The sequence below is a fragment of the Paenibacillus sp. FSL R5-0623 genome, assembly GCF_037974265.1.
GTDB lineage: Bacteria > Bacillota > Bacilli > Paenibacillales > Paenibacillaceae > Paenibacillus.
In genome coordinates, this window is sequence record NZ_CP150233.1 from 519,043 (window position 1) to 634,385 (window position 115,343).

General features: G+C 47.9%; 101 protein-coding genes and 1 riboswitch (1 of these 102 running past the window's edge). Of the genes, 68 read left to right on the forward strand and 33 right to left on the reverse strand.

The genetic code is table 11. The features are described from left to right. Positions 1 to 915, forward strand: the 3' portion of a protein-coding gene (gene sdaAA, locus MKY92_RS02465; protein ID WP_339298976.1) for an L-serine ammonia-lyase, iron-sulfur-dependent, subunit alpha. 63 nt of this gene lie to the left of the window's left edge; 915 of the gene's 978 nt are visible here — the last part of the coding sequence; its start codon lies off the left edge, out of view; it ends in the stop codon at positions 913 to 915. Between the two features lie 172 nt (positions 916 to 1,087). Here sdaAA and MKY92_RS02470 read toward each other — a convergent pair whose 3' ends face one another. Continuing rightward, the gene (locus MKY92_RS02470; RefSeq protein WP_339298978.1) at positions 1,088 to 2,848 is read right to left on the reverse strand and encodes an alpha-glycosidase; all 1,761 of its coding nucleotides are present in this window, start codon (positions 2,846 to 2,848) and stop codon (positions 1,088 to 1,090) included. A 228-nt stretch (positions 2,849 to 3,076) separates the two neighbouring features. Here MKY92_RS02470 and MKY92_RS02475 point away from each other — a divergent pair, with 228 nt between their 5' ends. The 5 genes from MKY92_RS02475 to MKY92_RS02495 all read left to right on the forward strand — a co-directional run bounded on the left by MKY92_RS02475 (position 3,077) and on the right by MKY92_RS02495 (position 7,765). Then, the gene (locus MKY92_RS02475; protein WP_339298980.1) at positions 3,077 to 3,760 is read left to right on the forward strand and encodes a response regulator transcription factor; all 684 of its coding nucleotides are present in this window, start codon (positions 3,077 to 3,079) and stop codon (positions 3,758 to 3,760) included. Between the two features lie 44 nt (positions 3,761 to 3,804). Continuing rightward, positions 3,805 to 5,316, forward strand: a complete 1,512-nt coding sequence (locus tag MKY92_RS02480) for a HAMP domain-containing sensor histidine kinase (protein WP_339298981.1) — start codon at positions 3,805 to 3,807, stop codon at positions 5,314 to 5,316. Between the two features lie 85 nt (positions 5,317 to 5,401). Then, positions 5,402 to 6,316: an ABC transporter ATP-binding protein gene (locus MKY92_RS02485; protein ID WP_036672188.1), complete on the forward strand. Its 915-nt coding sequence runs from the start codon at positions 5,402 to 5,404 to the stop codon at positions 6,314 to 6,316. After that, positions 6,313 to 7,029: an ABC transporter permease gene (locus tag MKY92_RS02490; protein ID WP_036672187.1), complete on the forward strand. Its 717-nt coding sequence runs from the start codon at positions 6,313 to 6,315 to the stop codon at positions 7,027 to 7,029. The genes MKY92_RS02485 and MKY92_RS02490 overlap by 4 nt, the downstream gene beginning before the upstream one ends. 1 nt (position 7,030) lies before the next feature. Beyond that, on the forward strand, positions 7,031 to 7,765 hold the full coding sequence (locus MKY92_RS02495) for an ABC transporter permease (protein WP_339181512.1): 735 nt from the start codon (positions 7,031 to 7,033) through the stop codon (positions 7,763 to 7,765). Between the two features lie 93 nt (positions 7,766 to 7,858). On the opposite strand, the gene MKY92_RS02500 is transcribed toward MKY92_RS02495, so the two are convergent. Further along, on the reverse strand, positions 7,859 to 8,419 hold the full coding sequence (locus MKY92_RS02500) for a DapH/DapD/GlmU-related protein (RefSeq protein ID WP_091038205.1): 561 nt from the start codon (positions 8,417 to 8,419) through the stop codon (positions 7,859 to 7,861). Positions 8,420 to 8,990: 571 nt separating this feature from the next. Here MKY92_RS02500 and MKY92_RS02505 point away from each other — a divergent pair. Further along, on the forward strand, positions 8,991 to 11,699 hold the full coding sequence (locus MKY92_RS02505; protein WP_339298984.1) for a PAS domain S-box protein: 2,709 nt from the start codon (positions 8,991 to 8,993) through the stop codon (positions 11,697 to 11,699). Positions 11,700 to 11,833: 134 nt separating this feature from the next. On the opposite strand, the gene MKY92_RS02510 is transcribed toward MKY92_RS02505, so the two are convergent. Next, complete coding sequence (locus MKY92_RS02510; RefSeq protein ID WP_339298986.1) at positions 11,834 to 12,787, reverse strand: L-lactate dehydrogenase; 954 nt, start codon at positions 12,785 to 12,787, stop codon at positions 11,834 to 11,836. A gap of 544 nt (positions 12,788 to 13,331) precedes the next feature. On the opposite strand from MKY92_RS02510, the gene MKY92_RS02515 reads away from it, so the two are divergent. The 3 genes from MKY92_RS02515 to MKY92_RS02525 all read left to right on the forward strand — a co-directional run bounded on the left by MKY92_RS02515 (position 13,332) and on the right by MKY92_RS02525 (position 15,385). Then, positions 13,332 to 14,018, forward strand: coding sequence for a hypothetical protein (locus tag MKY92_RS02515; RefSeq protein ID WP_339298988.1), 687 nt, complete (start codon positions 13,332 to 13,334; stop codon positions 14,016 to 14,018). Between the two features lie 135 nt (positions 14,019 to 14,153). Beyond that, positions 14,154 to 14,975, forward strand: a complete 822-nt coding sequence (locus MKY92_RS02520; RefSeq protein ID WP_339298989.1) for a protein kinase — start codon at positions 14,154 to 14,156, stop codon at positions 14,973 to 14,975. Positions 14,976 to 15,136: 161 nt separating this feature from the next. Further along, on the forward strand, positions 15,137 to 15,385 hold the full coding sequence (locus tag MKY92_RS02525) for a hypothetical protein (protein WP_339298990.1): 249 nt from the start codon (positions 15,137 to 15,139) through the stop codon (positions 15,383 to 15,385). Positions 15,386 to 15,607: 222 nt separating this feature from the next. Here the strand turns inward: MKY92_RS02525 and MKY92_RS02530 are convergent, their stop codons facing one another. Continuing rightward, on the reverse strand, positions 15,608 to 15,817 hold the full coding sequence (locus MKY92_RS02530; RefSeq protein ID WP_074093270.1) for a hypothetical protein: 210 nt from the start codon (positions 15,815 to 15,817) through the stop codon (positions 15,608 to 15,610). Between the two features lie 208 nt (positions 15,818 to 16,025). On the opposite strand from MKY92_RS02530, the gene map (MKY92_RS02535) reads away from it, so the two are divergent. Both map (MKY92_RS02535) and MKY92_RS02540 read left to right on the forward strand, forming a co-directional pair. Continuing rightward, complete coding sequence (map, locus tag MKY92_RS02535; protein WP_211084250.1) at positions 16,026 to 16,772, forward strand: type I methionyl aminopeptidase; 747 nt, start codon at positions 16,026 to 16,028, stop codon at positions 16,770 to 16,772. Positions 16,773 to 16,946: 174 nt separating this feature from the next. Continuing rightward, positions 16,947 to 17,960 carry an NADP-dependent oxidoreductase gene (locus MKY92_RS02540; RefSeq protein ID WP_339298991.1) on the forward strand — a complete coding sequence of 338 codons (1,014 nt, stop codon included), beginning with the start codon at positions 16,947 to 16,949 and terminating at the stop codon, positions 17,958 to 17,960. Between the two features lie 120 nt (positions 17,961 to 18,080). On the opposite strand, the gene MKY92_RS02545 is transcribed toward MKY92_RS02540, so the two are convergent. After that, positions 18,081 to 18,566, reverse strand: a complete 486-nt coding sequence (locus MKY92_RS02545) for a cytochrome c biogenesis protein CcdC (RefSeq protein ID WP_339298992.1) — start codon at positions 18,564 to 18,566, stop codon at positions 18,081 to 18,083. A gap of 221 nt (positions 18,567 to 18,787) precedes the next feature. Between MKY92_RS02545 and MKY92_RS02550 the strand changes: the two genes are divergently transcribed. From MKY92_RS02550 to MKY92_RS02560, 3 genes are read left to right on the forward strand one after another with little or no spacing between them, the layout of a single operon-like run. Continuing rightward, positions 18,788 to 19,150 (forward strand): glycosyltransferase, encoded by a 363-nt coding sequence (locus MKY92_RS02550; RefSeq protein WP_339298993.1) that lies wholly within the window; start codon positions 18,788 to 18,790, stop codon positions 19,148 to 19,150. A gap of 33 nt (positions 19,151 to 19,183) precedes the next feature. Beyond that, complete coding sequence (locus tag MKY92_RS02555; protein ID WP_339298994.1) at positions 19,184 to 20,056, forward strand: glycosyltransferase family 2 protein; 873 nt, start codon at positions 19,184 to 19,186, stop codon at positions 20,054 to 20,056. 53 nt (positions 20,057 to 20,109) lie between these two features. Further along, positions 20,110 to 21,240 (forward strand): hypothetical protein, encoded by a 1,131-nt coding sequence (locus MKY92_RS02560; protein WP_339298995.1) that lies wholly within the window; start codon positions 20,110 to 20,112, stop codon positions 21,238 to 21,240. A gap of 826 nt (positions 21,241 to 22,066) precedes the next feature. Here MKY92_RS02560 and MKY92_RS02565 read toward each other — a convergent pair. After that, a complete protein-coding gene (locus MKY92_RS02565) occupies positions 22,067 to 22,639 on the reverse strand; it encodes a TetR-like C-terminal domain-containing protein (RefSeq protein ID WP_339298996.1) in 573 nt (190 codons plus the stop codon). Beyond that, on the reverse strand, positions 22,636 to 23,367 hold the full coding sequence (locus MKY92_RS02570; RefSeq protein WP_339298997.1) for an MBL fold metallo-hydrolase: 732 nt from the start codon (positions 23,365 to 23,367) through the stop codon (positions 22,636 to 22,638). Before MKY92_RS02570 ends, MKY92_RS02565 begins: the two co-directional genes overlap by 4 nt. A 430-nt stretch (positions 23,368 to 23,797) precedes the next feature. Here MKY92_RS02570 and MKY92_RS02575 point away from each other — a divergent pair, with 430 nt between their 5' ends. From MKY92_RS02575 to MKY92_RS02585, 3 genes are all read left to right on the forward strand, one after another. Next, a complete protein-coding gene (locus MKY92_RS02575; RefSeq protein ID WP_076215926.1) occupies positions 23,798 to 24,262 on the forward strand; it encodes an Rrf2 family transcriptional regulator in 465 nt (154 codons plus the stop codon). A gap of 65 nt (positions 24,263 to 24,327) precedes the next feature. After that, entirely contained in the window at positions 24,328 to 24,459 is a 132-nt protein-coding gene (locus tag MKY92_RS02580) for a hypothetical protein (RefSeq protein ID WP_339298998.1), read from the forward strand. Between the two features lie 67 nt (positions 24,460 to 24,526). Then, positions 24,527 to 25,153, forward strand: coding sequence for a nitroreductase family protein (locus MKY92_RS02585; RefSeq protein WP_339298999.1), 627 nt, complete (start codon positions 24,527 to 24,529; stop codon positions 25,151 to 25,153). 127 nt (positions 25,154 to 25,280) lie between these two features. Here the strand turns inward: MKY92_RS02585 and MKY92_RS02590 are convergent, their stop codons facing one another. Then, positions 25,281 to 25,964, reverse strand: a complete 684-nt coding sequence (locus MKY92_RS02590) for an S-layer homology domain-containing protein (protein ID WP_339299001.1) — start codon at positions 25,962 to 25,964, stop codon at positions 25,281 to 25,283. 145 nt (positions 25,965 to 26,109) lie between these two features. Then, positions 26,110 to 26,970 carry an AraC family transcriptional regulator gene (locus MKY92_RS02595; protein WP_339299002.1) on the reverse strand — a complete coding sequence of 287 codons (861 nt, stop codon included), beginning with the start codon at positions 26,968 to 26,970 and terminating at the stop codon, positions 26,110 to 26,112. A gap of 236 nt (positions 26,971 to 27,206) precedes the next feature. Here MKY92_RS02595 and MKY92_RS02600 point away from each other — a divergent pair, with 236 nt between their 5' ends. From MKY92_RS02600 to MKY92_RS02645, 10 genes are all read left to right on the forward strand, one after another. Further along, positions 27,207 to 28,262 carry a lactonase family protein gene (locus MKY92_RS02600; RefSeq protein WP_339299003.1) on the forward strand — a complete coding sequence of 352 codons (1,056 nt, stop codon included), beginning with the start codon at positions 27,207 to 27,209 and terminating at the stop codon, positions 28,260 to 28,262. A 194-nt stretch (positions 28,263 to 28,456) separates the two neighbouring features. Beyond that, positions 28,457 to 29,056, forward strand: a complete 600-nt coding sequence (locus MKY92_RS02605; protein WP_339299004.1) for a TetR family transcriptional regulator — start codon at positions 28,457 to 28,459, stop codon at positions 29,054 to 29,056. A 99-nt stretch (positions 29,057 to 29,155) separates the two neighbouring features. Beyond that, the gene (locus MKY92_RS02610; protein ID WP_339299005.1) at positions 29,156 to 29,818 is read left to right on the forward strand and encodes a hypothetical protein; all 663 of its coding nucleotides are present in this window, start codon (positions 29,156 to 29,158) and stop codon (positions 29,816 to 29,818) included. A gap of 28 nt (positions 29,819 to 29,846) precedes the next feature. Next, positions 29,847 to 30,809: a TraB/GumN family protein gene (locus MKY92_RS02615; protein ID WP_339299007.1), complete on the forward strand. Its 963-nt coding sequence runs from the start codon at positions 29,847 to 29,849 to the stop codon at positions 30,807 to 30,809. A gap of 253 nt (positions 30,810 to 31,062) precedes the next feature. Next, the gene (locus MKY92_RS02620) at positions 31,063 to 32,940 is read left to right on the forward strand and encodes a rhamnogalacturonan lyase (protein WP_339299009.1); all 1,878 of its coding nucleotides are present in this window, start codon (positions 31,063 to 31,065) and stop codon (positions 32,938 to 32,940) included. 34 nt (positions 32,941 to 32,974) lie between these two features. Then, entirely contained in the window at positions 32,975 to 33,106 is a 132-nt protein-coding gene (locus MKY92_RS02625) for a hypothetical protein (protein ID WP_339299011.1), read from the forward strand. Between the two features lie 268 nt (positions 33,107 to 33,374). Next, a complete protein-coding gene (locus MKY92_RS02630) occupies positions 33,375 to 34,454 on the forward strand; it encodes a sulfate ABC transporter substrate-binding protein (protein WP_339299012.1) in 1,080 nt (359 codons plus the stop codon). Between the two features lie 87 nt (positions 34,455 to 34,541). Next, positions 34,542 to 35,378 carry a sulfate ABC transporter permease subunit CysT gene (gene cysT, locus MKY92_RS02635; protein WP_145325621.1) on the forward strand — a complete coding sequence of 279 codons (837 nt, stop codon included), beginning with the start codon at positions 34,542 to 34,544 and terminating at the stop codon, positions 35,376 to 35,378. 67 nt (positions 35,379 to 35,445) lie between these two features. After that, positions 35,446 to 36,321: a sulfate ABC transporter permease subunit CysW gene (gene cysW, locus MKY92_RS02640; protein WP_339299013.1), complete on the forward strand. Its 876-nt coding sequence runs from the start codon at positions 35,446 to 35,448 to the stop codon at positions 36,319 to 36,321. A 156-nt stretch (positions 36,322 to 36,477) separates the two neighbouring features. Continuing rightward, the gene (locus tag MKY92_RS02645) at positions 36,478 to 36,717 is read left to right on the forward strand and encodes a YezD family protein (protein ID WP_036607453.1); all 240 of its coding nucleotides are present in this window, start codon (positions 36,478 to 36,480) and stop codon (positions 36,715 to 36,717) included. Between the two features lie 98 nt (positions 36,718 to 36,815). On the opposite strand, the gene MKY92_RS02650 is transcribed toward MKY92_RS02645, so the two are convergent. Both MKY92_RS02650 and MKY92_RS02655 read right to left on the reverse strand, forming a co-directional pair. Next, positions 36,816 to 38,285: an extracellular solute-binding protein gene (locus tag MKY92_RS02650; RefSeq protein ID WP_339299014.1), complete on the reverse strand. Its 1,470-nt coding sequence runs from the start codon at positions 38,283 to 38,285 to the stop codon at positions 36,816 to 36,818. A 382-nt stretch (positions 38,286 to 38,667) separates the two neighbouring features. After that, on the reverse strand, positions 38,668 to 40,989 hold the full coding sequence (locus MKY92_RS02655; protein ID WP_339299015.1) for a helix-turn-helix domain-containing protein: 2,322 nt from the start codon (positions 40,987 to 40,989) through the stop codon (positions 38,668 to 38,670). Positions 40,990 to 41,353: 364 nt separating this feature from the next. Between MKY92_RS02655 and MKY92_RS02660 the strand changes: the two genes are divergently transcribed. Then, positions 41,354 to 44,065, forward strand: coding sequence for an S-layer homology domain-containing protein (locus tag MKY92_RS02660; RefSeq protein WP_339299016.1), 2,712 nt, complete (start codon positions 41,354 to 41,356; stop codon positions 44,063 to 44,065). 385 nt (positions 44,066 to 44,450) lie between these two features. Here MKY92_RS02660 and MKY92_RS02665 read toward each other — a convergent pair whose 3' ends face one another. After that, a complete protein-coding gene (locus MKY92_RS02665) occupies positions 44,451 to 45,338 on the reverse strand; it encodes a hypothetical protein (RefSeq protein ID WP_339299017.1) in 888 nt (295 codons plus the stop codon). Between the two features lie 111 nt (positions 45,339 to 45,449). Between MKY92_RS02665 and MKY92_RS02670 the strand changes: the two genes are divergently transcribed. The 3 genes from MKY92_RS02670 to MKY92_RS02680 all read left to right on the forward strand — a co-directional run bounded on the left by MKY92_RS02670 (position 45,450) and on the right by MKY92_RS02680 (position 48,713). Then, positions 45,450 to 45,878, forward strand: a complete 429-nt coding sequence (locus MKY92_RS02670) for a GNAT family N-acetyltransferase (protein WP_339299018.1) — start codon at positions 45,450 to 45,452, stop codon at positions 45,876 to 45,878. Between the two features lie 319 nt (positions 45,879 to 46,197). Continuing rightward, a complete protein-coding gene (locus MKY92_RS02675) occupies positions 46,198 to 46,830 on the forward strand; it encodes an NAD(P)H-binding protein (RefSeq protein WP_339299019.1) in 633 nt (210 codons plus the stop codon). A gap of 203 nt (positions 46,831 to 47,033) precedes the next feature. Continuing rightward, positions 47,034 to 48,713 (forward strand): NAD(P)H-hydrate dehydratase, encoded by a 1,680-nt coding sequence (locus MKY92_RS02680; protein ID WP_339299021.1) that lies wholly within the window; start codon positions 47,034 to 47,036, stop codon positions 48,711 to 48,713. A gap of 521 nt (positions 48,714 to 49,234) precedes the next feature. On the opposite strand, the gene MKY92_RS02685 is transcribed toward MKY92_RS02680, so the two are convergent. From MKY92_RS02685 to MKY92_RS02700, 4 genes are all read right to left on the reverse strand, one after another. Beyond that, on the reverse strand, positions 49,235 to 50,887 hold the full coding sequence (locus MKY92_RS02685; protein WP_339299022.1) for a methyl-accepting chemotaxis protein: 1,653 nt from the start codon (positions 50,885 to 50,887) through the stop codon (positions 49,235 to 49,237). Positions 50,888 to 50,913: 26 nt separating this feature from the next. Continuing rightward, entirely contained in the window at positions 50,914 to 51,921 is a 1,008-nt protein-coding gene (locus MKY92_RS02690) for a BMP family ABC transporter substrate-binding protein (RefSeq protein ID WP_339299024.1), read from the reverse strand. A 366-nt stretch (positions 51,922 to 52,287) separates the two neighbouring features. Next, positions 52,288 to 53,898 (reverse strand): gamma-glutamyltransferase family protein, encoded by a 1,611-nt coding sequence (locus MKY92_RS02695; RefSeq protein ID WP_339301654.1) that lies wholly within the window; start codon positions 53,896 to 53,898, stop codon positions 52,288 to 52,290. A 124-nt stretch (positions 53,899 to 54,022) separates the two neighbouring features. Beyond that, positions 54,023 to 54,922 (reverse strand): glucose 1-dehydrogenase, encoded by a 900-nt coding sequence (locus tag MKY92_RS02700; protein ID WP_339299026.1) that lies wholly within the window; start codon positions 54,920 to 54,922, stop codon positions 54,023 to 54,025. Between the two features lie 157 nt (positions 54,923 to 55,079). Here MKY92_RS02700 and fosB point away from each other — a divergent pair, with 157 nt between their 5' ends. Together fosB and MKY92_RS02710 are read left to right on the forward strand one after the other, a co-directional pair. Beyond that, positions 55,080 to 55,499 (forward strand): metallothiol transferase FosB, encoded by a 420-nt coding sequence (gene fosB, locus MKY92_RS02705; RefSeq protein ID WP_307415181.1) that lies wholly within the window; start codon positions 55,080 to 55,082, stop codon positions 55,497 to 55,499. A gap of 140 nt (positions 55,500 to 55,639) precedes the next feature. Further along, a complete protein-coding gene (locus tag MKY92_RS02710) occupies positions 55,640 to 57,451 on the forward strand; it encodes a S9 family peptidase (protein ID WP_339299028.1) in 1,812 nt (603 codons plus the stop codon). Between the two features lie 183 nt (positions 57,452 to 57,634). On the opposite strand, the gene MKY92_RS02715 is transcribed toward MKY92_RS02710, so the two are convergent. The 4 genes from MKY92_RS02715 to MKY92_RS02730 form a co-directional block, all read right to left on the reverse strand. After that, entirely contained in the window at positions 57,635 to 58,669 is a 1,035-nt protein-coding gene (locus MKY92_RS02715; RefSeq protein WP_339299029.1) for an aminoglycoside phosphotransferase family protein, read from the reverse strand. Positions 58,670 to 58,690: 21 nt separating this feature from the next. Continuing rightward, positions 58,691 to 59,665 (reverse strand): SMI1/KNR4 family protein, encoded by a 975-nt coding sequence (locus tag MKY92_RS02720; RefSeq protein ID WP_339299030.1) that lies wholly within the window; start codon positions 59,663 to 59,665, stop codon positions 58,691 to 58,693. A gap of 182 nt (positions 59,666 to 59,847) precedes the next feature. Continuing rightward, entirely contained in the window at positions 59,848 to 60,879 is a 1,032-nt protein-coding gene (locus tag MKY92_RS02725; RefSeq protein ID WP_091018583.1) for a ribonucleotide-diphosphate reductase subunit beta, read from the reverse strand. A 207-nt stretch (positions 60,880 to 61,086) separates the two neighbouring features. After that, a complete protein-coding gene (locus MKY92_RS02730; RefSeq protein WP_339299032.1) occupies positions 61,087 to 63,405 on the reverse strand; it encodes a ribonucleoside-diphosphate reductase subunit alpha in 2,319 nt (772 codons plus the stop codon). A gap of 774 nt (positions 63,406 to 64,179) precedes the next feature. On the opposite strand from MKY92_RS02730, the gene MKY92_RS02735 reads away from it, so the two are divergent. After that, a complete protein-coding gene (locus MKY92_RS02735; RefSeq protein WP_339299034.1) occupies positions 64,180 to 64,506 on the forward strand; it encodes an MTH1187 family thiamine-binding protein in 327 nt (108 codons plus the stop codon). A gap of 181 nt (positions 64,507 to 64,687) precedes the next feature. Here the strand turns inward: MKY92_RS02735 and MKY92_RS02740 are convergent, their stop codons facing one another. Then, positions 64,688 to 65,821 (reverse strand): hypothetical protein, encoded by a 1,134-nt coding sequence (locus MKY92_RS02740; protein WP_339299036.1) that lies wholly within the window; start codon positions 65,819 to 65,821, stop codon positions 64,688 to 64,690. A 443-nt stretch (positions 65,822 to 66,264) separates the two neighbouring features. On the opposite strand from MKY92_RS02740, the gene MKY92_RS02745 reads away from it, so the two are divergent. The 7 genes from MKY92_RS02745 to MKY92_RS02775 all read left to right on the forward strand — a co-directional run bounded on the left by MKY92_RS02745 (position 66,265) and on the right by MKY92_RS02775 (position 71,356). Continuing rightward, positions 66,265 to 66,369: a hypothetical protein gene (locus tag MKY92_RS02745; RefSeq protein WP_017690880.1), complete on the forward strand. Its 105-nt coding sequence runs from the start codon at positions 66,265 to 66,267 to the stop codon at positions 66,367 to 66,369. 43 nt (positions 66,370 to 66,412) lie between these two features. After that, entirely contained in the window at positions 66,413 to 66,520 is a 108-nt protein-coding gene (locus tag MKY92_RS02750; RefSeq protein ID WP_221825910.1) for a YjcZ family sporulation protein, read from the forward strand. 263 nt (positions 66,521 to 66,783) lie between these two features. Beyond that, positions 66,784 to 67,095 carry a hypothetical protein gene (locus MKY92_RS02755; RefSeq protein WP_339299038.1) on the forward strand — a complete coding sequence of 104 codons (312 nt, stop codon included), beginning with the start codon at positions 66,784 to 66,786 and terminating at the stop codon, positions 67,093 to 67,095. A gap of 214 nt (positions 67,096 to 67,309) precedes the next feature. Beyond that, complete coding sequence (locus MKY92_RS02760) at positions 67,310 to 67,432, forward strand: hypothetical protein (protein ID WP_339299040.1); 123 nt, start codon at positions 67,310 to 67,312, stop codon at positions 67,430 to 67,432. A 644-nt stretch (positions 67,433 to 68,076) separates the two neighbouring features. Further along, positions 68,077 to 68,673, forward strand: coding sequence for a sigma-70 family RNA polymerase sigma factor (locus tag MKY92_RS02765; protein WP_339299041.1), 597 nt, complete (start codon positions 68,077 to 68,079; stop codon positions 68,671 to 68,673). A gap of 188 nt (positions 68,674 to 68,861) precedes the next feature. After that, complete coding sequence (locus MKY92_RS02770) at positions 68,862 to 69,653, forward strand: anti-sigma factor (RefSeq protein WP_339301656.1); 792 nt, start codon at positions 68,862 to 68,864, stop codon at positions 69,651 to 69,653. 191 nt (positions 69,654 to 69,844) lie between these two features. Further along, the gene (locus MKY92_RS02775) at positions 69,845 to 71,356 is read left to right on the forward strand and encodes an HD domain-containing phosphohydrolase (protein WP_091038281.1); all 1,512 of its coding nucleotides are present in this window, start codon (positions 69,845 to 69,847) and stop codon (positions 71,354 to 71,356) included. 4 nt (positions 71,357 to 71,360) lie between these two features. On the opposite strand, the gene MKY92_RS02780 is transcribed toward MKY92_RS02775, so the two are convergent. Then, a complete protein-coding gene (locus MKY92_RS02780; RefSeq protein WP_339299043.1) occupies positions 71,361 to 72,014 on the reverse strand; it encodes a phosphatase PAP2 family protein in 654 nt (217 codons plus the stop codon). 355 nt (positions 72,015 to 72,369) lie between these two features. Here MKY92_RS02780 and MKY92_RS02785 point away from each other — a divergent pair, with 355 nt between their 5' ends. The 4 genes from MKY92_RS02785 to MKY92_RS02800 all read left to right on the forward strand — a co-directional run bounded on the left by MKY92_RS02785 (position 72,370) and on the right by MKY92_RS02800 (position 76,485). Next, positions 72,370 to 73,785, forward strand: a complete 1,416-nt coding sequence (locus MKY92_RS02785) for an ATP-binding protein (RefSeq protein WP_339299044.1) — start codon at positions 72,370 to 72,372, stop codon at positions 73,783 to 73,785. Between the two features lie 208 nt (positions 73,786 to 73,993). Then, positions 73,994 to 75,151, forward strand: coding sequence for an MFS transporter (locus MKY92_RS02790; protein WP_339299045.1), 1,158 nt, complete (start codon positions 73,994 to 73,996; stop codon positions 75,149 to 75,151). Positions 75,152 to 75,306: 155 nt separating this feature from the next. Further along, complete coding sequence (locus tag MKY92_RS02795; protein WP_339301657.1) at positions 75,307 to 75,963, forward strand: oxidoreductase; 657 nt, start codon at positions 75,307 to 75,309, stop codon at positions 75,961 to 75,963. Positions 75,964 to 76,110: 147 nt separating this feature from the next. Then, positions 76,111 to 76,485: a RidA family protein gene (locus tag MKY92_RS02800; RefSeq protein ID WP_339299046.1), complete on the forward strand. Its 375-nt coding sequence runs from the start codon at positions 76,111 to 76,113 to the stop codon at positions 76,483 to 76,485. A gap of 104 nt (positions 76,486 to 76,589) precedes the next feature. Here the strand turns inward: MKY92_RS02800 and MKY92_RS02805 are convergent, their stop codons facing one another. Beyond that, the gene (locus tag MKY92_RS02805; RefSeq protein ID WP_237177711.1) at positions 76,590 to 77,348 is read right to left on the reverse strand and encodes a tryptophan-rich sensory protein; all 759 of its coding nucleotides are present in this window, start codon (positions 77,346 to 77,348) and stop codon (positions 76,590 to 76,592) included. A gap of 226 nt (positions 77,349 to 77,574) precedes the next feature. Here MKY92_RS02805 and MKY92_RS02810 point away from each other — a divergent pair, with 226 nt between their 5' ends. Then, on the forward strand, positions 77,575 to 78,540 hold the full coding sequence (locus MKY92_RS02810) for a bile acid:sodium symporter (protein ID WP_339299047.1): 966 nt from the start codon (positions 77,575 to 77,577) through the stop codon (positions 78,538 to 78,540). A 361-nt stretch (positions 78,541 to 78,901) separates the two neighbouring features. Here the strand turns inward: MKY92_RS02810 and MKY92_RS02815 are convergent, their stop codons facing one another. Both MKY92_RS02815 and MKY92_RS02820 read right to left on the reverse strand, forming a co-directional pair. Next, entirely contained in the window at positions 78,902 to 80,530 is a 1,629-nt protein-coding gene (locus tag MKY92_RS02815; RefSeq protein ID WP_339299048.1) for a response regulator, read from the reverse strand. Between the two features lie 5 nt (positions 80,531 to 80,535). Continuing rightward, complete coding sequence (locus MKY92_RS02820; RefSeq protein WP_339299049.1) at positions 80,536 to 82,365, reverse strand: sensor histidine kinase; 1,830 nt, start codon at positions 82,363 to 82,365, stop codon at positions 80,536 to 80,538. Positions 82,366 to 82,508: 143 nt separating this feature from the next. Between MKY92_RS02820 and MKY92_RS02825 the strand changes: the two genes are divergently transcribed. From MKY92_RS02825 to MKY92_RS02875, 11 genes are all read left to right on the forward strand, one after another. After that, positions 82,509 to 83,390, forward strand: coding sequence for a sugar ABC transporter permease (locus tag MKY92_RS02825; protein ID WP_036607341.1), 882 nt, complete (start codon positions 82,509 to 82,511; stop codon positions 83,388 to 83,390). After that, on the forward strand, positions 83,390 to 84,226 hold the full coding sequence (locus tag MKY92_RS02830; RefSeq protein WP_215078168.1) for a carbohydrate ABC transporter permease: 837 nt from the start codon (positions 83,390 to 83,392) through the stop codon (positions 84,224 to 84,226). Before MKY92_RS02825 ends, MKY92_RS02830 begins: the two co-directional genes overlap by 1 nt. A gap of 783 nt (positions 84,227 to 85,009) precedes the next feature. Further along, positions 85,010 to 86,308, forward strand: a complete 1,299-nt coding sequence (locus MKY92_RS02835) for an ABC transporter substrate-binding protein (protein ID WP_339299050.1) — start codon at positions 85,010 to 85,012, stop codon at positions 86,306 to 86,308. 433 nt (positions 86,309 to 86,741) lie between these two features. Further along, the gene (locus MKY92_RS02840; protein WP_339301658.1) at positions 86,742 to 87,308 is read left to right on the forward strand and encodes a TetR/AcrR family transcriptional regulator; all 567 of its coding nucleotides are present in this window, start codon (positions 86,742 to 86,744) and stop codon (positions 87,306 to 87,308) included. Positions 87,309 to 87,368: 60 nt separating this feature from the next. Continuing rightward, positions 87,369 to 89,321, forward strand: coding sequence for an alpha/beta fold hydrolase (locus MKY92_RS02845; protein WP_339299051.1), 1,953 nt, complete (start codon positions 87,369 to 87,371; stop codon positions 89,319 to 89,321). A 95-nt stretch (positions 89,322 to 89,416) separates the two neighbouring features. Beyond that, complete coding sequence (locus tag MKY92_RS02850) at positions 89,417 to 90,364, forward strand: aminopeptidase (protein WP_339299052.1); 948 nt, start codon at positions 89,417 to 89,419, stop codon at positions 90,362 to 90,364. Between the two features lie 625 nt (positions 90,365 to 90,989). Beyond that, entirely contained in the window at positions 90,990 to 91,409 is a 420-nt protein-coding gene (locus MKY92_RS02855) for a chemotaxis protein CheW (protein WP_164783412.1), read from the forward strand. 205 nt (positions 91,410 to 91,614) lie between these two features. After that, positions 91,615 to 94,818, forward strand: coding sequence for a DEAD/DEAH box helicase (locus MKY92_RS02860; protein ID WP_339299054.1), 3,204 nt, complete (start codon positions 91,615 to 91,617; stop codon positions 94,816 to 94,818). Between the two features lie 46 nt (positions 94,819 to 94,864). Beyond that, positions 94,865 to 95,677, forward strand: a complete 813-nt coding sequence (locus MKY92_RS02865) for a hypothetical protein (protein WP_339299056.1) — start codon at positions 94,865 to 94,867, stop codon at positions 95,675 to 95,677. Positions 95,678 to 95,916: 239 nt separating this feature from the next. Beyond that, the gene (locus MKY92_RS02870) at positions 95,917 to 96,885 is read left to right on the forward strand and encodes a M15 family metallopeptidase (RefSeq protein WP_339299058.1); all 969 of its coding nucleotides are present in this window, start codon (positions 95,917 to 95,919) and stop codon (positions 96,883 to 96,885) included. 257 nt (positions 96,886 to 97,142) lie between these two features. Then, entirely contained in the window at positions 97,143 to 97,544 is a 402-nt protein-coding gene (locus MKY92_RS02875; RefSeq protein WP_091038316.1) for a RidA family protein, read from the forward strand. A gap of 627 nt (positions 97,545 to 98,171) precedes the next feature. Here MKY92_RS02875 and MKY92_RS02880 read toward each other — a convergent pair. After that, on the reverse strand, positions 98,172 to 99,230 hold the full coding sequence (locus MKY92_RS02880) for a copper amine oxidase N-terminal domain-containing protein (RefSeq protein ID WP_339299060.1): 1,059 nt from the start codon (positions 99,228 to 99,230) through the stop codon (positions 98,172 to 98,174). A 260-nt stretch (positions 99,231 to 99,490) separates the two neighbouring features. Between MKY92_RS02880 and MKY92_RS02885 the strand changes: the two genes are divergently transcribed. Together MKY92_RS02885 and MKY92_RS02890 are read left to right on the forward strand one after the other, a co-directional pair. Then, positions 99,491 to 99,967, forward strand: coding sequence for a GNAT family N-acetyltransferase (locus MKY92_RS02885; RefSeq protein WP_062837317.1), 477 nt, complete (start codon positions 99,491 to 99,493; stop codon positions 99,965 to 99,967). A gap of 47 nt (positions 99,968 to 100,014) precedes the next feature. Then, entirely contained in the window at positions 100,015 to 101,085 is a 1,071-nt protein-coding gene (locus MKY92_RS02890; protein WP_339301660.1) for a Gfo/Idh/MocA family oxidoreductase, read from the forward strand. An 89-nt stretch (positions 101,086 to 101,174) separates the two neighbouring features. On the opposite strand, the gene MKY92_RS02895 is transcribed toward MKY92_RS02890, so the two are convergent. Both MKY92_RS02895 and MKY92_RS02900 read right to left on the reverse strand, forming a co-directional pair. After that, complete coding sequence (locus tag MKY92_RS02895) at positions 101,175 to 101,543, reverse strand: hypothetical protein (RefSeq protein ID WP_339299061.1); 369 nt, start codon at positions 101,541 to 101,543, stop codon at positions 101,175 to 101,177. 246 nt (positions 101,544 to 101,789) lie between these two features. Next, the gene (locus MKY92_RS02900; RefSeq protein WP_339299062.1) at positions 101,790 to 104,372 is read right to left on the reverse strand and encodes a UvrD-helicase domain-containing protein; all 2,583 of its coding nucleotides are present in this window, start codon (positions 104,370 to 104,372) and stop codon (positions 101,790 to 101,792) included. A 349-nt stretch (positions 104,373 to 104,721) separates the two neighbouring features. Here MKY92_RS02900 and MKY92_RS02905 point away from each other — a divergent pair, with 349 nt between their 5' ends. Both MKY92_RS02905 and MKY92_RS02910 read left to right on the forward strand, forming a co-directional pair. Beyond that, entirely contained in the window at positions 104,722 to 105,537 is an 816-nt protein-coding gene (locus MKY92_RS02905; protein ID WP_091038323.1) for a zinc ribbon domain-containing protein, read from the forward strand. Positions 105,538 to 105,610: 73 nt separating this feature from the next. Then, complete coding sequence (locus MKY92_RS02910; protein WP_221825743.1) at positions 105,611 to 106,417, forward strand: TrmB family transcriptional regulator; 807 nt, start codon at positions 105,611 to 105,613, stop codon at positions 106,415 to 106,417. Between the two features lie 265 nt (positions 106,418 to 106,682). On the opposite strand, the gene MKY92_RS02915 is transcribed toward MKY92_RS02910, so the two are convergent. Continuing rightward, positions 106,683 to 107,375, reverse strand: coding sequence for an NUDIX domain-containing protein (locus MKY92_RS02915; protein WP_339299065.1), 693 nt, complete (start codon positions 107,373 to 107,375; stop codon positions 106,683 to 106,685). Positions 107,376 to 107,454: 79 nt separating this feature from the next. Here MKY92_RS02915 and MKY92_RS02920 point away from each other — a divergent pair, with 79 nt between their 5' ends. Next, positions 107,455 to 107,757 carry a hypothetical protein gene (locus MKY92_RS02920; protein ID WP_017690846.1) on the forward strand — a complete coding sequence of 101 codons (303 nt, stop codon included), beginning with the start codon at positions 107,455 to 107,457 and terminating at the stop codon, positions 107,755 to 107,757. A 244-nt stretch (positions 107,758 to 108,001) separates the two neighbouring features. Here the strand turns inward: MKY92_RS02920 and mscL are convergent, their stop codons facing one another. Both mscL and MKY92_RS02930 read right to left on the reverse strand, forming a co-directional pair. Further along, positions 108,002 to 108,496 carry a large conductance mechanosensitive channel protein MscL gene (gene mscL / locus MKY92_RS02925; RefSeq protein WP_339301662.1) on the reverse strand — a complete coding sequence of 165 codons (495 nt, stop codon included), beginning with the start codon at positions 108,494 to 108,496 and terminating at the stop codon, positions 108,002 to 108,004. Positions 108,497 to 108,767: 271 nt separating this feature from the next. Continuing rightward, positions 108,768 to 108,867: riboswitch (purine riboswitch) on the forward strand. A 94-nt stretch (positions 108,868 to 108,961) separates the two neighbouring features. Continuing rightward, a complete protein-coding gene (locus tag MKY92_RS02930; protein WP_339299066.1) occupies positions 108,962 to 109,108 on the reverse strand; it encodes a hypothetical protein in 147 nt (48 codons plus the stop codon). Positions 109,109 to 109,165: 57 nt separating this feature from the next. Here MKY92_RS02930 and MKY92_RS02935 point away from each other — a divergent pair, with 57 nt between their 5' ends. Beyond that, positions 109,166 to 109,753 carry a xanthine phosphoribosyltransferase gene (locus tag MKY92_RS02935; RefSeq protein WP_036613196.1) on the forward strand — a complete coding sequence of 196 codons (588 nt, stop codon included), beginning with the start codon at positions 109,166 to 109,168 and terminating at the stop codon, positions 109,751 to 109,753. Position 109,754: 1 nt separating this feature from the next. Continuing rightward, complete coding sequence (locus MKY92_RS02940) at positions 109,755 to 111,116, forward strand: nucleobase:cation symporter-2 family protein (RefSeq protein WP_339299067.1); 1,362 nt, start codon at positions 109,755 to 109,757, stop codon at positions 111,114 to 111,116. A 282-nt stretch (positions 111,117 to 111,398) separates the two neighbouring features. Here MKY92_RS02940 and MKY92_RS02945 read toward each other — a convergent pair whose 3' ends face one another. Next, positions 111,399 to 111,737, reverse strand: a complete 339-nt coding sequence (locus MKY92_RS02945) for a hypothetical protein (protein ID WP_339299068.1) — start codon at positions 111,735 to 111,737, stop codon at positions 111,399 to 111,401. Between the two features lie 324 nt (positions 111,738 to 112,061). On the opposite strand from MKY92_RS02945, the gene MKY92_RS02950 reads away from it, so the two are divergent. After that, positions 112,062 to 113,291 (forward strand): hypothetical protein, encoded by a 1,230-nt coding sequence (locus MKY92_RS02950; protein WP_339299070.1) that lies wholly within the window; start codon positions 112,062 to 112,064, stop codon positions 113,289 to 113,291. 112 nt (positions 113,292 to 113,403) lie between these two features. Here MKY92_RS02950 and MKY92_RS02955 read toward each other — a convergent pair whose 3' ends face one another. After that, positions 113,404 to 113,679 (reverse strand): transposase, encoded by a 276-nt coding sequence (locus MKY92_RS02955; RefSeq protein WP_339299071.1) that lies wholly within the window; start codon positions 113,677 to 113,679, stop codon positions 113,404 to 113,406. 399 nt (positions 113,680 to 114,078) lie between these two features. On the opposite strand from MKY92_RS02955, the gene MKY92_RS02960 reads away from it, so the two are divergent. Both MKY92_RS02960 and map (MKY92_RS02965) read left to right on the forward strand, forming a co-directional pair. After that, positions 114,079 to 114,267, forward strand: coding sequence for a hypothetical protein (locus MKY92_RS02960; RefSeq protein WP_017690840.1), 189 nt, complete (start codon positions 114,079 to 114,081; stop codon positions 114,265 to 114,267). Between the two features lie 133 nt (positions 114,268 to 114,400). Continuing rightward, positions 114,401 to 115,162, forward strand: coding sequence for a type I methionyl aminopeptidase (map, locus tag MKY92_RS02965; protein WP_339299072.1), 762 nt, complete (start codon positions 114,401 to 114,403; stop codon positions 115,160 to 115,162). Positions 115,163 to 115,343 lie beyond the last annotated feature (181 nt).

Consider the following 115,343-nt stretch of genomic DNA (forward strand, 5'->3'; position numbering starts at 1 on the left):
CAGCTAATGATTGAGGAGCAAGTTCAGGAGACCAATACACCGGAAGCGGATGTTGTGAAGCAGATGTCTGAATATTATCAGGTGATGAAGGAAGCGGTACGCAAAGGGTTAACGGAAGATACAACATCACGCAGTGGGTTAACGGGTGGAGACGGTAAAAAAATGGCCGAGTACATTCGCCAGGGTGAGACTTGTTCAGGAGATGCTTCTGCACTTGCCATGGCGTATGCCCTGTGCGTATCTGAAGTGAATGCCTCCATGGGCCGGATCGTAGCAACACCAACAGCCGGTTCCTGCGGTATTATCCCCGGTGTGTTTATCAGTTCACAGGAGCGATTTGGCTGGACGGACGAACATTTGGTGAACGGGTTGTTCTGTGCGGGAGCGATTGGTTATGTTATCGCCAACAATTCATTTATCTCCGGTGCCGAAGGTGGCTGTCAGGCGGAAGTGGGTTCCGCTATCGGCATGGCTGCGGGAGCCATGGTTGAACTGCGTGGAGGTACACCGGAACAGGTCGTTCATGCCGTTGGTTTGGCGTTAAAAAATACACTGGGCCTTATCTGCGATCCGGTGGCAGGCCTTGTTGAAATTCCATGCATCGTTCGTAACGGCCTGGGCGCGGTTACGGCGCTGGCTGCGGCTGACATGGCCCTGGCCGGAGTGCGTAGCGCTATTCCGTCAGATGAAGTCATCGACGTCATGCTGGAAGTAGGCAGTGCGATGCCGAGCCGCCATCGGGAGACAGCCCAAGGTGGACTGGCCCAAACGCCAACCGGCCGCAAAATGATGCAGAAGCTGGCTAAACCAAAGGCAAAGCGTGCCGAGCCTGAGCAGGAGTTGAAGCCAGCGGATTCTGACACAACTACAAGTGGGGCGGACAATGCTCGAGTGGACAAGGATAATCAGGTTTAAGCTGAACCGGGACCACCGATATATAAATCAGTGACATTTTAAGTATAACGGCGAATACAAAAACAAGCGTCCGCGAACCCGAATCCGGGTTATGCAGGACGCTTGTTTTATGCTGCCAGATAAGCGAAGGTAGGCTACTTAGATGTGGCTCAGATGTATGTGTATTATAACTCTAGTCCTGGCTCACAGCCGTACTTAATACGGCATATCCATACGCGGGCAGTTCAATGGCGAGTACGTCATCTTCCTTGGCGGTACGATGGTTTCCGCCGAATAACTCGGTCCATTCTTCGTCACCGGCCTCCAGCTCAACAATAGCCGTCTCTTCTGATCGATTGAACAGAACCAGAATGCGTTCCTCCTCATTTTGCCGCTCAAATACCAGTTGGCTGCCATCGGGACGAGCCTGTAAGAAACGAACGGTGCCTTCTGCACGCAGGGCAGGATGAGCATGACGCAGGGAGATCAGTTTCTGATAAAAGTCGAACAGTTCTCGGTCCTGCTTTGCTTCATCCCATTCCATGCATTTACGGCAGCCCGGATCATGTTCGCCGTCCATTCCAATCTCGTCTCCGTAATAGATGCACGGAGCACCCATGTAACTGAACTGGAATAACGCAGCCAGCTTCATCTTGCGCTGGTCGCCTTCACACAGCGTGAGTAGCCGCGGGGTATCGTGGCTGTCCAGCAAGTTAAACGCCACTTCGCTGGCCTGAAGCGGATAACGGGATAACTGTCGCCCGATGGAGTTTGCGAACTGTTCCGCGTGCATTGTATTTTTCACAAAGAAAGCATTCACGGCATCGGTAAACGGATAGTTCATGGACGCATCGAACTGGTCGCCTTGCAGCCAGGAAGAAGACTCGTTCCATACTTCCCCCAGAATATAGGCATCCGGATTAGCGGCTTTGACTACACGGCGGAAATCACGCCAGAATGCATCGTCCACTTCGTCTGCCACATCCAGCCGCCATCCGTCCGCACCCACTTCCTTGATCCAGTACTCAGCAACCTCCAGAAGATAGGCCTTCACCTCGGCATTCTCCGTATTGAGCTTTGGCATGTGCGCTTCGAATCCAAAGGTCTCATACGTTGGAATGCCATCCTTCACGTCCAGCGGGTATTCGTGTACATGGAACCAGTCCTTGTATTTGGATTGTTCTCCGTTTTTCTGTACATCCACAAACGGCGCAAACGTCTTCCCGGAATGGTTGAACACCGCATCCAGAAGTACGCGAATTCCACGTGCATGGCACAGCTCGACCAGTCGTTTCACGGTATCTGCGTCACCAAAGTGACGATCTACCCGCAGGTAGTCTTCGGTATCGTATTTGTGATTGGTGGTGGCTTCGAAGATGGGTGTGAAGTAGATCGCATTAATGCCAAGATCGCTGATGTAATCCAGATGGTCGATCACGCCCTGAAGGTCACCGCCGAAGAAATTGAAAGGTGTTGGCTCGCCACCCCACGGCTCCACCTTCTCCGGACTAATATCCGGGTTGCCATTGGCGAATCGTTCGGGAAAAATTTGATAGAACACCGCATCCTTAACCCATGCAGGGGGTGTGAATACAGCTCCAGCATGAATATAAGGGAACTGGAACATACGACCTGGATCGTCCGGTTCTTCTTCCTGGAAACCCGTCTCGGTCATCCAGATCTGTTCGTCTCCGTTTTTGAGCAGAAAAGAGTATTTCAGTCGGTGGTAGGGAGGTTTCACCTCACCCTCGTAATAATCGAACATGGAGTCAGAGGTGAACTTTGTTAAGGGAACCAGCGCTTTGGTTGCATCCCACGCATATTTATCCCCGGTCAGGGCATGTACCTCGGTCAGATCATTCTTTTTGGCACGCAAACGCAGATGGATTGTATCTTGGTCATAGGCATAGGCCCAGTTTCGTTTCGGTTGATGATAAATGGCTTCCAGCAGCATAATGAATTTCCTCCCGTCAGGTGTGGATATAGTATGTACTTGGTAGACTTGATTAATATGACATTCTCCACGTTAATGAATACGCTATAATTAGAATGTGTGGTAACGTAAAGGACTTCAACATTGTTTCAACAAGACATGAATCCATATGTTATAGACAGCTTTTATCATGATGATGCTCAGATATATCATTAACCCAATAGGGGCGGAAAGGAAACGAATATTCGAATGAAAACCAAACTGTTATATATTGAAGATGATACGGAAATTGCGACTTGGGTCAGAGCCGATCTGGAGGAGCGCGGTTATGAGGTGGTATGGCTCGGCAGTGGTGAAGGTGCAGCGGAGGCTGCTGTCGGTTGCTCACTCATTATTCTGGATGTCATGCTGCCCGGACTGGATGGATTTACGGTGGGCCAGCGACTGAAAAAAGAGCATCCCGCGGTGCCGATTGTCATGCTCTCGGCCAGAACGTCCATTGACGACAAGTTGCACGGTCTTGATTTTGCCGATGACTATGTGACCAAACCATTTCACCCCGATGAACTGGCTGCCCGGATTGAAGTACAACTGCGGAAGGCGGGAACTGCGGTCTCATCGGATACAGCCCTGAAGCTGGATCATCTCTCCATCTATGAGAAGGACAACCGGATCGTGAATGAGGAGACGGGAAATGAGATTATTTTATCGGGAAAACAGTTCCACATCTTCGCCTACCTGCTACGACATATGGGCATGATTCGAACGAAAGAACAGATCTATGAAGCCGTCTGGAACGAGCCCTATCTGGATGGGGACAAAACTTTAATGGTACATATTCGACATCTGCGCGAAAAGTTGGAGCTTGATCCGGCTAATCCTGTAGTTATTCAGACGGTCCGCGGTGTAGGATATCGTGTGAAGAAGCCATGATCCGCTTGTTTAGGAAACGGAAGATTATGAAGGGAGAACGAAGCATGGATCAAAAACAATCCGGGGGGCGCAAGCTTCGCTTTGGGCGATCCTTGATGTCCAGATACATCCTCCTGATCTTGGCGGCTGTATTATTTGTGCCCGTTGTGCTTCCGATTATATCCGTTATATATATTGTTGTAGTGAATAACACGGACACGAATAAGAACCGAGCTGCACCTTACGGTGATGTTACCCGGATCAGTAACATCTGGTCACGTGAATCGAAGAACCTGGATGGTGCTTCGGATGAAAAGATTAAGGCCCGGTTGGAGCGATTACATGACTCATATCCCAAATCTTCCATGTATCATGTGAATGTGAGCGGTGAGACCCTCTTTATTCTTGGGGGTGAAGATGTAACACTTCTGAAATCCACGTCACCGGATGGCAGAACAGACACGACATTGAGATGGTCACTGGATTCCGGGCGCACGGCAGAGACTCATATTCCATCCTTATGGAATGCGAACAATACAGTGCAATTCATGAAAGAAGCTACCTATCGCGATCCACTGACCGTAGTTGCATATATTGGCGGAGATGAGCAGGACAAAGGACAAGGATTCATCATCATTGAAGTGCCGCGGTCACTTCTGCAAATGAATCAGAGTAACTGGCCGATGGAACTTTTGTATCTTGGTATCGTAATGACCCTCATCTTTCTGATCTTCATCATTATGTCGATTCTTTTCTTCGCACGTATTCGCAAACGACTTATTCGTTTGCAGACGGCCATGATGACCACAGGCAAGGAAGGCCTCCCGCTTCCGGTAGATATCCGACGGTCAGACGAGATCGGCCAACTGGAGGAATCCTTCAATCAGATGGTTCATCAACTATCCGACAGCCGCCACCGTGAACGCGAGGAAGAACAATTGCGCAAACGTCTCATTGCGGGGCTTTCCCACGATCTGCGTACCCCGCTAACGGTGATTCGTGGACATATGCATGCTTTGCACAAGGAAGAGCTGAGCGAGCAAGGGGACCGTTCACTACATCGCATGGAAGCAAAGATGGAGGATCTCGGCGGGCTCATTGACAACATGTTATCCTACAATTTGCTCACAAGTGGGAAATATACACTGAAGCTGGAAGAGAAAGATATACTGCGGATCGTCAGGGAGACGGCGGCCGCCTGGTACCCGGTCTGGGAGAAAGAACAATTTGAGATTGATATTGACCTGCCAGACGAACCGCTGATCTGGCATATGGATGAACAGGGCATGCGCCGTATTCTTGATAATTTGTTCCAAAACGTGATCCGTCATGCCGCCAGCGGGAAATATATTGGTATATCAACCCAGGAGATTCAGGGTGAGACGGCCATCGTTATTCAGGATCGGGGTCCGGGAATGCAACCGAATTCCGACACCAAAGGCACAGGTCTAGGCTTATCCATTGTAGACCTGTTGATTCGTGAGATGGGTCTGCGCAAGCGGGTAGACAGTTCCGATACGGGTGTCCAGACATATATCTACAGTGGTAAGGGAAACCGGGAAACAACAAACCGCTGAAATTGCTTTTTTAAACTAAACTTAAACTAGAGACTACTTTGGCTTTAACCTTGGAAGGTTACGATAGTTCCGAGGTGATCATACAGTGAGTGAAAATATTATTCAAACGGCGAATTTATGGAAAACATACCGGGACCGTGCAGCGGTCCGTGAACTTGATCTGCATATTAAAAAGGGAGATATCTACGGCTTCCTTGGTCCCAACGGCGCCGGCAAAACAACAACGATTCGCATGCTTCTCGGCTTAATTAAACCAACCAAAGGCGTGATCCGTGTCTTTGATAAGGATATTCGCAAGGATCGCATGGATATTTTGCGCCGTGTGGGTTCCTTGGTCGAATACCCATCCTATTACGGACATCTGAACGCAGTAGAGAATCTGGAAACTTTGCGCCGCATCATCAATGTACCCAAATCAAGAATTGCTGAAGTGCTGTCCATTGTAGATCTGACCAAGGATGCCAAACGTTCAGTGAAGGGGTATTCCCTTGGGATGAAGCAACGTTTGGGTATTGCCAGCGCTTTGCTGGGTGAACCGGAGCTGCTGATTCTGGACGAACCAACGAATGGGCTTGATCCCGCTGGCATTCAGGAGATTCGGGAACTAATCAAACGCATGCCTCTGGAACATGGCATTACCGTTCTGGTTTCCAGCCATTTGCTGAGTGAAGTCGAACAGATGGCAAGTCGTGTCGGTATTATCCGTGAAGGCAAGATGGTGCTTCAGGATACCATCGCGAGTCTGCACAGTCAGACGGGCAGTTCTATCCGATTAACGGTTTCCGAGCCGGAAGAGGCTATGAAGCTGGCGAGAGAACAGGGACAATTTGGTCAGCAACAAGGTTCTGCGTTAACGTTCCCTTATATGGATAACAGTTCAGTGGCACTACTTGTGCGCCGATTAATTGAGCAGGATCATGATGTGTATCGTGTAGAGGAACAGCGTCAGTCGCTGGAAGATCTGTTCATGCGGGTCATTGGCGAGGGGGCTTCCATATGACCGGGCGTGCATTATCGTCAGACTGGCTCAAGATTCGGGGGAAAGGGATCTGGTTTCTTGTCTTTCTGGCCCCTCTTGGATTGACAGCAATGCAGGCGCTAAATTTTGGCTTACGGCTGGACTATCTGAAAGAGCAGTATGCAGATAACTTGTGGGGCGGATTGCTCGGCAATGTGGTTGTCTTTGTGCCCTTGTCTCTGATGCTGGGAGCAACCATTCTCAGCTCCATGATCGCTAATGTCGAACATGAACAGGGATCGTGGAAACAGTTGCTCGCGATGCCGATTCCCAGACCAGCCGTGTATTTAGCCAAGTTCCTGCTTGCCTGTGTGCTGCTGGTGATCTCCTGCTTGCTGCTAACTGCGGGGATTGTAGGTCTGGGTCTGATCCTCGGATTCCATGCCAGCGAAATACCTTGGACACATGCGATCAAGCTGGGGCTATTGCCTTTGGCTGGTGCACTTCCGGTGTTGTCACTGGAGTTGTGGCTCACAATGGTTAACAAGAATCAGGCGCTTCCCGTCACCCTAGGCATCGTTCTCGCGATAACGGGTATGTTCTCACTCAGTATCTCACCGATCTTTCCGCTCGCATGGGCACAGATGGCCTGGAATGGGCCTAATCCATACCTGTATGCAGGCATGGGGGCGGGTCTAGGCTTATTGATCCTGCTGCTGGGGATGATGCATTTTAGCCGGAAGGATGTGGCCTGATATGAGCTTTGCGACAACGTACTTCCGAATCTTGTCCGCTGAACGATTGAAAATGAGCAAATCGCCCATATGGCTCCTGATTCTGCTGAGTCCACTCATTGCGCTGCTCATCGGACTGTTATCCACTCCATCGGGAAATTGGCAGGTATTGATGACCACGATGGTTTTCCTGCACGGATTGTTATTGTTACCGATGCTGACTGGCGTGTTTACGTCCTTTGTCTGCCGTTTTGAACATGCAGGTGGAGGGTGGAAGCAGATGCTGGTTTTACCGCTCACACGTTCAGGTGTGTATGCAGGCAAATTGACGATTGTACTCATGCTTCTGGCGGGTACGCAAGTATTATTGCTGATGTCCATTCTGCTGGCAGGCATGATTCACGGCATTACGATGCCAGTACCTTGGGGATTCTTGGTAGGCAAACTGCTGCTTGGGTTGCTGGCCTGCGTACCCCTGGCTGCCCTGCAGATGTTCGTTTCATTGGTTTGGAGCAGCTTTGCCGCACCGCTCGCACTGAATTTTGCACTGACCATACCGAATATTCTCATTGTAAACTCGGCGACATATGGGCCGTATTATCCATGGGCACAACCGATGATTCTGATGACACCCGTGGACGGCGGAGGTTTCGGAGCATACAATGTTCCACTGATGACTATGCTTGCAGTCGTTGGAGGCAGTGCTGTTATTTTTATTGGAATCGGCATGATGTATTTTGCGAAAAAAGAAATCTGAATAATTCGTTACACACTTGGTTATCGTAGGTCCAAATCCTCTTTAAGCAGAACATGCAAGCTCTATTGTATGTATGCTTCAGGAGGATTTTTTCTAATGTCTGACCCACCCATCATGAATGGTCAGCTCCCGAATGATCTTGGCTGGTGCTCCGGCTACAAGCGTATTCTCGGGGACATCTTTGGTTACTGTGCTTCCGGCAGCCACGACTGCATTTCTGCCGATAGTGACGCCGGGAAGTATGAGCGCCCCTGTACCAATCCAAGCATTATCCTGAATTACAATCCGCTTGGCGGTCTGGCTTCCGTCATCCAGCGAGTCGATCCGGTGGTAGGCACTGTCGAATATGCTTGTTCGAGGACCAATCATGACGTTATTGCCGATGGTCACTTCAACGTTAGCGGCAATCCCGACTCCTGCATTAATCATGACGTCATCGCCAATCGTTAATCGCGCGCCTTTGACCACGGTTAACTGGGTTCCCCAAGGTTTACCTATGATGTTAAGTCGCTTTCCCACCTGCAAGTCACCCAATCTGTTCAGATATACCTTACCCCTGATTCGTGGCAGCAGGCCCATAGAGGGCTGAATTTTACCAAAGATGGCCAAGCCTCTTAGTTTACCGTAAGCAATTTTAACTCTGTTGGGCAGCATGATTCATCCGTCCTCTCCGTAGTCAAAAAACGTTTTTTAACGATTATAGCCTTTTTGATACAAATTGTATCGTTAATTTTATATCAAGGCATCGTAAGAGCGGATGATCTCTCTTTCCTTGAAAAGCTTGATTCAGGCGGGGTATCCAATGAAACAACCGTTTGCAGCGTTTATGTCAGGATATTATGGGGATTAACGTGTCTGATGTTCTTTAAAATTTACAAAGGGCACATGGACGCCAAATAAGATGTCCTGAGTTCTTTAGAAAATCGTTTAGCCACAGCTGACTTGGAATTGAACTTCAAGCTTGTTAGAGGCTTACATTGATCTTTATAAATTGTCTGCCTTTGAAGACACCTCCTGAGTAATATTAAAATTCCAAGTATTACCTCACACATCATGTGAATTGAATCATAGATTGTAAGCAAAATGAGACGAGAATCTGGTAAAATAAAAAAAAACTGTTTCTAGGTTGGCTTACATGGTTATTCGAGGGTAGGCCTATTTCTAAGGAACTAAAAAAATTCCTGTTGTTAGATACAGATATTGGCTGAGAAAAGAGGGGTAAGCCTTGGATGTTAATAAAACGGAAACCCTAAAGCGCATTATTTCTGAGGGAAGTTCTTACCAATCACTGTTTTTTAACCATCCGGATGCCATTTATGTGATGGATATCCGTGGAAACTATATTGATGCTAATCCCTCGGTAGAGCGGATATCAGGGTATACACTGGATGACTTGATTCGTATGAATCAGAGTGAGATCTGTCCTCCGGACAGTGAAAATTCACGCAAAGAATATATTAAAGAGGTACTGGCTGGACGTTCAGTCAGCAATCCCATTACTTTTTATCATAAAGATGGTTCCCTGAAACAGGCAGAGATAACGTATGTGCCTATCACAGAGAGTGATGAAGTTGTCGGCATATACGGCATTGCCAAAGATGTTACCGATATCCTGAAAGTGCAACGTGAGCTTAAGGAGGCACAGGAGAAATATCAGGTGCTGGCTGACCACGCACAAGATCTGATTACAATTTGTGCTAAGGATGGCGAGTTGTTATACGTCTCCCCTTCCGTGTACACCTTACTGGGTTATAAGCCGGAGGAAGTCATAGGAAAGTCCTTCAAGGATTATTGTTATCCGGGTGATTATCCGGACCCTATGGATCTTTCCAAGATTGGCAACGGCTGCAAGATGCGTGTGTTGCACAAAAAGGGACATTATATCTGGATGGAGACATTGGCGAAACCTGTGGCTGGAGAGCATGGCAAGAGTGTCCAGATTGTCAGCATCAGCAGGGATATTACCCAGCATAAGGATGCAGACAGACGTCTTCGGGAAAGCCGCCAGCGATACAGATCGTTGTTCGAACATAACCCGGCAGCTGTGTATTCATTGAATCTGGAAGGTAAATACAGCGCGGTGAACAGCAAACTGGTGCAAATGTTGGATATTCCGCGCAATAAGCTTATTGGCAAATCGTTTTTGTCCAATCTGGATAAATGTGAAGTTCAACACGGTCAAACGAACTTTGACAAGGTTAAGCAAGGCGATCCGCAATATTATGAGACCCGAATTGTGAATTCAAGAGGTCGGAAGATCGAAGTATCTGTTACGAATGTGCCCATTATTGTGGATAAGGAAATGGTAGGCGTCTATGGGATCGTGTCCGATATTACCGAGCGCAAGGAATACACGGAACGGATTCAGGAGCTCAGCAAGCAACATGAGTTGATTCTCAACACGGTTACGGAAGGAATATATGGTTTGGATGCGGATGGCATCACCATGTTTATGAATCCTGCAGCAGCTTCGATGTTCGGTTATGAGGCGAAAGAATTCATTGGCAAAAACTCACATCCTATTATCCATCACACCCGTGCAGACGGAAGTCATTTCCCAAAAGAAGAGTGCCCGATTCACATGACTGTGTTGGATGGACAGAGACGTTCAATCAAGGAAGATGTATTCTGGCGTAAAGATGGCAGCAGCTTTCTGGTGCAGTATCAGGTGACGCCGATTATTGAACAGGGACAGATTCAGGGCGCGGTGGTTGTGTTTAATGATGTGACTGGCGAACGTGAAATTGTACGTGCCAAAGAGACAGCTGAGCTGGCAGCTCAGGCCAAGTCAGAATTTCTGTCGATGGTTAGCCATGAGATCCGTACACCGATGAACGGGATCGTGGGGATGACAGAATTGTTGATCGGTACCGATTTATCGGAAGAACAGCGTGAATATGCCGAGATTATTCGAGACAGCGGTGATGCTCTGCTGAACATCCTTAATGATATTTTGGACTTCAGTAAGCTGGAATCCGGGAAAATGGCACTGGCTTATGAACCATTTGCATTACGCAAGATGCTGGAACAGGTTGCCGAACTGTTTAAACCGCGTGCAGATGAGAAACATCTGGAGATCAGGTATCGTCTCAATCCAAGCATCCCTGAATTCATGGTTGGTGACGCCATACGTATACGGCAGATTTTGGTGAACTTGGTTGGTAATGCACTTAAGTTCACGGATCAGGGGAGCATTGATGTTACCGTGGATATTATCAAGGGCAGAAAGCCTAAAGACAGCGTTCTTGATTTTGCGGTGCAAGACACGGGGATTGGCATCCCGGCTGACAAGCTGGATCAGTTGTTTCAATCCTTCTCTCAACTACATCCGGTGATTAACCGGAAGTATGGTGGTACCGGATTGGGACTGGTTATCTCCAAGCGACTCGTGGAGATCATGGGAGGCAGTATCAGTGTCGAGAGTATAGAAGGGGAAGGCTCAACCTTCCGGTTTGCTGTTCCTGCGGCGAGTGTAGATGCTTCAGCAGAACAGACAGCAAGTCAGTTCCATCATGATCGTACACGTCAGAGTGATAAGGTCGCCATGCGTATTCTGGTGGCGGAGGATCACCCGGTAAACCGGAAGATTTTGCGAGAATATCTGGAGAAGCTCGGATATCAGGCAGATGTGTGTACTAATGGTGTGGAGGCAATTGATGCCATCTCTCAGAATGCATATGATATTGTCCTGATGGATATTCATATGCCTGTGATGGATGGACTTAAGGCGACAGACCTGTTACACCGCCTAATTCCACAGGATCGCATACCTCCAATTATCGCAGTTACAGGTAATGCCAAACGTGAAGATAAGGAAGCTTGTCTGGAGATTGGTATGCGTGATTTTATTAGCAAACCGGTTATGCTGAGTGAGTTGAAGCGGGTGTTACAGCAATGGGGGCCAAGGGACGAACCTCAACTTGCGCCAAATTGATTCATCTGGCTGTCAAAAATAATAAATGCAAAGATGCCAATAACACTCCACTGATGGAGTGTTATTGGCATCTTTGCGTGGGCAGGCTTTTGAAGTTGAGCTGAAGCATATGAAGTGATCTGTATACGAATGGCTTATACCAGTGTCAGACGATTGATGTTACCTGATAATATTTCACAGGAATTGTTGAATTTCTCACGTTCCGTTGCATCCAGATTCAATTCGATAATCTCTTGAATGCCATTGCCACCGATGATTGCAGGAACACCGACGCAGACGTTGTGTTGCTCGTACTCTCCGTCCAGAATAGCCGATACGGCGATGATCTTGTGTTCGTCATTGAGGATGGAACGAGTGATGTGCGCGAGGGCATTGCCGATTCCGAATTGGGTAGAACCTTTACGGGTAAAGATCTCCCAGCCGGCATCCTTTGTTTTGCGTGCAATATCGTCCAGATCCAGATGTTTGAAGCGCTCCTTGTGCTGATCCATAATGTGCATAATTGGTTTGCCGCCGATGGTCACATGCGACCAGGCCACGAACTGGGATTCTCCATGCTCCCCGAGAGCATAACCGTGCACACTGCGTGGATCGATGGAGAAGACTTCAGACAGCAGCGTTTTGAGCCTTGAAGAGTCAATGGACGTCCCTGTGCCGATGACATGCTCCCTCGGAAGACCAGATAATTTCCATACCATATAAGTTACTATGTCAACCGGATTGGCAGCGACGACAAAAATCCCGTTAAATCCACTGTTCATGATCGGGACCACGATGTCTTTGGCAATCGATTCCGCTTCCCCCAGAATATCCAACCGTGTCTGTCCTGGCTTGGGATTCGCCCCGGCAGTTAAGACAATAACATCCATATTGCCACAATCGGCGTACGTGCCTGCATATACCTTGGTGCGGTTATGTGTGAAGTCCATACAATGGGAAAAATCCAATGCCTGTGCTACAGCACGGTCATACGTCCGGTCCACCATCATAATTTCCCTGCATATCGATTGATTAATCATGGAATATGCACAACTTGAACCGACAAGACCCGCACCGATCACCGCTACTTTGCCTGATTTGCCTAACACTGCCTTCAGCCCCCATTTAGATTGATATTTATCCGTTACTCATGCGTCCTATGTTAAGTATAGTCCTTTATTTTATGCTGGAATGCATTTCTACGTTACATAAGATAACACATGAAAAAGCTGTACAGCAATGATATCCGCTATCGCGGGAGCGTATTGGAGTAATGGAGTTAACAAAATTGACATGAATAATTCATAATCATATGATTTGACGGCATTTGCAACTGTGTCATTCGACATGACAGCATTCATGCTTGTTGTCGGATTGGGGGTTATTTGTGCGGATCATATACCTGACAAAACTTCTTAGGAATCCGCAGAAACAGAACAAAACCGCCAAAGGGATCTGCTGAGGAGCTGACGAATACATACGGACAAGCAAAAGATAAGCATACTTGATCCATGAGACAGGTTGCCCCGATCCGATGACGGTTCCGAAAAGGAACGCTGAAGCCATAATGTTTTTATCCAAGAATCCATTTCATAACTCACTAAAGGTATTATGAAATGGATTCCCAAAAGACTTCATTCCGGGAGGGAATTAATGATGATTGAAGAAGCAGGAGCAACGACGGAAACGGCCAAGAGCCTGGGCATAGGTGCCAGTACTCTTCGTAAATATGCGGCGGCACTGGAAGAACAGGGATACCGGTTCGAACGGTCCGCCAACAAATCCAGACTATTCAAGTCCGACGACATCGAGTGCATTGAACGCCTGATGACCGAACTCAGGGAGCATAATCTCCCCCTGGCTGATGCTGTGGTGACTGTATTGGCTCCAGAAGTACCTGTAGCTGCAGTAGAAGTAGATGTACCGGTGGTGGGAATTGAAGTTCTGTCAGAGACGGAATGTGCAGCGACAGTCATGTCATCCGTATTCCCTGAAGAACCTGAAATAATGGGTAATCTGAGATCCTATGAAGGTCTGGGCCAACTGGTAAGTGAGGTGACTTATGGTGCTGTAGAACAACAGCAGGATGATCGGGTACAGCTGCTGCAACAGCGGGTCGATGAACTGGAGCTGACCCTTCAGCATCTGGCTGATACACATATGGCGCTCCAGGAACAGATGGAGAAACAGCGCCTGTGGATGAATGAGAAGCTGGAGGAAGAGCGGGATCGTGAGCTCGTGACCAACTTGCGCAGCTTTCAGGGAAGAAAACGCAAACCAAAAGGAGTATCCTTGCGTATGTTGTTTGGGTTCCTGCCCAAGAAGCATAAGGAAGCTTGAGCAACAGGCATTTACCCATCGTGATTTTACAGTATTGGCCTGATATAATAAGTTCCATACAACATGAAGACTGGCAACCGACTGCTCAGTATAGATAAAGACTGAGTGGATCAGGAAGCTGGCGTGGGAGGATCTGTGGAGCTGCGACGAAGTTGGCAAAGAGTGCTCGGATTATGGATGGATCGTCCTCGGCGGGAAGGCATGACCATTGCTGAGCGTTATACAATACAGGAATTGCTGGGTATGGGGAGCTATGGGCTGACATACCTGTGTACAGATGATCAGAACGGCAGGGAAGTGGCGTTGAAGGAATCCAAGCCTAGCAAGGGCAGACTCTCTGCGCACCTGTTGGAGCGGGAGGCGGACGTGATGAGACGTCTTCATCATCCGGCGATCCCTGAACTATTGGATGTGTTCACATCCGGGAGACGAAGTTATATCGTTACCGAGTATATTCGTGGACAGACGCTGGAAGATTGCATATTTGAGCATGGTCTTCGATATACGGAGCGGGAATGTCTGGAATTGGCAGGTCAACTGCTGGCTCCGGTGGCTCAAGTGCATGAGCAGGGATATATTCATGGAGATGTGCGGATTCCCAATGTTATTTTACGTGAAGGGACGGTGCATTTGATTGACTTTGGCCTGGCGAGACGCTTGGGGGAGCCGTTGTTGCCGGAGCTAAGGCGACGTATGCGTGAAGTCCCTGAGCCTGAGGATGAACCGGCTACACCGGATCATGATCTGCAGGATATCGGCCACTTTCTTCTCTTTCTGCTGTACTCGGCTTATGAGCCAGAGAAGGGCCGTGAACCCGCCAGCTGGCAGGAGGAACTGAAGCTTACGCCGGAATTGCACCAGATGCTGGAGCGACTCCTTGGACTCCGTCCAGGTTATGAGGGTGGGGCGACAGAGTTACAGGCAGAGATTGAGAAAGTGTTGCTGAAATTACAATGAAATAAGCTCTGTAGGCGGACCTATACTAGTTATCCGTGACCTCTTCGTATGATATCTGCAGGGGTCTTTTTCCTTTTTGCTGAAAATGCAAAACGTATCAAAACAGTGGGTTAAATGATATAATGGATAACAATTACACGTTGAAGGAGGCGATTCATCTTATGCTTAAAAAACTGGAAGGCGATCATGCCGAATTATTCAAAACATGGTTTCATAGCAAAAAAGACACCATTGTGGATATTGAAGGTAAGCATTATTTAATCAAGCCGCTGGAAAACGTGGTTCAGGAAGAAATAGAAAGTGATCTGGAGCTCAAAGCTTTAATTATGCAAGCCAAAAAAGATATTTCTTCGGGTAGGGTCTACTCTACAGATGATATAATTGACGCAATTGAAAAAGGGAATGTATAGATGTTGATCCAGTGGACACCTTCAGCAAGACAGGCTCTCGCTCAAATCAGAAGTGTTCGTTTCACTCAGGAAAATTGATACATACTTATATAGAAACAATACAGGGGTGTTCTGCTGGCCGTAAGTATGGCTGGCGAACACCCCTTTACATATTCATTTATTGTAGCGTCTAATAAACTGCTGGTGTGATCATTGCTCTTTAAAAGCAGTCGTGGAAGCCGCTTAGCTGGAGCTGTATTTTCTGCTTTTGTAATACCCGGAGCCACTGCGGCTATCCCGGTATTTCACATCTGAAGAAGAATAGCGCTTGTAGGAACGTTTGCCTGAGGAGCTGCTGTGACGTTTATATGAGCGCCTGTCTGAGGAGCTGTGACGTTTGCGGTGAGATGAAGATTTGGAATCGATAAGTTTGCCGATAATCTTTTTGAACATGAGCTTTCACCCTTTCGACTTCAACTGTTTTAAGCATATACGTGGCTAGATCAGAAGGGGTTTCGAGTTTTTCATGGATAATTTGTATTCATTGGACAGGAGCTTGGCGTATAATAGGATGTTGCTGATTGCACAGAATTTTTTATTTTGAGCGTTTAGCGTTACAATAGAGGACAGGATAAGATTTTAACGGACAGGAGTAGTTGTTATGATTACATTGAAGACCAAAGAACAGATTGAATATATGAAAAAAGCCGGAGAAATTCTCGCCGCATGCCATAGAGAAATTGCAAAGATGATTCGTCCAGGCATTACGACACAGGAGATCGACCAGTTTGCAGAAGCTTTTATGAAGAAAAATGGCGCTACGCCGGAACAAAAGGGATATAACGGATACCAATATGCGACATGTGCGTCGGTTAATGATGTGATCTGTCACGGGTTTCCGGGAAAATATGCACTGAAAGACGGCGATATCGTTACAATCGACATGGTGGTTAATCTGAATGGCTGGCTGGCGGATTCGGCTTGGTCATATGCCGTAGGTGAAGTGACTCCGGAAGCACAACATCTGCTGGATGTAACCAAAAACTCTCTGTACAAAGGCATTGAACTTGCTGTAGTGGGCAACCGGATCGGAGATATCTCCAATGCGATTCAAGTGTATGCAGAAGGTGAAGGCCTATCGGTTGTGCGTGAGTTTATCGGACACGGTATTGGTGAGAAGATGCATGAGGAACCACAAGTCCCTCACTACGGTCCGCCTCATCGGGGTCCGCGTCTCAAGGAAGGCATGGTTATTACAATCGAACCAATGTTGAATATTGGTACATTCCGAAGTAAGCTGGATTCAGATGGATGGACTGCGCGTACTTTGGATGGAAGTCTGTCTGCCCAGTATGAACATACAATTGCGATTACGGCGGATGGTCCAGTAATTTTGACAGCACAATAATAGCCGAAAGCAGCTACAATGTGACGATATTTGCATATTTCAAGGCGGCCCACGTTTGTGTTCCGCCTGTTTCGGTTTAAACTATTAAGAAGTGATAACACAGAGCCAGTGGTAAGTGATCTCAGCTGACAAGGGTTAACCTTGCGTCCACTTGGCAACAAGGAGGTAATTTTGGTGTCTTTAAATAAACAGATCGTACTTGCTTCTCGTCCCGAAGGTGCCCCATCCAGAGAGAATTTCAAATTCATTGATGCACCTCTTCCTGAACCGGAAGCTGGGCAAGTCCTGGTACGTACATTATATTTGTCGGTTGATCCATACATGCGGGGCCGCATGAAAGATACAAAATCCTATGCTGCACCGTACGCGTTAAATGAAGTGATTAAGGGTGGAGCCATTGGACAGGTTGTGGAATCTTCGGAACCGAATCTTCGCAAAGGTGACCTCGTATCTGGTATGTGGGGCTGGCAGCAATATGCCGCAGTGAATACGACTGATCTTTCGCTAATTGATACCGAAGAAGCACCAATCACGGCTTACTTGGGTGCGCTGGGCCTGACGGGTCTGACGGCTTATTTTGGTATGGAGGACATCGGCAAACCGAAGGACGGAGAAACGGTTGTTGTATCGGGAGCAGCCGGAGCGGTAGGTATGATTGCAGGTCAGATTGGTAAAATTGTGGGAGCACGCGTGGTTGGTATTGCAGGCTCTGATGAGAAATGCGCTTATTTGAAAGAAAAGCTGGGCTTCGACGTGGTGTTGAACTACAAGAAGGAGCAGGATATGTCAGCGGCCATTGAACGGGCTTGCCCGGATGGCGTAGATGTCTACTTTGACAATGTGGGCGGTGACATCTCGGATGCAGTCTTGCGCCACATCAATCGGAATGCACGTATTCCGTTATGCGGTCAGATTTCGTCTTATAATCTGGAGAAACCGGATATCGGGATGCGACCACAGACGTTGTTGTTAACGAATACAGCATTAATGAAAGGTTTCCTGCTGGGTGACTACACCAAATCCTTCAAAGAAGGCCGTGCCAAGTTGGCGAAATGGATCAAGGAAGGTCATATCCAGTATGAAGAAAACATTGTGGACGGGTTCGAACAGACGCCGGAAGCATTCATGGGTCTTTTCTCGGGAGATAATCTGGGCAAGCAACTGGTTAAGGTTGCAGATCCTGAATAGATATCGAATGGTTTACATGTACAATTAGGTTGAAAACGAAAAGACACGTTCTGCAGACCGAAGGTGCAGTAGAACGTGTCTTTTTTATCTGTAAATCTGTGCGTGGTCTATGTAGGGTGACTAGTGTTCGGCGACCAGCACTTCTTTGTAGTGTTTGTACATATATACACGCCAGCGTACAATCATGCCAAAAGCCAGCAGGAAGAACAATCCGCCTGTTTGCGGAATGCTTACATATCGCTGAATGACTTCATGCAGGATCAGGCGTACGGCCAACAATCCAAGCAAGATAAAAGCAAAGCTGCGAGAACGTGTGGCAAAAATTTCTTCACCTACTCGTTCAAACCGTGTACTGCGAATGAGGGGATAGGAGAAGAGGAACCAGCCCACCAGAAACGCAATGAATGCCCAGAGTAGAGGAACATGTGTTGCCGGTACAACAAACATAAGAAATCCTGTGCTCATGCCGAGCGGAGGAATAAGGATTTTGCGAATGGTCACCGGTCTGTGACTGGCTTTCAAGCGGATGAAGATGGCAAGCAGTGCCATGACGAGCATGCCCACGGTTGCTCCGATTTGCAGGTAGTACGGACTGATTTGAGCCACGTAGAACTCCCTCTTTCTGGAATAATATGTTATCCGGTAATCCCGAACCCAGTACGAATTACCGGAATTTTCAGTTCCTATTATATCACAAACGCAGAAAGCCGATAGAAAGCTTAGTGTATCATATACCCGATATGTATTCACAGGGTGTATTTGAAAATTTTGTATTATTGTGCCCGTTGTAAGGCTGTTTATTCGATTAAGGGGAAATCATGCAATGATTGGACAACAATGGATGTATATCAAGCTTATCGGTTCACATCAATAGTGAGAATACGATCGTACAGCGAATTGATTGTCTGCTGGATATTCAGTATGCACGCTATGAGGTTATCATCATTAATGATGGATCAGAGGATGGAACAATGCGGCGTCTAAAAGAAACCTATGATCTGATGCCCATTCGGAGTAAAGTTCATTATTCGGGACTCGGCCAGGAGACAGCTCAGATTAAATGTGTCTACCAATCCAGGTTACATCATCGTCTGGTTGTGATCGACAAGGAGTATGGAGGACGAATGGACTCCCTGAATGCAGGCCTGAATATCTCGCAATATCCTTATATCGCCTCTGTTGGACCCTAGACAGTTCTGGAACGGGATGCATTGGTGAAGATTATGAAACCCTTTATGGATGCTCTCCCGGGAGAAGAGGTTGTTGCTTGTAGTGGACGAGTAGATCTCATGGCCCCCAGAAAGACGGATCATACAGATTTAACGGATAACAGCACAAGGCCTACGGACAGTCCGTTGTATGTAATGCAGACCATTGAATACGTGCGTGCCTTTTTGATTGGTGGTGTGGGACTTGTTCGTTACAATATTAATGTGCTTTTATTTACGTCTGAAGTATTTGGTGTATTCAAAAAGAACCGGGTGATGGAAGTCGGCGGTTACAAGCGCGATGACCAGGTCGCTCACATGGAACTGGTCATGCGGTTGCAGAAACATATGAAGCGAACTCGGGAACGTGGTCGTATTATATACATTCCCGATCCGATCTGCAGGGTAGAAGTGCCCGGTACATGGCGTCAGCTGTGCAGACAGCGTATCGGTTGGCACATGCAGCTTGCAAGCAGTCTATGGACTCAGCGGAGCATGATCTTCAATCCGGCCTATGGCTGGATGGGGATGGTATCCATCCCGTATTTTATTCTGATCGAATTGTTGGGGCCTGTGATGGAACTGGGAGCGATTTTGCTGTTCATCTCAGGCATAGGGCTACAGGTGGTGCATATCAACCTATGCATCATTCTCGTTCTGCTGCTGACGCTCTATGGTTCACTGTTGTCCGCAGGTATGGTAATGTTCGAAGTATGGTGTTCACGCAAAGCGTATACGTCCAGAGCAGTGACGCGTCTGTTATTGTATGCTTGTTTGGAGACGTTCTGGTTCAGACCGCTGAACAATATATTCCGTATGTTTGGCATTTTGCAGGCTATGGGATTGAGGAAGGAAAAGGAGAAGGAGATCAGGAATGGATTGGGGTAATCTATCGGCAATCCTGGTAATACCTTGGAACAGAGCAAGGAGGAAGACGCTTCATGAAAAAAAGTTACAGGCCAGCCACGATGTGGACGCTGGCTTGTTTTACAGTGGTATCGGTGGTGCTGGTTGTCCCCTGGATTATGTGGCAATCCCAGGCCCCGGTTCCGCTTAACATCATGATTATTGACAAGAGCAGACCTGACCAGTCCTATCAGGGGCACAAGGGATTGGTCTGGCTGCTGAATCAGCAGAAGATCATACAGCAAACAGGGGAACACTATTCCTATGAAGAGGATTATTACGGTTATGATCTTCAGGACGGGCTTCCTCGGATGAAGCGATTGTTGCCTGATGAGGTGACGGACACGGATCTGATCTATCTGACGGCGAATCGGAGTAGTCTGTCTGCACAAAAGAATGAACGGAAGCAAGACGAAATCTATGAAGGATTAACAATATATGATGTGCAGAAGATTCGCGAGGCTGCGTATAAAGGCGTGACGATTGTTGCCGAATACAGTGCATTGGCGAATACGGCTTCCAAGATGACAAGAGAGCAGCTATACCCCATCTTGGGTGTGGACAGCAGTGGATGGCAGGGGAAATCGGTATCTAATCTGCAAAGTATACAAGAAGTACCCCGCTGGGTTAGGGCGCACTATGAGCAGCAGGAGAAGAAGAAATGGCATTATCGCGGAGCGGGTATGCTGCTGATCCATATGGATGGACAGGTCATGGTACTGGAGAAAGGTCTGGATGTAAAGACAGGCAATATACAGATTGCATTTACACCGGAAGGCAGCGATTGGAGCGGTATAACCCAGGATATACATTACAATGGCTGGTTCGATATCATTGTGCCGCAACAGAAGAATTCCATACTGGCCTGGTATAAGGCGGATCTTACGGAGACAGGCGGGCAGAAGCTGGTGGATGCAGGAATTCCTGCGGAATTTGCTGCACTTGTCCGCTACGACGACTATAATCGGTCGTATTACATGGCAGGGTCATTCGGAGAGATGAAGCATTATTCCTTCTGGCGCCGAATCCGGGGTTGGGAGGTCGTCCGCTCCAAACTTACGCCAGATCAAAAAGGTATCCCGGACATGTTCTACTGGAAGGTGTACGTGCCCGTGATGAAGCATATTTTGAAAGAAGTGCAGGATGGACGGCAGCAATGGCCATAGATAGGCTATCGAGAACCGTTTCGATGGAAAGAGGGAAGCCAAAGTCCATTCCAGCCTTCGAGAGGAACGGGAGATGTACATAATAGAGAAGTGCGTCGTTGTGAGTGGCAAAAGTGTGGTTGGAGCGAGATGTGTACTGGGGAGATTGAATATGTTAGACCCTTACCGCCATGAACAATGGGATATGTAGCTAGATCCTCAACAAGAACCATCCCATTGCGACGTACATGTAGTGTGATCTATAAAGATTCGTATTAAAACACGTACTGAAACAAGTACTGAAACAAGTACTAACGTGTGCATCACGATTAGGGTAAGCTCCGTATCGAGAATCGCCCCAATGTGTGTACTGAACTATAGCGTGATCTATACATGAATAGTAATAAAACATGTACTACCATGTGCATTACGATCAGAGTAAGATCCTTATCTAGCCGTGTCCCGTATGATCGATGCAATTTGGAACATGATCGCTCCGTATTTAGAGTCCATAACACAATGTGTGTCTGGACGTGCGCCGCTATGATGAGTGGACGAATATCTATGACATCATGATCTGAAGCACCGTATGTAGCACGTTCTAACGAACTCAGCACATCTTATATAGCCTAATTGGGTACGTTGGTAAATGTAACGAATCACAGACACGTTAAATGAACACAAGCCGATGAAAGATGAATTCAAAGTGGATGTTAATGTGTTGAAAATAATTGGCGTAACTATAACATTGTTAATGTCAAATCTATGGGATGTACCGGTACACCGCAATGCAAAAAGGACTGCAGATCTTCTGCAGTCCTTTTTCATGATGCAATGCGTGGCTTAACTAGTCCTGGTGAAGATGCCGGAGTCCGTGCAGGAAGGCGGATATGGTCAGACGCAGACTTTCGTCTGGATCAAAGTTCATGCCAAAGCCGCCCTGTGCCTCAATGGAGGCAAATCCATGGCAGAGGCTGCGCAAACCACGAACGGCGTGCAATGCTTCCGCTTCGGTGAGCGGGTAGGGCTGCAAGCTGTGCAGCAACAACTCCAGCGTAGCTGTGCTGGCCGCGGCGAGCTGTGGCTCCTCGCGGTCCGGGGCATGAAATGAGGCTTCGTACAGCCCGGGGTGCTTGCGGACGAAGCCAATGTATGCCGCAGCGATGGCCTGAATGGCATCATCGCCTGTGCGGTCAGCGATAGCCGCGGTTAATGCGCGGCTAAGCTGTTGTACGGACATCAGCGCCATTTCCTGGCGAAGCCCGGGAAGTCCGCTGATGTGGTTGTAGAGCGACGGCGAGCGCACATCCAGCCGCTGTGCCAACGCGGCCAGTGTCAGCGCCTGAAAGCCGTCGCTGTCAGCAAGCTGGGCGGCGGCGCTGAGCAGAGCGCCGCGATCCAGCCCTTGCCGGGGGCTCATCGTTGCTCCCCGGCAAGATCAAACCGCTGCTGTGCATCAGCGGTTGCCGCGCGCATGGCGGCCGCGGGCTGGCGCAGCATCCGTCCGTGGCCTACAGCGAGCACGGACGGTTCCAGCTCCGCCAGGCGCTTCGCGCTGGCCAGAGCCGCTTCGCGGTTCCACGTCGCCAGCGCGGGGAACGGGAAGAGCGGGCGCACGCGGCCGGATACGGCAAGGCCGCCTTGCAGCTGGTACGCGTCGCCAGCGATGAGCACGCGGCTGCGCGTATCCATGAAAGACATATGCCCCGGCGTATGTCCTGGTGAGGCAATGGCGACCAGTGACCCAATCTGGTCACCGTCATCCAGCAAGTGGTTTGGCTGGGTACGCACCGCTTTGGGCTTAGGCACCCCGCCGCGTACCGGAGTTTGTGGCTCACCAGGAAGAAGGGAAGTATCACCCGCCAATAACCGGGCATCCCGTCTGGAGATGAAGACCTCGGCTTGGGGCAGTGCCTCTTTGAGACGATCCAATGCACCAATATGGTCGCTATGCGCGTGAGTCAGAATGATCTTGGTAATGGGCTTTCCAAGGGACTGGGCCGTTGCCAAAATCCCCTTAAGACTGACCGGTATTCCGGCATCAATCAGCGTTAATCCATCTTCCTCTTCAATCAGGTATACGTTCACAGGGAAGAGTCTTGGAAAAAACGTAACTTGAACGACATCAAATTCTCGGGTAATACGCATCGTTAAACCCTCCTTAAAACTAATGGTATTAGTATCATAACTAATGGCATTAGTTTTAGCAATACCTGTTGTTCATTTTATTCAAATAAAAAAAATTTAAAATAATGATGCACTTTACAAAAAAAGCGTTTTCAAATTGAGGATTACCGATTATAATAATCACGTAAGCCCTTTCATATGTCTATCTTATTGGAGCCCTTCGCGTAGCGAAAGGCTCACTTTTTTGTCTTTTTTGGATTAAAATGAATACGGGATGTTCATCCTAGCTTAATTGTGTTGATGAGCTGTAAGTATTGGTATAACAGGAAAAATCACGTTTGATCTCCATTCGGGATGAAAGTTGACAAACATAACTGTTATTCATATAATGACAGTTATACTTACCTTGGGTTGGAGTTCATCGGTGTTGTAAGCCGGGAAGGAGTAAGTTATGAACAGCGAATTTACCATAGCGGTGCATTGTCTTGTTTTTCTGTCGATGAGAAATGAGTGTATGGCCAATAGTGAAGATTTGTCCCAGAGTGTGGGTACACACCCGGCCAGAGTCCGTAAGGTACTTAGTGTTCTGCGCAAACATGGTTACCTGACGACGAAGGAAGGTGCTCATGGTGGGTACTTGCTTAGCCGTCCAAGTGAAGAGATCAAGCTGGGAGAGTTGTACAGACTGGTAGCTGGTGGTTCACTCGGTCCCAACTGGTGCTCAGGGGAGTCTGGTTCATCTTGCGTAGTATCTTCCAATATGCAGGATGTGATGGGGAACATATATAACGGAGGCGAAGAGGCGCTCAGCGCTTATTTTGACCGTATATCCATTCAGGATGTGAAAGAGCGCATAGGTCATGGAGAAGCGATAACCCTGTCGCTGAATGGATTGCCTGCAAAGGAGAAGTCCTGACGGAGTCCACAACGAATGATCCTTCATGACATGGCCTTGGTTTGGTCAGGCATGGTGGACAAGTTATGGCATTGGCGTGTGCTCCGGTGAAAGATCCATTGATGTTCTCAGGCGATTCCGGGCATAACGTGAACACAGATGGGAAGAGATTATCTGCGCTGATGTTATTTTCGGAAGGCAAATCCTTGGGAGAGTAGTATTCTTCAAGATCACCTTGCGAAAGTAAAGAAGTATAAACAAACTAGATTCTGGGGAGTGGAACACATGTCAGGCATTGAAAAAAATGAAACACTTCGCGTTATTAGCGAACGCCATGCTGTCAAAAAGTACGAAAAAGGTTTTGAATTGCCTGAAGAAGATCTCAATGCGATTCTGACAGCAGCAGCGGAAGCACCATCTTCATGGAACCTGCAACACTGGAGATTCCTCGTGATTGAATCCGAAGCAGACAAAGCGAAATTGCTGCCAGTTGCTTACGGTCAAAGTCAGATCGTGGAAAGTTCTGTTACGATTGCTGTTCTCGGAGACTTGGAAGCAAACCGTAACACCGTAATCTACGATCAAGCTGTTGAAGCAGGCGCACTAACTGCTGAGGTTCGTGACGCATTGGTTGGACAGATCAACGGTGCATACCAAAGCCCGCAAATCGCTCGCGATGAAGCGATCCGCAATGCATCTTTTGCTTCCCAAAATATTATGCTTGCTGCACGCTCCCTGGGTTACGATACATGTCCAATCGGTGGATATAATCCACAAAAACTGATCGAAACATTCAACATTCCTGCACGATTTGTGCCAACGTTGTTGATTACTGTAGGTAAAGCTGCACAGCCAGCTCGCCCGTCAGGACGTTTACCGTTGTCTGAGGTTGTTGTTAAAGGTTCTTTCTAAGTTAGAAAGTTAAATCTGATGATTGCATCAGTGATATAGGTATAAATAACGGTATAATACAAACGGCCGCACTTTCCTGTTGAGGGAAGGTGCGGCTGTTTGGCATACTGCTTCCACCAAGGAAATATTACTTCTCAGGTGTTTCCGGGATTTGTGGTGCATGGAACGATTGCATGTACTCAATTGCGTTATACATCATCACTGCTGCTTCGGCACGAGTAATCGTTTGTTTGGGATTGAAGTTGCCGTCGGCATCCAGTTCATTGATTTTGAGAACGAGTGAACGCTGAATGGCACCTTGATACTCTGGCGTAAGTTCCTGTTCATCGGTAATGTCCACAGGTTTGATATTAATCATTGGCAGACCGCCTTTGGCCTCGATGCCTTGCATCAGGAACAGTGTGAATTGTTCACGAGTAAGCGGTTTGGACGGATCGATATCCTGTGACATCTGAATGCCATTATATTGTGCACGGATAAATGCATCACTGTACCATACGCCATCTTTTACATGAGAGAAGTGGTCACTTGGCAGCGGCTGTTTGATAAAACGAATCGTGTCCAGGTTCAGATTCAGTCCGTCCGCAATCAGTTGAATGCCCTGAGCGGTATTTAACTCCAGTTCGGGTTTGAACAAGCTGTCGCTCACGCCTTTGATGAATCCATCCTGATGGAGAGATTCGATTTTGTCTGCTCCTGCGGTACCTTGAATATCCTTGAATTGGGCTTGCGCAGCGTTGACCGGGCCTGCACTCAGAGACAGCGTGAGCAGAGCTCCCGCAGTTAATGTAGCAATTATATTTTTTTTCATGATAGGTTCGCCTCACTTTTCCAGGGATGATCCCTTTATATAAAAGTTATTTGCCCCTATAGACGACCCTTCTGTTTAAAAGGTTGCTGGAATTTTCCAACTGAATTCATAATCATTCAGAAAGGGCTAAGTGAAGGCACTACCTCTAACCTTTGGATTTATTTCGATAATCCGTGGGTGAACGTCCCATCATTTTGCTGAACAGACGGGAGAAATAGTACGGGTCCTTGAATCCAAGCTCCGAACTGATCTGCTTCACGGTCCAATCGGTAAAATCCAGATAGCGGCAGGAATGCTGAATCTTAAGCCGCAGGAAATAATCGATGGGCGAATGCCCTGTAGCTTGCTTGAATAACTGAGAGTAATGAGGGACAGACAGCCGCGCGTGAGCCGCCAGTTCCTTGAGGGTGATTCCATTCTCCAGGTGCTCCAGCATATATTGAACGGATTGTTCAGCTGCCCGTTTGCTACTAATGACCCCGCCATCTGTTCCTGTCGTCTCTGGTCCATAAGCGAGCATACCAAGCATATAACCGATAATCTGGGAGGCATACGTCATCGTCTGCATGGAGTAACCCGTCTCTAACGCGCCGTAACATTCATGGAACAACTCAAGCCATTTTTGAGCCTTGGCCGGGGGCATGGTAGTAATATGATGAGTTAACAAGGGTTCTATGTAGGATAAAGCGTGTTCCCCGCGCAGATGAATCCAGAAGATGCTCCATGGTTCAGCTGCGTTGGCACCATACACATGAGGGACATGTGCAGGTAATATAACGAGGTTTCCCGGGCTGACATCATATGTCTTGCTCCCATCCATCGTATACCAGCCTGTGCCTTGGACACAGTACATCAGAATGTGTGATTCACAACCATTGGGACGGTCACGGTAATGATGCTCCGCTTCGTGAAAGTAACCGATATCGGTAACGTATAATCCGGACGTGACCGGATAAGCTGCGGTTTCTTGCAGCAGTGAGTCTGGAAGCACAATGAGTTTTTGCATACGAAATCCGTCAGATTTACGCTGTAGGGGTGGTCTGTTGTTAGGTCTCATACTTTGTATTATGGTGAGAGGGGATAAGGGAGTCAATGCCAGATATGAGAGCGCTCACCGGGGGTTGTTCTCAATATAGAAAGCCACGTTACAGGAAGTGAAGCAGTTGCCCGTGAATTGGGTAAGTACATACCAGTGGGAAGAATCAGAACAGTGAATATACAGGAAAAGGGAGAGATTTAGATATGGAACCAGTCAAAACACAGGAAACGCTTTTCTATACAGGTACGTATGCTTCAGCGGATGAACCCGGAATATTCCTATGTGCGTTGAATGCAGATACAGGAGAGATGCGAATCGTCAATCACATGGATGGTGTGGATAATCCGTCTTATCTGGCGCTAAGCCCGGATGGAAACTGTCTGTATGTGGCGAGTGAGACGGACGAGGGAGAGGTGTTGGTCTATCGGAGAGATGCGGCAACGAGTGAGCTGCACCTGATGGATCGAAAACAGACTAGAGGGGCTTCTCCATGTTATGTGTCTGTCTCCACGGATGGTCAGTGGGTGTTCTCATCCAACTATAGCAGCGGCAGTGTCAATGTATTCCCGGTTGGCGATCAGGGGACGCTTGGTGAGATGAGTGCATGGGTGGAGCACACGGGAAGTGGAATCAACGAAGAACGCCAAGAAGGGCCGCATGCACACTCCATTCAACCCGATCCGTCCGGGCAGTATGCTGTCGTATGTGACCTCGGTCTAGATCAGATCATTGTGTATCGGTTGGAAGAGGGACGTCTGGTTACCCATCGTGAGATGGATCAGCCACCAGGCGCAGGGCCAAGGCATCTTGTGTTTCATCCTAACTCGAAGTGGGCATATGTGATCAACGAATTGGACAACACGGTTACGGCATTCCTGTACGATGAGCGTAGAGGGGAGTTCACTACGGTGCAGCACATCTCGACACTTCCAGAAGGGCATAAAGGAGAGGGGACGGCTGCAGACATCCGTGTATCTCCTTGTGGACGTTTCCTGTATGCATCCAATCGGGGAGATGACAGCATCGTGCTCTATCATATTGACCAGGAAAGCGGTAAGTTGGAAGCCGTAGAGTGGACGTCCACAATTGGGCAGACACCGCGTAACTTTAATATTTTGCCAGGTGGGATTCTGGTTGTGGCGAATCAGGACAGCAATAACCTCGTAGGTTTCCAGATCAGTGAAGAAGACGGACGTCTGACGCATAACGGGTTCAAGCTGGAACTGCCTCGTCCGGTATGCATTGCGCCTGTGGTATAAAAGTGGTCTATAAGCTGTGAAATCATGGAGAAACACATGGTTTTACAGCTTTTTTCGTGTTTTCATGTGATATAAATGAGTCTTTTATCCTTTTTAGCAAGTTGACATGAGGGGAAGTAAACCGTTATCATATTAACTGATCGAACAATCAAAATAAAAAATAACCAATCAATTCCGTGAAGGTAGATGAAAAGATGAAAAACAAGCAGTATTTAATAGCTGATGCCCGCAAAGAACAAATCATTCATGCTGCGATTGAGGTTCTCACAGAGATTGGATATTTTAGCACCAGCCTATCCAAAATAGCAAGAAAGGCTAATACGAGTACGGGACTCATTTCGTATCATTTTTCTGGCAAGGAAGATTTGATGAACAATACGTTGCTCTATTTAGTTGAACAAGAGAAAGTTTTTATGATGGAGAGAATAGAAAAAAAATCATCCAATCTAGAAAAATTGATGGCCTATATAGAAGCGGGAATCACCTATCGCGCTATTAAACGTGAGAACACTACGGCATTATTGGAGATTGTTTTTAATGTCCGCACACCAGATAATGTTCCTTATTTTCGATTAGAAATCAATCCTGAAGATGAAATGATCGTCCTTTTAGAAAAGATTCTTCATGAAGGTCAACAATCGAAAGAATTTCAAGATTTTGATCCCAAAGTCATTGCCATGATGATCAGAGGAACTGTATCACTATCGATGTCACTGCCTCAAAACGAGAGTATAATGAGTTTTAAAGATTACACAGAAAAGGTGACAAAGAACGTTTTAAAAATGATTCAATAACACTAAGAGATTGATAATTTTTTTTAGTAAAAATTTGATTGGTTGATCAGTATTTAAAATGGGTATTCAGTATAAATACAAAGGAGGTTTGTTCATCTTATGTTTCATTTCATTCATCAACGTAAACTTCGTAAGAAATTGGCAAAAGTGAAAGCAGGTGATGGTCATCTTTTGAAAAAGTACCGGCTTTGGAGTATATTTACGCACTCCTTATTTCACATCGAAGTAACGAATCATAGTAGTGGGAACACCACATCATATGCCATAAAATCTAAATATTTTACAGAAGAGCCCCGTGTTGATTTATATCGCAAAAATAGACATATTGCCTTTTCTAAGCTTCCTGCAGCTTTTCCAGTCGAGAATGGCGTCATCGAAATTAAAAACAATTCAACCGGGATTAATGGCATTCATTATATTGGAGCTGGCGAAGATACCTTTACCGTATCTCCGGATAGACGTTCCATACGAGGTTTTCGAATGTGGGTGCATCGACGATTTCCTACCCTGAGCGCATTCATCGGTATGATCGCGATTATAATCTTGTTAATCTCCATCGTTTTAAGCATCTTCCAATTCGTGGAGTCCATCTCTGCTATTCCATGGGTTTCAGAAAATGTAGGTGCATTTGAATCGCCGATCCAACTTTCCTTTTGGACGTATTTTGCAATTGGTATTGCCGCAGCAATTGCAGGAACAGAACGGGTTCTAATGCTCAAAAACCATTGGTTAATTGATATGGAAAGCACACAGGATTATTAATGAAGATGAAGAAAGGATGAACGTTGCGATGATGAAACGACTCATGGCAATATACTTGTTGATCGTAGTACTTGTAATAGCAGGTTGTTCAAGCCCCAATCATAAACTGATCCAGAGTGAAGAGGCTAAGGGACAAGATTACGAACAGCAAACAAGTGAAACCGCTCTTAATTATGAGGGAGATGGAGGATTTCTGTGGAAGGTGCTTCACGGCAAAACGACCATGTATGTGTATGGAACGATTCATTTGGGCCATCAAGATTTTTATCCGCTTGCTTCGGGAATTGAAGAAGCTTATGAGGACGCAGATGTTATTCTTCCAGAGATCAATATGTTTAAAGTGGATGTGAATGAAGAAAAAATAAAGGAGATGGCTTTATTTGAGGATGATACCACGCTGGATGACGTGTTATCGGAGGCGTCTTATGCCAAGCTTTCAGAAATATTTAAAGGGCATGAAATGGCTTTAGCGGATTATAATCACTTCCAGCCTTGGTTTTTAGGAACATTATTAAACCAAATTAGTAATGAAGAAAGTGAACTAGCGCCGGAGTATGGGGTTGATTTATATTTTCTTCAACGTGCGTTAGAAGACAATAAAGAAATTGTTGAGTTAGAAACCGTTGAGATGCAATATGAAGTGCAAGCTGGTTTTAGTATGGAAACTCAAGTACAAATGTTAGAGGGTTCGATAGCAGATCATGAGGAGACAGCGAGTTTTTTAAACCAGCTGGGATATAATTGGGCTCATGGGAATGAAGATGCGTTTAAGAATCAGTTAACTGAAGGTTTTGAAGATATTGATGAAAAGTATCAACAGGCAATCAATGATGCACGGAATGTTCATATGGCTAATAAGCTCGATGAAATTTTACAAACGGATGATGGACAGACTTATTTTGTCTTCATCGGTGCTGCTCATGTGTTAATTGAACCCAGTGTTCCAGGTGAGCTTGAGAAAAAGGGATATGAAATGGAGCGGATCTATTAACCCATCCCCTTGTTGCGAAAAGATCATGATATAGTGCTTAAATGGGGATTCGTTATTACACATGAAGAAGATATTATATAAGCCGAAGGAGAAATCCGTTGGCTTTTTTCATGTACGACCACCCAATTACTAAATTAGACCTATAGATGGAATTATATGTTTAATTTAAAATAAATATATTAAAGCGCTTACATAAAAAGATGGCGCTACAAGGGCATCGGGCTTACCAATACAATTGGGGAGGCAATTGTTTATGGGGAATCGATCATCATTGTGGAAGCGCACATTACGTACAGCCGGAGTATCCCTGCTAAGTTCCGCGTTACTGGTCACTTCGCTTGGCCTTGGCAACACGCCGGTAACACATGCAGCGGGAGCAAGGCAGATGGAATATCTGGATCGCGGTGTGGTAGCTGTGAAGACCGGGACAGGTGTGTTTATCAGTTGGCGGCTTCTGGGAACGGAAGGATCGAATGTATCGTTTAACGTCTACCGGGATGGAACAAAGGTGAACGCTACGCCTATAACAAACAGCACCAACCTTCAGGATGCAAGCGGGACAAGCAGTTCCAAATATACAGTTCGCGCTGTCGTCAGTGGAACGGAGCAGGCTGCTTCAGCGGCAGCGAGCGTGTGGGGCAATAACTATCTGTCTGTTCCTCTTAGTGTACCCGCAGGTGGGACAACGCCCGATGGAGTAGCCTACACCTACAGTGCCAATGATGCCAGCGCAGGTGACCTGGATGGTGATGGTGAGTATGAATTGATCGTGAAGTGGGACCCTTCCAACTCCAAGGATAACTCCCAGAGTGGTTATACCGGGGAAGTGTTTATCGATGCCTACAAATTAAACGGGACACGCCTCTGGCGTATTAGTCTGGGCAAAAACATCCGTGCCGGCGCTCATTACACCCAGTTCATGGTGTATGATCTCGACGGTGACGGCAAAGCCGAAGTTGCGATGAAAACAGCCGATGGCACCAAGGATGGCACTGGCGTGGTCATCGGGGATGCAAGCAAGGATTACCGCAATTCCAGCGGTTATGTATTATCTGGCCCCGAATTCCTGACGGTCTTCAATGGGCAGACTGGCAAAGCACTCTCCACGGTGAACTACGAACCGGCGCGCGGCAATGTGTCCAGTTGGGGAGATAACTACGGCAACCGGGTGGACCGATTCCTTGCCGCCATTGCTTATCTGGATGGAGAGCGCCCAAGTCTGATCATGGCTCGCGGGTATTATACGCGCAGTGTGCTCGTGGCGTATAACTGGCGGAATGGACAGCTGACCAAACAATGGACATTTGATTCCAATACCTCCGGTAACTCGGGCTATGCCGGGCAGGGCAATCATAATCTGAGTGTGGCGGACGTAGACGGAGATGGGAAAGACGAGATCGTTTATGGTGCCATGGCAGTGGATGACAACGGCAAAGGATTGTACACAACAGGGCTTCATCATGGCGATGCCATGCATTTGAGTGACCTCGACCCGGACCGCCCTGGACTTGAGGTATTTCAGGTCCATGAGACACCATCCAATGCTGGAGTGGAGTTCCGGGATGCAGGTACAGGCCAGTTAATCTGGGGAGTTAAAACAACAAAGGATATTGGACGTGGCATGGCGGCAGATATCGATCCAAGATATAAAGGCGCTGAAGTATGGGCAGACGGCAGTCTATATACGGCCAAAGGGCAGAAACTCGGGACAACCCTGCCGTCCTCCACGAATTTTGGCATCTGGTGGGATGGGGATCTGCTCCGTGAACTGCTGGACAGCAACCGAATCGACAAGTGGAATTATGCCAATAACACAACGGTGAACCTGCTCACCGCTTCCGGCGTATCTTCCAATAACGGAACCAAGTCTACGCCGAATCTGCAGGCCGATCTGTTCGGGGACTGGAGAGAAGAAGTGGTATGGCGGACGAATGACAGCTCAGCACTGCGGATCTATACCACAACAGCAGTTACGGACAAACGCATCTATACGCTGATGCATGATCCGGTGTACCGTCTTGGTGTAGCTTGGCAAAATGTAGCCTACAATCAACCGCCTCACACCGGTTTTTATCTGGGAGAAGGCATGAGCACACCACCGGTACCGAATATCCGGTATGCGGGCAGATGAGGAATGGACAAGGTGTGGCCGTCCAATTCCGTTTATGTTTACAATAGCCAGCGAAGCATGGGATTCGCTGAAGGGAACAACGGACGATGGTTCGTTGTTCCTCTTTTTTTTGCCAATGGAGCAGAAATCAGGTAAAAATCGGAAAAAACGTTTGACAGGTATATAGACTGCCTTTATTATACGTATATAACTTACTAAACAGGTAGGAATAATAAAAAATGCAACCTGAACAGAATAACGTTCTCACCGTATAGACGGAGGAACACCGTAGCGCATCCTTACCGGATGAAGCATGCACGGCCTTAAGCCGGCATGACTTTATGGGGAGAAGTGCGCGGGGGTTCCTCCGTCTTCTTGTTTTTTTATGGGGCGTTACATCCTGTTCAGCCGGCCTGAGGTAGTCATGCAGATCTATATCGGGGGAGTGTTATTTAATGAAAAAGAGAATTCACAAGGGTATTCTGGTTGGTCTGGCACTGGTGTTAACAGGAGTTCTGGCAGCATGCGGATCGGATAGCGGCGGTTCCAGTGCAGCAGGAACATCAGGGGGATCGGAAGGCGGCACAGAAAAGGCCAAGGCCATCGAGCTGCTGAATGTTTCCTACGATCCAACGCGGGAACTCTATGAGCAATATAACAAAGCGTTTGCGGCGCATTGGTTGAAAGAGAAAGGCCAGGAAGTGACGATCAAGCAATCCCACGGGGGCTCGGGTAAACAGAGTCGTTCTGTCATTGACGGACTGGATGCGGACGTGGTGACGCTGGCATTGGGATACGACATTGATGCGATTGAAGATAAAGGTCTGATTAATGAAGGCTGGCAGGATAAATATGAGCATAACAGCGCGCCGTATACCTCTACGATTGTATTCCTTGTACGTAAAGGCAATCCAAAAGGCATCAAGGACTGGGATGATCTGATCAAAGGGGATACGCAAGTCATCACCCCCAACCCCAAAACGTCCGGCGGAGCACGTTGGAACTATTTGGCGGCATGGGGATATGCCCTCAAGCAAAATAACAATGACGAAGAGAAAGCGAAGGCATTTGTTGGTGAATTGTTCAAACATGCGCCTGTACTGGATTCGGGTGCTCGCGGATCTACGACAACGTTTGTTGAACGTGGCATCGGTGATGTGTTGCTTGCCTGGGAAAATGAAGCTTTCCTATCGGTAAAAGAGTTGGGTCCGGACAAATTTGATATTGTCGTGCCTTCGGTTAGTATCTTGGCTGAACCACCGGTTGCGATTGTGGATAAAAATGCAGACAAAAAAGGAAGCCGCGACGTGGCGGATGCCTATCTGAAATATTTGTACAGTGAAGAAGGACAGACAATTGCTGCTGAAAATTATTACCGCCCAACGCTGGACAGCGTGGAGGAAAAATTCAAGGATCAGTTCCCGGCGCTTGAACTGTTCACGTTGAAAGATGTATTCGGCACATGGCGGGATACTCAGGCCAAACATTTCAATGACGGTGGTATCTTCGACCAGATCTATGTTCCAGGCAGCTAAGGTTGCTCTGTTCAATGAACACCTGATCAATCGCGCTGTGAGCGGCCAACCAGCCTTACCGGCTGAAGGCAGAGAGGATGAACGTGCATGAGCAAGGTGATGGTGGCGCGGAGACGCACATTGCCGGGATTCGGATTAACGATGGGTTACAGTGTACTCTACCTGAGCCTGGTTGTACTTATTCCATTGGCTGCACTGTTGTTTAACTCCACAGGGCTGACGTGGGCAACCATGATTGAGGTTGCGACCAACCCCAGAGTGCTGGCTTCCTTCCAGGTCAGCTTCCTGACCGCAGGTGCAGCGGCCCTGATTGATCTCGTGCTGGGATTACTCCTGGCATGGGTGCTTGTTCGGTATGAATTTCCTGGCAAACGGCTCTTCGATGCGGTCATTGATCTGCCTTTTGCCTTGCCGACAGCGGTAGCAGGGGTTGCTCTTACGGCGATCTATGCCGGCAATGGCTGGATTGGGCAGTTTGTAGAGCCTTTGGGCATTAAGCTCGCTTACTCCCAGGCTGGGATTACGCTGGCGCTGATGTTTATCGGAATTCCGTTCGTGGTTCGTACGGTGCAACCGGTATTGGAGGAGCTGGAGGCGGAGGTGGAAGAAGCGGCTGCCACACTGGGAGCAGGAAGATGGCGGATATTCCGTACCATTCTGCTGCCGGATCTGATTCCGCCACTATTGACCGGGTTCGCTCTGGCCTTTGCCCGGGGCATTGGCGAATACGGCTCCGTTGTATTTATCTCAGGTAATATGCCGATGAAAACAGAGATTGCCCCCTTGCTGATCATGGCCAAGCTGGAGCAGTTCGATTATGCAGGCGCTACAGCGGTAGCTTTGCTGCTGCTTCTGGTTTCTTTCATCCTGCTGCTGATCATTAATTCCTTGCAACGTTGGAGCCGGAAGGCGGGCAGAGCATGACGATGAAACATGATGGAGTATGGATACAATCAGATGTCACTCACCCAAACCAAAGGAGGTGCAGCATATGGCGGGTTCCGTCCCACTGAGCCCTGTTCCACCCGTAAAGACCGGGCGTGGAACTAACCGTGCAACAACGGAAGCTCCATGGGTCAAATGGTTGTTGATTGGACTGGCAAGCCTGGTACTCATCTGGCTGCTTATTTTGCCACTGGCCATTGTGCTCATGGAGGCGTTGAAGCAGGGCTGGGGTGTGTACATCGCGGCTCTTACCGAGTCGGATGCCATGTCTGCACTGAAACTCACGTTATTGGTTGCGGCGATTACCGTGCCGCTGAATACGATATTTGGTGTGGCCGCTGCATGGGTCATTACCAAGTTCCAGTTCAAGGGCAAGGGACTCATGATTACCCTGATTGATCTTCCCTTTTCCATCTCGCCTGTTGTGGGCGGGTTGATCTTTGTATTGGTCTTTGGTTCGAATGGGTGGTTAGGGCCGTGGCTGTCCGAACATGATATCAAAATCATTTTTGCGCTGCCAGGCATTGTGATTGCAACGTTGTTTATTACCTTCCCTTTCGTAGCGAGGGAGCTGATTCCACTCATGGAGGACCAGGGAACCCGAGAAGAGGAAGCGGCGGTTACACTAGGTGCTTCCGGGTGGCGAATCTTCTGGAGTGTAACCTTGCCCAACATCAAATGGGGGCTGCTGTACGGCATTATTCTGTGTAATGCCCGTGCTATGGGTGAGTTCGGAGCCGTATCTGTGGTGTCGGGGCATATCCGCGGGGAGACCAATACGTTACCACTTCATGTCGAGATTTTGTATAACGAATATCAATTCTCGGCTTCGTTTGCCGTAGCTTCACTGCTCCTGATTCTGGCTCTCGCCACGTTGCTGCTCAAGAGCTGGCTTGGACACAAAGCCGTCTCAGAAAAGTGATTTTGAGAAGAAGAAAATACAGATTGACAGCTACTGGAAGCCCTGCTAATGTATAAACCAAGTATATAGGTTGGATAAGAATGATTTATAAATCCGTTGGATGACAGCGTACTTAGGAATATGGCGGGCAATAGCCCGAGAAGAGGAGGCAGCTCTATGGCTAAGCCGTTAAAAGTGGATGAGGTATGGTTGGACCGAATTGCCGGACAGCTGAATGACATGGAGTTTGGTTCATTGCACATCGTAGTGCACGAAGGACAGATTGTGCAGATGGAGCGGACCGAACGCAAGCGTTTTGAGAACACTCCCTCAGGCAGCGCCTCCAAATCCGGAAGCACGGCACGAAGCAGTTCAGCCCGTTCACTACGCGGATCCAATGCGAGTGCGAAGGGATAGCGAGTGACATGGCGTCAGGAATCGAGGATGGGTGCATAGGAACACAAAGGTATACTTTTCAGAAACTCATGGGAAATGCATGTTCCAAATCATCCTATCTATTGTGCGCGACTTGTCTCCATATGCTCCTTATACCAATGATTCGCTTCAAGCAGCACCTGTTGCCCACCTGCATCCATGACTTCTTCCACAAAGGTATCGAAATACCCCACAGGCTGATCGCCAGTGATGATGGAGATGTACACTCTGTCTCTCATGCGAATCAATTCAGATGAATATTGAATCAGGGCAGGGGTTGCAACCTCCAGGCGATTATAGATACCATTCTCCGTCAACCCTGCAGATGCAGCCCACTGTTCACGTTTATCCGAGGGTGTACCTGGAACCGTCATGCCGATACTTGAGCCGATCCTATTAATATAATTCTCCATTCTGTTGTATGGGTAAAGTAAATGGAACGAGTTTGAATCTTCAGCGCTCCAATTCCAGTGTTTTCCTGGAAGGCCATACTCCATTTTGATCTGCTCCTCCGGATCGGGGTTGGCACTTACATAATCGAGTATCTCCAGAATTTTCTCCAGTTTTCCCGGCTCCTTCGCAGCCTCAGCACCTATAGCCATAAAATTCATCAGCAGATTGTTCCCTTTTGAACCGCTATGTCCATCAGGACCAATAACAGGAGAACCAAATACAACCTCTGCAGTTGCGTTCTTCTGTAACAACTCATTAACATTGAACGAGGCTCCCACTGGAGTTTCTTGGCCATTTTCATTAAGGACACTGTAGTCTCCCTCTTGATTCCAATGATAATAGTTGCCCATCGAGGTCATCCCAATTTTTCCATTAATAAAAGCATGGGATAGATGTTTATAGCCGCCTTTGTTTTCGCCGGTTATGAACTCAGGGTCGATAATCCCGTCCCGATACCACTTTTGCATATAAGTCAGGGCTTCTTTCATCTCAGGCTCCAAAGCGCCGATCACGAGTTGGTTGTTTTTTTCATTAAAATACAGTTGCTCGGTAAAAACGGACTGTCCAAAAGCGCCAAACACGACATTTAAGCCTTCTCTGGATAGGCCATACGTATCCTGTTTACCATTTCTGTCCGGATCATCTTTGGCAAAAGCATACATAACCGTTTCAAATTCATCTAATGTCTTTGGCACCTCCAGACCAAGCTGCTTAAGCCAGTCCTCTCGGTATACAACAGGGGTTCGATAGATGTTGGTCTGATTAATGGCCGGAATTCCATATAAGGAGCCGTTTATTTTTCCATACTCTAAATAACGTGAATCATAATCGCGAATTCGCTGTACGATATTTGGCGCATATTGTTCAAGAACATCCGGGGAGATTTCCGCTAAGACCCCTTGCATTTGATACTTAAGCAGATCATGCGGTTGTCTGATCCGGAACAGATCGGGTATTTTCCCTTGAGCAAGCTCCAGGTCCAGCAGTTCCTCGTACCGCTTGTTCTCAAGATTCCACACCTCCAGATCGACATCAAACCGATCCTCAATATAGGTAATCATCTCCGCGTCTTCAGGAACAGGGATATTTTGATGCATGGTCCAGGATATTGTATACTGCGGTGTTGTATCTTTCTCAGCGCTTGCTAGATGGTCTTGCTGTTGTACTTGTGCTGTTTCTCTGTTTAGAACGGTACAACCGCTCATCAATCCTATAAGAATAGATGTAGCAATCAATAGACATAGCTTTCTTGAAAGGTTAAGGTTCATAGCAGCTCCTTTACTAATTTTAAATTCTATATAGGTTCAATTTAACATTTACACAAAAACGGAGAGGACAGAAAGAACCTGAAGAAGCGAAGCGTTCGCCTTTATTCCCGGATTTCCCCTTTTAGAAAAGGGATCGAAGAAATCTGGGAATAACAGCGATCGGAAGGTTGTTCTGTCATCGGAGTGTCCGTGTAAATATTCCTAATTGACCCTATATAGACCCCTGTTCCATTAGATTGCGCATGAAATTTTTCGGTGTACAGCCGTGAATTTCTTTGAACTTTTTAATGAAATAAGCAGGGGTACGGTAACCGACCGTACATGCGACCTGCTCAACTGTAATTTCGCGTTGTGTCATGAGTTCCCGTGCGCGCTCCATTCTCTGATTCGTAACATATTCGGAATAAACAATCCCGGTTTCTTCCTTGAAAAGTTTACTGAGATATTTAGGGCTGATGAATACTTGCTCTGAGACATGATCCAGCGTGAGATCGCCCGATAAGTGCTCGTGAATATAGGCTTTGACAGCCGAGATGGTATCCACACTTCGTACCTCGCTGCGCTTCTCCATCTGCATCACAAATTCGGTCACGAGATGAATCATCCATTCCGAATAGCGGTTGATATTGTAGAACAATGAAAATTGCTTGTACATATTCAATGAACTCGCCTCGGCGGGTTGCAGGCGCACCTGATTAATACACTCCGCGTAAATAGATACCGTTTTTAATAATATGATACGGCTGTATTCGGCTGAATAGGGGCCTTCCTTTATTGTCGCGACCAATTTCTGAATGGCCTCAACCGTACCTTGCACATCCCGAGTCTGCAATTTCTTTTCAAAGTTGACGAGGTATGACTCCGGAATTTCCAAACTGCTGGCTTCCCTGTTCAGAAGATCAAGATCCTGAATGGCAGACTGCTCGGGAAAGAAGTAGCTGTATCGAATCAGGGTTTTCGCCTGATGATAGCTTGTGTGAATCTTCGTGAAGTGTTCTACCCATCCGCCTAACGATAGTACAAATTCCAGGCCAAATCTGCTGCTCGCCTCAGCGTGAATAAAGTCAACAATGTGATCAGAGAGCGGTTCTTCGGGTTGATTGGTACAGATGATTACTGCTATTTTGTGATCCTGCAATTCCTCTGCCAGCAGTTGAGTTCCATCCATTTCTGCGATCTCCAGTTGCTGGATCATCGTATACAATGTATGCTGCAACTGTCGTGGCTGCAGATCCTTCCACTTCTCATTGACGGGGTCAATGACGATGCAACGGAAGCGAGAGTAGGTCATTGAAATGTGAACAGACTGGAGCTGTTCCGAAAGTTCTTCGGGTGTAAATCGATTATTTAACATATTAAGCATGATACTATGCTTAATCATTCTGTGATTGGCCTGTAAGGTTTCTTCAAGACTATCAACTTTATTGGACAGACTGTTAAACGTTGTATCGATGAACCGATATTCGTCTTGCTTTAAGCTGGTTGGGCTGTCCATCCGGCTCTTGATGTTATTCATGATTCGCTTAAGAGGACTATAGTTGGCCCTGGTAAAAATGGAGGACATCACGATCCCAACTGTGACAGCCAACAAGCCAAGAAAAACCGAAATCTCTTTCAAGCTATCCAATTTATAATAGAAGCTTTCATTAGGTGTGGTTGTGTATATTCTCCATGCATTTCCTTTAAATTGATCTTGGGTGACGACATGAGAGTCATAGTTAAATACAGGTGCGAAGCTCTCATCTGAAGAATGATAGGCAAGGAGCGACTGCGTTAGATTCTCCTCCGTGGAGCTGCCTATCAACGTTTTGTCCGCGGCAGATATGACGGTTCCGTCCTGATCGATGATTAATGTATTTGCATAGTCAGCAGGGATCATATTTTTAATGATCTGACTGATCGCTGATTCTTTGATATCAATCGCAATCATGGCCTTACTGTCTTGTCCAGACGATTGAAACGGGTAACTATGGACATAGGAAATTAGATGACTCATATTGCCCTGTTCCCGTGATTCGATATAAGCATCCTGAGGCACCATGCGAGTCTTCATCCATAAGGAGCTTTCTGGAGTCTCTTTCATCGCAGCAATCCAATCCGTCGTATGATCCACACTCGAAGGCGTGTCCTCATAGAGCAATAGCCCATATACAGATGAGACGATGAAGTGGTTCCTCGTATCGTACACATGAATAGCTTCAATGAGATCCGAATAATTTTGCACCATATTTTTGAGGGACTGTTCGATGTCCAAGATTTTGCTATGGTTTCCTTTTAAGCTATCTAAATCGATACTTGCTGCGTTACCGAGTGCCAGGGACAGATAGACCTGATTCACCTTCTGGATCACGGAGCTCTCAATAGTATTGACGGTGCTTTTCAGCGAAAGTTGATTATTGATTCGAATCTCTTTGCTGTATTGATGAGAGAAGAAGAGGTATAGAATGGAGCCGAAAAGAAGCGCAATGACAAGAACAACAGCGAGGTAGGAAAGAACCATCTTGGATCTCACAGACTGAAATGGCTTATGCATTCTTTTTCCCCCTTCGTTTCTCGTGTCTAAACAACTTCATCATTATATAGCAGGCCGAGGACTAGAAATCATGTTGATCGAAATTTAACAAACTCCTTCTCCACATTTTACACCAATTTAATAAAGCGTTTACATAAAAGGATATCATAATTAACGAAAGTAGTATCTCCTCTGTTTTTTTGAGGGCAGAAATCATCGGAACGTACGATTTTGATATAAAACGGAAATTGTTCTATAGATGCGATACGCTCCCTAATGCTACAGTAACGGCAGATCAGACATCTGTATAGAGACTTTCTTACTCATTTGCAGATGCAGAAGCAAAAAAATAATTTACCATAATGGGAGCGTGTATTTGCAAGCCATGAGAAAACCACTTAAAAAGTCACTGGCATTACTTCTAATGTTGTCTATGGTAGGTCCGACATTTGCAGAGAAGAGTTTTGCAGCCGATCAGAAGATTCAGTTCTCTGATATTAAGGGACACTGGGCGGAAGCAAATATTCAAGCATGGGGTGATGAAGGATTAATTCGGGGTTACCTGGATCGTTCATTCAAACCGAACACGTATATTACCAGAGCAGAATTTATGAATTTGGTAAACGGTGCCTTTGGATATTCCGGACAAGCTAAAATTACCTTCAACGATGTGTCTGAGAGTGCATGGTATTACGAAGCCATTTCTATTGCAAATGCAAATGGATATATAGATGGATACACCGATGGCACCATGAAGCCGCAAGATCCGATCACCCGTCAGGAAGCAGCTAAAGTGATCGCTGGCATTTTGAATTTGGAGTTAAATGAGACAGCAGCAAATGTATTTAGCGATTCATCTTCTATTGCGGCGTGGAGCAAAGGCGCAGTAGGTGGAGCGGCGGCAGCGAAAATTATCTCTGGTTATGCAGACGGAAGCTTCAAACCGCTTAATTCCATTACTCGTGCCGAAGCCGTGTCTGCGCTCGTTAAGGCTGTGGAAACAGATGCTACTACAGCAGCCAAGCCAGCTAAGCCAAAAGGAACCGCATCCGTACTGAATGTTAATCCCCCAGCAGATGAAGCCCGTTTGTCTGCCGTGAAGCACGGAGCCAATGCTGGAGACGACACCTTGAAAAATATTGCGGAGACCAATCCGTTTATTAATATTTTGGACGGTTTTGATCAAGTATGGTCCATGAATCAAGCAGATTGGAGAGACGGAACAGCGGCAACCAAAATTGGAGCTGACGGAAAGAATGCAAAGTATGGAGATGGACCGTCCCCATATTATGATGGCTTTAAGAATGATCCAACCGTAGCCGTCACTGATCAGAAAACATATGCAAATGAAGAGATCCGAAACAAAGCGACTTGGGAAGCCAATATCAAATATGTAGAAAAGGTCACGCAAAACCGCACGGGTGAAGAGGCTTTGGCAGCCTACTATGATGACCAAAGAGATAAGATCTATAGCGTGATGGAGGGCTTTGGTCCACTGGCTAACACGTATGTAGATATCATCAAGCCAAAGACAAACGTTGAACGAACGGTGGACGAGATGAATGTGGTATTGACCGAAGAAACAGTGGAAGATGAAAGCCAAGGTATTGGAGATTGGGATGAAAAAACGGAGCTTTCAGACTTGGTTAATTTGGTTGATCTGGTTCGATTCAAAATTCCTGCCTCATCTAATCCCTCTAAATATTTCTACTCTTCCCCGAGACCGTGGAGAATGAATTCCAATGGAGAAGTGAAAGAAGTGGTTGACAGCAAAGGACTACCTGTATGGGCAACCTTGGGCGAAGGTGAGAAAAAAGAAGTACCTCTGGCTTCAGGCGGCATCAAATCAACCGGAGAAAAACATTACCAGCAATACGAAACCAATGTAAAGCTTATTCCTGCCTTAAGTTATGTCAAACGAATCGCTGAGGATGGAAGAGGAAAAGATGGCGGATTTCCGAGCGGACATACAAGTGCAGCCTACTTATCCGTATTTCCTTTGGCATACGCTACACCAGAACGATTCGCTGAATTGTTAACGAGAGCAGCTCAGTTGGGCGAGAATCGCATCGTAGCAGGGATGCACTCACCACTTGATGTTATAGGCGGAAGAATACAGTCCACAGCCATGGCTGCATATGCACTTAATCAGGCTGATAATAGAGAAGTGTTAGAGAAAGGCTATGAGAATGCAGGAGAAGTATTTGGAGCTGCAGCCAAGGAAAAAAAGTTGAGTCTGTATGAGTATGCACACACCGTAACAGAGGATTACACGTTCAAGAGTGCTTACGATGAACACAAATGGGAAGATCACGATGCCAATAAAGCCTTCTATAGAGAAAAGATGACTTACGGTCTACCACAAACCGGAACCAAAGGTTTGGCTCCAGTTGTACCGCAAGGAGCAGAAGCCCTGTTAGAAACACGTCAACCGTATTTAACAGATGAGCAACGCAGACAAGTATTGTATACAACATCCATTGACTCTGGATATCCTGTACTGGATGAATCCAAGGGCTGGGGGAGAATTGATCTGGTCACGGCTGCGGATGGATACGGTGCATTCTTGAACAATGTAACTGTGGATATGGACGCTTCCAAAGGGCGCTTTAATGCAGAAGACTGGTGGAGAAATGATATCACCGGTAGTGGAATGCTTACGAAAAAAGGAACAGGAACCCTTACATTGACAGGGAAAAATAGCTACACTGGCGGAACCTTACTGCAAGCAGGAACGCTGGTAGCCGAATCTGCAACTGCTTTTGGTACAGGTGATCTGTATGTAGAAAATGGAACAGTTGTCGTTGATGTCGACGGCGCACTCAACTTAAATAGAAACTTTACCATGGATAACGGTACGTTGGAATTGGTAGTGGCTGACAACAATAGTCAACTGAATGTCGGCAGAAAGCTCTATATTGATGGAGGAAGTCTCAAACTTGACTTGTCCAAACATAAGATTGAAGGTTCCAAAGATATTACGTTAATCACGGCTAATGGAATTACAGGTGAATTCGACAGTGTAACGGCAGATGGTTATGACGTGACTGTCACGTACGAAAAGGGCCGCGTCATTGCACATGTTGTAGCCAAATAAGTGAAGTGATTATGCATGATACAAAGTGAACTAATAAATGTTACACATACCACTTCGATGATAGAATAACCTTCCGATCATTCTTTGCAAGACAAAATTAGTACTATAGAAAAGGGCTTAAACTACAATGTAGTTTAAGCCCTTTTCGCGTACAGATACGTTGGATATAGGGGATGTTTTCAACACGTCCTGAAAGCCGAAGTGTATCTGAACGTGTCCAGAGTAGGGAAGCATGCTGAATACTGAATGTACGAGCAAGCGATCAGGATGTCGCAAAGGCGATTCTCCTATTTTCCTCTACCAATGAAAATTTCGCTTTGTACGAGAGGGACAGGGGTTGTCCTCTCACTAAGTTTAATCATACGGAAGCGGCTGGATGCGTAGGTTATTCTTCGGTGTTGGTACCAGATGTACGACGTGTATTCCCTTCCAGTTCCGTAGAGACTTGCTTTGTTGGTTCCAGATCCGTATGTCCTGCGTAGGGGCGATCACTTCGAGAGCGTGTCCCAGTCAACCCGAAACCCGAAGTGAATATAATCAGCTGTAATCCAAGGGCGTAGGGCGCAGCAGCAGGTCCAATCAGATGGAGCAAGGAGCATAGCGCGATCAGCAAGGAGAGCATTTTGGTTACTGTACTTGACCTATCCCGTCGTGGGCTGGCCCAGAGCAGGTAACCATATATTATGGTGATCATCAGGGAAATTGCGCGAATCCATGGCAAGATGCTGTCCCATGAGTCTACATGGACGTCCAACATCCGCTGACGAAATACCAGATCTGAAACCAGAAAACCTGTAGCCGCCAGTGCGGCTGGTTCGGCTACGGGCCGAAGGATGGCCCAGACCGCTGTGCCCCAATGATCTGCATAAGTCTCCCGGCTGAGTTCATCCGATAATACGGTGCATTCCCGTTCCAGTGCTCTGTGCATCAGGCCAAGTCGGGCAGAATCATGATCCTTAATACAGTCACGGATCTGGTCCTGTAGCTGAGGGGATAGGTAAGATGCAGCTTTGCAGGCTAACATGGCTGTTATCAGATCATTATGTTCGTGTTCTGATCGTTCATAATTCCGATTTTCCTGGATGGTAAGTTGTCCCAAGAGGGCTGTACTTATGTATAATGTATCTCGTATCCTTCTCATTCGCCTTTCGTGGCTGCGGCGAACTTCAGTGGCAGACCATATGTATATCCCGAGAAGCAAAGCCATGACTCCAAACAGCACAGCCACAGCGCCTGGGCGCGATGTTAGATCTTCAATCCAACGTTGAAACACACTTGTTCCTCCTTTGCACCAACTTCACGTATCATGAAACACGCTTCACGTAAGCTTTCTCTCACTATTACACAGGAAGTAGATGAATTCAAGCAGAAAGGGGCACAATTCATGGATCATGTGAATATTGAACACACACCACCCGCAGCGGTGGAGTATCTTGCCTTGCGGCAGATTGCCGGCCTTAGTGCAATGAGCAGGGAAGGGGCGGAGATTGGATTACCGAATAGCCTGTTTGCCGTATGTCTGCGTGAAGAGGATGTGCTGATAGGCATGGGGCGAGTGATTGGAGATGGAGGTTGTTTCTTTCAGGTCGTTGATATTGCTGTACACCCGGATGTTCAGGGAATGGGATATGGAAGACTGATCATGAGCGAGATTATGAATTATCTGCGTGAAGCAGTACCTGCCCGTGGTCTGGTCAGTCTGCTGGCGGATGTTCCGGCTGATCGCCTGTATGCTCAATTTGGATTTGAATACACCAGCCCAAAATCGGAGGGTATGTGGTGGAGGCAGGGAGAAGAAGGACCGACTACCTAGCGGAACGAAAACTGAAATTTTAAGATAAGAATAGACTTATGTCGTATGAAATTATCTTAGTATAGCCGCATTTAGCGGCTTTTTTCATGATTCGTGTTGAGTGCTGGAGGAGAGAGGGGATACTTAAGAGTGTCGGTGCTTCTTCCGCTAGTTGAAGTAAAGATTATTTTTCTACATATAAGCTGTAAGAGATAGGTTTACAAGTTGTTCACATCCGGTTTAAGATGGCGTGAGCCGTTTAAGGTATATAACAATAGGATTAAGTATTAAAATAACGGTAAGTTGATGAGATGATATCTACAGAAAAGAGGGAATTCATATGAAAGTAACCATTTTTGGAGCAACCGGAGCGATTGGCAAGACGATACTGTGGGAGTTGATGGATCGTGGGCATGAAGTGACAGCGGTGGTGCGTGATCCGTCGAAGATTGAGATGGTACATGAGCGTTTGCGTGTAGAACAGGGAGATCTGCTTAACCCGGATCAGGTGGCTGATTTTGCAGCAGGACAAGAAGTGGTAGTGAGTGCGTATGGACCGAAGTTTGGAGAAGAAGAAGAGATGCTGGAAGTGACACGTTCGTTGATCGAGGGTGTGCGCCGGGCAAAAGCAGGACGTTTGGTTGTAGTTGGTGGAGCAGGAAGTTTGCTAACCGAATCCGGTGATATGCTGATGGATACGCCGGGATTCCCGGAGGAAGTCAAACCATTGGCAAGAGCACATGCAGAAGCATATGACCTGATTGAAGCATCAGGTATTCACTGGACCTACATGAGCCCTGCTGCGACAATCACAACAGGACGTCGGACAGGCCAGTTCCGGGTTGGCATGAACCGTGTGATTACGGATGATATCGGGGAAAGCTCGATTTCGGTTGGCGATTTTGCAGCGGCTTTGGTGGATGAACTGGACGATCCGCAATTTATCGAAGCTCGGTTTACGGTAGGTTATTAAGCGTAGACATGCTTTGGAATGGATGATTTAATCTGAAGGTCTCGTACACGGGATCGATAGAGTTTTCGATGATGTATCGAGTGGATCGTGGTAACTGGATGAGGTAAGAGGAAAGATAGCGATACACATATAAGATGCAGAGTTTAGGGGCAAAGTTGCTACTTTTAAGTATGAGATGAGCTTGTCACGGGGAGGGATGAACGTTGTTTATCGTAACTGCTGAACAGATGAGAGCTGTGGACGAACATACCATTCATCAGCTCGGTATTCCGGCAGCAAGTCTAATGGAGAATGCAGGCCGCGCCATAGCCGAGGAAGTGATCAAGCTGTGCCGGGAAGGGCAGGCAGAAGGCAGGCTTGCGGATTCAGGGCGGCTTGGCTATAGCAGCAAGACAGGTGCGCGGCGGGCACACACCGGGCCCGGTGATCGGCAAGGGTATGGTGGCGACATCATCGCCGATCCGGCGCTGGTGATGGAGCGCCCGGGAGATCAGCAGTGGTACATGCTGATCGGCAAGGGCAATAATGGCGGCGATGGGCTGGTGGCCGCGCGCCATTTGGTTGAAGCGGGGCTTGGCGTGACATTGGTCTACGCCGATGCCCCTGATGCACTGCGGGGCGAAGCCGCAGTGCAACGGGATGCCGCCGCGAAGCTTGGCATCCCTGTTCTTATCCACGGGCGCGAAGCCGTGGACTTCAGCCGGTGCACAGGCATCGTGGATGCGCTGCTGGGCACCGGCTCGCGGGGGGCGCCGCGAGGGGCTTACGCGGCGCTGATCGAGGCGGCGAACGACAGCGGCAAGCCGGTCGTGTCCGCCGATGTGCCAAGCGGGCTGGACGCCGACACCGGAGAGGTGTACGAGCCCTGCATTCAAGCCCGGGTGACCGTATGCCTCGCGTTGCTTAAGCGTGGGCTGGTGCAGTACCCGGGTGCTTCTGCCGCCGGGCGCATCGTGGTGCGCGCCATCGGCATTCCCGCGCGGCTTGCGCCAGAGCATGGCCCCTCGGTCCGTCTGCTGACGGACGAGGTGCTGCGCGGTGCGCTGCGCGTGGATACAGGCCGTCTCCGGACACCGGACGGCCACAAGGGCACCTACGGCCATGTGTTGCTGGCCGCAGGAAGTCTGCCGATGAGCGGCGCAGGCCTGCTCTCGGCCAAGGCCGCGTTGCGCGCAGGCTGCGGGCTCGCCACATGGGCGCTGCCCGCGGCACTGCTGCCGCATGTCATCGGCACCGTGCCCGAGCTCATGCTTGCTGTCGCCGCCGATGGCGACAGCGGCGAATGGAACGCGGCTTCCGCCTCCGCCGTGCTGCGTCTCGCGGAGAGCCGCGACGTGCTCGCGACCGGCCCCGGCCTCGGCCGCTTCAAGGGCGACACAGACTGGCTGCGCCGTCTGTGGCAACAAACGGATCGTCCGCTCGTCATCGACGCGGACGCCCTCAACATGCTGGCAGACGCTGGCCCAGATGGGCCTCGCGACTGGGGCCAGCGAAGTGCGGCGACAATCCTGACGCCGCACCCTGGCGAGATGGGCCGACTGCTGGGCATGTCGACCCAGGAAGTGCAGCGTGACCGCATTGGACACGCTGCACAATACGCCCGCGAGCAGGGCGTGACCCTTGTGCTCAAGGGAGCACGAACGGTCATCGCAACGCCAACTGGCGAGGCGTACATCAACACCACCGGGCACGCCGGCATGGCGACTGGCGGTGCCGGAGACGTATTGACCGGCATCATCGCCGGTCTGCTTGCCCAAGGGCTCAGCGCGGAGCAAGCCGCCGCGTTCGGCGTATATCTTCACGGACAGGCCGCCGAACGCGCAGCCCTGCTGCGCGGTGACCCGTCGTCCCTACTGGCCGGCGACATCATCGACGCATTGTGAGGATGGGGCAGGTGTGGGACAAGCTCGTCAGTGCTCTAACGAATCTTACACACCTTATGCCACGGTATACATGGAGGAGCAAAAGCTAACGAATCTCATCCACATTATTTCTGTGTATTTCAGAGAAAACACCTGAAAAACCGGACTAAATTAGAGAATAGAATGCCTAAGATTTGTTAGATTTTAGAATCTGCAATTAGTGACCCAATAAGGTTTGCTCAGTTTGTTAAACGTTTGGATCTGAAACGCTGATACCTTGTTATTAACTTTCGTGTCTGCTTACCGTCTTGCGCGTGCCTTGGGAACGATGATTAGATGAAACAACGATTAGCTACTGGAAAGGGGAGCCCTGCCATGATTCATGACGGAGACTCCCCTTTATTTGTTTTTATGTTTGTATGTTCATGCTACCTGATCCTGGCTCGCTTATAACCTGCCCACAACTTGCCTATAATCTGCATCTAAACGATATCTAAACTACTTCCGACCTACGTCCAGCCCAAAATTCCCCGGCATCCTGCTTACAACCGGAATCGCAACAATTCCTGATGCATCTCAGCACTGATATCACGCAATGACTTCACCTTGATACTTGCATCAGCGAAGGAACGTTGTTGTTCCGACGTGGAGGCGGTGATCTCTTCACTGCTGGCAGCTGACTGCTGGGTGATGGCACTGATATTTTCGATGGCCTGTTGCACCTGTGTACTGAGTTCATTGGAGTGTTGCATGTCCTCAGCAAGCTGATGGATGCCGGTACTAATGCGCTCCACACTTCCACGAATGGCGGAGAAGGATTCACGAGTCTGGCCAGTGGCTTGTTCCTGTTCACTGAATAACTGCATGCTCTGTGCTACAGAGTTCTTCACCTTGTCCATGGAGGTGGTGATCTCGCCCACAGCCGCATAGATATGTTTGACCGATTGCGCAGATTGTTCGGCGAGTTTGTTCACCTCGCCGGCAACAACAGCGAAGCCACGTCCGGCTTCTCCAGCGCGAGCAGCCTCTATGGAGGCATTTAACGAGAGCATGGTCGTTTGTTTGGCAATCTCCGATACATATGCCGTCATCGTAGTGATTCGAACCGCGCTTTCTTCCAGTTCCCGCACCGTTTGTTCCACCTCGGCCATCGCCATGCGATTCACTTCGGCCAAGCGGAGTTGCTCTGCTACAGCCTTATTACCTTCCTCAACGGTAGTTAATACTTCACGACCATCGATGACCGATTGGGAAGTGGCCTCCAGATTGCTATTGAAGGTAGACTGCATTTTGTCCACAACCATCACTGTTTCACTCAGATCCTCGGCAATCTTTTGACTGCCAATCGAGAGTTCCTCCGTGGTGCGGGATACTTGCTGTACGATCGCTTGGGCTGTATCATTACCGCGGTCAATATCTTGTGCCATCAGATCGACACGATGACCCGCTTCACCAATCGACTGAATAATGCCGCGAATATTATGAGTCATGATACCGAAGGAGCGACTCAGGTCATCGAGTTCATCTTTGCCCCGAGCTTCCGGTAATTGTCCGGTCAGGTCACCGTCCGCAATTTGTCCAGCGGCGTCTTTGAGTGTTCGAATACGCTTGGCGATCTGACGTGAAGTATACATATTAAACAGCATTACGGCGACGAGCAATACGATGGCTCCTACCAGAGCGGCTTGCCACGTTTGCTGAATGTCATGTTCCAAATCAACCGTATATTGATCATAACGATCCCGAGTCATCTCATCTAACGAATAGATATCATTCTGTATGCCCCGAACCCGAGTGCTGTAACGTTTCGCTTCCGCACTGTTCATCGCGCTCATCGCTTCGGTGGCTCCCTGGTTGAGAGCTTGTAATTTTGTCTCGATGGACTGAATAAGTTGTAACTGCTGATCTGTTTCGAGCAATCCGTCCGTAAGCTCCTGAATCATCGTTTGGCCTTCAGCCAGCAGGCGAAGTACGGCGTCCTGGTTTCCTGCTGTCATGGAGAACGAATAGACATCCAGCGCCTGCTGGGTCTGAATCTGATTGGCGTTCAGTTCACTAACCTTGAGCATGGCAGGTACCAGATTTTGATTTTTGGCATTCATACCGAGCAATTGCATGATAATATAAGCCACTAGCACAAGGCATAGAAGCAGTGAAATTAGAGCATTAAATATCAGTTTTCCCTGTAGTTTCATGAGCGTACCTCCTCGTATCCGATGGGTTATTGATCAAGCTTAATTTTGATTTGACCGGAAGAGATCTTTGCCTTCAGATCTTCGAAGGTTTGCTGTTGTTCATCACTGAGCGTGATATTATGTAGAGCAGTCAGACCCACGGCGTTCTCCGCCAGCCCCTCCACGATTTCCTTTTGAGGGAAGGTATGATTGTTTTCAACAAACGTGTTAACGGCATTATAGATAGAGACATCCACATTTTTCAGCATGGACGTAAGAATGGCCTTCTCCGCCAAAAAGAATTGATCGGTATCTACACCGATGGCGTATTTCCCTAATTTCTGAATCTCCGTCAGTGCGCCTACGCCTGTGAGACCGGCAGCAACGTAGATCACGTCAGCGCCCTTTTCCTGAATCATCTGTGCAGCCAGTTGTTCACCGAGATCAGCATCACCGAAGTCCCCTGCGTAGACGGCATCAACGGTTGCATCCGGCTTGACAGCCAGAACACCTTGTTTAAAACCCTGCTCGAAATTACGAAGGACAGGTATCTCTATTCCACCAAGGAAGCCAACATGATCTTCCGTTGAAGCCATAGCAGCAATAACGCCTGCCAGATAACTTCCTTCTTCCGCCCGGAATGAAATGGAGGCGATGTTAGGCAGTTCGGACTGACTGTCAATCATGAGGAACTGCTGGTCAGGATATTTGGCTGCAACTTTCTCCATATCCGCTTGGACAGCATCACTCAGGCCGATAACCAGATCGAATTTGGCTTCCGCAAACTCTTCAAATGCAGCTTCGGCATTGTCGCCCGGTTCACGATAGTCAAAGACAATGCTTTTCTCATTTCTGGCCTGAACCAGTCCATCAAAAGCAGCATCATTAAAAGAACGGTCACCCAGACCCACTTCCGTAAGCACGATTCCAACCTTTGTTCTTGTGTCTGTTGCCGTTGTTGTATTGTTGGCTGAACATGCCCCCAGGATCAGTACCGTCAGGATCATCATTAGGGTGAGACCTAGACCTGCGCGTCTGTTCTTGTTTGTTTTCATGTGTGGTACCCTCATTTCTGTAGTCGCATTTTTCTGTTTTGCATGGTTCCTTAGCTCCAGGGAATGACGTGTGCATGATGACACGTATGGTGAGGATTTCCCTTTATCTATATCGGTCAGAAAGGCACTGTGATTTATGGTATGTAGTGAAAATTTACGAAAAAATAAATATTTTCATGAATTACACATTATTTTTACATTTCTCTGGTTAAAAGGGTACATAAATAACTACAGTATGTTGTTTACTGATGTTAGAAGTCGAAAAAAAGGCACAAGAGAGATGACATGAATCATCTCTCTTGTGCCTTAGAATAACACCTTATACGGATGATAAGGGATCATCCTATTATAAAAATTACGCGAGTTTTACCAAGCCGCAATCGAGCCGTCCGCTCGGGTTTCCGTCCCCCCGCATAATACACCATTGTCCGGGTTGCGCCAGATGATCTGACCACGTCCAAACTGGGATGGATCAACTGCCACTTGAATATCATGTCCCTTGCGGGCGAGTGCCTGTGCAATGTGCTGTGGGAAACCGGGTTCCACGAGAATTGTTTTGCCCTTCGTCCACTGCCAGCGCGGAGAATCCAAGGCGGCCTGTGGGTTCAGATGATAATCGATCGTATTCATGACCACCTGCACATGACCCTGCGGTTGCATGAAACCACCCATGACACCGAATGGCCCCACCGCTTCGCTGCCGCGGGTGAGGAACCCCGGAATGATCGTGTGATACGTTCGTTTGCCTGGCTCCAGGGCATTTGCATGATTCGGGTCCAGTGAGAAATTATGTCCGCGATTCTGCAAAGCAATGCCTGTCCCCGGAACAACCAATCCAGACCCGAAGCCCATATAGTTACTCTGGATAAAGGAAACCATGTTACCTTCACCGTCCGCCGTAGCCAGGTAGACTGTTCCACTTGCACGTGGATCACCTGCCTCAGGTGCTCGTGCGGTATCAGCAATGAGTTTGCGCCGTTCTTCCGCGTATGCTTCGGACAGCAGTTCCTCCACCGTGATACCCATTTTGCGTTCTTCGGTAATATATTTCTCCCCATCGGCAAATGCCAGCTTCATGGCTTCAAGTTGCTGATGATATGCCTGAACAGATTCTTTCTCGTCGAATTCGTAACCCTTCAGCAGATTAAGCGCAGCGAGAGCGATCAGTCCTTGTCCATTCGGCGGAATCTCCCATACATCGTAACCACGATAGGAGACGGTGATGGGATCTACCCACTCGGGCTGGAATGCCGCCAGATCATCTTTGGTCAGATAACCACCGTGTTCTGCCATAAAGGAATGAATACGTTCAGCCAGTTCTCCTTTGTAAAAGTCTCGCGCTTCGCTCTCGCCAATCTGGCGCAAAGTCGCCGCATGATCCGGCGAGCGCCACATCTCTCCAGCTGCGGGAACACGCCCGCCTGGAGCAAATGTCTCAAACCACGCACGCCCTGCCTCCGCATCACCCTGGCGTGCATAGATCTCGGCTGCCCTTGCCCAGTGGCGGGCCAGCCCAGGCGCAAGCGGATAACCTTCCTCCGCATAGCGGATGGCCGGTTCCAGCGCTTCCGCCAGCGTGATCCGCCCAAAACGGCGGCTCAGCTCAGCCCAACCCGCCGGTGCGCCAGGCACCGTCACCGGAACAACCCCAAGCTTCGGCATCTCCGTATAGCCTGCCGCTTGAAGCGCCTCAATGGATATGCCCTGAGGCGCAGGGCCGCTGGCATTCAGGCCATGCAGTTTGCCCTCGGTCCAGACGAGGGCAAAAGCATCGCCTCCAATGCCATTGGACGTGGGCTCCAGCACCGTGAGTGCTGCCGCAGTTGCAATGGCGGCATCAATGGCATTGCCGCCTTTTTTCAATACATCCAGACCAGCTTGTGCAGCCAGTGGCTGAGACGTGGCGACCATGCCTTGTTTCGCATACACAGGCACGCGGTAAGAGGGGTACGGTTGGTAGAGTGGATCGAAGTTCATCAGGTTGTTCAGCTCCTTGTCGCAAGATGTCAGGCTCCGGTATAACCGGATCATACTCCTAACCCTCTTCGCAACCGGATAACCGATATCCTGCCACACCTGCCAAATCCAACCTGACATCAGCCTAGGTCGTTACCATATCGCCGCCATTTACATGAATGCATTCACCTGTGACGTAGGATGAATCGCGGGAAGCGAGATAAACGTAGGCTGCCGCCAGTTCGTAAGGCTGACCAGCCCGACCCATAGGCGTATCTGTTCCAAATACCTGTACATCCTCAGCGGAGAAACTGGCAGGGATGAGCGGTGTCCAGATGGGTCCCGGAGCGACAGAATTCACACGGATTCCCTGTGCAGCGAGCGATTGGGCGAGTACACGAGTCAGCGATACGACGGCTCCTTTGGTAGAAGAGTAGTCGATCAGCTGGGTATTGCCTTTATATGCCGTAATGGAAGCTGTATTGATGATGGAGGCACCTCTGCACAGATGGGGGAGAGCGGCCTGAATCAGAAAGAAATAGGCGAACACATTGGTCTGAAAGGTGTGATACAGCTGTTCTTCTGTAATATCAACGATACTTGGCTGCACATACTGTACGCCATGATTGTTGACCAGAATATCGATCTTCCCGTACGTTTCCATGGTTGTGCGGATGACGGCTTCACAGTTTTTCTTTAAGCGGAGATCAATCTCGATTAAGAGACAGCGCTGTCCGATTTCTTCGATCCGCTGGCGGGTCCTTTCGGCATCTGTCCGTTCATATAGATAAGCAATGACGATATCTGCCCCTTCCTTGGCAAAAGCGATGGCGGCCGCCCGGCCGATTCCACTGTCACCACCCGTAATAATGGCAACTTTACCTTGGAGTTTACAGCTGCCGATATAGGCAGGATCTTCACTAATCGGTTCAGGCACCATCAGAGTTTCCAGACCAGGTTGCTGGTCCTGATGCTGGGGTGGAAAGGCCAGTTTTTGCTCCTTGCATACCGTTTTCTCACCATAAAAAGGATAGACAGGATTCATTCGCTTTACATCCTCCTCGAACGTTCATTGATACGGATAACCTATGCATTCGCCCAGAAGAAGGTGCGGGAGGAAGTAGCAGAACGGTTGTTTTTATTGCACAGAATATACCATAATAAGGATAGATCCTTAAATCGATGGAGGTGTCAGGAGCCACATGAATATTCAGGGAATTAATCATTTGTGCTTTTCCGTATCCAATCTGGAGCGGGCCATTACCTTTTATGAGCAGGCTCTCGGTGCCCGAATTCAGGTGAAAGGACGCAAACTGGCTTATTTTGAGCTTGCCGGTCTGTGGATTGCCCTGAATCAGGAGGATGTTATTCGCAACTATACGGAACGAACCTATACCCATATTGCATTTACCGTTACAGAAGAGGAGTTCGACGCGTCTGTGCAGCAGCTGCGAGCAGCGGGTGCTGACATTCTTCCCGGAAGGCCAAGAGATCCGCGGGATGCATTATCTGTATATTTCACCGATCCGGATGGTCATCTGTTCGAACTGCATACAGGTACGATGAAGCAAAGGCTGGATTATTATCGCGAAGACAAGGCTCATATGACCTTTTATCCGTGAGTTCATGTGCAAATTGAGAAAATCTGGAATTATAACTCACATATCTATTGTCTAAACATTGGCATTACCTATAATATGGACAAAGGGTACCTTAATTTACCAATGTTAGATTCGTTGGTTCAATTCCAAGGAGGTTTGTCATGATTCAGTTCCCCAAACCGGATGTCGAGCAATATTTTCAGACGTACCGTATTTCGCATTTTGCCGTATCGGCAGACGAGAAACGTTTGTTCATGGACAGCAATCTGAACGGTCAGCCGAATATTTGGGCGATGGATTTGCCTGGAGGATACCCGTATCCTTTAACGTACTTGAATCAGAGCAGTCAATTTATCAAAGCAGACCCGCAAGGACGTCATCTTCTTACTGCATTTGATCGGGATGGAGATGAGAACTATCATCTGTATGCACTTCCACCCGAGGGTGGTGTTCCACTGCCTGTGGTTCCAGCGGAACCAAATGATCGCTGTTATTTCGCTGAGTTGTCCGAGGATGGACAGCGTCTCTATTATGTCACCAGCGCGGGTAATCCGAATTATCTGAATTCACGCCGCATCGATCTGGAGACAGGGGAAGATGAACTGTTATACAGTGGAGAAGAGGTTACGAGCAGCCTGGTGGCTGTAAGTCCTGACGAGAAGAGTTATGTCATTTTAAAAATGTACTCCAATACGTATCAGACGGCGCATCTGTATCGTAACAATGAAGAAATGGTGATCCTGCCAGCTTCAGAACGTCATAGTCAGGTATCCGATCTGATATTTGCAGATGATAATCGTCTTCTGTTCATTACGAATGATGACTCCGCATACGCTTATGTGGCTGAGTACCGTATTGATACCCGCGAATTCCGTTTATTGTGCCGAATCGAAGGGGAAGATGTGGAGTTCATCCGCTGGCATCAGGCTTCCGAGACCTTATATTTCTGGACACTCACAGGGCCGGAGAATCGTATGTACGTATTGGGCAAAAATGCCGATGAGCCTCGGCGCATAGAGATGCCGCTGGATACGATAGAGCAGGTGAACGTTACGAAGGCTGGCAATGTGTATATTCTCGGACGTGGAGCGATCCAACCGCATAACATTTATCGCAAAATTGCAGGAGCTGAGTCCTGGGAGCCGCTGACTGCCAATCGGGTAACCGGACTGGACCCAAGTGATCTCGTGTACCCTGACGTTATTCGGTATAACTCCTACGACGGACTGGAGATCGAAGCTCTCTTGTTCAAAGCAAAACCAGAGCAGGCCAATGGCTACACCGTATTTTGGCCTCATGGTGGGCCGCAAGCATCCGAAGCGAAGTTTTTTCGGCCGATGTTCCAGATGATGCTCGCTCAGGGCTATCATGTCTTTGCACCGAATTTCCGGGGCAGTACCGGATATGGTGCGGAATTCGTCAAGATGGTTGAGCGTGATTGGGGTAAGGGTCCAAGGCTGGACTGTGTTGCCGGGATCAACTGGTTGTTTGATCAGGGAATCACCTCGCCAGAACGGTTGTTTGTGGTAGGGGGAAGTTATGGGGGATATATGACCCTGTTATTGGCAGGTCGTCATCCGGAGCTATTCCGGGCTGCGGTCGATATTTTTGGGCCAAGTAACCTGTTCACATTCCTGGAATCCGTACCGGAAGACTGGAAGCCGATGATGGATAACTGGCTGGGTGATCCGGTCCGTGACCGCGAACGCTTAACGAAGGATTCGCCGATTACGTATCTCGATCAGATGGTTAATCCAATGCTAGTCATTCAGGGTGCTAATGATCCAAGGGTCGTGAAGGCCGAATCTGATCAGATCGTGGCTGCGCTCCAGTCCAAGGGAATGGATGTGGAATACATCGTTCTGGACGATGAGGGCCACGGATTCTCCAGAAAGGCAAATGAGATTCTCGTATACCGTCGGATGTTGGAGTTTTTGCAGAAACATCAGGAGTCACCTGTCGCACAAGCTTAAGTTGAGAGATTCCATCGTTGACTGAAATATAGTCAGATGACAAAACCGCCAGAGATCAAGGATGATCTCTGGCGGTTTTATGCGTGAGCCCGGATGTTGGGCGACATATATGGAACGATACATACGTTAGTTTGGAAGATCGCTATCCATTGAGCGAACTGTCCAAATCTACTAATTAATCTACTAATCTAGCAATGCGACAATTGAATTAATGGACTGCTGCGCCCACTGTGCAAAAGGCAGATCGGCTGCCCACGTCACTTGTCCAGTCGCTTTGGCTTCCCCCCACCATAAGATACGTTGATAGAGCAGATGCATGCTGAGACGTGTGCGGAAGTGTTGGCATTTCTCTTCATCTGCTGCACAGACCAGATCCCGGTAGCAGCGAAGGAACTGTGCGGCCAGTTCTGGTTGACCCTCACGAACATACCTGGTGGATATTTTGGTTAGGTCGGCTGTGCCATCTCCGAAATAGGCGGTTGTAAAATCGAACAAACCACTAATCTGCCACCCTGAAGAACGGTCATTCGGATTTTGAATCAAAATATTCTCGACCTTGAAGTCTCCCATGACAAAACACGGAACAGCTTTGGTCCGAAATGCCGGTTCAGCATTTTTGAATTGCTCGTCCACCCACTGAACATCTTCATCCGTAATCACCGAGTACTGTTCAGCATCATGTAACCAGTGACGGATGGTTCCGTACAACCAGTCCAGATAATCGCCTGCAAAGGAAACAATCTGCTGCGCTACAGGATCATATTCCCCGGCATCAGGCACCTTCCAGCGGTGCAGTTCAACCAAAGTATGGGCAAACATACAGGCGATCTCTTCCTGATCTTGCTGTGACAGTGAAGCCTTGAATGCCGGATCATACAGGTGATTCCCGGGCAGGCGTGGCATTATGGCATAACTCCAGCCTAGCAGATGGGTATCTTCATGTAATAAATATGGATCAGGGACAGGAATGGACGTATGTTTTGCCAGTTGTTCTACAAAGAACTTTTCTTCCTGTAACTGTCCTGCATATAAAGGATTGCCTTTCAGAATATACTCTCCACGGGAAGAGCGAATGAGCAGTGTCTGACCCATAACACCTTTATCTGTTCGTCGATAATCTTCAAGGGTTCCCAGATCAAGCTCATTCAGCGCATCCTGCAATGGAACTGCGGCCACTTCGCCAAGTTGATTGGAACCAAAATATATACGGGTTGTCATATGGCCGGACCCTCCTGGATATTAGTCCTCATTCTCTTCGTCAGACAGGTCATACGTATCCTCATCAACCAATCCACGGATGAAAGCTTCAAAATTCGGCGCAAGATATGTAATCTCATAATCATTTTCCTGATCCACATGAACTACACAGGGTTCGCCTTCAGGGCCACAGAAGCGATAATCCAGCATAACAACATCATGACCAGCGGATGGACAATCACAGATCACAATCCCCAGGTCGGGGTATCCCCAATCCTCGATCATGAACCGGCTTCCCAGCTCACCAGCGAGTGCGTATATTTTATCGTGTCCGATTCCCATAATGCTTGAAATGGCAATATGATCCTCAGCCCAGGAAGTCGCTTCTTGGGTGGGAAATACAGTGAGCGCAGGGATACCGCCGTTTTGCGTACTCATCAGTTGAATATAGGAGGCAGGGAGCTTGTAACCCAATTCGTGTTCAATCGAAACAATCGTGGCTTCGTCAAAGGGAGCCGACACATGGTTGTCCCGTGCATAATCACTCTGCTTCCAGAATGTCACTGGGTTGTAGGTTCCTGAAGCAGCACGAAGATGGTTCAACGTGCCACGCTGCTCCCATTCTGTTACTTGTTCTTCATGGCGTTGTCGATCCCGCCGCATCTTCTCAGCGAAAGGTCGAATCTGACTTAGAAATTCAAGGGTTGATTCATCATGTGGCTGAAGTTCGTTAGCTCTCTCAAAAGCCAGTAGTGCCTGTTCATAACTCGCTATATGACAGTATGCATAACCCAAGCGGTATTGCCAGAGCGGGTCGTTTACCCCTTGCTCCTCGACAGACAACAGTTGTTGAATGGCTTTGTGATAACGTGCATCATTGTTATAGGCTCTGGCGAGTTGACCAATCAGATCATAATCCCGCTCTGAGACGGGGATACGTTCAATATGTTCAATAATGAGACTGAATTGGTCCTGCTCATGCCACAAATTAATTTGTTCCAGCAGTTCTCTTTCCATGAATAGGCCTCACTTCCGTAGGAGGGGTATGAATCTCTCTCAAAACTATCTTACAAGGTTAAGAGACAAAAAAACACTCCCGCATGCAGATAGCCATGAAGGCATTCTATCAAAGGGAGTGCTTTAATTTGTGTTTATTTATACCTGATATACTCAAGTAGTAGATGCCCGATCAGAAGACTTTACAAATCGTCAAATCCGTTATCGTCGCCAACTTTACCGTAGTTACGGGATTTAGCTTCGAAGAAGTCGGTTTTGGTTGCATTCAATGCTTCATCGGAGAATGGTTTGATCCAAGGCATGCAGTTTACATCCACACCTTCATATGCTTTTTCCATACCCATCAGACGCAGACGTTTGTTGGCGATGTACTTGATGTAATCTTCCAACTCGTTCAGGTCAATACCGCGCACGTTGCTGAGTGTATAATGTGCCCAGTTGGTTTCAAGTTCAACAGCACGATGGATTGTTTTGTATACATAGTCCATGTTCTCAGGTGTGTTCAGTTCAGGGAAGTCTACCAGCAGCTGTTTGTACACTTCAGCGAAGAAGTAACAGTGTTGGTTTTCATCCCGCTGGATATACGAGATCATCTGGCTGGTTGCCATCATTTTCTGGTCACGGGCCAGATTGTAGAAGAAGGCAAACGTACTATAGAAGAAGATACCTTCGAGTACCAGATCGGCTACCATAGCTTGGAAGAACGTCTGTGGAGACGGCTCGTCCCGGAAAGTTTGGTAGATGTCTGCGATGAAACGGTTACGGTCAAGCAGAACTGGATCATGTTTCCAATACTCAAAAATTTCCTTTTGCTCCCGATCAGATACGATCGAAGACAGGACGTAGGAGTAGGATTGGTTATGAACAACTTCCTGTTGTCCGATAATGGCCGAGATCGCTTCGAGTGAAGAATCGGTAAAATAACGTTTTACATCACCAACAAACATCGTCTGCATGGAATCAAGTACCGCGAGCAGGGAGATGTTGATTTTGAATGTACGTTGCTCTTCTTCATCCAGTTGAGCAAACTGGGAAGCATCTTTGGACATTGGAATCTCGTCTGCGATCCAGTGGTTGAGCAGCAATACTTTGTACAATTTGTACATATGAGGCATGCGAATGTCGTTCCAGTTCAGGATACCGGAGCATTCACCTTCAATAATACGGGTTGATTGGTTAGGGGCTTCGGTGTTGAAAATTTTCTGTACTTGCATTGTTCCGTTCACTCCTTGAAATTTCATAATGTTCTGCCGACAGAACTTTGGGAAATCATCTATATCAACATCTTGCGATGCTGTGATCGTGTTTTAGGCAAAAAAGAACCAGGGCAACGCCATTTTGCAATCAAAACAGGATGCCCTGGTGGTCACCTCGAGTCTAGTAAATCTTCTCTATCATGGATACAACGTAACTTGCAAAAATCAAGATTCTTCAATTGTTAATGCCCGGCTACGAACATAATAAGTTGATTTCATGCCGGCTCTCCAGGCGTGCAGATGCAACTCCAGGAATTCTGTTGCTTTAATATCTGGTCGAACGTAGAAGTTGAAACTTTGTCCCTGATCGACGTGGCGCTGACGGGCAGCCGCCATATTAATGGAAGCATGTTGATCCACCTGGAACGCCGTTTGGTAATAAGGGCTTGTTTTTTCGGACAGATCCGGAGCCGGATTGGCAATTTTGTAAGTTGTTTTCTCTTCATAAGATAACAGCTCATAGAGCGGATCAATACTAGCCGTTGAACCAGCAATAATGGACGTGGAACCGTTAGGTGCAATGGCGAACAACCAAGCATTACGTACACCGTTTTGTCGTACTTCGGCTTGCAGTTCTTTCCACTGTTCGGTTGTCACGAATTCACCTACGCGCTCACCTGATGTGTACTCCCGTTGGTCGAAGTAATGACCACTTTCCCAATCGGAACCTTTGAATTTCGGATAATGTCCTTTTTCTTTGGACAGCTCCATACTGGATTTCACAAGCAGGTAGTTAATTTTTTCATACAGATTATCGTTATACGCTACAGCTTCGTCAGACTCCCAATGAATGCCTTCGAGAGCAAGCAGGTGGTGAAGTCCAAACGTTCCCAGACCGACTGCGCGATATTGGCTGTTGGTATATTGGGCTTGCAACACTTCAATGTTGTTAATGTCGATAACGTTGTCCAGCATGCGCACCTGAATTGGAACGAGACGCTCCAATACATTATGAGGTATAGCACGTGCCAGATGGATGGAGTTCAGGTTGCAGACAACAAAGTCGCCAGGCACTTTTGAAATCACGATGCGAGTTTGTCCATCCTTGGTTACGAGTTCTTCCTTTTCAATTACAGTGGCAGACTGGTTCTGCATAATTTCGGTACACAGGTTGGAGGAGTATACCATACCGTGTGCACGGTTAGGATTCGAGCGGTTAACCGTATCGCGGTAGAACATGTATGGCGTACCTGTCTCCAGTTGGGATTTAAGTACACGCTTCATGATGTCAATTGCCTGTACTGTAATCCGGGACAACAGTGGGTGATTCACCGCTTCTTCGTATTTATCACGGAACGCACCTTCGCCAAAGGACTCATCATAGAAATCTTCCAGTCCGAGTGCACGACCATTCTCGTCCTTCCAGCCCATCACTTTCTTTGTTTCGTGTGGACAGAACAAGCTCCATTCGCCGCGGCTGGATACCCGTTCCATGAACAAGTCAGGCAGACAGATGCCGTGGAATACGTCATGCGCACGCATACGCTCGTCACCGTTGTTCAGCTTCAAATCGAGGAAGGCCAGAATGTCTTTGTGGAAGACGTCCAGATATACAGCAATGGCACCTTTACGCGTACCGAGCTGGTCTACGCTGACCGCTGTATTGTTCAGTTGGCGAATCCAAGGGATTACACCGGAACTTGTATTTTGGTGACCACGGATATCCGAACCACGAGCTCTGACTTTGCCGAGGTAAACGCCGATGCCGCCACCCATTTTGCTCAGACGAGCTACATCCGTGTTGGAATCAAAGATACCTTCGAGTGAGTCGTCCACCGTATCAATGAAGCAGCTGGAAAGTTGACCGGCTACTTTTTTACCTGCATTGGACATCGTAGGAGTAGCTGCGGTCATATACATGTTGCTCATTGCCCAGTATGCTTCCTTGACGAGATCCATACGTTTCTCGGCAGGCTCTTGGTGCATTAGGAACATGGCGATAACCATATAACGCTCTTGCGGCAATTCCATTACTTTTCCATCAAAATCGTGTGCGAGGTAACGTTCTGCCAGTGTGAGCAAGCCGATGTAATCGAAGAGCAGATCGTTGCGGTAGTCAATGCACTCAGCAAGTTCATCGATCTGTTCTTTGGTGTAACATTCCAGCAATTCTTCGCGGTAGATACCTTTTTTCACGAGATCTACAAGAAGAGGATGGAATGCGCCATAAGGCTCGTCCGGGTAAGACTTGTATCTGCGGTTGGTAGCCGCTTTTTTGTAAAGGGAAGTGAGCAGAGAGCGCGCCGCTGCAAATTTCCAATTAGGCTCCTCTTTAGTTACCAGTTCCAGTGCGCTCATGATAAAAGCGTTGCTGATTTCGTCTCCGGTAACTTCATCACGGCGGAGCTTGCTGTTTACCCCACGTACCAGACGTTCCTTGTCCAGCATTTCCAGTCCTTCCAGAGTACGGTCGGCATATACCGAGATGCGCATATCATCAAAGGCAAGCTGGCGGTTATTCGGCTTGGTCACAACTTGTGGCATGAATATTCCTCGCTTTCGCATGTTTAAGAGATAAATTGGAGAAATTCTTTATATAAAGAATTGAGTGTTGTCTTACGGTGAGAAAAAGGTAAAGGTTGCTTTTGGCAGACTGAAACGGCGGTGACAAGTTCATGTCTTAAATCGCTCAACTTGAGGAGCACAAAACAGCACAATTCAGAACATACTCATATAAAAAGCATTCTCCCCGCCTCGCGGCTGAAAATGCCCATGGATGCTCTGGCTTCCTTACTGTCTTAGAGGTTCAGGATATCGACAGAAAAGGGTGCTTATGTAAGCTTTTGTATATTGCAGATGTGTCTGTAGTTTGAGGATACCGGATGCAGTCCAAACAGCCCCGTTAACCTCCATGTCAACTCTGTTTCGAGAAAGCGATTTACACCTACAGGGACGTGCCTTTGGAGGTGATTTCATCCTGTTTTTCGCGAGAATGCAGAAGGTGACTAATAGAAGCGGAGAAATCTAGTGTTACTACATTTTGTAGCTGTCAACATACTGTAACCCAACATATTGTGTTTGTAAAGTGGGCCGATACAGTAAAACGTAATTCCGAGTATACCATTTAAGCCAGGAATCCGCAAAGGAAAAGGACTGGAAGATTTGAAGATTTATCAAAAAAAATTTTTGACCAATTTGAATGACGTCTTCACGTCAGTTTGAATTGTAACGCATTCAACTGGTAGAATGAAAATAGTCAAAAATCGACTAAAATTAGCGGCAGCGGTGGTTCACGGGGCCCAGAGGAGGCGGAGCAAAATGGCAATAGCAGAAGTGACTGTAATTCCAATCGGAACGGGTACAACCAGTCTAAGCAGTTACGTGGCGGACATGCAAAAGGTATTGGAACATCAACGGGGCATTACATATCAGTTAACTTCCATGAGCACCATTATTGAGGGACCGCTTAACGAGATCTTTACAGCAATTGCGGCTCTGCATGAAGCGCCGTTTTTGTCAGGAGCTCAGCGTGTTTCCACATCCGTCAAAATTGACGACCGTCGTGATAAACCGGACGCCTCAAGTATACAGAAGTTACAATCGGTTCAGGATAAACTGACATCACCTCAGGCACATCCGAATTAATGGTTTAGTGTAAACATCCGTATATTCGGTTATTCAGTATGTTATAAGTCATTAATTAAAGGTTAGATTGTGTCTGTCTGTGTAGTTAACGTGAATTTCTGACATCTATAAACTGAAAGACAAAAAGACCAGCTTAACGTTCATTAAGCTGGTCTTTTTGTATACTCATTTAACATTTTAATTAATCTGCAACTACCAATGAGGCTCCAATCAACGTGGCGTTGGTGTAACCACCGCCAACATTTTCAAAAGAGAAGTTGGTAATTGGCGTACCGATAACAGTGGCATAGTCTCCTTCAAGCAGATCACCTGTGGAGGATGGATAGATGGCGAGTACATTGTTTCCGTTCTCGTCCATGATATGAACGATAGCCGCTGTGGAGCCATCAGAAGTATCTTCTTCAACCTCAATAACTTCACCGCTAATATGGATAAAATGTTCATAGTAATTCGCAACATTTTTATTCAAATGTTTGGTTGTCACTTTGGTATCCACCAAACTTTTAAGCTTTTTGCGAACTTCGGCTGTACTGGCTGGAAATAAATCGTCGTGTGCTGTGAAAAAGTCATAAGAAACTTGTTCCATGATCGCTGTATCATTAGTCATGATCGGGGTTAATTCTTTGAAGTAATCAGCCGCAGTTACTATTGTCTCCTGGTTTAAAGAAGCTATATTTGCTTTAGTCTGTTCAATGGGAGAGGAAATCACCAATGAATTCAAAATTTCATTGACTTGATCTTTTCCCTTTTGTTCATAATAGTTCTTGGCGTAGGTTAACGTCATGGTGTAGAGTTCTGTATTGGTCGGAATCAGATACTGCACAAGGACAACATCTGTACCCGAGGTGTGTTTATAGGCTCCTTCCAAGACACCAGCGCTATATTCTTTATAAGGCTTGTTCGTGTAGCTGGTTTTTGTATAATCGGAAATGCCGATGCTTGAACCGTTCTGTGTGTAATAATCAACTATATTATTGGCGTATTCTTCAGGATTGATTGAACCGGTTGAACTGGCCTCAATCGTCAGATTCATATTATCTGCAAATGTGGCTGATGAAGATTGGTTTGAAAAAGCAGCTTTAATGGATGGAGCATTCATTTGACTTGTATCTACGCTTTTCCAGGATTCAGGATAGGCAAAAGAAAATCCTTCTCCATTATATGTAGTGTATTTCGTAGCTTTTGCTTCTGTTGAGACAGTTTCAGTTGCCTTGGATGCTTCGGTCGTTTGGCTATCGGCTGTTGTGTTTGTTTCTGAATTACCACAGGCACTAAGCAATGTGGCTAATGCCAAAATCGTAATAAGTTTCTTCATTATGTCTAATTTCTCCTAATGTGTTTCCCATCGGTTGGGATTTTTTCTAAGGTCATCATTTCGTTTGGGATAATCCAGTTTAGGCGGTGGGCATAGAACTCCTTTCTACTTTATTAGTAAAATAATTACATATATCAAGATTTCAGTATTCATAATTACTAAAAAGGTAATTTATCTGTATTTAACAAGTTTAGAAGCTAATAATAGACCGTATGGGTATCCATTTTGAACGATAGTACATACATTTGGTTGATATAACCGTGGGATTTATTTATGAATTAAACATATATGAACATAACATGCCGATTTAAGAACTAACCCTTTATGTAGGTGCAATTAACGAATAGTCGGTGGAAAAAACAGCCCATTTTCGACCTGAGCCCGGTCCCATGTGTGATTGGTGCATATAGTGAACTGTACCTCAAATCAAAGGAGGGGTTTACATGAGTGGAGTAGTAGGTGGATACGGCGGCGCATGGACATCGACTGGCGCGATCTTGGTTCTCTTTATCTTGTTGGTCATCATCTCTAAAGCATTCTTGATCTAATAAACCGCTTGGACCCTAATATATTCGTAAAGGAGGGTTCTGTATGAGTGAAGTAGTCGGAGGCGCAGGATACGGCGGCTGGACATCGACTGGAGCAATCCTGGTTCTGTTCATTCTGCTCGTAATCATCACTAAATCTTTCTGGGTATAATATGGCGAGCTCTGCCGGGCAACCGGTGGGGTTTTTTTTCTAGAGGACAAGCATGGTGGAGATCCAGGAAGATAAGATAGCTTGTGGTTGAACGGAAGAAATGGTGGAATTCAAGAACTGGAATGACGGTGTATGCTTCGAAAATGGGGAAGGGACCAAATGGCTAAACGCCCATTTTGTCAAGATAAGGGCGATAGCCCGGTCCAGAGGTAGGCTGAATACATAGCTTAGGGGTGTAGGCAAATGTTAAGGAGGAATGAACAATGAGCGAAGTAAAACCGAATTCACCGAACGGACAGGGGCATGTATACGGACATATGGGAGGTTATGAGCATATGCAAGGATACCAATACACAGGTCATGAAATGCATGGGTATGGATATGGTTGTGGAACAATGCCGATGGGCTACGGCTACGGTTACGGACACCAGCCAAATCAAGCTCCAATGATGCATGGTTATCAACAGGGTTGTGGGGTATCCTATGGTCATGGCGGCGGAAGCTGGGGTTCCATGGGCACAATCCTTGTACTGTTCATCTTGCTGGTCATCATCTCCAAAACGATGTTTATCTAAGTATTTGTGAATGCAAGGAGACTTTGCTGATCGTGGATCGTTGCGACAGGTGCTCTAAATAAACTCCGAGTGTGAGTTCCATGTTGAGGCATAACGTACCTATGTTTCAGAAAGGGACAGCGTAGGATTTCATCCTGCGGTGTCCCTTTTTTTCAGAATTAATTGAAGGAGCGTTGGGATTACTTTCTTTAACGAACTCCACAGGCGCTATTCCATGAATTTTTGCCATTTCACAAGTTTAACGAATCGTAGACGTACGTCTTATTATCTGAATCTGGGCATGTTTGGAGCCAATATTCATGAAGTGACATGGATTAACGTGGCTGAGATTCGTTAGATTTTACATAGCAAGGAAATCCCCAATATAAGGTGTGCAGGATTCGTTAGCGTCTGATGAGCGTAAGGAAGACTTTTCTCAATGAAGGAACGGTGTCCGACAGTATGTAGATGTTGCTAAATTGGATATGTAGACATGGATAAACACCCGGAACCCAATTCCGGGTGCTTTGTGTATGTTTTCAATCTTCTCAAGAATAAGTGATATCCAAAACAACAAAAGCCCTACCTCTCTTTTGTCCTTGCGGCTCCGATGACCGCGCCAGTGTGAATGGGAACATCTTGTGAAACTCTGTACTACCGGGTTATTGTGATTCAGGTTCTTCAATCTTCATAGGTTAATTGTGCTTATAGTTCGCTGCGGTCGCAGCATGAAGAAAATATTCCGGGGTTTAAAGAAGACAGAAATCATATGAGGTTGTTTAATACAACTCTTATAGTATACCACAGGTTGTAATTATCTGCAATAAAAAGGAAAGCGCGACCAGAGCAACATGTTTTCGGACTGTTTTTATGTTAGAAAGTGAAAGGTTAGTTTGAAAAGATACAGAAAATTTTTCAAACTATTTCTTCATAGGGGTAATCCTCTTCAAAAGATTCTACGTAGGTTATAATAAGAGGGAAGAAACAGAAAGGGGCCCTCGCATGACTGAATCGATGGAGGACAGCAGGTTAATGCGGCAGATTGCGGAACGTGATGCCTCCGCACTGGAGCTTTTATATGACCGTTATGAGCGAGCGGTGTATTCTTTTGCCTACCGGATCGTTGGTGATCCCATGACGGCAGAAGAGACCGTTCAGGAACTTTTTATGCGGGTCTGGAATAATGCCGAACGTTACGATGCCTCACAGGGGAAGCTGACCACATGGATGTTTGCGATTACGCGTAACATTGCAGTGGACATGCTGAGGCGGAAATCAAAAGGGGCAGCGGCTACTTCAGTTGAACACGAGACAATGGCGGCCTATGCCGATGAGCATACGAACACGGAAGAAGAAGTGGAGCGTAAATGGGAAGGTACCCGGATTAAAGAGGCGTTGTCCCAATTGAACGGTGATCAGCAACAAGTTATAGAATCGATTTATTATGCGGGATTAACCCAGCAGGAAGTATCCAGCCGATTCGGGATTCCGCTGGGTACAGTAAAGAGCCGTGTCAGGCTTGCCATGCGACAGCTCCAAAAGTTGCTGGCCGATGCTGAATTGCATCCGGACGCGGGAAGGGAGGGCATACATCCATGATAGAACGACATGAGGAGTGGTCTGATCTGGCACCGATGTATGTGCTGGGCGGACTGGAAGCAGAGGAAGTGGCGGCGTTTGAAGCGCATATGGCAACTTGCGAACCTTGCCGCCAGGAGGTAAGGGAATTGCAGGAAGTGACTGGCTTCCTGCCACTTGCGGCGGAACCTGTGGTACCGCCGCAAGGCATGCGAGCACGTGTGCTGGGCAACGTGCTCGGACATGGGCAGGAGAGCGCCGAGGCGAAGCCAGCGGCTGCTCCTGCAGAGCCTGAAGCACCCGTGGTGCTTCAGGAGGATCTTGCGCCGCAGCACGAACGTGCGGCGCAGCCCGGGCCAGGCTTGCCGCCGGTAACGGCGGTGCCTGCGGCCCGGGTGGAAGAGGCTGCCGAGGCACAGCCATGGCAGCCACAAGCGCGCGCGCGTGCGCGCAGCAGCCGCGCCTGGCGCCTGGCCAGTGCCGGCCTTGCGGCCGCGGCACTGGTGCTCGGCGTGTACACGGCGCAGCTGCAGAGCCGGATCGACTCGCTGACGCAGCAAGCGGCGGGCTCGTCGGCTACGCAAGAGCAGCTGGTGCAGGCACAGGCGCAGAATGCACAGCTGCAAGAGCAGCTGGCATCAGCACTGAAGCCCGCACAGGGCATGCAGACTGGCGAGGCAGTGAAGCTGAATCCTGCAACTCAGGACATTGTAGCTCAGGGTCTCGCAACCATCGTTATTGACAGCAAAGGCACTCACCTGGTTGTGCAGGCTGAGAACCTGCCGAACCTGGAAGGCAACGAGGCTTTTCAGGTCTGGTTGATCAAAGGAGATACCCCTCAGAATGCCGGTACTTTCCTTAGTCGTAACGGAACGGGAGCAGTATACTACACATTGGATTCGGCCAACGACTATGATACGGTTGCCATCACGCTTGAACCGGATGCAATGGGAGAGGAGCCGCGCGGTACAATGATTCTGGCTGCCAAGATTAAAGGGTAAATATAGGACATATCACCAAAGGCTGCTCCGTCGTGGAGCAGCCTTTTTGTGTTTTCCAGTTCTGGTGCCCACCCATTGGATTTTATTAATTTTTTTAGTCGGAGCTACCGATAAACAAATAGAAGGCAATACCCTTAATCTCCCCGTGTCTCAAGGGAGAACTGGTTGCACATAGAGAGTGAGGGGTTCAGTTGGAAGCATACCGTTCATTTATCTTTCGCCTGATACGCAATTATCTGATCGGTTCACTGGCAGCTGTTTTTGTTGTCGGTACAGTAGTTATGGTATCTACTCTGCAGATACCCAATATTCAATTTGTTCGACTCATCTTCATTGTACTGATCTCACTCTTGTTCATGCTGGTTGCAGAATTAATTACGCTGTGGGTGCAGCTTGGCCCCATAAGACAATTTTTCACTTCCGAGCATCATGAGAGAGACGAATTGAACCACATGTATGAGAAAATTCATCGTTTCCCGGGACAGACCATATATCGGATCATGGGTCCGCACATGCTTGGTTTTTCACTTCCGGCAGCCGGATTAACAATATGGATGATATCCACAGGGTGGCTTGAATTCCCTTACTTGTATATTGTCGTGGCCGCTGCGTGTGCCTTTCTGATTGCCATCATGCATGCGCTGATTGAGTATTACCTAACGGTGCGGGCGATTAGACCCCTGTTGCTTGAGATTCGTCATCGAGGCAAAGTCCAATACGGGATGGAACCTTCACTGGGAGGACGCATTCTCGTATCGATCCAGCGTAAATTTCAGCTAAGTACGGCACTGATTGGCTTATTTCCTTTATTTCTATTTTTCCTGGCTACATATATCCGACTTCAGTATATGGACAGTGAATTTGCGAAAGAGTACATTCTGTGGGGAATTCTCATCGTTGTTCTGGGCGCGGGGTTTGCGCTGGTGGGAAGTTGGCTGTTGATTCGTGATGTTCGTGATCCAGTTGCTGAACTGACACATGAGATGAACCGAATTCAGGGGGGAGATCTTGGCAGACGAGCTCCGGATCTATATGCGGATGAGTTTTCAGCACTGATTTCTGGCTTTAATATGATGATTAATCGGCTGGAGATGAGACAGGAGCGCAATCGACAGTTATTGCAAAGTTATTTTTCTACACTGGCTGCTGCTTTAGACGCCCGAGATAAGTACACGGCAGGGCATTCCATGCGTGTGGCAGAGTATTCGCTGATGATTGGCAAGCTGAGCGGAATGAATGAGGAACAGGCGGATTTATTGTACAAATCAGCCCTGCTTCATGATATCGGAAAAATCGGCATTCCTGATGAGGTACTGCTGAAGGATGGAAAACTAAGCGATGAGGAATTCGCGATTATTCGCACACATCCCGTGCAGGGAGAGAGTATTTTGTTACAGATAGAGCCTATTGATGCCATGGCCGACTTTTTGCCAGGTGTGCGATCTCACCATGAGAGATATGATGGCAAAGGATACCCGGATGGGATGGCTGGTGACGATATTCCCCTTTTTGGCCGCATCATTGCGGTAGCGGATGCCTTTGATGCCATGACGTCTGATCGACCATATCGGAATGGGATGAGTCACGAGAAAGCGCTAACGATTTTGGAAGAAGGAAAAGGGACCCAATGGGACCCCTATTTTGCAGGTTTGTTTATTGATGAATGGAGACGACAACAGCATCTTCAGAAACCATCGAAGTGAGGGATCAGTTGATCCCCTCTGTCCACTTCGATTCTTTTCTGCGTCTGCGGTGTAGAGCGAGGCCTGTTATGATGGTGAGAACGCATTCGCCGAGTATGACTGCACCCAAGGCGTCATAGATCACGTGTTGTTTAATCATTAGCGTGGATACTATAATGGTTGCTGCCCCGGCGACTACCAAAATCTTGATGGGTTTGCGGATGCTTGGAACCGAGAGAACGGCACGCATAACCAGATAAGAGTGAAGAGAATGAATACTTGGAAAACAATTATAAGGACGATCCTGGCTGTAGAGCCATCCGAGAACAGATGCTCCCAAGCCAGTACCCGTCAGTTCCGGGCGCGGTACCATGGTCTGAAAGTTGAAGTAGATCAGATAACAGATCCAGACACAGATATTCATGGATAACAAGACGCGGTAGTACGTCAGTCGATCCTTGGCACACAGGTAGGCGAGCACACCGAATACAAACGGGTACCAGCCCAAATATGGAATGGACATGCCAGGCACGTAGGGAATGATCCGGTCGAGCGGCGAATCAAGCACTACGAACCCGCGTTCTGGACTATTAAGAATATCATAGAACAGCCCCATGACGGCCAAAGACAGCATTAAACTCAATGACAGCCAATAGGATTTGCTTTTTAACAATTGCACAACACCTTACTCCTTTCATTCATGTTCCAGAGGAACATGACCCCAGCAAATAACTATATAAGTTGCACTATACATTCATTTACACGAGAACGCAGAGGACAGAAATACCAGAAGGTTGTTCTGTCATCGGAGTGGCAAGTGTAATTATTCTTTAGTTCAATCTATATAGTAGTTTAAATTTAAACAACAATATATTCTACTACGACCAGCGCACAAATTGAATCCTGATTTGTGTATTTTTGTGTATTTTTTTGACGAAGAAGGAATGCGGAAGTTTCAATGGGCATGATATGATAGAGACACATACGGACGAAGGCACTTTGGCCAGTAAAGTCGTTACAACAGGAGTGAGTGAATGCAATTTTCAAAAATGTTCGTATTGAATATGGGGATGCTTATTACCATTGCATATCTTGCCAGTGTGTTCTATAAATATGTCGTAATACGTACCTCTTCCCGAGTGAAACAGATCAGTTCAGTGCTTGTCCTTATATTTGCAGGCTGGATCAGTACGGTTTTTGGGTTTCAACTCACCGATGAAGTGGTCTTTGATCTTCGATATGTTCCTTTAATTGTTGCCGTTCTAACGTATAGACAGCCCTATAGCGTAATCATCGTGGGTATTGGAATCGGGTTGTCGAGGCTGACTTTTGGCATCACGGATGCTACATTGGCGGCAGTACTTAACATGTCTATTTTGGGCGTGATCTGTGCAGGTCTGAATATATGGATGAGACGCAGCGACTACAGGCTAATTATTAAAGGAATCCTTGTTACAGTTATCGTCAATGTGGTCAATAGTGTAAACATTGCTATCGTTGGTGTGATCCCGGCTACATATTTCTTTTCACACATTATGCCTTACACACTCCCCACAGGCATTTTTCTGAGTCTTATTTTTGTATTTATTTTACGTGATTTTCAGAATGAACAGAATCGTATTTTACTGATCCAGAGTACAAACCGGCTATTGTCTGTGCAAAAGGAAGAGTTACAGAAAGCCCAGATTGTACTGGAGGATCGAGCGAAACAATTGATGATTGCCTCACAGTACAAATCCGAATTTCTCGCCAATATGTCCCATGAACTGCGTACACCGCTCAATAGTGTCATTAACTTTGCCCAGATGATCAGTGAGAATGCTGACACGATGGATCAGGAGGATATTGTACGTTTTGCCAATATGATCGACCACTCCGGGCAGGAACTGCTGACGCTCATTAACGATATTCTGGATCTTTCCAAAGTAGAAGCGGGGCGGCTTGATATTGTACTGGAGGATATCAGTGTTGCACAACTTACAGAAGATGCCATGAGCCATTTTCAGCTTGTTGCCGAGAAAAAAGGTATTCAGTTGCAAATGGATAAGAAACCGGGATTGCCCGATACGCTCTGGTCTGATCCCCAGCGGGTTCAACAGATTTTGCGGAATCTGATGTCCAATGCCATCAAGTTCACTCACCGGGGGAAGGTCACGCTGACCGTAAGCACCAAGCAGATTAAGAATGAAGGTATTCAGAATCGATGGCTTATTTTCTCCGTTCAGGACACAGGTATTGGTATTTCTGAGGACAAGCATCATTCCATATTTGAAGCATTTCAGCAGGCTGACGGGTCGATTAGTCGGAAATTTGGCGGTACCGGACTAGGCCTGTCGATCAGTCGGGATTTAGCGAGATTACTGGGGGGATCGATTGAACTTGAGAGCACTGAAGGTAAAGGAAGCACCTTCTATCTCTATCTCCCGTTGGACCGTGAAAAAATGAGTTGACAACCTTCGCGCCGTGAGTAGAATTTGGGATGACAACTAGCATCGACCGGCTTTTGAGACCCGGTCTAAGGAGTGTATCCCCATACAGAATACGGTCAACGTTACCCCTCCCCCGTCAGCAAGCAAACCACGGCGCAAGGGTTCGACACAACGCACGAATTTATCGATTGCAACATGGGAGGGTGTACCAGCCATTATTTTACAGACCTTGCTGGGAGGCCCGTTTTTAACCGGATTTCTGCTGTACCTTGGGGCCGGGTCGAGACATATCGGCTTTGTGCTCGCGATTACCACGTTTGTGAACATTGCCCAGATCGGAGCAGCTTACTGGATGCAGCGCATTCGCAGCCGAAAACGCATGTTGCTGTTATTTGTGGGCACACATCGTATCTTATGGAGTGCCACGGGACTGATTCCGTTTATATTCCCCAAAGAGTGGTGGGTAAGTGTATATATTGGCGTATACACGGTTGCTTTTATATCAAATACCATCGGCGGTATGATCTGGACTTCACTAATTGGCGATATCGTACCTGCCAAGGTGAGAGGGCGTTATTTTGGAATTCGAAATACGATTCTGAATGCTCTTGGAAGCGTATGCTTATTCGCAGGCGGTATTGTTTTGGACCGTTACCCGGGAGAAATGGGCTTTCTGATCCTGTTTATTCCGGTGTGGATCTGTGCCATTGCCAATACAGTCATCTATTTCTTCTATCCGGATGTTCCCTTTGAACGTTCTACCGAAAAGGTTTTCTGGCGGATGTTTATCAAGCCGTTCCAGGATCGTTCTTTCCTGAAAGCAACGCTGTTCCTGGCTGCTTGGTTATTGATCCAGACCTTGATTGTTCCGCTCTATTCCTATGTGATGCTTGATCTGCTGAATATCAATTATCAGACCGTATCCCTGATCACGGTAGTCCAGACGCTGGTCATGATGGCCGGGTTCTATGTCTGGGGCAATCTGAATGCCAGATTCAGCAACAAAACCCTCTTATTTTGGACATTGCCCGTCATTGCACTCTCCTGTTTGTCGTGGGGGTTAATGTCGTTCATGCCCGTATTGATCGCACTATTTCTATCTCATATTTTCCTTGGGATCGGTGTAGGTGGATTTAACCAGCTGGCATTTAACTTTACGATTGGAGACACACCCAAAAGTGAAAGACCGATGTTTGTCGCGGTATATTCGGCTCTGACCGGAGTAACTTCGTTTCTTGGGCCGTTGTTGGGCGGCTGGTTGTATGAAAAGATGGAAACCTGGTCCGATGCGCTCGCCTGGATCTCAGCCTATGGATTTCAGGTGGGGGTTGGTGTCGTGATGCTGATTCTGACATTTACCCTTGGACGTCGTGTACTGTTAAAATAGAAACGATATAAATTTCAACTAATGAATATTTACACTGGCACTTCGATGACAGAGCAACCTTGTAAATGTTTAGATTGATCATATGTATCTGGTATGACTTCAAAAAAAGTTGGCGAAGTGGAGGGAGACATTTGAATCGTCTCGAACGGAAAGCCATGGTGATTGGAGCCACCGGGCTTGTAGGCGAATTACTGGTTCAGAATCTGCTGGAGCACCCGGCATACAGCCTGGTTCGCGTTCTGGCTAGACGTCCGCTTGAGCTGCAACATCCCAAACTGGAACAGCATGTGGTGGATTGGGAACAGCTGGAGAGCCACGACCACTTATTCGACGGAATCGATGACCTGTACTGTTGTTTGGGTACAACGATCAAAAAAGCAGGCAGTCAGGACAATTTCCGTCAGGTGGACTATCATTACCCGGTTCGTGCAGCTACGATTGCGAAGCGACATGGTGTATCACAGATGCTGGTGATCTCCTCCATGGGAGCGAGTGCAGGTTCCAGAGTCTTTTACAGTCGGACCAAGGGGGAAATGGAGGATGCATTGTCAGATATCGGTTTACCGTCATTGCATATCTTCCGTCCTTCCTTAATTCTGGGAGATCGAAACGAGAAGCGGTTCGGTGAGCAGATGGCTGCCCATGCCATGAAGTTTCTGGATCGCTGGATGAAAGGCAGAGCGGACAAATACCGGGCGGTCCACGCCGCAACCATTGCACAGGCCATGACAAATATTGCACTGGTGCAAGCCAAGGGAAACCATGTGTATGCGAATGAAGTCATTCATGTCCTTGGCGCGGACGGAGGTTAAGAAACCTTGAACGAGCTGTTTGCTTCATGTGTATAGGTAGGAGCGTTTCTCGCTTGAGGTAGATCGTGGTATAATAGGCAACAAAAATGAGTTCGAACCCTGACTCCATGCGGCAGCAGGATAACGAACACGAAGGAGAACTCGTCCATGAAAAAACCAATCTCTACCGATCAGGCACCAGGCGCCATTGGTCCATACAGTCAAGCCGTTGATGCAGGCGATTTCATCTACACTTCCGGGCAACTTGGCCTGAATCCTCAAACGGGAGAATTCGGTGCAGATGTACAGGAGCAGACACGTCTGTCCTTGAGCAATGTGAAGGCTATTCTTGAAGCAGCAGGCACAAGTATGGATAAAATCGTGAAAACGACGGTGTTCTTGAAGGATATGAACGATTTTGTTCCTGTGAATGAAGTCTATAGCACGTTCTTTGAAGAGCCGTATCCTGCACGCAGTGCAGTGGAAGTTGCTCGTTTGCCAAAAGATGCACTGGTGGAGATAGAAGTTATTGCCCTGAAATAGGACAACCTTATTTGTTCTTTCATACTTAAACAGCCGATTTCAGGTCGAAGACCAGAATCGGCTGTTTGCGTTACGTTTTTGTATTATTATTGAAGTTGAGTTGCTCAATCACGATCCTGATTACGGGCGAAGAACAACCATACCGCATAGATCGCTAGTACGATCGCAATGATGATTGCCGTATAATATACGGAAGTGACATCCTTTTGTTTAAGTGCAATGGCGATATACGCCCATGTGAATACAAGTGGGTATATGCTATCGCGATAACGGAAACTAACGAGTACAGCCAGCACCATACCGACAATCAGCATGATGATCGTCCAGGTCGGTTCGCTGAGACCAAAACCATCCCAGCCAATTTTATATAACAGTACAGCTGCATTGACAATCGTTGCCACGCTAACCCATCCGAGGTAGATGCTGAATGGTAGCTTCACAAGCCAGATCTCAGCAGTGGTTGGCACGGTGATAGTACGTGTTTTTACATACAGCACGATCAAGGACAATAGAAGCAGTACAATGATCAGTAAGGCGAGACCAGTTTGCAAGTTTTGAAAAGCAAAAATCCAGGCTACGTTGAAGGCACAACTTGCCAGGAACCAGTACCCGAGACGGGTAATTGAGTCCCTTTTCCAGGAAGCGGGCACGAACTGATAGATCACAAACCCTGCCAACAGCAAGTAGATCAAACCCCATATAGCGAATGCATAGCCAGAAGGTGTGAGCAGCACAGGATACATATCCGATACTTCTTTATTGGTCTTGCCCCCGATTGGCAGAGCGTTGGAGAGGTAATTCACGATAATTACAGCGATAAAACCAATGGCGTTTAACCACTTGTACGGATTGTTACGTGACATTATGTTTCCTCCTTGGTTTAACGAATGAATGAACCACGGGTCAGTCTACAATGAATATACCCAGTTCTTGCACATTCTAATAACAGCCGCAAAAAATTCACAAGTTGGATCTTTCAGACCCTTGTGCTCTGCCACTATGTTGGAACGGTACTCTGTCCCAATGTACGCGAAACGAAGCGGAAATATGTCCATGCCCACGATGTCTCACCAGAAGAGGAGGAAGAGAATGCTCACAAGAGAAACGATGGAGCGACAGCAAACCTGGTTCTATGTAGTTGCATTGTTTTTAGGAGCAGCGATAGGGCTGAATAATCCGATATGGGGGGATGTTTTACACTACACTGTGTCTCCGGTTCTTGCCGTTCTGTTATACAGCATGTTTGTACAGATTCCCTTTTTACAGTTAAAAGAGTCCTGGTCGAATCTTCGATTTATGGGGGCGCTACTGGTGGCTAATTTTATCGTAGTACCTGTAGTTGTATGGTTGCTCACACTTGTCTTTCCGCAATCACCAGGCGTTCTGATCGGAGTCTATCTGGTACTGTTAACGCCCTGTATTGATTACGTCATTGTGTTCACACAACTCGGCAGGGGCAATGAGAAGCTGATGCTCGCCGCAACACCTCTTTTATTTGTTATACAAATGATCTTGTTGCCGTTTTATTTATGGCTATTGATGGGTACCGAGGTGGCGCAGATCATGCAGGTAGGGCCGTTTGTGGAGGCTTTTCTGTTCCTGGTCGTTATTCCACTGCTGCTTGCTGTCGTTACACAAGTTCTCTCAAGAGATAAAGCGAGCGGGGAGCAGGTCATGAATGCGACGGCATGGCTGCCAGTTCCAATGATGGCACTTGCGCTGATCGTGGTTGTCGCTTCCCAGATTGGCAAAGTCTACAATGATATGGCGATTATCGTGAACGTGATCCCGATCTACGTTGCTTTTCTGACCATTATGCCTTGGATATCTCGGATCATTGCTAATTGTTTTCGATTGAATACAGGCGCAGGGCGAGCGTTAATTTTCAGTTCAGCCACACGAAATTCGCTGGTTGTTCTGCCGCTAGCGCTGGCACTCCCACCACAATGGGCAACCATTGCTGCGGCAGTCATCGTTACACAGACGATCGTGGAGCTTGGAGGGGAGCTAATCTACATTCGACTTGTACCTGCGGTGATTTTGCGGGACCGGTGAGCTCACTAGGTTGTATCTATGTTATGATCTACTATAATTAATAAAACCATTTATGGTAAATAAAAGGGGGTTGAGAATCTCTATTTATCGGAAGATTATGTTCTACCTGGATATTGTCCTACTACTGTTCAGCCTCATCTATTTCCCCGTAGTAGCTCATAAGACAGGAAATAATATGGCTTATGGATTTATGGCTGTAATTTTAATAGGTACAATATCTCGGAGCATATCCTATCTTAGAAAAGAAAGAGCCAACAAGTCGTCATGATCTATGCTATTTTCTGTAAAAGTAAAATTAAAAAGAGTACTTCCGATGGGCCATGCCGGGAGTACTCTTTTTTTAATTCGGATCAGGTACTCGTTACGTACCCGCCTCCAATAATGTTTTACGATATTCTGCTGGCGTGATGCCCTCCATCTTTTTGAACACTTTGCTGAAATACTTTTCGTCCTGGAATCCAACCATCTCCGATATTTTAGCGACTCGCAGGGAAGGATTTTGCAGTAACAGCTTGGCGTTATTGATCCGCAGTTTGCCCAAATATTCCGACCAGTTCAGACCAAATTGCTGTTTGAACTTGCGGGAGATATACTCCCGGCTCAGATAGAAACGCGCGGCAATCTGCTGTAAGGACAGGTCCTCCTGATAATGGGCGTCCATATAACGTGCAATCTCACTCATGGGATCAGGATTGGCGTGGTGGTGAGCGGTGAGCGCCTTTCCTGCGGCAAGCAGTCGTTGTTCCAATAATGAACGAAGCAGGGGGAAGGATAACAGTCCTTCAGCGTCCAAAGGTAACTCGGCAAAGGGAATAGACTGTTCCTCCGTCACTTCTTCCTCTTTGAATGAAGAACCTGCCGTATCATCAAGCCAGCGGCTCAGCATCCATTCCAGCTCATCGATCCATTGCTGGATCTGCTCAGCACTGACAACCTCAAGATCAGTAATCGGGTCAAGCCACTCGGCGACCGCAGCAGATACACTGGAAGCTCGGCAACTCATGGCTGCCATACGCAGGGGTTCTTCATGGGCGGTTAAACGCCTGATTTTATTCCCATTTGATGATTCCACTGAGGCATGGATTCGCTGTTTAATTTGCACAGCATTACGTCGCCACAACCTTGAACTTGCTTCCAGATAGGCAGCTGCGATTCCGCCAGGGTAAGACTCACAGGTGGAGATGCCAAAATGAAGCCGGCGCTGAATCGTCTGCTCCAATCCCTGATTGACCTTGTTCAGAATATGTTCCAATGAAGTGGATGGACCCCAATGCAGCAGAACAATCTCGTCCGGTTGATCCAACTGACGAAACATTACGCCTTCGTCTGGTGTGGATAACATCTCGGCACCGATATTGAGCACGGAGAACACAAGCAGGTCCGGTTGACTGCGGTATTTTGCCAGACAATCTGCATCCAGGTGGGACAGGCTGGTGACAGCGACACTACAGACAGGGATTAGACAGGGGAGATTTAACTCATCCTGCAATCGCTGCATGTGTGAAGGGCTGCTGCCTCTTCCGACGGCAAGTTCGGTGAGCAGTCGATCCTGGTAGTGGGGGCGCATTCGATTAACAACAATGGATTGCCTGGTGGATTGTATCCGAATGGCGTCCTCCTCTTCCCAAGCTGTAACGGCCTTTAATAGAGATGCATTCAGCTCATCTGCTTCCACAGGTTTCAGGAGGTAGTCCATGCCACCATGTCTGATTGCATGCCTTACAAGTTCAAAATCGTCATATCCACTAATGACCAGCACCTTGCTGTGTGGGGTATGAGCCGATATCCATTCAAGCAATGCCATACCGTCCTTTCCCGGCATACGCATGTCACTGAGTATGATTTGAGGTTGATGTGCCGTGATGGCGGCGATGGCTTCATCCCCGTCTGCTGCTTCAAGTAATGTATCAATGCCAAACTCTTCCCAATGACCAAGCAACCTTATGGCATCGCGGACATGTTTTTCATCATCTACAAGCAGTGCCTTCATGTTGTTCACTCTCCCGCGTATAGTTTAACCGTGATCTTCACACCATTAGGTTCCCGATTGTTGATCTCAAGCCTGGCTGAGTGACCGGGATGTGAGTTCAATTGAAGTCGGCGTATTACATTTCGTAGACCGATGGATTCAGACTCATCGGATTCTTGGATGGATAACCCGGTTGTTGTATGACTTTGATGTAGCCATCCCCGGATCTCCAGTAATTTATCTTCAGGTATGGAGGGGCCGTTATTATTCAGTTCTATTTCAATCCAATGATCATTGATCCGGCGGCTGGATAGGGATATGTGACCTTTGCCAGGCTGAATATCCGCTCCATGTTTGAAATAGTTCTCAATTAAAGGTTGTAACGTCATTCTTGGCATTTCGACAGACAGGGTATCTTCAGCAAAATCCAAATCCACCTCAAGACGGTCACCAAACCGCTCCTGCTGCAGTTCCAGATATAACCGGGCATGCTCCGCCTCTTCGCGTAAGGTCACGCAGGTCTGATCCCGCATGCTGTAGCGCAGCATTTTGGACAGGCTAGAGAGTAGTGTATACGCCCGTTGTCCTTGCTGTTGAAGGGCAAGTGTACCTATGGATTGTAGTGTGTTATATAGAAAATGCGGATGAATCTGCGCTTGCAACGCTTTAAGCTGATTTGTTTTATTGGCGATTTCGAGTCGATATTCCCGCAAAATAAGATTATTTACCGTATCCATCATATCTCGGAAATGACGAGCGAGCACCCCAAATTCATCTCGGCTGGATAGATGGATATCCACATGCAGACGCCCGGCTTGAATCTGGTTCATATATCGCATAAGTTGCTTGAGCGGACCAGTGATTCGGATGGAGATGAATAAGGTTGCAACAATGACTAATACAAGTGCCGCAATGGCAATCATCGCGTTATTCCACGTAAGTGTGGTGGCTCTGGCATATAACGTCTCATTTGGGATCTGTTTGACGATGGTCCAGTCAGCGTACGTGCTGCCGAGTTGCTGGTATACATACATGGAACGATCCTGTTCAAAATGCCCTGCGACATTCTGGGCTGTACCTGCGCTAGATCGCGCGATATTCAGTTCACTAGCCGTTTCCTCTCGTAGTGCATCCGTATGATTAACCTCGGAACGTCCTTGGTAAATGATCTGATTCTGACCATCCACAACATAGATTTGTTCCTTAGCCGGATCATACAGCCTGCCACAGATTGCTGCAATGGTATTCATATTCAGATCAATGGCGAGTACACCCAGGCGCTCGATGGACGGAATATCCTTGATCACCCGATGCAGGGTAATGACCGTTCTGGCAGGGTCATCGGGGGAGGCAGCCTTGAATCCGTACGTGTGACTCATATGTGCCGATTCCACCCAGATGTCCGGGCTGTCACCGCCTGTTTTTCCATGAAGGGAGCCGGAATAGGCCTGTTTGCGTTCCTCCCGCTTCGGAAAGGGATTGGTAATTAAGGTGGATTGATTGGCGGCAAAAGAGTGCAAATACAGCTGGAATACATCTGGCACAGCCGCGCGGATCGTCTGCAAAGTGGTGTACACCTCGGCAACCGCACGATAATCACCAGGAATCTTTGCCAAGTTACGCAGAAAGTTCGGGTCGTTATACACAGCGAGCGACGCTCTGGCCACGTTATCCACATAGTTGTTGAGATTGGTGGACGCTTGGTAGATCAGCCGTTTGTTCTCTTCAACAGCTTGTTCCCGCAAGGCCGTTTTGGTCTGGATAAACGTCATGCTGATCGATGCCAGTAGCGGAAGGGTGGTAGCAATGAGCATAAAGGCAATCAATTTGGTGCGTATACTGTAGTATTTGGACATCGGAACACCCCTTCTGGTTGCAGGTTAAGAGAGGACAATATTTTACCCCCAACTGTTCACAAGGGTCGGTGTTTCCCTCGGCGATAATGGGGTTTAATAGAAAAAGAGACCAATTTCATCCATCTATAGAAGGGGAGAACGATATGAAGCATCGCAAATCTTCACAGCTGTTACAGCAGCTTGTGTTCGTGGGTCCCTCCATCGTGTTTTTTATTCTCATCATCGTGGTCCCTTTCCTGCTTGGCATGGTGTATTCCTTCACGGACTGGAACGGGGTATCCGAGAACATTAATTGGGTAGGGTTTGATAACTTCGTGCATGTTTTTGCGAATGATCCGAAGTTCCAAACGGCGTTTTGGTTTACGGTGCGCTTCACCGTGGTTGGTGTAGTACTGACCAATGTGATTGGCTTTTTCCTGGCGTATTTCCTGACCAAACCGCTCAAGACGAGAAACATTCTGCGTACGATCTTTTTTATGCCTAACGTGATCGGTGGGTTGTTGCTTGGCTTTATCTGGCAGTTCATATTTGTGAAAGGGTTTTCAGCAGTAGGCGATGTAACCGGCTGGTCCTTCTTCAATCTTCCTTGGCTGGGAGACGAACCAACTGCCTTCTGGGGAATCGTGATTGTGTTTGTATGGCAGACCGCAGGATATCTGATGGTCATCTACATCTCATCTCTGACAAATGTATCCCCTGATCTACTGGAAGCTGCCGAGATTGATGGGGCAAGTCGCTGGCAGGTACTGCGGAGCATCATTCTTCCGCTCATTATGCCAGGTGTAACGATCTGTCTGTTCCTGGCGATCTCCTGGTCGTTCAAAATGTTCGATCTCAATCTGTCGCTGACCAAAGGTGGACCATTCGGATCAACAGAATCGGTTGCACTTAATATTTACAATGAAGCCTTTGTAAATAACAGATATGGCATCGGAACCGCCAAAGCACTCGTGTTCTTCGTAATCGTTGCCATCATCACCATGATTCAGGTACGTCTGACGAAGAGCAAGGAGGTAGAAGCCTAATGGAGACGACGAAAAATTACCGCTTCAGTACCATAGTAACCGAGATTGTCATGGTACTCCTTGGACTTTTATTCCTGGTTCCGTTTTACTTCCTGTTTGTGAATTCAGTCAAAACCTTCGGTGATCTGCTCACCAATTCAGCTGCATGGCCGGAAGTATTCCAGTGGGGCAACTATGCGAACGCTTGGGAGAAAATTAACTTCCCGTCGGCGCTGATGAACTCGCTTATCGTTACCGTGGTCAGCAATCTGTTGCTTGTGCTGATCAGTTCCATGGCCGCGTACCGAATGGTTCGCAGCAATACCCGGTTCAACCGGATTTTGTTCGGCATGTTCATTGCCGCCATGGTGATTCCGTTCCAGTCTATCATGATTCCACTCGTTACTGTAACCAGTAATCTGGGATTGATCGACAGCCTTGGCGGCCTCATTATCTGTTATCTCGGTTTCGGAGCACCGATGTCGGTCTTCCTGTTCCACGGATTCGTAAAATCCGTCCCACTGGAGATTGAGGAAGCGGCTCGCGTGGATGGAAGCTCGGTCTACGGGGTGTTCTTCCGGATCGTATTTCCACTCATGAAACCGATGTATGTAACCGTCATCATTCTGAACACACTCTGGATTTGGAATGATTATCTGCTTCCATCCCTGATCCTGCAAAGCTCCAACCTGCGTACGATCCCGATTGCGACCTTTGCACTCTTCGGACAATATACGAAGCAATGGGATCTGGCTTTGCCGGCACTTGTGCTCGGTATTATGCCGATCATTATCTTCTTCCTGCTGATGCAGAAGTATATCATTCAGGGGATTACCGCTGGATCAGTTAAAGGGTGAGTGTTGCGAGGGAAGGGTCGCTGTGGCGGAGTGCGAGGCAAGGTCGCTGGCGGGATCAAGTTGCGCTTTCGGTCGCTGTGCTCCTCGGTGGCCTGAATGTATTGGGGCAAGGAAGCCACCGAGTATCAAAGGCGAACGCTCCGCTCCTACATCGCATCCTGATCCCTTTGCTCCCACCTCGCATGGAGGTGTGCAAAGGGAGTCATGCCCGCATAGCTTGGGCATGACTCCTGGGGAAAAGAGCAATAAAGAAAAGATTTAAAGCTAAATCCGGTAAGGCAGAAAAGGGCCACTGGCGGGATCGAGCGGGAGTGGGAGGGAAGGGTCGCTGCGGGCTCAAGTTGCGCTTTCGGTCGCTGTTGCTCCACGGTGGCCTGAATGTATTAGGGCAAGGAAGCCACCGAGTATCAAGGCGAACGCTCCGCTCCTACAACGCATCCTTGATCCCCTTGCTCCCACCTCGCATGGAGGTGTGCAAAGGGAGTCATGCCCAGATAGATTGGGCTCCTTCTCTTGATAAATGCTAGTTGAGTTCAACTAAACATTTACAACGATAACGGAGAGGACAGAAATAACTTGAAGAAGCGAAGCGTTCGCCTAAAAGCTTTCTGGAAGAAAGCTGATTCGGAAGCATACGCTATCCCTGGATTTTTCCCATTAATAATGGATCAAAAAAAATCTGGGGATAACAGCGATCAGAAGGTTATTCTGTCATCGGAGTGCCAGTGTAAATATTCATTAGTGGAACTGTTATACTGAAACTACTATAGGGAGAGTGTATGTATGAAAAGAATGACAAAGTTGACGTTGCTTATGCTGATTGCTTTTTCGGTAATGCTCGCGGGTTGTGGCAATGGAGACAAGAGTGGTAGTCCGGTCAATACGGATGCTCAAGGTGGTGGCGAGGCTGCTGCTGGAGATAAAACTATTAAGATCTTTCAATTCAAAGTCGAAATTGCGGAAGCGCTCAATCGTCTCAAAGCGGAATATGAATCCTCCCATCCAGGCGTCAAACTGGACATTCAAACTGTAGGTGGCGGCAGTGACTACGGTGCTGCATTAAAAGCCAAGTTTGCCGCTGGCGAACAACCGGACATATTCAACGTAGGTGGTTATCGTGAATTGGATACATGGCTTGAATATCTGGAAGATCTGTCTGGAGAATCATGGGCCAAGGATGCACTCGAAGTAGCCAAAGAGCCAATGACCAAAGACGGCAAGCTCTACGGACAGCCGCTGGCGCTGGAGGGTTATGGTTTCATTTATAACAAAGACCTCTTCCAAAAAGCTGGTATTACCGAAATTCCAACGACACTGGAACAATTGGATCAAGCTGCACAGAAACTTCAGGCCGCAGGCATTACCCCATTCTCTAACGGGTATCAGGAGTGGTGGGTACTGGGCAATCATAACGTAAACGTGGCATTTGCAAATCAGGCAGATCCGGTGAAATTCATCCAGGGACTCAACGAAAGTACGGAGAAAATTCCTGGCAACCAAGTGTTCGCCGACTGGATCAACTTGCTCGACTTAACGTTGAAGTACAGCAACAAAAACCCTCTGACAACAGACTACAATACGCAAGTTACGTTGTTTGCGAGTGGAGAAGCAGCGATGATGCAACAAGGAAACTGGACTCAAGTACAGATTGATGGAATTGATCCGGATCTGAATCTGGGTATCCTGCCAATGCCAATTACTAATGAACCAAATGACAAATTGTTTGTCGGTGTGCCGAACTATTGGGTTGTGAACAAGAACTCTCAAGTGAAACCGGAAGCAAAAGAGTTTTTGGAATGGCTCGTAACTTCGGATATCGGGAAACAATACATGACAAAAGAATTCAAATTCATCCCGGCATTCAGTTCCATCACGGCATCCGAAGAGGATCTGGGTGACCTCGCCACAGAGATCATGAAGTATAGCCAGGAAAATAAAACACTCAGCTGGAACTTCAACCGTTTCCCTGAAGGGGTTCCACAAGAGTATGGCAGCACAATTCAGGCTTACGTTGCGGGCAAATCGGATAAAGCCGGATTGCTCGACGCATTGCAACAGAACTGGGATAGTCTGAAAAAATAATCCGGATCATGGACAGTATCCACAGGTTACCGGAACTGTTCAGAAATTTTCGGATAGAAAAGTTAGTCCATTAGATAAATAAGTCAATTGAAACAGGTTAGCCAGAAATCTTATTCTGGTTGGCCTGTTTTTGTTTTTCCGAGGAGCTAAAAAGTGCTTACTGGAAAAATGATAGATGGTAATATCCCTGAAATGTGGATAACCCAAAAGCAGTTTAACGATCTCATGACGTATTTAACACAGAGTTGATACTATATGTGGATATCCTGTGTGTATAATGACCTAAATGTGGACAAGTAACGAGAGGCTTAAGCCAGAGAGGATCTTTTGTTAACAGAAATACTTGTTTTCAATTGACTAGTACTTTATAGTTCTAAATATGACAAATCCAAAAATGAACACGGGACCTGCCAAATCCAAGAGTTCCAATCCGGTGAACCGGACCAAGGCAGTTGAAGTGGCGGCACAATTATTTCTGCGTCAGGGGTACAGCTACGTCAGCATGGATGAAGTCGTGCGAGTGAGTGGGGTATCCAAGTCGAATATTTATTATCATTATAAAAACAAGGAGGAACTGCTTCAGGCCGTGGTACAATACTGGATTGCCCAGTATGAGTCGGAGCTGTATCTGCTGCTCAGTCAGCGTGAGCGAGGAGTGGAGGAGCGTATCTACTCGTTTATGGCATTACTGTCGGCAGGCATTGAGGGCCGAAATTACGAAGGGAGCTGTCCTTTTGTTACGTTATATATGCAGACACCGGACAGTGCACCCCAAGTGAAGGAAAGCATATCCAGATTCTTTCGTGAGCTTAGACCTATGGTGGAGAAGTTGTTTCAGCAAGGTTTGGATCGCGGTGAATTTCGCAAAGAAATCGAACCGGGACCGGCTGCGTTGTTGTTTATTGCAGCACTGGAAGGTTCACTAATCCTAGCGGGAACTGCCCGCGATGTTGGGATTATAGAACAATCGGCACGTACGTTTTGTCAGATGCTTCGTTAATCGAAGCTCTTTTTTTGAATATAACTAGTACTATTTAGTACTAAAAGGAGCCGCAACAGAATGATTGTACATACAACAAACATGAATCAGGTAATAAGTAAGTCTAATATGGCAAGTACGACCATTTTTATGACAGGAAGTACAGGTTTTATCGGCAAAGAAACGGTCAAACAACTCACGCAGGGAGACGCACAATTGCTCTTGCTGGTTCGTTCAGAACAGCGAGCCAGAACTGTGCTGAAGGCTTATGGAGTGAAGGATTTCGACCGGATTACCTTTATTACAGGTGATTTGTCCAAGTCGGGTCTTGGACTTACCGCAGCGGACCGGGAGCGTGCTCTTGAAGCAAATGTGATCATTCATGCGGGTGGAACGATGGACGTCACTTTGGAACGAAAAGTAGCTGAGCAGATATTCATGAATGGAGCCAGAGAAGTGGCACAGCTAGCACAGGAAATCCACCGTACTCATGGATTGAGACACTTTATCCACGTTGTTGGTTATATGAGTCCTTATGGAGAGCGGAATGAACAGGGGAATTATCTCCAGGTTGAGCATGTGGATAACAATGAAAGTGCATATGAAGAGATGAAGTTTCATGCCGATCTGCATATTCGCGAGCATGCAAAACAGCATCACTATCCCTTATCCGTTGTAAATCCGAGTACAGTGGTTGGACCACGTCCCACAGGTGAAACCGAGCAAACGGGTGGGATTGGGCTGCTCATTCAGGCGATTCAGAAAGGACTTATGCCGGTCGTGCCAGGAGGTTCATCCTATTGGTTACCGCTTGTGGAGAATGACCTTGTTGCACAGACGCTTGTTTTTCTATCCAGGGAAACAGCTCCAGTTGGAGGTACCTATCCACTATTGGCGCGGAAGAAAGACAGTCCCAATATGAAGGAACTGCTGCAACTTCTGGCGCAGCAACTGGACGTACCCAAGCCAAAAGGGGCTGTGCCACTACCATGGATTCAATGGATCATGAGATCAGGTGGTTCACGCATCAGTGGTGTTCCAGCGGAGTCGGTTGCTTTTATTACCAACAGGTCATTCCCGGTTGAAGAGACGGAGGCACTGTTCACACGTATGGGGCAAAACTGGCCGGACATCCGGGAACAGCTTCCGCTGGTTACAGCCGATCTGGACTATCGTCTGCGGTATACGCCGTTACCTGAGGGTTTTCCGACAGATTATACTCGGTCACGGAGCGGAAATATGGCTATGCTTGGTTGGGAGGGTGAGGGAGAGCCTTGGATTATTGTACATGGTTTGCTTCAATCTGCGGATGAGATGTTACCTTTGGGACAACAGCTTAGGGACCGGACCGGGAACCCGGTATGGTTAATCGATCTCGCCGGATTCGGACGGTCCCCTGTACATCAGGGGGAAGAAGCATTTGAAGGTCAGGTGGATGCATTGCTTACGGCGCTCGGTGAGTTTGAAGGTCCGGTGAAGCTGGTGGGGCATTCGATCGGTGCTGCTATTGCAGCTGAGGCACAGATGCGTAGCGGGCGGACAGACATTCGACTGGGGTTGCTTCAGCCAGTAGCTAACAATTCGAATCCGAATGTGCTGAGATGGATTTCCCGTTTGCCAAGAGGGGTGATGCGCTCCCTGCTGCGTGGCAGATCGGAGAAAAGTTGGAATCAAATGTTCAGTTCACATAGCGGCGTAGGCGACAGCAGTGTTATGGCCGATACCATGGGCAAGAGAATACGCTCCAGTCTCCAGTCCCCTCGCATTGCAGGAGCACATGCAGACTTGTTGCGCTGGATTCACTCGGGTCAGAGGAAAGGCGCCAGATCAACGTTGTGGGCGAAAATGGAAAGTCAGCATTATGCCAAGAATGTATTAGTTGTGTGGGCCAATCAAGATCAGGAATATCACTATCCCCAGGATATGAACTCACAGGTCAAACGGATAGATGTACCCTATGGACATTACTTTCCGACGTTTCAATATAAGGAAACAGCTGCAATCCTCGCCGAATGGGCTGATACCTTGAGGTGAGTTCAGGCTTGGACATGCAGGAATCCTGTGCCAACTGTCGAAAGGGTCAAGTCGAGTTGCGAAGAGGATTAACCAAAGACAGGAGAGATGAATGTATGAGCAAGCAACGTGTGGAAATCAGTAAAAATGTGCTAACGGAATGTCTCGGACTGCGCAGCGGAGAGAATCTGGTAGTTGTCGCAGACGATATGAAACGGGATCTGGCTGAATCCATCTATGAGGCAGGCAAAGCACTTGGAGCAGAGTCAGTCCTGTTAATCATGGAGGAACGTAGCAGATCTGGAGAAGAGCCACCTGCGCCGATTGCAGAGGCCATGATTCGAGCAGATGTAGCCGTGTGTGTAACGCGATATTCATTAACACATACCCAGGCACGCAAAAAAGCCGCTGCCTCTGGTACCCGAGTGGCAACAATGCCTGGCATGACAGAGGATATGTTTGTGAACGGAGCTATTACAGCTGAATATTCGCAAGTAAAGGCGTTGACCGAGAAGGTAACGGCTCTATTAACCACAGGTCGCCATGTGCGAATAGAGAAGCAGGGCCATAGTCTTTCCTTTTCCATTGAAGATCGTAACGGTGTACCAAGCACAGGTATGTATTTGAACCCCGGTGAATCGGGCAACTTGCCGTCAGGAGAAGCTTATATTGCTCCGGTTGAAGGTAAAGGGGAAGGCCGTATTGTTGTAGATGGCTCCGTTGCTGGAATCGGTGCACTTCGTGAACCGTTGATATTAACCGTCAAGGAAGGACGGTTGGTGTCAGCTGAAGGCCCGGATGGGGCACAATTACTGGCAACACTTGGCGAGGGGGATGGCCGCTTTCTCGGCGAATTCGGAATTGGAACCAATAACAAGGCGCGAATCACGGGTGTGGTGCTTGAAGATGAGAAGGTATACGGTACAATTCATGTGGCCTTTGGCAGCAATAACACATTTGGTGGAACGATCGCCGCAGGTGTTCATATTGATGCAGTTGTACAAAAGCCGGACGTGTACATCGATGACAAGCTGATCATTCGTCAGGGTGAATTGGTCGAATAACTACAGCGAAGGAAATTGGGCGTGTCCACAACGTGTCCACAGTAATGGATAACTAAAGCGAAAATTCGGATTTTACGTCAGATTTACAAACAAATACACAACATGTCCACATTAAAATAATGAATATCCACATGAAACGCCAAAGATATCCACAGCATGTGTGCAATATGTGCACAACTTATCCACAAATCAGGTATAACTCGTATTTTCATGTGATAAAACAGTCGTTTTGGAGTAATTAAACAAGTTATCCACAGGAATAACGATTTTTTGTTCCAAGTATTTGAAAACATAGAAACAGATCCATAATATATGGGGATAAAAAAGACCAAAAATCGGCATAAAGCTGATCTTTGGTCTTTTTATTGAATATAATTTTTCAATCGAATGTCAGGTTACTTACGCTCAATATTTAAACGACTGACTTCCACCACCCTCTACAACAGGGCAAATGAGCAGAGCGGAGATAGCAACCGTAATGCAACGTCTGCTGAAGTTGGCAAAATTGATCTGAAGCCTAAACATTTGATCCAAAATAACCGATACACCAAAGTAACATCTAATGGGACGAAAGTAGTCTGATTATAAGGAATGAGAGGGTATGGGGATAACTATGGACGAGGGAATGCAATATATTAATTTTTCGGTAGGAGACCAGATCTTTGCACTACGAATCGATGAAGTTCATGAGATCATCAGAATGGTACAGGTAACAACAGTTCCATTTGGAAGTCCGGAGATCCGGGGCTTTGCTTCGTTGTATGGTAAGGTCGTTTCGGTTGTGAGTCTTCGTGTATTGTTAGGCATGCCGGATCAGGAGGATACCTCTTCTACACGTATTATTGTGGTGCCTTACAAAGGTGGATTTGTACCGCTGATCGTAGATATGGTCGATTCTGTCGTAAGTTACGATCGTTTCGAGGAACCAGCTGAGGAACACCGCCGTTTCATGCTTGGCGTTTTTGACAAAATCGGGTTCTGTGAAGATCATCGTGCGGGCATTTTGAACCTGGATGTATTGCTGGGCAGCTTGATCAGATCATAGTAGTATAACGATCCGTAATTCTTTCAATATTCAGTATTATCCTTCGGTTTACCCAAATGTTCCTCATCCGCTTTTCGGGAGAAGGGACATTTTTTTGTGTTGCTAACCATTGAAATAACCACTTTTTATGGGCAAAGGTTTTTAAATCCGGTCATTTTCGTATATGATGGAGAGTAACAATGCGAAGGGATGACGGGAGACTTTAATGATGCAATCGCTGTATGGAGTATGGCTTGGTGACGTATTTTTTTGTTTTTCCGGTGAAACATCGGAACCGCGTGTGGATGCATGGAGCCACGTGGTAAGAAGGTTGAATTTTGGCGACGGGGGTCGTCTGTTTCAGCCTGCCGCTCTGCGTCTTGCGGAGCTGCGTTGGCCGAATCCGCTGAGGAACACGGCTGAAGCCAAGAACACGAAGCGGCGTCAACTGCTGGGGCGCACATTGGAAGGATTGGCAGTCTCGCCTAAGGATGCCTTCAGGTTGCTGCTGCAATGGGATGACCGTTTGTTAAATGCAGCCGGAATTCAGGTTGGAGAAGAGATGCGTTACTGGATCAAAGCAGCGCAGTTCACACAGGAGCTGCTGTTGCGGGGAGCAATTGCTCCATCGGCTGAATTCGCAGCAAAGACCGGAGCACGGCGACGGACCGGGCAAGAGACATTAACAGGCGTATGGCGGCCACGCTTGCAGCAGGAGGAGGACATCGAACGCTTCCGCGATCTTGCTGAAGCGATGCCTCCGATTGGACTTTCTGCTCCTGGAGCTTATGCTTCATTGGAACCGGAAACGCGTGAAGAAGCAGGGGCTGCGGTATTATTTTCATTCATGAGTGGCATGATTCATGCTGTAGTGACAAGTGAACTGGAGGGCATGGACAGTGAACTGTCCCGTTACCGCACCCCATATCGACGTGGATCTTCGCCAGTAGCCGAACTCTGGTGGAACAGTCTCATCTCGATGTTCCGTCCTGTGACGGTGCAAGGGCCGACGGAAGATATGACAGCGTTTATTCATACGCTGCAAGAAGTTGGTGGAACGTCAATGCCAAGCGTGGGAGCAGAAGAGATGGCGCCTGCGGTAGGCCAATTGAAGCTGGTGCTCCGCTTGGAGCCTCCACTGGGCGAACATGAAACAATCTGGGGAATCAGCTTTTGGGTGGACAGTGAGCAGGAACCAAGCCTGAGGTTGCCTGCACGGACTATCTGGGCACATCCAGAGCGAGATTTGGACCGGGGGAAGGTGTTATATACCTCGGCGGCAGAGCAATTATTGATGGCACTCGGGCAAGCAGCAGAACTGGCACCTGAACTGGAGACGGCGCTGCTTACCGCCCGTCCGGAGGAAATTAAGCTGGAGCAGCAGGGTTTCTTTGAATTTCTCACGCATGCGGTTCCACGTTTGCAGAAGGCCGGGATAACCGTTCTCATGCCTTCAAGGTGGAGTCGTGCCGGGAAACGTCGTGCGGGACTGCGTCTGCAGATGTTGAATCGGGGAACAGAGCGGTTGCCTGGAGCCACATCGGCACTGGGCATGGAACAATTGGTTGCTTTCAAGGCGGAGCCAATGCTCGATGGTAAACCGGTCACGGCGGAGGAACTGGCAGCACTCGCTGAATCCACGGTCCCGTATGTCATGTTCCGCGGTGAATGGATTGAAGTGGATACAAAAGAGATTCGCCAAGTCCTTCGTTATATGAAAAAAGAAGAAGAACAATATATGCCTCTCTCCGAATGGCTGCATCTGGCAGCGGATGAAGGGGAGGATTCCGCATGGAAGGGCCTTTCCGTCTTTGGCGCCGAATCTGATGGGATGCTTGCTTTCCTGCTCGATGGACAGGTGCTTCGCAGCATTGAGCCTCGTCAGGTTCCGGCAGAATTGCACGGTGAACTAAGACCTTATCAGGAACGAGGTTATCAATGGTTGTCCGCGATGCGTGAGCTGGGCTTTGGTGTATGTCTGGCGGACGATATGGGACTTGGGAAGACCATTCAGGTAATTACCTGTCTGCTGGACCGCAAACACGAGGAACGCCAGGCAGCTGAAGAGGAAGCTCGTGAGAATGAGCTGTTGAATGGATCAGATGATTCTTTCCCGGCGGATCAGCACACGAATGACCAGCCTGTTCATCTGCCTGCACTTATTGTGTGTCCTACCTCGCTGCTTGGAAACTGGCAGCGTGAGCTGAAGCGGTTTGCCCCGGATCTGTCGCTGTACATTCATCATGGCGGGCAACGGTTGCACGGGAACGAATTCCAGGCAGAAGCGCAGACGCATGACATTGTACTGACGACCTATCATCTGGCAGGCAGAGATGGCCCGGATCTGGCTTCGTTGCACTGGTCCACCATTGTGCTGGATGAGGCACAATATATTAAGAACTACCGTACCAAGCAAGCGCAAAGCGTCATGCGCCTGTCTACACTTCATCGTATTGCGATGACGGGAACGCCTGTAGAGAACCGACTGAGCGAACTTTGGTCGATCTTCCAGTTTCTCAATCCGGGGTATCTGGGCACAGCTTCATCGTTCCGTCAGCGGTATACGGGACTGGGGCCATCCGAAGAAAATGCAGCATCCTTGCGTGAGCTTCATCGACTGGTATCTCCATTCATGCTGCGCAGGCTTAAGAGTGATCCGGATATTCGCAAGGATCTGCCAGAGAAGCTTGAACTGAAATCCTATTGTTCTCTGACGCCAGAGCAGACGGTGTTGTACCAGCGTGTGGTGGATGATCTGATGGGTGGTCTGGACGGCAGAAATGGCATTGCCCGTAAGGGGATTGTGCTGTCCTCCCTGACCAAGCTCAAGCAGATCTGTGATCATCCGGTGCTGGCGGACAGCAATCGGAAAGACCACGGCAAGGCTGAGGCATCCGGTAAGATGGAACGATTGCTTGAACTGCTGGACGCCATCCGTGATAACGGGGAATCTGCCCTGATCTTCACGCAGTATGTTGCCATGGGAGATTTGTTGGTGTCGAGGTTGAAACAGCGATATGAAGAAGAGCCTTATTTCCTGCACGGTGGTGTGTCGAAGGCGCAAAGGGATGAGATGGTGGAGACTTTCCAAAAAGGCGAGGGGCCGTCCATGTTTGTTCTATCTCTTCGTGCCGGAGGTGTGGGTCTGAATCTGACACGGGCGAGTCATGTCGTTCACTATGATCGGTGGTGGAATCCCGCGGTTGAGAATCAGGCGACGGACCGTGTATTCCGAATCGGACAGAATCGCAACGTGCAGGTGCATAAGTTGATCTGTCAGGGAACACTGGAGGAACGGATTGATGAGCTGATTGAAAGCAAGAAGGCACTCTCCGAGCAGGTCGTTGGTTCGGGTGAGAACTGGCTGACTGAGATGTCGGATGATGAGCTGCGTGGTCTGATCTCTCTTCAGGGTGAGACTTGGCTGTGACCTTGAACATTCAGAGGAATATAGATGTCGAGAAAGGGGGATTATTGTGAGCGAAAAATGGAAGATCGAGCTGCATATGTCCCCCGGTGGATGGACAGCAGAAGTAAATACAGCAGCGGATGCGGACCAGGAAGTTTCCGTTTCCGCTTCCGCTGCTGAGGGCAAGACCGGATCGGCCGCAGGCATGTTCACGGTCACGGGAACGCCCGCGCGACTGAGAGAAGCCCAGCGCGAGGCTGTACTGGCTCAGCTGCGCAAGCGCCCGCTGACGCTGTACGCCCTGCTGCGCGGCGGCCCGGCGTCCGAGGAGCTCGCCGGGCTGCTGCCGGCTACGCAAGCGCCCGAGGGCTCGCCAGGCGCAGCAACGGCCAGCACGGCCGTGGCGTGCACCTGCGGCCGCCCCAGCTGCGCGCATGCCGCGGCCGCTGAGCGCGCCGTAGCCGCGCGCCTCGCGGCCGAGCCGCTGCTGCAGCTGGCGCACGCCGGCCTGCCTCGCGAAGCGCTGCTCGCCGGCGTGCTGGGGGCATGGGCGGAGGAACTCGCCCATGATCCCAGCGGCCCCGGCCGCGCAGCGGAAACGGCTGGCCGCCCGCAAGTGCGGGGCGGCGAAGGCGGCGCTGCCGTCGGCGAGTGGATCGCCGAGGCTGCCGCGGACGGCGCCATGCACCAGCCGGGGCCGGGCTTTGGCGCCGTTGAGGTGCGCCTCGCGCAGCCGGGCAAGCCGCCGGCCTTGTCGGAGCTGACGGCGCTGCTGCCGGGCGTGCCGGCCACCGCAGGGCTGGATTTGATCCGCGAGCGTGTAGCCGCGCGGATGTGGCAGGCTGTCCAGAAGAAGACGGACAGCCCGGCAACCAAATGATGCACGCATCAGAGCGGGGGAGATCTCAGATCACCCCTGCTTGTTTTTATTGCAGCATGTTGCTCTAAAAGTCCAAAAAACGATCATACAGGCTGTACAGCCCGTATATGTTCATTCGGATCTCTTCTAAAGGACGTCTTTACTAGTGGAGCTTCGTTCCCAATTAAGGTATACTGTCGCAGGGAACATTGCATACAACAACTAGACAACATTTATATTATTGCGATAGGAGTTTTTACATGAAATCAACTACAGGAAGACAGCGCCGCATGGTGGTTATGCTGTCCTCATTGATGATATGCGGAGTTTTGCTTACGGCGTGCCAGAACGGCACAGAGGAGAGCCAGAATCCGAATGGAGCAGGTAACACACAACAGGAGTCGGACGGCACAACGGTTCATTTTACGGAGGATAAAGGAACGGATGGCGACAATGCTGGCGGGGATGACTCATCATCTTCTGGCAACAGCGGTGAAGGCACGAATAGCGAGTCTGGGAATGCTTCAGCAGGCGAAGGGCAGGGCTCTTCGGACAATGGGAATGGTGCGACAGCGGAAGATCCATTGCTGGAGAAACGCAGTATCAGCGCACTGCAAACGACGATTGATGCACAATCTGTGGTGACCAATGCTGAGTCTATGACCGTCATTGTGAACAAGCAACGGAGTCTGCCTGACGGGTACGAGCCGGACGATCTGGTAGAGCCAAATGTACCGTTCTCCTTCGACGAACCACACGAGAAGCGGCATATGCGCAAGGAAGCTGCGGAGGCACTGGAGAAGTTGTTTGCAGGTGCAAAAGCGGACGGCATTGAGCTTCGTGCAGTGTCCGGTTATCGTTCATATCAGCGTCAGGTATCCATCTATAACAATAATGTCAAAACCAAAGGTCAAGAATACACAGATCGCGTGAGTTCTGTGCCAGGCCGAAGCGAACATCAGACGGGTCTTGCCATTGATGTATCCAGCCCGAGTGTGGGCAATGTGCTGGAAGAGGTATTTGGCACATCGAAGGAAGGCCAGTGGTTGGCTGAACACGCTGCAGAATACGGATATGTCATCCGTTATCTGCAAGGTGAAGAAGATACCACAGGTTACGTCTATGAGCCTTGGCATATCCGGTACATCGGTACAGATTTGGCACCGGACGTGGCGAAGAGTGGGTTAACTCTGGAAGAATACTTCGATGAGGCTAATATCAAGTTGTAATCAGGCCTACCTATGGTTTCCATTTGATTAGTTAATACTATCTCGTTATGAACAGGTCCCAGGAAGCGCATCATTTGTTGAACAGATGGTGCCCTTCCTGGGACTTTTTTTGTGTACATCGAATTTTGGTATATCAAATATGTGCGAAGAAGAAGAACCACCAGCTTAAGTTTTAATTTTTTGTTCGGGATTCGAATGGGCTGATATAATTAAGGCATGCATTATAGATAAATACAACCAAAGCGAGGGACGAGAGAATGAGTAGACAGCAGGTATTTACCGGCTCCCCATGGGAACCGTTGGTGGGATATTGCCGTGCTATCCGTGTGGGTAACCGAATTGAAGTGGCGGGTACAACCGCGATGCAAGATGGTGTAGTTGTTGGGGCAGGTGATCCGTATGCACAGACAAGGTTCGTTTTGCAGACGATCGAGAATGCACTGAAAGAACTGGGGGCTGATATGTCGCATGTGGTGAGAACCCGGATGTTTGTGACCGATATCTCCAGATGGGAGGAAGTTGGCAAGGCGCACGGTGAATTTTTTGGACAGATCCAGCCTGTAGCTACCATGGTTGAAGTTAGCGCACTCATTGATCCCTTGTTGATGGTTGAGATTGAAGTGGAAGCGATTGTTGAAGATGAAGTCCAAGCCGATTGATTCTGACGGTTATCCGGAAGATATCTAAGGAACATAGGACGTCTTATTTGGCCATCAGGTCCTCTTTTTAAAATGTAAAGAACACCAGACATGTTATTTCTCGAATTCCTCTGATAAAAATACTGTAAACATCTGTTTATTCTGATATAAATTGTCTCAGATTCCTTAGATTTCTGCGGACGCTTCAAAGCCTTGAATAAGACGCCTCAGATTCGTTAGTGTTAACGCCACTTGCTCTCACATTCAGTATGCAACCTATTTCGTATGCAGCGCACATCGCACGTGTCTGCTCTGGACAAGTTTCAGGTACGCTTTGGTTTGAAGCAGTTTGTAGACACGCTCTAAAAAACTAAAACCAAAACCAAAACCAAAACCAACAAACCCAAAAAAATAACCTTACCCGTGCCTGTCAGAAGACAAGCGGATAAGGTTGTTTTGAACTAATTTCGCCGCCTGGCGCACGGCTGAGCTCTTGATGCGCCAAACTCATTACACCGCGCGCCAGGAGCTACATGCGAATGGCTGGTCATTATGATGCTCCACACTCATGACCCCGTGCTAGCGATGCACACGGTCGTCTGCAACAACATATAACATGTGTTTCAGCCAGACGTTTTTCCAACCGTATTATTTCGCTTCCAGCTCTGTTGCAGGTGCTTCAACAACCACTTTCCAAGCCGTTCCGATTGGAGGCAGGCTACGTGTCAACACAGGGCTGTAGAACCCAATGACTTTAGTGCCTTTGGTCAGTTCTTCAGCTTTTACCGTTTCACCTTCGTGGTTCACGATCAGTGTGTCTTTGTCGATGTTCAGCACGACATGGTCAGGAGCTGTTTCTGTTAACCGTGTACCTGTGATCTCAATCTGTGAGATGCTGCCTTCAGCTGTTGTTACATTTTCAATTGTACCCGCTGTACCCAGAAGCTCTTTAGGCTGTGCCTCAGATGCTGTAGCCGTATCCAGTACAGTAACTGTATAGGTTGGCGTTTGTGGTGGCAGACTGCGAGTAGTGATCAGGGAATGCTCAGCTTCCACGTTCATGCCAATGGCCAGATCAGTCAGTGCAATCTCTTTCCCCTCAACTGAGATGAATTTCGTCTCATCGCTAAGATTGAGCACAATACCATCCGTACCTGCACCGCCAATCTGGATAGACTTATATTTATCTTGGTTCGAGATTCTGGTAATTACACCACGTTCAGTAACCGTCTTCACGTCCTCTTCACTGGAGATCGTCACCTGATTTCCTGTTGTGTTCACTTGTCCATGCAGTGCTTTCTCAGCAAAAGATGCCGGTACATACAATTTGCCGCCTGTGATTTCGGGCGCTGTGCCCAGTGTGAGCAGCATTTTATTCACAGAATATTGATCCTTGCCTGTGATTACCTGTGTCCAGAGAGCGCCACGAGTCAGCTCTGCAGTTTTGGTTTCTTTATTCCATTCCAGTTCAATACCCAGTGCGTCGGTAAGATCGCGCAGCGGGATCATGGCTACTTTGCCATCCTTGTTCCAATAACCATCAGAGATGGATGCACCATTCACGGATACGTTTACTACACTCACTGCGTTACTATCTGCTGAAACGGATGTTTGATGGACTGGTTGTGTTTTGTCCAGTGTTGCTGCATAAGCGGCTCCGCCACCCAATGCCATGGATAGAGCCATCAGTGCACTTACTTTTTTCATGTTGTTGTTCATCAATATTCATCCCTTCTAATCTGTGTACTGTCGCGGTAAAATCTTCTTTAGGGCCGCGCTTCAAGTTAATAGACGGGACAAATGGTCTAAGTGTTGCAGTTGAAATGCAATGAACGTAAGCGGTAGGTTATTTAAAATTAGAAATATCGCTTGTATTGCAGGTTATCCGCAGCAGGATCAGGTTAATTTCAGGTAGTGGCCAAACCATAGTCCTATTTCACATTCAATTACGAGGAGGAACGGATTAGATGAGTGATATGTTGGTAGCGCTCTATCGTTTGCCGGAGCAAGAGAGTGGACTGAGAACACTGGAGGAATCCTCCATTGTGATTCGTAGAGCCATTGCCCCAGAAAAACAGCTTGTACTGGATTGGGTGAGGTCACATTTTAGTCAGGCTTGGGTGGATGAATGTGAGGTCGCTTTTGCGCGTCAGCCGGTGTCTTGTTATATTGCGGTTGAGCATGGGAAAATGATTGGATTTGCCTGTTACGAAGCGACATGTCGCAACTTCTTCGGACCAACAGGTGTGAGCCAGGATGCACGGGGCAAAGGTGTAGGTACAGCCTTGTTACTGGCCTGTATGCATGCGATGAAGGCGGACGGTTATGGGTATGCGATTATCGGATCAGCGGGACCTGTGGATTTCTATGCCAGGACGCTGGGTGCCGTGAAGATTGAAAATTCAACGCCGGGTATTTACGAAGGCATGCTGCGGGCAGACTAGACGATAATGATGTTCTGGAAGTTGTGGAAAAGGAAGGGAGGACGATGATGAGCACGAAACAAATGTTGCACATCGGAATGATTGGTACAGGATCAATCTCGGATCTTCATATGAGGTGTTATGCCAAAAACGAGGATGCCGTCATCTATGCCATCTGCGATCTGAACGAAGAACGGGCTAAGGCTGCTGCGCAGAAGTACGATGCTCAATCCGTGTACACCGATTATCGGGAGATGCTGGAGGACCCGCATGTGGATGCTGTCAGTATCTGTACCTGGAATAATACACATGCCGAATTTGCCATTGCTGCACTGGAGGCAGGTAAGCATGTGTTGCTGGAGAAACCGGTCGCAACCAATGTGGAAGATGCGCTCCGGATTGAAGAAGCGGTGAAGAGGAGCGGACGTACCTTTATCGTTGGATTTGTGCGGCGGTATGATAACAATATGCAGATGATGCGCAGATTCATTGATGCCGGGGAGTTTGGTGAACTGTATTATGCCAAAGCTTCCATTCTGCGGCGTCATGGCAATCCAGGCGGTTGGTTTGCTGATAAAAGCCGTTCCGGCGGAGGCCCCCTGATTGATCTCGGCGTACATATTATTGACCAGTGTTGGTACCTCATGGGCAAGCCGAAACCTGTTTCGGTCAGTGGTAATACGTATCGGAAGTTGGGCAATCGTGCCCATATCGAACATCTTTCTTTTTACAAAGCAGCCGACTACAGCGCAGCTGTGAATGACGTGGAAGATATGGCGAATGCACTTATTCGGTTTGAGAACGGGGCTTCGCTGGCGGTGGATGTGAGCTTTACCCTGCATGCACGCGGAGATGAATCTTCGGTGAAATTATACGGCGAGCGTGGTGGGTTCGAACTGGAGCCGGAGACACTGATCGTCACGGAGAAGAATAATACCATCCTGAATATTGAACCCCAGACGGACAATACGGGTCTCCATATTCATAGTGCATTCCAGAACCAGATTGACCACTTTGTGGACTGCTGCCTGAACGGCACAGAGCCGATCAGCCCAATTGCAGATGGCGTGGCTTCCACGCGCATGTTGTGCGGAATCTACGAATCCGCTGAGAAAGGGCAAGAGATTCGTCTGGATTGAGTCCATTTTACGTGGCCGTTGTCCTTCATCATATTAAAAAGCATGCGTCTTCCGCGTGATCTGCGGTTACGCATGCTTTTTGGCATCAGTCATTTGTTCAACGGTGAATTTTCGTACCCAGGGTCATCATAATCCGTATCCTGCAGCCTTGGAAGCACGTTCATGCTTTCAATTGCCTGCCGGGTATCCGGCGTGCCGTGGTCATACAGAAAGGTATACAGCAAGGTCATACCATCCGAAAATTGCTCTGTTGCCTCATCGTGGTCTGCTGATTTGTAGGGTACCGGTGCCCGTTGCAATGTATAGGCATCGTCCTCCTCCAGCACCTTCATCAGATCTTTCAATCGGCCCAACTGTTCGTCATCCACCAACACCTCAAAGGGTGTAGATTCGTTCTTTGTTTGCTCAATAAGATTATGAGTTACCGATACATACAGATGTTGTTTGTCGTCCTGCATAATCCAACCCCCATTCTGAAATGGAAAAAAGACGCTTCTACTGTTAATAAACAGCAAAAAGCGCCCTGAAACGAGCTACTATGCTCGTATGTTATTTACTCATCCACATGTTCAGTCACATATGACCAGCCATTACCTTTTCCTTCTAATCGACTTTGTTCAAAAAAATCAATTCCATCTACTGTAATACTGACTGACACGAGAGACGGTTCATCGCTAACTCCATAAGGGACCTCTTCCTTTGAGTTATTTCCCCAATCTCCCCGTTACGGGAACCTGGCGGGTACCGGCCTCCATCGATCCTGAACACAGGGGACAGGCGGGAGGACCCGATGATGCTTTCTTAGTTGCTTTAGAAGGTACAGCTGGCTTCTGTCTTAACCACGCTTTACAGGTGGATGAACTGCACTTCCAGACCGCAACGGTCTCCGTACGCTCAGCATTACCTGAACCTGAAGTGTGCGAATGTGAACTGGAGGAACTCGCAGCTGTCGGACTCACACCTGTGGTGCTGAATGCCTTATGATTGCGAATCTCCCCACTGCCACGCCGTTCACCGAAGCGATCCTCGTCACGTTCGTTGTGGACTTCGAAGTCCCGACGGTCACCGTGGCTGATGGCACGGCGCTGGGCCACATGCCGACCTTCGGAACGGGCACCTGAGCCGGACGAGCGGGCGTACTGTCCATTACCTTTACCATATGAAGTCTGACTGCTCGTCCGGCTCTCCTCACGAGGTTTGCGTTTGTCCGGAACTTCCATGCCGAAGGCTTCAAGCAGGAAACGGGACACATCCGCTGGTTTTCCGTGATGGCTCGCCGGTGAGGTGACATACAAGTACTGCTTGGCCCGTGTGATGGCAACGTAGGCGAGCCTGCGTTCTTCCTCCAGCGCCATGTCCAGTTCGGCATCTGTCTGCTGCATAGCAAGCGCAGCTTTCTGATCCTCAGGAATATCCTGACGAAGTGCTGTACTGTGCGGCACAATGCCTTCACTGGCTCCAATCCAGTACACACAAGGGAACTCCAATCCTTTGGCCCGGTGAATCGTCATCAGCTGTACCGCGTCACTGTCCTGTGCACGGCGCAGAGATTCCATCTCACGGTGTCTGCGGGAGAGTTCATCCGCGAATTGGATGAACTCTTCCACGGTTTCGAATTTTTTGACGGCAGCTTCGAATTCATCCAGGGTTTCCAGCATCGTTTCCTTATAATGGGTGAAGATGCTGGGATCACCACTTTCCATATACTTGTCGTAGAACTGTCTGCGCATCTCCTGAATGGCAATGATGGGCTTCAGTTTGTGCAGTGATTTGATCAGCTTGATGCGTTCCTTGACCTGTTCCTGCTGGAACGGTTTCAGCTTGTCCCATTTCACCAGATGGATGAGCGGATATTTCTTCGCCTGTTGTTGTTCACAGCGCTGAATCCACTCCAGACCCGCATCACGTGATACGTAGAGCGGTCCCAATGCACTGGGGAGAGCATCCATAGCACGTGGATCAAGGGACAGACGCAGATGATCCATCAGGGGTCTGATGAGAGACTGGTCATAAAAGACCGGAGAAGCACCATGCTGTACAAAAGGCACATCTTTCAACACAAGCTGCTCAAATACAGCCCGGCTGCTGCTGGCTGTCCGATGAAGAATTGCAATGTCACGATAGGTGTGTTGCCCTTCTTCAACCTGTTGACACAGCTGGTTTACGACCCATGCCGCTTCTTCCTCCGCATTGGAGGGGGTAGCGAAACGGGGCGCATCGCCGCGGTTTCCAGCGGCACGCAGCCGTTTGTCACGTCTGCGTTTATTGCGGGCGACCAGTTCACTTCCGAGTCCCAGAATGCGTGCATCACTGCGATAATTAATATCCAGCGTCACGATGCGTGCACCTGGGTATACTTTATCGAATTCCAAAATCGATTCCTGGCGTGCGCCATTAAAGGTATAGATCGTCTGGTCATCGTCTCCCACAACCATCAGGTTGCGGTGGGCGGAAGCCAGTTTTTGTACAATCTCATATTGCAGATGATTGGTATCCTGGAACTCATCCACCATAATGTACTGGAAACGCTTCTGAAGCGGCCCCAGAACAGCAGGGTCACGAAGCAGCGCGGCTGCCCGCAGTAAAATATCATCAAAATCCATTTTGCCGCGATCCTGCTTCCAGGCTTCGTAACCAAGAAGAACGCGCTTGGCATCGCGTTCTTCCTGCGATTTCTCAGGCAGATCGATTGTTTCCGATCCTTGCATCTTCCATGCGGACAGCATGGCCAGCAGACTTTCGGGCTGGAAGGCTTCACTCATGCCATTTTGGCGAAGAAGCATCTTCAGCACCGTATGCTGGGCTCGCGACTCGCCAAAGATCTCTTCCTGCACACCGTAATGACGCAATAATGTCAGCGCAAAAGAGTGGAAGGTGCGAGCCTGTACGGCTCTCGCGGCTGCCGGGCGTATACCTGGCAATGCGGCGATCCGGTCTTTCATCTCGGTGGCGGCCTTGTTGGTGAACGTCACCAGCAGGATACTGCCTGCATGTACGCCGCTGACCTCTATGAGGTAACCGGCTCTTGCAGCCAGCACAGTTGTTTTGCCACAGCCGGCTCCGGCGAGCGTCAGAATGGGTCCTCTGCCGTGACGGACTGCCGAGATTTGTGGTGCGTTTAACTTGATGCCTGCCTCTTCCAGCGAGCGAAAATAAAAGGCATCCTGTTGATCATTGCCCACGAGTTGTCGACTGGTCTCCAGCGGAGCAGACGGGGACTGGGGCAGGGACGCCGCCGGGGTAACCCCGAGCGGACGGGGGTAGAACGTTGAGTTCGGACTTAACATGTTTCATCCACCTCTGTATGCATTCAGGGATAGGACTATCCCGGCTAAAAGTAAACCATTTGCCCTTTTCACAATCGCATTGTAAATTGGTATGATAGAGTTAGTCGCCTAATCAGGCGGTTAAGTATGGTCAAAGCTTCATTATACCCGAACGTATGGTCTTGACGAAAGCCCCCGATTTCATCCAGTATCGGTATAAAACGGGCACCTGCACGAGATTACGCAACTTTTTGGCATGATTTCGTATAAGTTATATGCCTGAGCATTTTGCATGAAGGATGTAATATGCTAATTTACTACTAAATAGAAATGATAATATTGGTTTTGACGGGACAGAGGAGGAATGGTCATGAAACTGCTTCAGCGCATCAAAGACGGAGCGAACAAAGCAACAGAGCGTGCCCAGCACGCCGTTGAGATTGGGAAATTGAACAACCAGATTGTGGGCTTGCAACAGGAACAGGAAGTCCATTTTACAGATATGGGTCGCATCTTCTATGAGGGTTATCGGGCACAGGATATGACGCGTGCGGAAAAAGAAATGGTGGATCTGTCGCAGCTCTGCGACGAATTGCAGGACGAGATTGATGGTCTGCGCAACAAGATTGCACAACTCAAGAACGAACGGTTGTGCGAGTGTGGACACGTCGCTTCTCTGGATGCCAACTTTTGCCCTAAATGCGGACGCAAGTTGGGTGAACTCAAGACACCAGCACCTACAGTAGGAGCTGCAGGAGTCGCAGGAGCCACCACAGCCGCGAGACAGGAGGCAGCTGTAGCTCAGACCCAAACTCCAGAGCCAGACTTCTACGATGCGCCACCTGAGTTGGAATTGGAGGAAGATGAACCGTATCATACGGTCATTCCGTCCATAGCGGATCTGGAAACGGAATCGGAATATAACAGTACGGAATTTACCCAGGAAGAAAAGGAAGCGTTCGATGCGGAGTGGGAACGTCGCAGAGATGAAGAGATGCAACGGGAACGTGAGCGTCAGCAGGAACTGGACGAACGCATCCGCTACTGGAAAGAAAACAACCCGATCGTGAATACGGTGGACGTACAGACCGAAGTGTCACGCGAAATGGTGAATTGTCAGATTTGTGCAGCCGAGCTGCCCAAAGGGTCGAAGTGGTGCCCGCGTTGTGGTGCCGAACAGATCTGATCTGATGCAGTAGAAGCACTGCTGCATCATTGTGAGGCAGTGCGGGTTGCTGACAGCATGGGGGGACGGGAATATGGACCAACTGCTGCATCATTTGCGTCATCTTGGGTTTACCGAGATGGAATCTAAAATTATGGTGGAACTCGCTCGTCAGGGATCAGCCTCAGGCTATGAGGTTGCGAAGCGGCTTGGCGTGTCCCGTTCCAATGTATATGCGACCCTGCAACGGCTGGAACAGCGTGGATTCTTGCGGTGTAGTCCGGGGGAACCGGCGAAGTATAGTGTGCTGAAGCCGGAGGAGATGACACGCATGATCTCTGATCAAATGCGTACCTCGCTGGATTATGTCCAGAGCAGCATGCCTAAAAGTGAACCGGAGAAACCTGTCTTCTATAACGTCGAAGGGGACAAAAATGTGTTTGAGAATCTGAGCCGTGAGTTGGCTGAGGCTCAGCATGAGATTGTCGTAGACGTCTGGCGTGAAGAGGCGGAACTGTTACGTAATGACTTACAGCAGGCTGAAGCTCGCGGTGTGCGGTTGTTATGGTCGTGTGATGGTGGCGAAGGCATGCTCGATCAGCCTGTTCCTTTGCCGGGCCTGCCTTTGTACGGCACAGGTAATGGTCGGAAATTCTCTCTGGTGGTGGACCGCCGCTGGTGCATGCTGGGCATGCGCGGGGAATCATGCGCCACACAGGCAGTGGTGACGGAGCATCCGGTAATGACCGGACTGCTGCTGAATCATTTTGCTCAAGAGCTGGTGTTGTACGAATTGGAACAGGATATGGGTGAGGAACTGGAGTCCCGCTATGGGCACCGGTACGAAGAACTCTCTGCGCGTTATTGGTCTTCTCCTTCAGGAGAGGGTGAACAGAGCTAGACAGATCGGCGACTAATTCACCTCTGATGGAGCATGCCAGCACAAAGGTACCTATATTGATGAAACGAATACGTGTGTACATAAAGCAGGCGTTGCCGAAGGCAGACGCCTGTTTGTGCTGGTTTGAGATATGACAGTGATGTTCGTCACAGCATCTGTTCCCAGTCAAGTCGATAGTAAAGGTATGAAGTTATGCTGTTTTTGAGAAAATGAAGCTATGAACATTCGATTGAACTGGATCGGGTTGAACAAGATTGTAACGTGATCAATCTTTGGGCACGTGATAAAGAGCTTCCAGCACATCCGTATAATAAGCTGTGCCATGAGGCACGAATTCTGCTGCCCGAATCTCGCGAACGATACGTTCCGGATCATCAGCTGTATGATCACTTAATGGGTCCTTATGACCGATGGAATGTGGCGGTGATGTCAATGGCTGAGTCTGAACTCCGGTAGCTTGAATGACGTCGATCTCATTACGAAACAAAGCGAGTAGATCATCCAGCGGCACTTCATACAGGCTATCCACCTCGCTGGGCTGCAGAACGTAGGCTTCGAGCGGCTGGTTCAGACATAATCCATAGACGGCACTGAATTCCCGATCTATGAATGGGACACCACGCACCTCTCCTTGGAGTTGCTGTGTAGCTGTGAATAGATAGGTTAGTGCCTCGAATGGAGTATAAACACCCAGTTCTTCCTCCAGCTCACGACTGGCGTCTTGCAGTTGTTCACCTGCGGTAAGATGGCCTGCTGCTGTAATGTCGTAACATCCGGGGAAGGTATCCTTAATATCACGCCGCCGCTGAAAAAGGACCCGTCGTTGCTCGCCTTCGTCACGCACAATCCAGCAGTGGAATGAACGGTGCCAATATCCTTTGGCATGGACCTCGCTGCGCAGTGAAGTGCCGATCCAATTTTGCTGATCGTCATAAATGTCGAAACGTTCTGGGGTCATGAAACGTATCTCCTTATATAGCAGATTTTAAAGTTCAAAATTTCACAAAGTATGTTTTAAACGAAAGGGGAACCATCGTATGGAATGCATTGTACACTTTCAGGTGATTTATCCGCAACCTCAGGAACGTAAAAGTCTTAGAGGACTTATATTTGTAGGGCAAGGTCAGGAACCGGCTAACAGTCAGTTAAGCAGCATGTTTAAGGATATGGGATTTAATGTGCGTTTGGAAGATGAGGCCCAATTGTTGTTCAAGCCAGTGGATGCTTCGGCAAACTTTGAATATATTCGTGTGACAGAGCTTGATACTGGGGAAGAAGTTTACAAAGAAGATAAAGATCTGAAGTCGATCCTGGAGCATTTGCTGCCACGCCGTTTCTAATTCATGAGCATGGCCGCGAATGAAATTCATGGGGGAGCATATGTAATACATGTATGATAGGCACAAAAAAGGCCCCACCTTTACGGTGGAACCTTCAAATCTTTAAGCTAAGAAACCATTGTTAATGAAGCCCGTATATGGCTAGCTTTTCATACATAAACCCTAGCAAGTAAAGAGGTTGTCCCCCGCATCAGGATTTATATCCGTAATTCAACTCGGCGCGTCTTTAAAACGTTTATCGTGATTATGCCGGAGCGCCGGTGCCTTCAGCTTCAAGCTCTGAAGTACAGTGCGAGCAGCGGGTAGCTGCGGCTGGAATTTCCGATAGGCAATACTTGCAAGCCTTGGTCGTTTTTTGCGGCTCGGGCTTTTTGTGTTCTTTGCTTTTGAGATAGTTGATGCCCTTCACAAGCATGAAGATACAGAACGCAACGATAATGAAATCAATCATTACGTTGATGAACTGCCCGTAAGCGATTACGGTTGCGCCAGCTTCGTTGGCTTGGGCCAGTGTCTTGATTTCCTGCCCACTGGCAGTTTTCATATCCCAATCCAGATTGATAATTTTCTGACTGAAATCTACTCCTCCAAGCAGTTTACCCACCGGTGGCATGATGATATCATTCACGAGGGACGTGACGATTTTACCAAAAGCAGCCCCGATAATAACACCGACTGCTAGGTCGATGACGTTGCCGCGTACGGCAAATTCCTTAAATTCTTTAAGTACGCCTTTCATGTCTGCACAATCTCCTTTGATCCATAAATTCGTATACAGGCCGCGGCTCCAACCAATCTCCGTTCGGACACGCGCTTCCGTTCTCATATTGTACCTAAAAAACAAGCTGCAATCACCCCCTGTTTGCAAATTAAGACAAGTTTCCGCAATTTCCATGAAAATACTTCTTTATTTCATGGCGCCGATTCGGTATACTTCTAACATTGTCAGTTATGTTAAACCTTTTATATTCAGGTTCGCGATCATACATTGTAACGAATCATGGAGCCAAAAAATTAAATATGCCGTTACTCGTATATGTGCAGGAATAGGCCTGCATGTCTCTACCCGATCACCGGAATGATCGGACTACGGGAAAGATGCTGCAATGTTTGTATGGTTGGCATGAGATCATTCTCAGGCAGTTTGACTGAAGAGCAGGTTCAAGTGGTTTTTATCTGTTTCCGATTACACTGTTGAGGTTTCTCAAAACAGGATTGATATCTTGTCATTCGGTCCATCCAGCACACTTGCAGCATCCATACGGCTTGTCCATATATGTACAAGTCCGTCTTTCCCGTCTCCGGTTATTCCGCAGCGTGTGAAAAGGCGGGCTTTTTGCTTTTTTACCATGCGATTGGAAGAGCTTGTGAGCTACTATGCGGAGGGCATTCAGGGGGAAGAATTACAATGCAATTGTTAAAAGACAAGGTAAGACAGGAAGGCATTGTCCTGTCCGAGCAAGTACTCAAAGTGGATTCATTCCTGAACCACCAGATGGACCCGGTTTTGATGAAGGAAGTGGGCAAGGAATTCATTCGCCGCTTTGAAGGTGAGAATATCACACGTGTGCTGACAATTGAGTCGTCAGGGATCGCACCGGGCATCATGACTGCATTGGAGCTTAACGTGCCGCTGATCTTTGCTCGGAAGCAGAAGTCGCTCACACTGACAGAAGACATTCTGGTGGAGAAGGTCTACTCCTTCACGAAGCAGGAGACCAATGAAATTACCGTTGCCAAGAAATTCATGAAGCCTGGTGATCGTGTGCTGATCATTGATGATTTTCTGGCGAATGGTGAAGCAGCATTTGGTCTGGCTCGCATTGTGGAGCAGGTTGGAGCCGAAGTGGTGGGTATCGGTATTGTTATTGAAAAAGCATTCCAGCCGGGAGGTCGCTTGCTGAAAGAAGCAGGATACCGTGTGGAATCGCTGGTTCGCATCGGGGCACTGTCGGATGGGCAGGTTACATTTGCGGACGAGGAGGGCACGAACTAATATGGCACGCGAACGTATTTTTCAGCGGCATCGGCATCCAATCAAAACTTTCTCTCTAGGATTACAGCACGTGCTTGCGATGTATGCAGGAGCCGTCGTTGTCCCATTGATCGTTAGTAACGCATTGGGTTTTACACAGGAACAACTAACCTATCTCATTGCCATTGACCTGCTCGCATGTGGTGTGGCTACACTGCTTCAGGTATGGGGAAATAAATATTTCGGCGTAGGGCTGCCTGTCATGCTTGGTTGTGCATTCCAGGCCGTGTCTCCGATGATCCTAATCGGGATGAACAGTGGAGTATCTGCCATTTACGGAGCGATCATCGCTTCAGGGCTGTTCGTATTGATCTTCTCCGGAATCTTTGGGAAGCTTATTCGGCTCTTTCCACCAGTGGTTACGGGTTCGGTGGTTACGATTATCGGTTTAACCTTGATTCCGGTTGCTTTCCACGATCTGGGCGGCGGTCAGGGGTCAGAAGATTTCGGCAGTGGAGTGAACTTGTTACTCGGTTTCGGGGTGCTGCTCTTTATCATTTTAATGACTCGATTCACTACAGGTTTTATCCGTTCCATCTCGGTACTGATTGGTCTGCTGGCAGGTACGGTGGCAGCAGGGTTCATGGGTGAAGTGAACTTTGCCCCTATTCGCGATGCAAGTTGGTTCCATGTTGTTCAACCGTTTTACTTCGGCAGACCGACGTTTGAGATTGTCCCTATTCTGACGATGATTCTGGTGGCGATTGTCAGCGTGGCCGAGTCCACAGGTGTATTTATGGCTCTTGGCAAAATCCTGGACAAGGACTTGTCCTCCAAGGATCTGGCCCGTGGTTATCGTGCGGAAGGTCTGGCTATTGTATTAGGGGGTATTTTCAACTCATTCCCGTATACAACGTATTCGCAAAATGTAGGACTGGTACAGATGACACGTGTGAAGACACGTGATGTCATTGTAGTAGCTGGTGGAATCCTGGTAGTCATTGGATTTGTACCCAAAATTGCAGCCCTCGCACAGCTTGTTCCAGGGGCAGTGCTTGGCGGAGCCATGGTGGCCTTGTTTGGCATGGTGGTATCATCAGGCATTCGAATTATCGGCAGTCAGGTCGATCTGAACCGACATGAGAATCTGTTTGTCATCGCTTGTTCTGTAGGTATGGGGCTTGGGGTTACCGTTGTGCCTGAGTTGTTCGCAGGTGCACCGGCTTGGGCTCAGATTATGCTCGGTAATGGTATCATTGCAGGCAGTTTCACGGCGATCTTCATGAACCTGCTGTTCAACGGTCTGGGTACCAAGGAAACAGCCGCCCAAATGGCTGAACAACAGGCAGATGCCATCCTTGGAGAAACAGGCAAGTCAGCTTAATTAGCCGAACTAGACCTATAATCCAGCATGATTATTATGTTAACGGTTTGGAATTTAACTTTAACAACATAAAAATTTAAGCAGGTTAATACATCGTGATATACAGCATGAATGGTTTATGGCATACATCATTTATACTGTGAATGTTCAACCACATGAACAAGTCACTTTTACATGCGAAACAACGAATATCTGTTCAAGCCAGATATATAATCAAAAGACGATCCACACCCCATTCTTAAGGGGATGGATCGTCTTTTTTTGTATCATGTCTTCCTAAAGTTACAGATGACGCATCTGTTTCTCTGCGAAATCGCCAACCCAAGGCAGCTTTAGCCATTTCCCCTGCAGGCTGGTGACCACCATGATGAGCCAGACCACCACACCAAGCAGGGATAACAGCGATGCCACCAGTGGCCCAAACAATGGAAGAAAAGCCGATAATACATGCCCAACCATAATGATGCCAAAGACGGCTACGGATTGCAGTGCATGAAATAACACAAACCGACTCCGTTTCTCCACCGCGAGAAAGACAATCCCGCCTACAAAGGTAAATAGATAACAGAGCATACCGGCAATATTTTCATCCAGACCGCTAGACGATTTCATGGGGGACATCCGGTCCAGCCTCCTTTAACCTTTTTTACTAGGCTATGAAGGAGATGGACAGAACTGAACCGGTTTGACCAGAGAATGTTCCAGATGGACCAAAAGAGAAGGTGATACTCAATTAGGTAAACACAACGTGAGACTATGGATTCATTTGAGAATTGAAGTACGTATATACACATTCAATTTGAGACTTTCTACATATTCAAAATATTCCATAAAATTCCGATTAATTTAATTATCCAGATAGGATTTATAATTGAACGGGAGGGGGACAGCGAACTTATCAGGAATTCGACATTACATAGTGTAGTTGAGGAGTGGAAGAAAATTTTGCATTACTTAGAGCAAGAGATTTGTCCGGAATGTGCACACCAGATGGAAGTGAATCCGGGGTACAGCGCGTGGTGTGCGAAGTGTAATTGGAATGTTTATGAAGATGAAAGAAGACAAGGAACAGATGAAGGGTTAAACGGGAATGCTGATGAACGATCATCAGACCGATTGTTAGAGGAGTTTAAGTATAACGTCAATCGGGATCTTCCCTTTACGAAACAGAGGATTTACACCTACTTGGTTGCTCTAACCGTGCATCTGTCAACATTATCCATTTTAGGAGTAGCAATATTTTTCTTTTCAACCAATTCAACATGGCTCGGTATATTTGGTATTGCGTTGCTGTTCCTCTGGATCACAATTATATTGCCATATCGGAAGCGACTTCCGGGCAGGGTGATCACTAGAGACGAATATCCAGAACTGTATGGAATGATTGACGAGATCGGGGAGCGCTTGAATGTTCCACCTGTGGATATGGTTATCATTAGCGAAGAATATAACGCATATAACCTGCATCTCAAAAGGAAAAAGAGAGCACTTATCCTGGGCATTCCCTTTTTTGCAGCTCTGACTTTACAGGAGAAGATAGCCGCGATCAGTCACCAAATGAGCCAATTTGCACATCCGAACATTTCCAACAGCTCACTGGTCGAGCGAGCCAAGCATGTACTGAATTCTTGGATTGACACCGTTGATCCTCAAGACAGCGGTCTGTTATATTGGGTGGTATTTCCACTCATAATACTACGCTTATTGTTATTTGCCGTTATAGGCGGTGTCTATTCATTGTTAATCAAGAGCATGCAGAATGAGATGCAGCGAGTATTCTACATCGCAGATAATGAAGCATCAGAGACAGCTGGCAGTGAGGCAGTGTTATCTCTATTTTTGAAGTCCGAGATGGAAGGCCTTTTTGCACATACGGCTGAACAGGTGGCAGATTATCAATATAACAAGGAGCTGTATGAGGAGTTTAGAAAACGGATTTCTGCCGTTCCAACTCAAGAACTCCTTCGTATTCAGCGGATACAGGAAATGAATGATACTCGAAGCCGTAGCTACCATCCTCCAATGAAGAATCGCATCGAATTGATACGTGAGCATTGGGCTATGATTCCTGCGTATCGGCCGGATGCTGCTAAAGAGCGAAGAATTAACGAGGAGTTTCGTCTATTGGAGCAAAGATCCCAGAAAATTCTGCTGAGTGATCTGAGAGGAAATTAATCTACAAATTTTTTAATGGATATCATCTAAATGAAAACAAGGGCAGTAGCAGCCGACTATGGCTTGTTCTGCCCTTGTTTTTTTGTGATTCAGCATACTTTAACAAACAAGATTACCCACCCTGAAACTGTCTGCGTGGGCTGTCGATCTTGCCTTTTTTATCGGTGTCGTTTTCTTTGGGAACCAAACGTTCATCGGTTCTTCCTTCATGATGATTATCAAATGCATATTCGGTCAGTTTCCATTCTGACTTGCCTAGAACGGGGTCAGCCGGGAAGTGTTGCCCCTGGTGCAGATGTTCCTCACGTCCGGCTTCGTTAATGTAAACTCCGTCTACTTCCACCTTTTCATGCGAAAGGGGCAGCATATCCTGTTCTTTGCGGTCCATGAGACGACGCCTCCTTTGGATACCAGTAATTTAACTGTATGGGTTGTCCGTGATAATATCCCCCGAATAGTTCAGTGTTATGCTGGATATATTAATTCCGTATAGAATGGCGGCATTCATAACATATGATTCGGAATTAAACTTTTTGGGCATGAAAACCGTTATATTTATTAGAGGAAATCGTCAAGTCGTAAGATACTTCCGAATATGCTACAATAAGATTATGATTCATTCCGAATCATATCGGGTATTTATAGTGTCAGGTACTTGCTTTCTAGCGAGGTTCCCGACCTAAAGCTTGCTTTAAGCCGCGCACACAACTTCATGGATGGCATTTAAGACTTATTCGGCATTCTCTAAACGGAGCATTCACTTTCAACGTTTTGGGAGGGAATTACAATGGCAACGAAAGGTCACAATGAGGTCAAAGAAAGTTTGAGGGAAATGACTCGGATTTTCCGTCCTAAAGATCCAAAAAAATTCGTGAAGGAGTACGTGAGAAAATACCGGATTACGGGTGGATACGAGGAAGAATTGACTTCTGTGGTTGAGCATGAGCTTGTCAAGATGGATTCTTCCGTGTCCTGAAACAACACACAACTCTGATTATACTGTTCCGATAATGAATAGAACCGTCTCCCGGGCGATAAGCTCCGGCAGGCGGTTTTTTTTGCGTTCCTGCTGCATATATATGGGAGTACACCTACAGCGGGAAGGATGAATGCATGTGGACCCTATTTTGAAAACCAAAGAAGAGATTGGCTACATGCGGGAAGCTGGACGAATTTTGCGAAGTTGTCACCAGCATATTGAGCAGTGGATGATCCCCGGTATCACGACAGCAGAGATTAATGAGCGGGTGGAAGAGTTTCTGGCAGCACGAGGAGCCACACCGGAGCAAAAAGGGTACAAAGGATATCCGTACGCGACATGTGCCTCTGTTAATGAAGTGGTCTGCCACGGATTTCCTGGGGAAGAGGAGCTGGCGAGCGGGGATGCAGTGACCATCGATATGGTGGTGAACAAAGACGGCTGGCTTGCTGACTCGGCCTGGACATATGGAATTGGTGAAACAAGCAGATCCATTCGCAAGCTGATGAGACGAACGGAGAAGGCCCTTGAGCGGGCGATTGCCCAGGCAGTTCCAGGAAATACACTCGGAGATATTGGAAGTGCCATTGAACGAACAGCCAGGTTGCATCGGTACGGTATTGTGAAGCCTCTCATTGGTCATGGAATTGGTCAATATATTCATGAACCCCCAAATGTGTTGCCTTATGGCAAACGCAGAACGGGCACGATGCTGACAGAAGGCATGGTTATTACGATTGAACCAATCTTTACAAAAGGCAGTTCCGGGGCCGTTGTGTGGGATGAAGATGGATGGACGGTAAGGACGGTAGATGGCAGCTGGGGGGTCCAGTATGAGCATACGGTTGCGATTACTGGGAATGGCCCCTTGATTCTGACCGATGGCACGTGAGATGAAGTCAGTGAAGAAGAGGACTTGAGTTGAACTTTCTCCGACATGCTCCATGCTGTTTTGAGCTTGAAGATAGCGGTATGGAGCGATTGACATGTCTTCTGAATGGATATGGAAGAGGTTTTCCATAAATTCTGATCTTTTTTTGCATAATAGCACATGTTTTCAATGTGAGAAAAAT

What these genes read in the sequence shown, in the direction of transcription:
- MKY92_RS02470 (WP_339298978.1), bottom strand. Translation starts at nt 2,848, where the DNA reads ATGCTGCTGGAAGCCATTTATCATCAACCGAAACGAAACTGGGCCTAT.
- MKY92_RS02475 (WP_339298980.1), top strand. Translation starts at nt 3,077, where the DNA reads ATGAAAACCAAACTGTTATATATTGAAGATGATACGGAAATTGCGACT.
- MKY92_RS02480 (WP_339298981.1), top strand. Translation starts at nt 3,805, where the DNA reads ATGGATCAAAAACAATCCGGGGGGCGCAAGCTTCGCTTTGGGCGATCC.
- MKY92_RS02490 (WP_036672187.1), top strand. Translation starts at nt 6,313, where the DNA reads ATGACCGGGCGTGCATTATCGTCAGACTGGCTCAAGATTCGGGGGAAA.
- MKY92_RS02495 (WP_339181512.1), top strand. Translation starts at nt 7,031, where the DNA reads ATGAGCTTTGCGACAACGTACTTCCGAATCTTGTCCGCTGAACGATTG.
- MKY92_RS02500 (WP_091038205.1), bottom strand. Translation starts at nt 8,419, where the DNA reads ATGCTGCCCAACAGAGTTAAAATTGCTTACGGTAAACTAAGAGGCTTG.
- MKY92_RS02515 (WP_339298988.1), top strand. Translation starts at nt 13,332, where the DNA reads ATGATGATTGAAGAAGCAGGAGCAACGACGGAAACGGCCAAGAGCCTG.
- MKY92_RS02525 (WP_339298990.1), top strand. Translation starts at nt 15,137, where the DNA reads ATGCTTAAAAAACTGGAAGGCGATCATGCCGAATTATTCAAAACATGG.
- MKY92_RS02530 (WP_074093270.1), bottom strand. Translation starts at nt 15,817, where the DNA reads ATGTTCAAAAAGATTATCGGCAAACTTATCGATTCCAAATCTTCATCT.
- map (WP_211084250.1), top strand. Translation starts at nt 16,026, where the DNA reads ATGATTACATTGAAGACCAAAGAACAGATTGAATATATGAAAAAAGCC.
- MKY92_RS02555 (WP_339298994.1), top strand. Translation starts at nt 19,184, where the DNA reads ATGAAACCCTTTATGGATGCTCTCCCGGGAGAAGAGGTTGTTGCTTGT.
- MKY92_RS02560 (WP_339298995.1), top strand. Translation starts at nt 20,110, where the DNA reads ATGAAAAAAAGTTACAGGCCAGCCACGATGTGGACGCTGGCTTGTTTT.
- MKY92_RS02565 (WP_339298996.1), bottom strand. Translation starts at nt 22,639, where the DNA reads ATGAGCCCCCGGCAAGGGCTGGATCGCGGCGCTCTGCTCAGCGCCGCC.
- MKY92_RS02570 (WP_339298997.1), bottom strand. Translation starts at nt 23,367, where the DNA reads ATGCGTATTACCCGAGAATTTGATGTCGTTCAAGTTACGTTTTTTCCA.
- MKY92_RS02575 (WP_076215926.1), top strand. Translation starts at nt 23,798, where the DNA reads ATGAACAGCGAATTTACCATAGCGGTGCATTGTCTTGTTTTTCTGTCG.
- MKY92_RS02580 (WP_339298998.1), top strand. Translation starts at nt 24,328, where the DNA reads ATGGCATTGGCGTGTGCTCCGGTGAAAGATCCATTGATGTTCTCAGGC.
- MKY92_RS02585 (WP_339298999.1), top strand. Translation starts at nt 24,527, where the DNA reads ATGTCAGGCATTGAAAAAAATGAAACACTTCGCGTTATTAGCGAACGC.
- MKY92_RS02590 (WP_339299001.1), bottom strand. Translation starts at nt 25,964, where the DNA reads ATGAAAAAAAATATAATTGCTACATTAACTGCGGGAGCTCTGCTCACG.
- MKY92_RS02595 (WP_339299002.1), bottom strand. Translation starts at nt 26,970, where the DNA reads ATGCAAAAACTCATTGTGCTTCCAGACTCACTGCTGCAAGAAACCGCA.
- MKY92_RS02600 (WP_339299003.1), top strand. Translation starts at nt 27,207, where the DNA reads ATGGAACCAGTCAAAACACAGGAAACGCTTTTCTATACAGGTACGTAT.
- MKY92_RS02605 (WP_339299004.1), top strand. Translation starts at nt 28,457, where the DNA reads ATGAAAAACAAGCAGTATTTAATAGCTGATGCCCGCAAAGAACAAATC.
- MKY92_RS02610 (WP_339299005.1), top strand. Translation starts at nt 29,156, where the DNA reads ATGTTTCATTTCATTCATCAACGTAAACTTCGTAAGAAATTGGCAAAA.
- MKY92_RS02615 (WP_339299007.1), top strand. Translation starts at nt 29,847, where the DNA reads ATGATGAAACGACTCATGGCAATATACTTGTTGATCGTAGTACTTGTA.
- MKY92_RS02620 (WP_339299009.1), top strand. Translation starts at nt 31,063, where the DNA reads ATGGGGAATCGATCATCATTGTGGAAGCGCACATTACGTACAGCCGGA.
- MKY92_RS02625 (WP_339299011.1), top strand. Translation starts at nt 32,975, where the DNA reads ATGTTTACAATAGCCAGCGAAGCATGGGATTCGCTGAAGGGAACAACG.
- MKY92_RS02630 (WP_339299012.1), top strand. Translation starts at nt 33,375, where the DNA reads ATGAAAAAGAGAATTCACAAGGGTATTCTGGTTGGTCTGGCACTGGTG.
- cysT (WP_145325621.1), top strand. Translation starts at nt 34,542, where the DNA reads ATGAGCAAGGTGATGGTGGCGCGGAGACGCACATTGCCGGGATTCGGA.
- cysW (WP_339299013.1), top strand. Translation starts at nt 35,446, where the DNA reads ATGGCGGGTTCCGTCCCACTGAGCCCTGTTCCACCCGTAAAGACCGGG.
- MKY92_RS02645 (WP_036607453.1), top strand. Translation starts at nt 36,478, where the DNA reads ATGGCTAAGCCGTTAAAAGTGGATGAGGTATGGTTGGACCGAATTGCC.
- MKY92_RS02650 (WP_339299014.1), bottom strand. Translation starts at nt 38,285, where the DNA reads ATGCATCAAAATATCCCTGTTCCTGAAGACGCGGAGATGATTACCTAT.
- MKY92_RS02655 (WP_339299015.1), bottom strand. Translation starts at nt 40,989, where the DNA reads ATGCATAAGCCATTTCAGTCTGTGAGATCCAAGATGGTTCTTTCCTAC.
- MKY92_RS02660 (WP_339299016.1), top strand. Translation starts at nt 41,354, where the DNA reads ATGAGAAAACCACTTAAAAAGTCACTGGCATTACTTCTAATGTTGTCT.
- MKY92_RS02670 (WP_339299018.1), top strand. Translation starts at nt 45,450, where the DNA reads ATGGATCATGTGAATATTGAACACACACCACCCGCAGCGGTGGAGTAT.
- MKY92_RS02675 (WP_339299019.1), top strand. Translation starts at nt 46,198, where the DNA reads ATGAAAGTAACCATTTTTGGAGCAACCGGAGCGATTGGCAAGACGATA.
- MKY92_RS02685 (WP_339299022.1), bottom strand. Translation starts at nt 50,887, where the DNA reads ATGAAACTACAGGGAAAACTGATATTTAATGCTCTAATTTCACTGCTT.
- MKY92_RS02690 (WP_339299024.1), bottom strand. Translation starts at nt 51,921, where the DNA reads ATGAAAACAAACAAGAACAGACGCGCAGGTCTAGGTCTCACCCTAATG.
- MKY92_RS02695 (WP_339301654.1), bottom strand. Translation starts at nt 53,898, where the DNA reads ATGAACTTCGATCCACTCTACCAACCGTACCCCTCTTACCGCGTGCCT.
- MKY92_RS02700 (WP_339299026.1), bottom strand. Translation starts at nt 54,922, where the DNA reads ATGAATCCTGTCTATCCTTTTTATGGTGAGAAAACGGTATGCAAGGAG.
- fosB (WP_307415181.1), top strand. Translation starts at nt 55,080, where the DNA reads ATGAATATTCAGGGAATTAATCATTTGTGCTTTTCCGTATCCAATCTG.
- MKY92_RS02710 (WP_339299028.1), top strand. Translation starts at nt 55,640, where the DNA reads ATGATTCAGTTCCCCAAACCGGATGTCGAGCAATATTTTCAGACGTAC.
- MKY92_RS02715 (WP_339299029.1), bottom strand. Translation starts at nt 58,669, where the DNA reads ATGACAACCCGTATATATTTTGGTTCCAATCAACTTGGCGAAGTGGCC.
- MKY92_RS02720 (WP_339299030.1), bottom strand. Translation starts at nt 59,665, where the DNA reads ATGGAAAGAGAACTGCTGGAACAAATTAATTTGTGGCATGAGCAGGAC.
- MKY92_RS02725 (WP_091018583.1), bottom strand. Translation starts at nt 60,879, where the DNA reads ATGCAAGTACAGAAAATTTTCAACACCGAAGCCCCTAACCAATCAACC.
- MKY92_RS02730 (WP_339299032.1), bottom strand. Translation starts at nt 63,405, where the DNA reads ATGCCACAAGTTGTGACCAAGCCGAATAACCGCCAGCTTGCCTTTGAT.
- MKY92_RS02735 (WP_339299034.1), top strand. Translation starts at nt 64,180, where the DNA reads ATGGCAATAGCAGAAGTGACTGTAATTCCAATCGGAACGGGTACAACC.
- MKY92_RS02740 (WP_339299036.1), bottom strand. Translation starts at nt 65,821, where the DNA reads ATGAAGAAACTTATTACGATTTTGGCATTAGCCACATTGCTTAGTGCC.
- MKY92_RS02745 (WP_017690880.1), top strand. Translation starts at nt 66,265, where the DNA reads ATGAGTGGAGTAGTAGGTGGATACGGCGGCGCATGGACATCGACTGGC.
- MKY92_RS02750 (WP_221825910.1), top strand. Translation starts at nt 66,413, where the DNA reads ATGAGTGAAGTAGTCGGAGGCGCAGGATACGGCGGCTGGACATCGACT.
- MKY92_RS02755 (WP_339299038.1), top strand. Translation starts at nt 66,784, where the DNA reads ATGAGCGAAGTAAAACCGAATTCACCGAACGGACAGGGGCATGTATAC.
- MKY92_RS02760 (WP_339299040.1), top strand. Translation starts at nt 67,310, where the DNA reads ATGAATTTTTGCCATTTCACAAGTTTAACGAATCGTAGACGTACGTCT.
- MKY92_RS02765 (WP_339299041.1), top strand. Translation starts at nt 68,077, where the DNA reads ATGACTGAATCGATGGAGGACAGCAGGTTAATGCGGCAGATTGCGGAA.
- MKY92_RS02770 (WP_339301656.1), top strand. Translation starts at nt 68,862, where the DNA reads ATGCGAGCACGTGTGCTGGGCAACGTGCTCGGACATGGGCAGGAGAGC.
- MKY92_RS02785 (WP_339299044.1), top strand. Translation starts at nt 72,370, where the DNA reads ATGCAATTTTCAAAAATGTTCGTATTGAATATGGGGATGCTTATTACC.
- MKY92_RS02795 (WP_339301657.1), top strand. Translation starts at nt 75,307, where the DNA reads ATGGTGATTGGAGCCACCGGGCTTGTAGGCGAATTACTGGTTCAGAAT.
- MKY92_RS02800 (WP_339299046.1), top strand. Translation starts at nt 76,111, where the DNA reads ATGAAAAAACCAATCTCTACCGATCAGGCACCAGGCGCCATTGGTCCA.
- MKY92_RS02805 (WP_237177711.1), bottom strand. Translation starts at nt 77,348, where the DNA reads ATGTCACGTAACAATCCGTACAAGTGGTTAAACGCCATTGGTTTTATC.
- MKY92_RS02810 (WP_339299047.1), top strand. Translation starts at nt 77,575, where the DNA reads ATGCTCACAAGAGAAACGATGGAGCGACAGCAAACCTGGTTCTATGTA.
- MKY92_RS02815 (WP_339299048.1), bottom strand. Translation starts at nt 80,530, where the DNA reads ATGAAGGCACTGCTTGTAGATGATGAAAAACATGTCCGCGATGCCATA.
- MKY92_RS02820 (WP_339299049.1), bottom strand. Translation starts at nt 82,365, where the DNA reads ATGTCCAAATACTACAGTATACGCACCAAATTGATTGCCTTTATGCTC.
- MKY92_RS02825 (WP_036607341.1), top strand. Translation starts at nt 82,509, where the DNA reads ATGAAGCATCGCAAATCTTCACAGCTGTTACAGCAGCTTGTGTTCGTG.
- MKY92_RS02830 (WP_215078168.1), top strand. Translation starts at nt 83,390, where the DNA reads ATGGAGACGACGAAAAATTACCGCTTCAGTACCATAGTAACCGAGATT.
- MKY92_RS02835 (WP_339299050.1), top strand. Translation starts at nt 85,010, where the DNA reads ATGAAAAGAATGACAAAGTTGACGTTGCTTATGCTGATTGCTTTTTCG.
- MKY92_RS02845 (WP_339299051.1), top strand. Translation starts at nt 87,369, where the DNA reads ATGATTGTACATACAACAAACATGAATCAGGTAATAAGTAAGTCTAAT.
- MKY92_RS02850 (WP_339299052.1), top strand. Translation starts at nt 89,417, where the DNA reads ATGAGCAAGCAACGTGTGGAAATCAGTAAAAATGTGCTAACGGAATGT.
- MKY92_RS02855 (WP_164783412.1), top strand. Translation starts at nt 90,990, where the DNA reads ATGCAATATATTAATTTTTCGGTAGGAGACCAGATCTTTGCACTACGA.
- MKY92_RS02860 (WP_339299054.1), top strand. Translation starts at nt 91,615, where the DNA reads ATGATGCAATCGCTGTATGGAGTATGGCTTGGTGACGTATTTTTTTGT.
- MKY92_RS02870 (WP_339299058.1), top strand. Translation starts at nt 95,917, where the DNA reads ATGAAATCAACTACAGGAAGACAGCGCCGCATGGTGGTTATGCTGTCC.
- MKY92_RS02875 (WP_091038316.1), top strand. Translation starts at nt 97,143, where the DNA reads ATGAGTAGACAGCAGGTATTTACCGGCTCCCCATGGGAACCGTTGGTG.
- MKY92_RS02880 (WP_339299060.1), bottom strand. Translation starts at nt 99,230, where the DNA reads ATGAAAAAAGTAAGTGCACTGATGGCTCTATCCATGGCATTGGGTGGC.
- MKY92_RS02885 (WP_062837317.1), top strand. Translation starts at nt 99,491, where the DNA reads ATGAGTGATATGTTGGTAGCGCTCTATCGTTTGCCGGAGCAAGAGAGT.
- MKY92_RS02890 (WP_339301660.1), top strand. Translation starts at nt 100,015, where the DNA reads ATGAGCACGAAACAAATGTTGCACATCGGAATGATTGGTACAGGATCA.
- MKY92_RS02895 (WP_339299061.1), bottom strand. Translation starts at nt 101,543, where the DNA reads ATGCAGGACGACAAACAACATCTGTATGTATCGGTAACTCATAATCTT.
- MKY92_RS02900 (WP_339299062.1), bottom strand. Translation starts at nt 104,372, where the DNA reads ATGTTAAGTCCGAACTCAACGTTCTACCCCCGTCCGCTCGGGGTTACC.
- MKY92_RS02905 (WP_091038323.1), top strand. Translation starts at nt 104,722, where the DNA reads ATGAAACTGCTTCAGCGCATCAAAGACGGAGCGAACAAAGCAACAGAG.
- MKY92_RS02910 (WP_221825743.1), top strand. Translation starts at nt 105,611, where the DNA reads ATGGACCAACTGCTGCATCATTTGCGTCATCTTGGGTTTACCGAGATG.
- MKY92_RS02915 (WP_339299065.1), bottom strand. Translation starts at nt 107,375, where the DNA reads ATGACCCCAGAACGTTTCGACATTTATGACGATCAGCAAAATTGGATC.
- MKY92_RS02920 (WP_017690846.1), top strand. Translation starts at nt 107,455, where the DNA reads ATGGAATGCATTGTACACTTTCAGGTGATTTATCCGCAACCTCAGGAA.
- mscL (WP_339301662.1), bottom strand. Translation starts at nt 108,496, where the DNA reads ATGAAAGGCGTACTTAAAGAATTTAAGGAATTTGCCGTACGCGGCAAC.
- MKY92_RS02930 (WP_339299066.1), bottom strand. Translation starts at nt 109,108, where the DNA reads ATGGTAAAAAAGCAAAAAGCCCGCCTTTTCACACGCTGCGGAATAACC.
- MKY92_RS02935 (WP_036613196.1), top strand. Translation starts at nt 109,166, where the DNA reads ATGCAATTGTTAAAAGACAAGGTAAGACAGGAAGGCATTGTCCTGTCC.
- MKY92_RS02940 (WP_339299067.1), top strand. Translation starts at nt 109,755, where the DNA reads ATGGCACGCGAACGTATTTTTCAGCGGCATCGGCATCCAATCAAAACT.
- MKY92_RS02945 (WP_339299068.1), bottom strand. Translation starts at nt 111,737, where the DNA reads ATGTCCCCCATGAAATCGTCTAGCGGTCTGGATGAAAATATTGCCGGT.
- MKY92_RS02955 (WP_339299071.1), bottom strand. Translation starts at nt 113,679, where the DNA reads ATGGACCGCAAAGAACAGGATATGCTGCCCCTTTCGCATGAAAAGGTG.
- MKY92_RS02960 (WP_017690840.1), top strand. Translation starts at nt 114,079, where the DNA reads ATGGCAACGAAAGGTCACAATGAGGTCAAAGAAAGTTTGAGGGAAATG.
- map (WP_339299072.1), top strand. Translation starts at nt 114,401, where the DNA reads ATGCATGTGGACCCTATTTTGAAAACCAAAGAAGAGATTGGCTACATG.